We start from the raw sequence: 83,908 nt of genomic DNA, 5'->3' as shown, positions 1-83,908 counted from the left end.
GAACCTGCCACCCAAAGGCTCCCAGTCCTTCGGAGAGGGAGACCATGCGCCGGCCCAGGCTTTGTGGAACATCTGGTTGTCGGTGCCGAGACCGAAGATATCGAGTCGGTTGGGGCCCCAGGATACGGCCGCTGGCGAGCTGTTGAACCTGCCACCCAAAGGCTCCCAGTCCTTCGGAGAGGGAGACCATGCGCGGGCCCATGCTTTGTGGAACATCTGGTTGTCGGTACCGAGTCCGAAAATGTCGAGACGATTCGGTCCCCATGAGACGCTAGAGACCGCAATTCTTGACCGGGTACCCTGCGCGGCGAGAGGCTCAGAGCGCCCCAGTGCCGCCATGCCGCCCAGACCGAGCAGAGACGCCTTGCCGATCGTTTCAAGGACGAGCCGCCGCATGGTGTCAATTGCAACTTGCATGAGACCTCCCCTTCAGCAGAAGCGGGTAGTGAATGAATCTCCCCCGCTAAAAGCAGCGAGAAGCAACCAGTCAACGTTCAACGAAAAACTGAATCTGAGTTTCACGATTGTCGCTTTGACCGTGAGGGATTTTTTTGTTTTTCATGAGTCATCCCCGTGTAGTCGTTCACTATTGGTAGATGCGCACGCGGCTCCAGATGCGGCTTGTCAGCGCATCTTCAATTGGCTTCGTTACCATAACGCCTCATCGAGAGCCGTTATCCACTACAACAAACGTAGTCTCGGATCTTCACCGAATCAAGGCAAATGTTAGCATTGCAAATCATGAAAAAATACGACGTTCTATTTCGGTATCAGGCCAATCACGTACGCGCTTCAATGCCTTGAATTTCGTAGATGTTTCAATAGCATTTTTCTTGCAACACGCTAGAAAATATCTGGCGTTTTATACGTGTCAATCACGAAAGGGAGCGGAAGATCAACTATCCGGATCGACGCGGCACGGCTATTAGCCATATACGGAGTGGACCGTGAACCCGCTAGCCGGCCGCCCGACCATCAGTCGATCTACTGCAAGCCGAGTTTCTCCAGTGGCTTTCGCATCCGATACATATCGAGACCCAACACACCCGATGCGAGCCGCTCGCGCTTGTGCGCTTCGTTCGATTCGCGGGCGCTGGCTGTCTTAAGCGTTTCGAGCGCCTTCGCGGCCGGCGCGGCCGCGTGTGTGCGCCCGCCCGTTCTAGAACAGATGGTCGATACCGACGGTGACGGCCGTCTGGCTCGACGCGCCGGCCGGATTCAGCGTGCTCACAACGGCGTGCCGGTAAGACGTATAGTCGCCCTCCGCGTAGAGCGTGGTGCGCTTGGACAGCAGATAACCGAGCGAAAGCACGGACATTCCGCGACGCCCCGATTTGTCCGTCGAGACATTGGTCTGGTAGTACGCGCCGCGAAACACGAGGTACGGCGTCACAGTCCACGCAATGCCGCCAAAGCCGTTGTTGGTGACCATATGCGGCGCGCCCTGGTTTTGCTGGTCCTCGGACATGAAGCCGCCTGAAAAGCGTACCGGGCCGAGTTGATAGCTGGCGCCGACCATGTAGTAGCTGTCGCCGACGTAGGTCTTGCCGGCCAGCACGTTGCGATGGCCGTACAGGCCGCCAATCCCTATCGGTCCCGTCGTATAGTTGAGGCCGACCGCGCGCGCCGCGCCGCTGCTGAAGTCGCCGGCGACGCCGCCAAATGAATTGTCCGCTTCGACGAGCAGCGGGCCGAACGTGTTCTTGTACTTCACGTCGTTGTTGTTGCGGGTGCCATCGGATGCGACGGTCAACGGAATGATCGGCGTGAAATGAAAGCCGTACGGATCGTAAAAGCTGATGATGTCATGCGCGATCGTGTATTGGCGGCCGAGATCGAGCGAGCCGTATTGCTTGTGACCGATGCCGACGAATGACTGCCGGTTGAATATCAAGCCCGTCGTGTTGTCGAACTGACCGTTACCCAGATTGAAGCCGCTTTCGAGCAGGAAGTGCGCGTTCCATCCGCCGCCGAGATCTTCTCTAGCGCGGAAGTCGAGCTTGTTCGAGCTGTAGTAGCCGTTCGAATTCATCGTCGTTACCGACCCGCCGCCGGCGGCCGCGTTGGTCTGATGCCGCACGCCGCCGTCTACCGTGCCGAAGAGTTGCACGCTCGATTGCGCATGCGCGGACGTGGCCGCGAGAACCCCAATTGCCGTCGATACGCCCAGTCCCAGTCCAATGCGGTTCCTCCACTTTCCTTTCACAACTGTCTCCTGTTTTGATGTCTTTTCGACGCTGACGGGCGGCCGAACTTCTCCGCATCCGTCATGCGATGCCCCGCTACTGCTATACGATTCGTATGACTAACTATTGTGTATGGTTCGCGGGAGTCATCTTTTGTATTGGCAGGCAGTGCCGAATTCCGTCACCACCTACCATCTGCCAGATCAACTCCCAGCCGAACTGCCGCCGGACTGTTTCAACGCGCCGATCGACGTGTCCATCGGTTTGAATCCCGTCTTGAGTTCATTGCGCAGGGCAGTGCGGTTGAGCGCCTTCTCCCAGTTGGCGACCACGATCGTCGCGACGCTATTGCCGACGATGTTCGTGAACACGAACGCACTCGACAGTGCTTTGTGAATGCCGAGAATCAGCGCAATCGATTCCACAGGGATGGTGTTCGACGCGGCCAGCGTAGCGGCAAGCACGGCAATCGCAGCACCGGACACACCTGCCGCGCCCTTCGACGTCAGCAGCAGCACTGCGAGCAGCACCAACTGGTCGTGCCACGTCATCGGCGTGTTGGTTGCCTGTGCTAGAAACACAGCGGCAGCGGCGAAATAGAGGCATGTGCCGTCGTGATTGAACGTGTACGCGGTCGGCAAGACGAGGCCCACGACAGACTTTTCGCAACCGAGCCGTTCAAGTTTGTCGATCAGTTGCGGAAACACGGTCTCCGACGAACTCGTGCCGATCACGAGCAACAGTTCGGCGCCGATGTAGCGCATCAGTCGCAACAGGCTGAAACCGTTCACCTTCGCGATCGGCCAGAGAATCAGCACGATGAAAAGCGCGCAGGTCAGATAGAACTCCAGAATCAGCTTGCCGAGCGAGATCAGCGTGCCGAAGCCGAACTTGCTCACCGTGAAGGCGATCGCGCCAAACGCGGCGAGCGGGGCGACCTTCATCGTCAGGCCGATGATCCAGAACAGCGCGCTCGACACCGAATCGATCAGATCCATCGCCGGACGGGCGCGCTCTCCAATCGCTGCGAGACCGAACGCGAACAGCACGGAGAAGAACAGCACCTGCAACACGTCGCCGCCCGCAAACGCGCTGATTGCCGTATGAGGGATCACGTTCAGCAGGAACTCGCTCGTCGTGACGACATGATGTGCTTTCGCGACATACGCATCGACAGCCGACGAATGGATGCTGCTCATGTCCACATTCATGCCGACGCCGGGCTTCAGCACGTTGATGACCACAAGTCCGATCACGAGTGCAAGCGACGTCACCACCTCGAAGTAGAACAGCGCCTTGATAGCGACCCGGCCCACTTTCTTGAAGTCCCGCACACCGGCAATGCCGCTGCAAACGGTGCAGAAAATGATGGGCCCGATCAGCATCTGGATGACGCGGATAAACGCGTCGCCGACGGGTTGCAGGTTGATGCCGAACTTCGGAAACCAGTAGCCGACGGCAACGCCGAGCGCCATGCCGGCGAGAACCTGGAAAGACAGATCGCGATAGAACGGCTGGCGTCCCCGGGGTTTGGATGCGGCCTTGCCGGGCAAGCTCATGATGTCTCCTTCTGAAACGGCGGCGAATTTGAATTCGCTTGGACTGGTTGGAGCGGTGTCTGTCGAACTAGCGGGCGGCGTCGCCGAGCACGTCGAGGCAGTCTGCAAAAATTTCGTCGACACTCATCTTGCGTGGCAACAGTTGCTGGCGCTCGCAGAACGAAAGCGTCTCTTCGAGCGGTCCGCGCAGCGCATCGATGCCAAACAGCAGCGGATCGGGTTTGCTCGCGTCCCGACCACTCGCCACCGACTGCTTGCCTCGCCGCAACAGGTCGTAGACGGCCCGTACCGCGTCCGGATGCTGATCGACCAGTTCCTTCCTGACCACGACGACATGATTGATCGGCACATATCGATGCAAGCCGTACCACGCGCGATCGGCGGCGGCTGCGTCGGCGATCAGCGGCGCAAGCCCGGGTTCGTCCGGCAGATCGTTGCCGAGGATCGCGGCGTCGAGTTCGCCGGCGCGCAGCATCGGCAAGAGTTGCTGGCCCGGTTGCGCGCGACGCGCGAAGGACGGCTCGTGGTATTCGTCCAGATGCGCGCCTTCAAACGTCACCCAATCGATCTTGTCGATGGGCACGCCATAGGTTTGCGCGAGGATGGCCCGCACCCACATGCCCGTGGTCTGCGAGTAAGCGCGTACGCCGATTCGCTTGCCTGCCAGATCGTCGACACTCAGTTGCCCGCGTTGCGCATTATAAATAATGCACTTTTGCTGGAAGCGCGCCGCGACCACGGCGGGCAGCAGCACGACGGGCTTGTTGTACGCCTTCGCCTGCAGATAGGTGACGATTGCCAGTTCGCTGACGTCGAATGCCTGTTGGCGCGCCATCGGCGCGAACGCGCGATGGATGGGTTCGATATCCTCGAACACCAGTTCGACGGCGGGATCCGTCAGTTCGCCGGATTTCAGCGCACGCGTATGCGGATAGGTCTTCAGCGCGGTCTTCAGGCGCAGCGGTTTCGTTACGATGCTCACGTGTTTCTCCGTGTCGGCGGGTGCGGCGCTCAGCGGGCGAGCACGGGATAGAGCGCGCGTGCTGTATCGCCGAAAATCGCGTTGCGTGCGTCGGCGGGCAGCGTCGACAGACTGTCGCGCGCATCGGCAAGCAACTGCGGCAGCGTGCCTTCGGCGGCGGGGAAGTTGGAGCCCCATGCGATGCGCTTCGCGCCGAATGCCTCGAGCACGCGCGGGAAGAACTCGGCGGGTGTCGATGCGCCGCGCGAAGCCTCGGCAATCGTGCGATTGGTCAGCTTCAGATACACGCCCTGATGCGACGCAAGGCTGAAGAGCGGTGCGGCCGCTTCGTAGGGCGGGCCGCCTGCCAGTTCCGGGCGCGCGAGGTGGTCGAGCAGCACACGGATGCCGGGGAAGCGCGACAGCATGTTCAGCAACGCGGGAATGCCTTGCGCCGTCATCTGCAGACAGATCGACACGTCGTGCTTCTGCGCATAGTCCCAGACGGGAAACGAACGCTCGTCGTCCAGCCAGCCCGCCTGGCCCGGCATCGTGCTGCCCGTCGTGAATAGACGCAGGCCGCTCAGCCCGGCGTCGAGCCAGCGCTGCATCTGCGTGACGGCGTCGGCGGCCAGCACGTCGATCGAGAACACGCCTGCGAAGCGGTCAGGGTGGCTGCGCACCGCCTCGACCACATAACTATTGTCGTTGCCGTATACCGTCGATGCCTGCACGACGACCGCGCGGCCGATGCCGGCTTCATCCATGGCGGCGAGCAAGCCTTCAAAGCTGACGGGCCGCTTTGCCGACCATTCCGATTGATGGCCGCCGACGGGCGCGAGCGGATAACGCGCTTTATCCGGGGAAATTGCGTGGGTGTGAGTGTCGACAACGACAGACATGAACTGACTCCTGGCTGAAAACATCTTGATCGGATTGACGTAACTGTAAGCGCAGGCGAAGCGAATCCCGCAATATGAACTGCACCCTTCGACATAAATTTTGGTTAAGCTAGGGGTTTTCCACTGCACATCCTGATGGCTTATGTCGACTGTTGAAGGGCTGGAGAGGGACGATGATCTGGCGCGTTTGCGGCGCCTGTTTCTGTTCGATGCCGTCTGCGAAACGGGCGGTATCGGCCTTGCGGCGGCGCGCGCGGGACGCACTCAACCAGCAGTCAGTCTTGCCATCGGCAAGCTCGAATCGAGTTTTGGCGGCGCGCTGTTCGAGCGCGGTTACGGCGGCAGCGAACTGACGGCAGAGGGCGTGATCCTGCACCGGCGCGTGCGGCGCATGCTCGACCAGATGGAGCGCGCCGTCGCCGATCTGACGGGCGATGCGGACGTGCGTACCGCCCACGTTGGCACGATTTGCCGTCATTTGACGGATTCGCAGGTGCGCTGCCATATCGCCATTGCGCATTGCGGATCGGCTGCCGAGGCCGCGCAACAACTGGGCATCTCGCAGCCAGCCGTGCATCGCGCGGCGCGCCAGATCGAGCAGACGGTCGGCGCGACGCTTTACCGGCGCCGCGTGCATAGCGTGTCGGCGAACGCAGCGGGTATCGAGTTCGCACGCTGCCTGAGTCTCGCGATGTACGAGATCGCGCAGGCTCGCGAAGATCTCGCCCATGCGCGCGGACAGCTGACGGGCAAGATCTCGCTCGGCGTGCTGCCGATGCTCGCGCCTCGTCTTGTCGCGCGCGCGATCGAGCGGCTGCGTCGTCAGTACCCCGATGCCAAGGTGACGGTAGACGAGGGCTCGCATTCGCAGCTGTTGCGAGAACTGCGCTTCGGCAATATCGATGTGATCATCGGTGCGCTGCGCGAGCCGCGTCTGACAGGATCGATTCAGGAGCACGAGTTGTTCGCGGACCCGTATGTGGTGGCCGTCAGAAAGGGCCATCGGCTCGCGGGCAAAGCGAGGATCGCCGCGCGCGACCTCGCTTCGTTCGACTGGGTGGTGCCGCAACGCAACCTGCCGCGGCGTGCGGCAATCGACTCGATGCTTGCGCGCCTGCCCGGCAAACCGCCGCTCGTGGTCGAGACCAGTTCCCTCGCGATGATGATGGCGATGCTCGTGGAAAGCGATTGCATCACGTTGCTCTCGCGCTCGCAGATTCGCGAGGCGTATCCGGGCAGCGAGATGGTTGCGCTGGAACTCGAGACGCCGGAGGCGAGCCGGGTGGTCGGCTACACGCTCAGAACGGATTGGCTCGGAACGCCGATGCAGCAGGCGTTTATCGAGCAGCTGGTTCAGGAGTGCGGGGCCACGCAGCACGGTCAGCACAATGGGGACGAGCACAAGGCTTGACAGTGAACCCGGGCGATACGCCATGCCCGTGTAATTCCCGCCTAAGTTTTGGCGCCCAGACTGCGTGCCATGTGTGATCCTTGAAACCTACCGCCTACTTCCAGAGGACGACGATGAAGCACCGATTGGTCACGGGTTTGATAGCAATCAGCATGAGTGCTCTGATTGCCGGGTGTGCATCGCCCGTCGAACGCGCTAACGAGAAAAACGACCTGCTGTCGGCGGCGGGGTTCCATATCGTCCCCGTGACGACGGACGCGCAGCGCTTGCAACTGCAGACCTTGCCGCCCAATCGCGTGGTGCAGAAGGTCAAGGACGGCAAGCCTGTCTTTCTCTATGCGGACCCGTACTCGTGCGGCTGCCTGTATGTCGGCGACGAAACGGCGTGGGATAACTACAAGCGCGAACAGCTCCAGCAAAAGTTCATCGATCAGGAACGGATGAACGCGGAGATGAATGAGAACGCGGCGTGGAACTGGAGCATGTGGGGCCCGGGTCCAGGGCCGGGTTGGTGGTATTGAGCAGTCGGCTGTGTCGACGCAAGCGGTTCATTCGATCGCCCGTGTCGACGCAGCCGATGTAGCGTCCGGGCCTGCGTCAGCGGTGGCGAGTTTGCCGCCCGTTTCCGGCATGCATAGCAGGAAGAAAAGAAGCGCAAACCCGGCGACGCCCGACAGCACGATGAAGCTCATGGCAAATCCAAAACGTTCGGCGACGAAGCCGCCCGTCACCTGACTGAGCGCAGCGCCGATTCCCACTGCAAGCGAAGTCGCGCCTTGCGCGACGTTGAAACGCCCCGTGCCCTGCGTGATATCCGATGCAATCACAATTGCGATCACGCCGAAGATGCCTGCAGCAATACCATCGAGCAACTGAATGCCGACGACGGCATACGGGTTTGCGGTCAAACTGAACAGCAGCCCGCGCACGGGAAGAACAGCAAAGGCAACCAGAAAAATCGGCTTGCGGCCGATACCCCTGCGCATGCCGTGCCCGACTGCCATCGCAACGAAAACCATCACGAACTGCGCGGCAATCACGCACGCGCTCAATGCGATCACGTCTGCGCCCGGGTGCGTTTTTGCAAGCAGTTGACCCGCGAGCGGCAACATCGCGGCGTTGCCGAAGTGGAACAGCACGACAGCGACGAGAAAGACCCGCACCGTCTTGCGCTGCCAGAACTCGCGCAAAGGCAGCGGCCTTGCGGGCTGCCCGGCATCGACGTGCTGTTCGCCGCCGCGCGCCGTCTCGTGATCGACTTCATGCGGACGGATCAGCAGCACGGCGGCCGCGCTGCCCAGCGAAAACAGACAGACGAGATAGAACAGCCACATCACGCCGACGAATTGGCCCAGCCCGCCCGCGAGTACGGCAGCGACGAAATTGCCTGCATGGTTGAGGCTCTCGTTGCGGCTCACTCTGGACGGCATGCGTCGATGGCCAACGAGGCCCAGGCTCAGCGCAGCGAGGCACGGCGCAATGACGGCCGACGCGAGCCCGATGGCGATCTGGATGGCCAGCACGGCGCGGAACATCGGAAAGCGCGCGATGAAAAGGCAGCCCGCCGCGACGCACAGCGCCGCCGTTGCCAGAATCAGGCGCTTCGCGCGAACGCTATCGACGAGCAGTCCCGCAGGAACCTGCGCGATTGCCGCAGCCACACCGCTCGCGGCCATCACGATGCCGATCTGTCCGGACGGCCAGTTCTGGTTGCCCTTGAGGAACACGGACAGGAACGGTCCGAGGCCGTCCCTGACGTCCGCCATCAGGAAGCTCAGCGCATCGATGCCGCGCAGGCTGCGTGATGAGGGCATGCGTGTTTCATCGGCGGCCTGCGACGGCGAAGGGCAGGGGGCGGTCATGGATTCATGGCTGCTGTTCTGTAGCGTGGACCGGATGATCCCGCTACAGGACGCAAGGACTATTCCAGATTGACCGCAACGGCGGACACCACCAGGCGTTTCGCGCAAGCGAGGTCCGCTCGGGACATCAGGCGGGCGCTTTCAGATTCTTCAAAGCGGCTACCAGCTCGCTCGGGTCGGGGCGCTTCGTGTAATCCGGGCTCACTTCGGCATAAGCGATCGTGCCATCTTGCGCGATAACGTATCGAGCGGGCATCGGCAGCGTCCAGCTCGGCTCGCCGTTGATGACAGGCAGATCGACATTGAAGCCTTTGTAAGTGTCGATTAGCTCGTCTTGCAGCCGGAAGCGGATTCCAAAGCCATCAGCCGTCTTGCCGCCTTCATCGACGAGGATCGGATAGCTGAGCTTGTTTTGTCGTTGCGATTTCAGGCTGTTCGTCGCGGTTTGCATCGAGATCGAAACCAGGCTCGCACCCAGCGCGCGAATTTCATCCGCGACTTCTTCGATGGCCTGCAGGTCGATGTTGCAATACGGGCACCAGACGCCCCGGTAGAACGTCACGACCAGCGGCCCGTGCGCCAGCATCTCTGCCGACGAGACGACTTCGCCCTCGGCATTGGTCAGCGTGAAAGTCGGTGCGATGTCGCCGACCTTCAGCGAGCGCTCCGCCTGACCCGTTGCGATCAGCTCGGCCGTGGTCCTGTGAAAGACGTCGACGACTGCGGGCGGTGCGACCTTGGTCTCGAAGTTCGACTTGAAGGCATCCAGTTTCTGCTGCAGGTTCATTTCTGACTCCAGTGTTGGCTCGCCGGTGGTGGCGTGAATTCATCATGATTCATTTGCTCGGAGCCGGGTAGAATGTCTGGATGACTATCAATTATTTACCACGTGGATGAATGACAAGTTGTCCGTGTTGCGGCTGTTCACACGCGTCGCGCGTACGTCGAGCTTCACCCGGGCGGGGCGGGAACTCGGCATCAGCCAGCCGTCCGTGTCGAGACAGATCTCCGAACTCGAAGCGGACGTCGGTACGGCGTTGTTCGTCAGGAGCACCCGCGCGGTCAAACTGACGGAAGCGGGCGTCGATTACCTGACGCGCGTCGAAGCGATCCTCGACGCGCTCGAAGAAGCGGATCACGCCGCGCGCGGATCGACGGAACTGCGCGGACGTCTGCGCGTGGCGCTGTCGACGAGCTTTGGCATACGCGAGGTGATTCCGCGTATCGACCGCTTCATGGAGATGCACCCGGCGCTCTACATCGATTTGCTGATGGCGGATGACCGTCAGGATCTGATTACGGAAGGCGTCGATGTCGCGATCCGGTTTGGCGCGCTGCCGGATTCCAGCGCGACGTCGAGACTGCTTGGGCGTTCGCCCCGGCTGCTGGTTGCGGCGCCCGCATATCTGGCGCGCAAGGGCCGTCCGATCGAGCCATCCGAACTGAGCCAGCATGCGTTCGTCACGGGCCCGTCGAGTGCCGCGTCATTGGGATGGACGCTGCGCAAGGACGGGCGTGAAGCGGTTTTTCGGGGAGACGGGCGCATCACATCGACAGTGAATGAAGCCGCCACGGCGGCCGCTGTCGCCGGTTTGGGCATTCTGGTGATCGGTCTGTGGGGATGCCGCAGCGAGATCGCGGATGGCCGGCTCGTGTCGATACTCGAAGACTGGCAACTCGAACCCATTGAAATCCACGCAGTGTTTCCGACGGGCCGTACTGCGCGCCCTGCTGCGCGGGCGTTGATCAGCTTTCTGGTGGAAGAGCTCGCGCCGATTTCGGTGGATGTCGATGCGAGGATGCGGGGACAATAGAGACGCTATAGAAGCTTACGGACGACGGAACCTGGTGCGCGGTATTTCGGCAACGGCCGTGATTTCGATCATCAGATCCGGATGGTAAAGCCGTTCGATCTGGACCGTTGTCGTGACGGGATAGGGCGCTGAGAAAAACTCCGCGCGAATGTCGCCGGTCTTCATGAACGCTTCGATATCCGTTGCGTAGTGGACGAGCGAAATCACGTCGGTCGTGAATCCACCCACCGCGCCGAGAACATCACGGATATTTTCCAGGACCTTGCGCACCTGCGCGCGCATATCGCCGGGACCTACCACGCGTCCATCGACGTCCAGCGAAACTTGGCCTTTCAGATGCACGACTTGACCATCGCCCTGAATGACGGCCATCGAGAACGCACCGAATGGTGACCAGATACCGGGAGGGTTCACTGCATCGACCATGGGGTAGCCTTGTGTTGTCGGAAGCGGGTATCCAGCCCGAGTTCCGTTCAATCGGAGCGCGGCTGGGCGCAAGACTCGCGCACGATCAAGGTTGCCTCGCACTCGACGCTCTGCGTATCGCTTTCGCCATTGAGCTGTGCAATCAGCAGTTCCGCCGTGCGCCTGCCGATCTCCGCACTCGGAACGCGCACGGTCGTGATCGGAATCGGCAGTTCGGCCATCACTTCAAAGTCGTCGAAGCCGATCAGGCTGAGATGGCCAGGCACATCGTAGCCGGCGGCCATTGCCTCCAGCATCGCGCCCGTTGCGAATGACCCGTTGCCGCATACGATCGCTGTCGGCGGTTCGATCGGTGCGGCCATGATCTGGCTGAACAGCCGTCTTCCTTCCTGAACGCCCCAAAAACCTTCGGCCATATGCGCGGGATGAATCGCGATGCCGTGCTCGGCCAGTGCTACGCGCACGCCTTCGCGACGCGCGGCGGCGCGGTCATTGGTATCGGCATTCTGCGCGATCATCGCGATCCGCCGATGGCCGAGGCCAAGCAGATAACGAGTCGCGTCGTAAAACGCGCGATAGTTGTCCACGCCGACGCAGATCGAGCGTTGCTTCGCGGCGAAGGTGAAGGTGCTGACGCACGGCACGTTGCGCTGGTCGAGCAGCGCATAGAGATCCGGGTGATGACCTTCGCCGACCACGGCGATCGCATCGACACCGCGCTCCAGCATCTTGCGAACCTGCCGGTATTCGCGCTGCAGGTCATATTCCGAGCAGCCGAGCAGCAACGTATAGCCCTTTTCTTCCAGTTCGTCCTGCAGGACCTGGATGGCCGTGGCGAAATGCTCGTTGGCGAGCGTCGGCACGACCGCGCCGATCGTGCCCGTTCGCTGCGTCGCGAGCGCGCGCGCGGCGGCATGCGGAACCCAGCCGAGATGATCGATGGCGATCTGTATCCGCTCGCGCACGCTCGGCGACACGACCTCCGGCGAATTGATGAAGCGTGACACAGTGGCCTTCGACACGCACGCCAGTTCCGCGACTTCGCGCAGCGTTGCAGCGCCCGGCCGGACCGCAACGGATGGCGCGGCCGGCTGTTCATGTCGAGTGGGGCGCGCAGCCTTTGCCATATCGTTTGCCTTGGCGATTGCCTTAGAGTTTTCCGCTGCAATTATAACGGCGGCTTCATGGGGCAAACGCATCGGCGCGGCCGCGCGCAGTACACGTCGCGCTTACTTCGATGAAAGCTTCTTTGCCCATTTCATGATGTGACGCCCCGCCGCGACGACTTCGCCGCGCTGATTCACGACCTCCATGTCCGCGGTGCTGCGGCGCTTCTCTTCGTCGATCTCGGCGACCCGGTAGATCACCGTGACGGTATCGCCCAGCAGCACGGGACGAATGAAACGGATGCGGTCGTATCCCGCCGACACGGGGAACTCTTCGAGATCGTTGCGATGGATCACATGCGCAATGCTGATCGTCGAAGCCGTCGACATGTAGCCGACCAGCAGCGCGCCATGTGCGATGCGCGTGCCGATCGACGACTTCTCCTGCATGTACTGCTCGTTGATGTGGGTGTCGCTGAAGTCGCCCGTCAGCCCCGCGAACAGCGTTACGTCGGTTTCGCCAACCGTCTTGGCGAACCTGAATTCCTGTCCGATCTCCACGCCTTTGATGGCCATGCTCAATGCTCCTGAAAAGTGGCGGTCTTGCCGTTCACGCCATTCCGTCAACGTTTTAGACCATGTATGAAACCGGTTACAAATGGGCCGGTTTCATTCAATGTACTCTAAATACACGGTGTTTGTGACCATTTTAGTGGTTTTCCCTGGAGAATGTTAAAACCACTTTGCATCGTGTCTGCAACCGGTTACATTGAATTGGCCGGTGACGTGGTTTCAGTCCGCGTCGTGCCGGCCGGTTCAACTCAACGACGCGGGACACGCAACATGCACATCATTTCAACGACTGAAGCGGCGTCGCTGGTACGCGACGAAGACGCTGTTCTGATCAGCGGCTCGGGCGGCGGGCACTCGGTGCCCGAGGCTTTGCTCGCCGCAGTGGAGGCACGCTTCATGAGCGCGGGCGTACCGCGCAATCTGACGTCGATCAGCGTGGTCGGCGTGGGCGACCGCGCGGCGCTCGGTGCGAGCCACCTTGCGCATGAAGGGCTGCTGCGTCGCGCGATCACGAGCGCGCTCGTCGATTCACCCGGCCTCGTCACGCTCGCTGCCGCCGACAAGATCGAGGCCTACACGTTTCCGCAAGGCGTGCTGTCGCAACTGATGCGCGACATGGCGGGCGGCCGGCCGGGCCTGATCACGAAAACAGGGCTTCACACCTTCGTCGATCCGCGTCAGCAAGGCGCGCGGCAAAGTCCGCGCACGCCCGCAGAGTTCGTCGAGCTGATCGAACTCGACGGCGAAGAATGGCTGCGCTTCAAGCCTGTGCCGATCAACGTCGCATTCCTACGCGGCACGACGGCCGATGAAGACGGCAACATCACGATGGAGCAGGAGGCCGTGCTCGGCGAAATGCTCGCGATGGCGCAAGCGACGCGGCGAGCAGGCGGCATCGTGGTCGTTCAGGTCAAACGGATGGCGACGCGCAATACGCTCCCGCCGAAGCAGGTGAAGATTCCCGGCATCCTCGTCGACTTCGTGGTCGTGGTGCCCGAGCAGCGGCAGACCTATGCGACGGATTACGACCCGAGCTATGCGGGCGAATTGCGCGTGCCGTTGTCGGAGATCAAGCCCTTGCCGTTCGGGCCGCGCAAGGTCATCGTGCGGCGCGCGGCGCTCGAACTCTATCCGGGCGCCGTGTGCAATCTCGGCGCAGGTGTGTCGACGGGGTTGTCGACGGTTGCCGCAGAAGAGGATTTGCTCGACAAGGTGATCCTGACCAACGAACAAGGTCTGATAGGCGGCGCGCCGATTACGGGCCGCGACTCGGGCGGCGCGCAGAACTTTGCCGCGATGATCGAACAGCCGTCACAGTTTGACTTCTATGACGGCGGCGGCCTCGATCTCGCGTTCCTTTCGTTCGCCGAAGTCGACGCACAAGGCAACGTGAATATCAGCCGCTTCGGCGACAAGATCATCGGCGTGGGTGGCTTCATCAACATCAGCCAGAACGCGAAGTGCGTGATCTTCAGCGGCACGTTGACGGCGGGCGGTCTCGACATCGGATGGGAAGCGGGGCAGACGGTCATACGCGAAGAAGGGCGTCACAAGAAGTTCGTGCGCAAGCTCGAACAGGTCTGCTACAACGCGACGTTTGCGCGCGAGCGCGGACAGACCGCGCTGTATGTGACCGAGCGGGCCGTGTTCCGGATCGGCGCGCAAGGGCTCGAATTGATCGAAGTGGCGCCGGGCGTCGATATCGAACGCGACATCTTCGCGCAGATGGAGTTTCGCCCGCAGGTGTCGCCGGATCTCAGGACGATGGACGCGCGTTTGTTCCGTCCCGTACCGCTCGGCATTCACGACGAAGTGGTGGCGCGCGAACGCCGCTTCCGTTCGGCGCGCATCGCGCAGTGGCATGCGGAGACACAGCGATGAACATCGACGGCGCTACCCGGCTGTACGCGATCATCGGTGACCCTGTCGCGCAGGTGCGCTCGCCATCGGTGTACACCGCGCACTTCGCGCGTCACGACATCCATGCCGTGATGTTCGCCGCGCAAGCCAGCCGCGATTCGTTCGATACGGCGATGCGCGGCCTGATGTCACTCGGCAACCTCGACGGCTTGTTGATCACGTCGCCGCACAAGGCCGCCGCGCTCGCGTTCGCCGACCGTCTGTCGACGCGGGCGCAAATCGTCGGCGCGATCAATGCGTTGCGTCGCGAGCCTGATGGAAGCTGGACGGGCGACATGTTCGACGGCGTCGGCTTCGTGAGTGCGGCGCAGAAAGTCATGCCGCTCGGCGCAAAGCGCGTGCTGCTGTTCGGCTGCGGAGGGGCGGGCGCCGCGATTGCCGCAGAGCTGGCAGCGCACGGCGTCCACGCGATTTCGCTCGTCGATCCCGATGCGAATCGGGCGCGGACCTTGCGCGACGCGTTGGCCGGACATTTTCGCAGTTGCGATGTGAGCGTCGGCAATGACGGTGGGAAGTACGACATCGTCATCAACGCTTCCATCATCGGGATGAAGGACGATGACGGCTTGCCTGGCGATCCGGGCGCGATTGGCGCGGGAAGTTTAGTGGGGGACGTCGTGCTGAGGCCACCCGCAACGCCGACTGTGCTCGTAGGACTCGCGCGGGAACGAGGCGCTCACGTGGTCACCGGACACGACATGCACGGCGGCCAGGTCGACGCGATCCTCGAATTCTTCGACAAAGGAGCCCGATGATGTCCCTGCTCGGCAAGGCCGCTGTGCTGATCTGGAACGACGTGATCGAGACGGAGCGCGACGCGTTCTACCGTTGGCATGACAAGGAGCACCTACCTGAGCGTCTCGCGCTGCCGGGTTTCCTGCGCGGCCGCCGCTATCGCGGTAGCGGCGTGACGGAATGGCTGACGCTGTACGAAGCCGCCGACGTCGCCGTGCTGACGAGCCCCGCCTATCTGGCGCGGCTGAACGATCCGACGCCGCTGACGCAGAGCTCGGTGCGGGCATTCCGCAATACGGCGCGTTCGATCTGCGTCGTCGAGAAGACGACGGGCGCGAGTACGGGCGGCCATGCGCTGACCGTGCCGCTGCCTGCCGGCTTCGACGCGCGTCACCTGTTCGAAGGCAAAGCGCCCGCCATCACGGCCGACACGGGTGTGCTGGCCGCGCATCTGTTCGTCGCCGACGACGCGGCCAGCCACCTCGACACGCGCGAAGCGCGAGAGCGCGCATACGTAGTGCCGCCGCGCGTGCTGTTCGTCGAAACCTCGACGCTCGAAGCGGCACGCAAGCAACTCACCCGTCTGCTGGCCGGTATCGATACGGCGCAGCGCGAAGAAGCGGCGGCAGGCGCGGGCGTTTTCACGCTCGAGATCAGCCGTCTCGCGACACTCAACCACTGATTTCAGGAAGCACGATGAAGCTACTCAGATACGGACCCGAAGGACACGAGAAACCCGGGCTGCTCGACGAACAGGGCGCGATTCGCGATGCGTCGTCGCTATGCGCCGATTTCACGCCCGCATTCTTCGCGGACGGCGGAATCGGAAAACTGCGCGGCGCCGACCTGGCGCGTCTTCCTGTCGTCGAGGGCAAGCCGCGCCTCGGTTCGTGCATCGCGCAGCCAGGCAACTTCGTCGCCATCGGGCTCAACTACGTGCAGCACGCAATCGAGACCAACGCGCCGATTCCCGCCGAGCCGATCATCTTCAACAAGGCGCCGTCGTGCCTCTCGGGCCCGAACGATCCTGTCATCCTGCCGCGCGGCTCGACCAAGTGCGACTGGGAAGTGGAGATCGCGCTGGTGATCGGCCGGCGCGCGCTGTATGTGCCGGAAGAAACTGCGCTCGACTACGTGGCGGGCTATTGCGTGTGCAACGACGTGTCGGAACGTGAGATGCAACTCGAGCACGGTGGTCAGTGGGTAAAGGGCAAGATGTTCCCGACTTTCGGCCCGCTCGGTCCGTGGCTCGTGACGCCCGACGAAATCGACGACGTGCAGAATCTCGGCTTGTGGCTCGAACTCAACGGCAAGCGCATCCAGGACTCGTCGACATCGGACATGATCTTCCGCCTTGCGACGATCGTGTCGTACGTCAGCCGTCATGTGTTGCTGCAACCCGGCGACGTGATCACGACGGGCACACCGCCCGGCGTTGGCCTCGGCATGAAGCCGGAGCGTTTCCTGAAGCCGGGCGACGTGATGGAACTCGGTGTGCAAGGGCTCGGCACGCAGAAGCAGACCGTGCTCGCATTCGAAGATTCGGCGCTCGCTTGAGGCGCTGACACGTGCCGGGCATTCGCCTCGTGTGAATGACCCGGCCCGGTACACAATCCAATCCAAGAGACAGGAGACCCTGAATGGACAACCGGACAGGAGGAGGCGTGATGAAAGCCACCGATGCAGCCGCGAATGTTTCGACGACGAAAGCGTTGCCCTGGTACAGGGACATTTCGTGGCCGCAATGGCGCGTTCTGATCGCCGCATGGGGCGTCTGGGTAATGGACGCAGTCGACTTTCTCGCGATCACGTTCGTGCTGAACGACATCGCGAAGCATTTCAACGTGCCGCTCAGCACGGCGTCGCTGTTGCTGTTTGCGACGTATGGCGTGCGCTGGATAGGCGGCTTGATGTTCGGCAGCCTGAGCGACCGTATCGGCCGCAAGATTCCGCTGGTGATCACGCTGGCGTGGTTCACGGCGGGCGCCGTGCTGACGGGACTGTCGTGGAGCTTCGTGTCGCTTGCGGTCTTCCGCCTGCTGCTCGGCTTTGGCATGGCGCCGGGCTTCTCGCTCGGCGCGACGATGGTCGCCGAATCGTGGCCGGAAAAGCACCGGGCGATCGGCATCGGCATTCTCGATACGGGCTGGGGGCTCGGTGCCATCGGCGCGGCGATTGCCTACGATCTCGTCTATCCGCACTTCGGATGGCGCGGCATGTTCTTTGTCGGTGTCATTCCGGCAATCCTGCTCGGCGTGTTCATTCTGCTGTGCGTGCCGGAATCGCAAGCGTTCAGGGCGAGCGGACGAAAGCTCCGCACGCCGTTGCGCGACAATCCGGCCGTCGTGCTGTTCAGGCTCTATCCGCGCCGCGTCGGCTACCTCGCGTTGTTAATGCTCGTGCTGTGCTTCGGCTCATGGCCGTTTCAGGGGCTCTTTCCGACCTATCTGAAGTCGCTTTCATTCGAGCCTTTGACGATCACCTGGCTGACGATGACCTCGGCAGTCGGACAGGTGTTTGGCTTCTTCGCGTCCGGTTTCATCGCGGAACGGCTCGGACGGCGCGCCGGGATCAGTGCGATGCTAGGCGCGGGGGCGGTGTGCGTGGTGGCGCTGGTGTACAGCGTCAACCAGTTCCTGCTTGCAGAATGCTTCGCGTTTTTGAGCGGCTTTTTCCTCGTCGGATCGTCGGGCATCTGGGGAACGATACTGACGGAGAACCTGCCTCGCGACGTACGTGCGTCGGGAGTGGGCTTCCTCTATAACATCGGTGTCGTGGGTGGCGGTATTGCACCGTACATCGTGCTGACGACCGTCAAGGCCGCCAGTATGACGATCGCGCTGGGTATTGCGGTCTTCACCATCGGCGCGGCACTGGCGGCCATCGTGATTCTGCGGTCGGTGCGCGAAACGAAGGGCATGCAGTTGAGCGAAATCGACGCTGGCGGTCATTAGCGGGGCCGACATGGACGCGGCGAACCCGTCACGGGTTCGCCGCGCTGCTTCGACTACAGACTACACCTGCGCCTGCCCACCATCCGCCGTGATCTCCGCGCCATTGATAAAGCTCGAATCGTCGGATGCCAGAAACGTCACCACCTTGGCGATTTCCATCGGATCGGCAAGACGGCCGATAGGCACCAGCGACGTCAGGTAAGACAGCAACCCGTCCTGACCTTCCTTCGTGTCGCCCCCGAGTTCAGCGAGGCCGACAGTCCGGGTCGAGCCCGGGCTCACGACGTTGACGCGAATGCCGCGGTCCTTCAAATCGAGCACCCAACTCCGCGCGAGGCTGCGCACAGCGGCCTTCGAAGCGCCATAGATGCTGAACGCCTGCGTCCCCGTGGACCCTGCGATCGATCCGGTGAGAATGATCGACCCGCCGCGCGACATGAGCGGCAGCGCGCTTTGAACGGTAAAGACCACCGCACGGACATTGCGATTAAAGGTGTCATCGAAATGCTGCTCGGAAATATCACCGAGCGGCGCCAGCGAGCCGCCACCTGCGTTGGCGAAAAGAATGTCGAGACGTCCTTCGCGCTCGCGGATCAATTTCATCAGCGCGTCCAGATCGGCGCTGCGCGTGACGTCGCCCTGAACGCCCGTTGCCGCGTGACCGATTGCGCTCACGGCCGCATCCAGTTCGGCCTGACGGCGGCCCGTGACATAAACCTTCGCGCCTTCGCGTGCGAGATCCTGTGCAGCGGCCAAACCGATTCCGCTCGTGCCGCCCGTCACCAGTGCGATTTTGCCTTCCAGTCGTTTGCTCATGATGTCCTCAAGTGAAATGAATGAATCGATGTGGCAACGATAAGTGTTTCTTCTGTGCCAATAAATAGGCTGTTTGCTAAATCATTATTTATGGATGTGAATAATCGCGATATGATCGACACGGTCAATCAAAGCGTGGAACCGGAATGGACCAGATGCTCGCATTGCGCGTGTTCGTGCGGATCGCTGAATCGGGCGGGTTCGGCAAAGCCGCCGATACCCTGAACATCCCGAGGCCCACCGTCACCAAACTGATCCAGGACCTCGAAACTCACCTGCGGGTCAAGCTGTTTCAGCGCTCCACGCGCAAGGTGACCGTCACCGACGAAGGTCAGGCGTATTACCATCGCGCGCTCAAGGTGCTCGCGGACGTCGACGAAATGGACACGCTTTTTGCCGACTCTAGTGGCACACCGCGAGGGCGTTTGCGGGTTGATATAGGGTCGTCGCTGGCCAATCTGATCCTGTTGCCGCATCTGCCGTTGTTCCGGCAGCGTTATCCGGAGATCCAGCTCGAACTGGGCGTCAGCGACAGGGAAGTCGATCTGATCGGCGAGGGTGTCGACTGCGTGATCCGGGGCGGCGAACTGACGGACACGTCGCTGATTGCGAGGCGTATCGCGAGCCTCGATTGGGGCACGTATGCGGGCACGGGATACATGAGATCGCGCAAACTGCCGCGGCATCCGGAAGAACTGTACGGCGAGCACGACCTGGTCGGGTATTTCTCATCGCGGACGGGCCGCGTTTTCACGATGTTCTTCGAGCGCGGCGACGAGAAAATCCAGATCGACCCGAAGTGTACGCGAGGGGTTTCCGTCAATGAGAGTACCGCGCATCTGACCTCGCTAGTCAGCGGGCTTGGCGTTGGCCAGACGTTCGCGTTCATGGCGCGTTCGGGGCTCGCGAATGGCGATCTCGTTCAGCTTCTTCCTGAATGGAGTCGGCCATTGCATCCTCTACATATCGTGTTTGCGAAGTCGCAACACGACAGCGCGAGGATGCGGGCGTTCGTCGATTGGGCGCTGGAGATTTTCCGGCCGTATGACCGGTTGCATGCGTAGCCCCTTCACAACGCGTCGAACTGGATCGCGTCGCCATTCAAGCTTTAGAAAATCTAAATCATCCGCGACCGACGGGCCTCTATTCTTCGTTTTTTTGAGTTCCTATGCTGATCCGTAATCGACGGACAAGCGAATCGTCCGTTTTTTTCAACGGTTGCTGTCTGGAACGGGGATGCTCATGAAAAAGCCGCTGGTTTGTCTCGCACTATTGCTCGCAGCATTGTCCGTACACGCGAAGGAATTGACCGAACTGAAATTCGGCGTCGATCCTACTTACGCGCCGTTCGAGTCGAAGGCGCCCGACGGCAAGCTCGTCGGCTTCGAAATCGACCTCGGCAATGAGATTTGCCGCCGGCTCCACGCAAAATGCGTATGGGTCGAAACGGCGTTCGACGGCATCATTCCCGCGCTGCAGGGGCGCAAGTTCGACGCGATTCTGTCGGCCATGTCGGTGACGCCGAAACGCGAAACACAAGTGGCATTTTCGACAACCCTGTTCAACACGCCGAGCAGCCTGATCGGACGCGCTGGCGCCGGTCTGCAGCCCTCGGTCGAATCGCTGAAAGGAAAGAACATCGGGGTTGCGCAAGGCTCGACGCAGGAGGCGTACGCGAAAGCATACTGGGCACCCGCCGGCATCAATGTCGTGTCATACGCCAATCAGGAACTTGTCTACACCGATCTGCGCTCGGGGCGGCTCGACGCGACGTTGACGGACATGATCTCCGGCAGCGAGGGCTTTCTGAAGACGCCGCAAGGGCAGGGCTATGCCTTTCTCGGCGGGCCCGTGAACGATGCGAAGACGCTGGGCAAAGGCGCCGCGATTGGTTTGCGCAAAGACGATCCGCAGTTGCGTGAGATGATCAATCAGGCCATTGCCGATATGATCAAGGACGGAACGTATCAGAAGATCGAACGCCGCTACTTCGACTTCGATATTCTGAACGGCTGAGACGATCGAAAACGCGCCTTCTACGGAGACACCATGCTGCAAGACATCGACGCACGCATCGAACGTGTGCTGACGCCGGAACTGATCGCCGATTTTCGCCGCGATGGCGCGGTGTGCATCCGCAAGCTCTTCACGGAAGATGATATTGCGCTGTTGCGCGAAGGGATCGAGCGCAACATCGCGCAGCCGAGTCCGCGCGCGAAGGTCGCGAGCCGTCCCGACGATCCGGGCTGGTTCTTCGAAGACTTCTGCAACTGGCAGGACAATGACGCGTATCGCCGTTTTATTTACGAGTCGGCGGCGCCTGCCGCGGCGGGCGCGCTGATCGGCGGCGAAACCGTGCGGCTTTATCACGACCATTTGCTCGTGAAAGAACCGAACACGCGGCAGCGCACGCCGTGGCATCAGGACCAGCCGTACTACAACATTAGCGGCTCTCAGAACGTCAGCATGTGGATTCCCGTCGATCCCGTTTCGCGCGAATCGACGCTGGAATTCGTGGCCGGCTCGCATCTCGGCCCGTGGCTCATGCCACGCACGTTCATGGACAATGAGGCGAAGTGGTTTCCGGAAGGTAGTCTCGCCGACTTGCCGGATATCGAGTCGAACCGCGCCGCTTATCCGATCATCGGATGGGCCCTCGAACCGGGCGACATGGTGTGCTTCAACATGCTGACCTTGCATGCTTCGGGCGGTGTTGGGGGCAACACGCGGCGGCGCGCGTTTTCGGTCCGGTTCATCGGTGATGACGTTCGTCACGCGCCGCGCCGCTGGCGCACGTCCCCAAATTTCCCCGGCCTGGATGCGCAATTGCCCGAAGGCGCACCGATGGACCATCCGCTTTTTCCGACGCTCTGGCGCGCGAGCGCGAGTTGATGCACGGTGCTTCGTTTCAAGCGACCACGTTCAGCATGCTGTCGTTAAGCTGCTGCTGTTCCTTTCCGCGCGTCACGAGCCAGCGGTGAAAACTGCGGCAATGCGGTTTGTCGAAAGCGTTCGGCTTCCATGTGAGGAAATACGGCCACGGTAGTGACAATCCGAGCGCGAAGGGCATCACGAGACGGCCTGCGGCGAGATCGTCGCAGACCATCGAGCTTTGTGCGAGCACGAAACCGTAACCGTCGATAGCCGCCTGAATCGCGACGCTCGATAGCGAAAACACCTGACGGTTCTCGTTCAGCGTACTGCAATCGACATCGTTGGCAACGAGCCATTCGCGCCACGAAGGCGGCGACGCGAACTTCGGCCGCCAGTCGACCGATATCAACGGATAGCCAAGAATCTCGGCGGGCGAGACGAGCGGTGCGTCCGCTGTGAGCAGTCGTGGACTGCAAACGGGCACCACATAATCGCGGAACAGTTCGACAGAATTATCGACATCTGCAATGCGCTCGCCGTAGCTGATACGAAAGTCGATGTCATATCCATCCGGCGACGGCTCCGTATGCGTGCCGTCCAGATACACGCTGAGGTCGGCGTGCTGGCGCTGCCATTCGAGCATGCGCGGCGCGAGCCATTTCGACAGCAGTGAGGGCAGTGCGCTGACGCTGAGATTGCGCGTGTTCTTCGCGCGTTCGATTTCCGCATGCGCGACACGCAGGCTTTCGAATGCGGCTGCGCAGCTTTCGTGATACTGGCGTCCGATCGACGTCAGGCTCAGCCGCTTGCCGTCCTTTTGCGTGAGGTGCAGTCCGAGCGTGTCTTCGAGCAGCTTGATCTGCTGGCTCACCGCACCAGCGGAGATGCCCAGCCGCTTCGCCGCTTCCGTCACGCCGCCGCACCGGCCTACCGCTTCGAACACCTGCAGCGCGCGCAAAGGGGGAAAGCTGTTCGTCGTCATCGTATGGGTGGGGGGAGGTTCGACGATTTAGAAACTCTAAACGAACAGCCAGAGTTTGACATCTGTTCTTTTATGTTTTGGCTTTTTATCCTGATCGGTAAGTGAATACGAAACCGGATAACGGAGGCAGCGCAATGTTTCTGAGGAATGCATGGTACGTCGCAGCATGGGACGCAGAGGTGACGCACACGCTCATGCCCGTGACGATCCTCGGCGAACCGGTCGTGTTGTATCGCCGCGAGGATGGCACGCCCGTCGCGCTCGAAGATGCGTGCCCGCATCGCAAGCTGCCGCTGTCGATGGGAAAGTTGATCGGTGATCAGGTGGAGTGCGGTTATCACGGCCTGACCTTCGATTGCGAGGGCGCATGCGTGCGCGCGCCAGGCAGCCCGCGCATTCCGCCCGGCGCGAAAGTGCGCAGCTATCCGCTGGCGGAGCGCTACGGCCTGCTGTGGATCTGGATGGGCGATGCCGACGAGGCGGATGCCGCGACGATCGTGCAGATCGACGAATGGGGCGATCCTGCGTGGGGTGTGAATCGCGGCGACGTGATGACGGTGGATTGCCATTACCTTTATGTCACCGACAATCTGCTTGATCCTTCGCATGTCGCGTGGGTGCATCCGTCGTCGTTCGGCAATGCTGCGTGCGAGGCCGAGCCGCTGAAAACCGAGGTCGCCGCGCATGGCGTGACGGTCTCTCGCTGGATGCGTGATGTCGACGTGGCGCCGTTCTATGCGCAGTTCGTCGGCTTCGAAGGGCGGTGCGATCGCAAGCAGCATTACGAAGTGCGCTTCCCGTCGCACGCGATCATCAAGGCGATCTTCACGCCGGCGGGAACGGGTGGCGATGATGCGCCGCCTCATCCCGACGTGTTCCTGATGAACTCGTATAACTTTATGACACCCGTCGACGAATCGCACACACGTTACTACTGGTTCCAGACGCGCAACTTCGCGCCGCAGGATGAACAGGTGTCGCGCCAGTTCGATGCGGACGTGCGTCACGCTTTCGAAGAGGACCGCGTCGTGTTGACGGCCGTCCATCGCGGCATGCAGAACGCCCGCACGCCGAACATCGATCTCGCGATCGACGCTGGACCGCTGCGTTTCAGGCGCGCGCTTGCGCAGATGATCGAACGTGAGCAGCAGGTAACGGTTACACCCGCGCCGGTCTATGTGGTGAACCGGCTGCGCGCGGAGCACTGACATGCGTATCGTGGACGATCCGGCGACGCTGTCTGCGCCGCGCACAGCGTCGGGTTTCAGGCGTTTTCGTGTGACGCGGCGCGCGCAGGAAAGCGCGTCGATCGTTTCGTTCGATCTCGTGCCTGTCGATGGCGAAGCGCTACCTCCGTTCGTAGCGGGGCAATTCATCACGGTGCGTCTGCCTTCGCCGTCAGGCGAGCGATTGTTGCGCACGTATAGCCTCTCCGGTGATCCCGCCAATAACACGCGCTGGCGAATCTCCGTCAAACACGAACAAGGCGGCGAAGCGGTGCCTGCGGGGCGCGGCTCGTCCTATCTTCACGAACGGGTGCAGGTCGGCGACGAACTGGAACTCGCGGGACCTTCGGGTGCCTTCGTTTGCGGTGACGACATGACGCGACCCGTCGTGCTGATGAGCGGCGGTGTCGGCTTGACGCCGCTCGTCAGCATGCTGCACCGCTTGCGCGCGATGGACGGCGCGCACAGTCGCCGTGTGTACTTCATTCATGCCTGCGAGAACGGCGCGGTGCATGCGTTTCGTCATGAGGTCGAGACGGTGGCGGCGGCACATCCGAACGTGCGCGTGCATGTCTGTTATCGGCTTCCTTCGGCGGAAGACCGCGTTTTGAAGCATTTCGACAGCGAAGGGCTGATTTCGCGCGACACGCTGCAAAGCCTGTTGCCGCTCGATGACTACGAAGCCTATCTATGCGGCCCGCCCGCTTTCATGCAGTCGAACTGGAAGCTCTTGCGCAGCCTCGGTATCGCGCGCGAACGCATCCATTACGAGTTCTTCGGTCCGGCGACGGTACTTGAGGAAGATGTGGTCGAGGCGCCTTTAAGCGCGAAACCGCATGCAGCGATTCAGAAAAGCTCAGCCACCACGACGACCATCCGCCTTCACCCGCAAGCCGAACCCGTCGCATGGGACCCAGGTTGCGGTTCCCTGCTGGAGTTCGCCGAGAAACACGGCTATGCGCCCGCATTCAGCTGCCGGATCGGCATTTGCAATACGTGCGTGACAAGTCTGGTGGACGGAAAAGTCGAATACACGGAAGAACCGCTGGAGCCGCCATCGCAAGGTACAGTATTGCTGTGTTGCGCGAAGCCCGCAGGATGCGTTACGTTGGCGCTTTCGGAAGACGCAAACGACGTTTGACTCACCAGAGGCTTTATGAAGATCAGCTTTCCCGTCGATCCCGGTTTCGACACGCTACGCAACCAGTTTCTTGATGCCGCCAAGGCGGCGGGCGCCACCCTCACGACGTACGCCCATCCTCTGAAAGGACCGAATGGCGAAGCGCTCGCGACGGACGTCGCCTGGCTTGGTAATCCCCATGCGTCGCGCGTGTTCATGACACTCTCGGGTACACATGGCGTCGAGGGCTATTTCGGCTCGACGTGTCAGACAGAGTGGCTGCACGAACTCGCAACGCACCCCTTTCCCGACGATGTCGCGGTCCTGATGGTCCATCTGATCAACCCGTGGGGCACGGCGTGGGTCAGGCGCGTGAACGAAGATAACGTCGATCTGAATCGCAACTACGTCGACTTCACGGCTGCGCTGCCCGACAATCCGCGTTACGAAGCGCTGCACGAAATCTATACGTGCCGCGATATCGACGGCCCGCAGCGTCAACATGCCGATGCGCTGCTAGCAAAGCAAATCGACGCGTTGGGGTGGTCGGGGGTACAGGCAATCGTCGGCGCGGGTCAATACCTCCACGCAGACGGTCTGTTCTATGGCGGGCAGCAGCCCACCTGGTCGAACCGTACGCTGCGCGATATCGCAGCGCGTTTCCTCAAGCCCGCTCAGGTTGCGATTGCCTTCGACCTGCATACGGGCGCAGGCGCGTTCGGCCATCCGATGCTGATGTCGATTACACAGTCGGTCTATCCGGGGCTCGCCGATGCGCAGCGCCTCTATGGTCCGTGGCTCTACACGCTGCTCACGCATGCGGACGCAGCCGTGAGCGAGACAGGTGTGGTCGCACGGGCGACGGGCTATACATCGCAGGCGATGCTGGACGCGTTGCCGGATACGCATCTGATGCAACTCGTCATCGAGTGCGGCACCTATCCCGAAGCGCCGATGCACACGGCGCTGCGCGACGACCATTGGCTGCATCTGTACGGGGACCCTCACGATGCGCGAGGACGCGCGATCAGCCGCGCACTGTTCGAATCGTTCATGCCCGCCGATCCCGACTGGCGTGAACTGACGTGGACGCGCACGCGGCAGATCTGGATGCGCGCGCTGGGGGCGCTGCCCGGCATCACGCCGCAGCAACGCTAACGCATCTCAAACGAGTGCCTGGCTCGCAGCCGCAGCGCGGCTGCGCAGCCAGTTGATGCTGGCGAACAGCAACACCGCAAACACGATCAACATCGTCGCGACGGCGAGGATCGACGGATCGATCGAATCGCGGATGCCGCTCCACATCTGTCGCGGCACCGTCGTCTGATCCGGCCCGCCGATGAACAGAATGACGATCACTTCATCGAACGATGTGGCAAAGGCGAACACGCTGCCCGTCGCGACAGCGGGCGCGATCAGCGGCAGCGTCACGCGCCTGAACGCGACCCAGGGCCTGGCACCAAGACCCGATGCGGCGCGCAGCAGAGTCTGATCGAACGACAGCAACGATGCCGTCACGGTGATCACCACAAACGGCGTGCCAAGCGCCGCATGCGCCAGCACGACGCCCGGATATGAATTCACCAGCCCGAGCGGCGCGAAGATCAGATAGAACCCGGCCGCGACAACGACGATAGGAACGATCATCGGCGAAATGATGATCGGCATGATCAGCGAACGCAGCGGAAACTGCGTGCGGCTCAGACCGAGCGCCGCGAGCGTGCCGAGACACGTGGCGATCAGCGTCGAGGCCGCGCCGATGCCAAGGCTGTTCAATAGCGCGCGCTGCCAGTCGCCGCTGGTCAGCGCCTGCTCATACCAGCGCAGCGAAAAGCCCTGCAACGGGTATGAGAAATACGAACCCGAATTGAACGAGAGCGGGATGATCGCGAGAATCGGCGCGATCAGAAAGAACAGCACGAGCGCGGTATGCACCCGCACCCAATGCGTCGCAATGCGCTCCGTCAGCACCTTCTTCCGTTGGTTTTGCATGGCGTTCTCTTGTCGTCGTGTAGGCGTCGCTCAACCAAAGCGCAAACGGTCGATGCCGACGATGCGGTTGAACAGGAAGTAGAAGATCGCGGTAAAGATCACGAGATACGCCGACAGCGCGCCTGCAAGCCCCCAGTTCAGCTGCGTATTGGTCTGCATCGCGATGAGCTGGCTGATCATCTCGTCGCCCGCTCCGCCGAGTAATGCGGGCGTGATGTAGTAACCGAGCGCAAGCACGAACACGAGGAAGCAGCCCGCGCCGACACCCGGCAGCGTTTGCGGCACATACACGCGCACGAATGCGGTGAACGGATGCGCGCCGAGCGACTGCGCTGCGCGCACATAGATCGGCGACACGCTTTTCATCACCGAATAGATCGCGAGAATCATGTACGGCAACAACACATGCGTCATGCCGATCAGCACGCCCGCACGATTGAAGATGAGTGGCACGGGATGCGTCGCGAGACCGAGCCCCATCAGCAGGCTATTGATGACGCCGCCCGGCTGCAACAACACATACCACGCGGTGGTGCGCACCAGCAGCGAGGTCCAGAACGGCACGATCACGAGCAGCATCAGACGGTTGCTGCTTTTCGCGGGCAGATTGGCGAGCATCCACGCGACGGGATAGCCGAGCAGCAGACACAGCACCGTGACCGTCGCGCTGATCGAGATCGTACGCAGGAACGCTTGCCGATAGACCGACGAGTTGTCCGGCACGAATTCGACCGAGCCTTGCGGCGTGACCTGCGCATCGACGGCGGCGAGCAGATAGTCCGGTGTCGGCGACGCGGCGGCGCGTTTCAGCAGACGCCAGGTTTCCGGCGCGTTCCAGCGTTCGTCCATTTCAACGAGCGCGGGCTTCCATGCGGGCGGCGCGTCAGCCGGCAAGTTGCGCGCGGTGCGCATCAGCAGGCTGCGAAACTCGGCCTGAGCAAAGTTCAGGCGCCGCGCAACCGTGCCGAGTTGCCCGCTCCCTTGCGCTTCCTTCAGGCCCGACGCAAGCAGCGCGAACGTGCGCTCGTCGGGGACGCCGTGCCCGTCCCACGCATCGAGCGCGCGCGTGAGCGCCGGCATGCTGTCGGGCACTTCGTGATTCTGCACGCTGCGCGCGAGCAGCAACGCGATCGGCGCGATGAACGTCGATAGCAGGAACAGAATCAACGGCAGCGCAAGCAGCAGCGCCTGAGCCGACGCGCGGCGCTGCGCCTTCTGGAACGAAGCGCGGCCGTTGGCTCTCGTTGGAGAGCCCGAAGCCGCGGCTTGGGCCGATACGGGCATGCTGGTAGTCACGTCGGGCTCTCTTTGCTCTCGTTGCGCTCTAAACAGAGAAATTACTGCCGGGGTTACTGAGTAAGCCAGGTCTGGAAGCGCTTGTTGATCTGGTCCGCGTTATCGGCCCAGAAGCCCGCATTGATCTGTAACGCACGCTTGAAGTTCTGCGGCGAGGTCGGCAGATCGGACAGGCGCTGCTTGTCGACGAGCGCGATCGCATCCTTGCGCGGCGGCGCGTAGGCGATGTACTTCGACAGATCCGCATACGCTTTCGGCTGCGAAGCGGAAACGATGAACTTCGCCGCCGCGTCCGCGTGCTTCGCGCCCGTCGGAATGCCCCACCAGTCGAAGTCATAGACCTGCGCGTCCCAGACGGCCTTGAACGGCTTGTTGTCTTTCTTCGCGGCATCGTCGATGCGGCCGTTGTAGGCCTGCGTCATCACCACCGCGCCGTCCGCGAGCAACTGCGGGGCCTGTGCGCCCGATTCCCACCAGACGATGTTCTTCTTGATCGTATCGAGCTTCTTGAACGCGCGATCGACGCCTGCGGGCGTGGCGAGCACCTTGTAAACGTCCTTCGGATCGACGCCGTCGGCAATCAGCGCCCATTCCATCGATACCTTCGGCGACTTGCGCAGTCCGCGCTTGCCCGGGAATTTCTGCAGGTCGAAGAAGTCGGCGACCGTGGTCGGCGCGGTCTTCAGCTTGCTCGCATCGTAGGCGAAGACGGTGGACCAGACCATGCTCGCCACCGCGCAATCGCTGATCGAGCCGGGAATGAAATCGCTCGTCTTGCCCAACGATTTCTTGTCGAACTTCTGCAGCAGGCCTTCGTCGCAGGCGGTGATTGCATCGTTCGTTTCGAGGTCGATCAGGTCCCATGTGGTGTTCTTCGCCTGCTCCATCGCAGAGAGCTTGGCGAGGCCGCCGTCATAGGATTCCGTCGAAAAGCCTACGCCCGTGGCTTGCGTGAACGGCTCGAAATAGGCTTTCTTCGCAGCCGCTTCATAGGCGCCGCCGAACGTCACGACGGAAAGTGTTTCCGCTGCCTGAGCACCGGCGGCGAAGAACGCGAAGACGGAGAGTGCGGCAAGTGCGGCACGTTGTGCCTTGATTTGAGTACGCATGTCAGTTGGCTCCTGCAGGTGCGGTGGTCGTAATGATGGTAGGTAACGGAGACGGCGGGGAGTAATTGGCAGGCGCGTTGCGATGCGCGCTTGCCGTCATTGCGAGAATCTTGCAATCGTCGTGGCGCCATGCGACCTCGACCATGTTGCCTGGCTCAGGCAGTGCGTGACGCTGTGTGTTGGGCACCTTGACGACGATGGCGTCGCGCGCGCCGAGCTTCAGATGTACGCGGTGATGATCGCCGCAGTACACCAGTTCTTCGACGCGGGCTTGCACGACGTTGCTGTGTCCGTCGATTTGCGTGCCTTCGGCACTCGGGATATGTGCGCGCTCGGGGCGCAGCGCCAGCATCGCGTCGTCGCCTTCGCGCAGACCGCTTTCGCAGCGGCCGCGAATGATGCTGCCGTCCGCCAGTGCGAGAGTCGCGCTATCGTCGCTTACGTTGATGACGCGTCCCGTCAGCCCATTGTTCTCGCCGACGAAGTTCGCGACGAAGGCGTTCTGCGCATTCTCATATAGCTCGCTCGGTGTGGCGGCCTGCTGGATGCGGCCATCGGAGAAGACGGCGACGCGGTTCGACATCGTCAGCGCTTCGGCCTGATCGTGCGTCACGTAGACGATCGTCAGCGACAGTTCTCGGTGCAGGCGCATGATTTCGTATTGCATCGTTTCGCGCAGACGCTTGTCGAGCGCGCCGAGCGGTTCGTCCATCAAGACGACGCTTGGCTCGAACACTAGCGCGCGTGCCAGCGCGACGCGCTGCTGTTGTCCGCCGGAAAGTTGCGAAGGACGGCGGTTCGCCAGATGCGGCAGCTCAATCATTTCCAGCGCGCGCTTCACGCGCGTTTTCTGCTCGGCGCGGCTCACGCGACGCACCGAAAGCGGAAACGCAACGTTCTCAGCAATCGTCAGATGGGGAAAGAGCGCGTAATTCTGGAACACCATGCCGATGTCGCGTTGATGCGGCGGCTTGTCGTCGAGTCGACGTCCATCGAGGCGAATCTCGCCTTGCGTGGGCGTTTCGAAACCCGCGAGCATCATCAGCGTGGTGGTCTTGCCCGATCCCGACGGCCCGAGCAGCGACAGGAATTCGCCCTTGCGCACGTCGAGGTTCAGATCGTCGACGACGTAATGCGCGCCGTCATACGATTTGCTCACGCCCGAGAATGAGATGAAGGAAGGGTTTGACATCGTGCTGGCGTCCTGTCGGTGTTGCGTCGTAGTCAATGCGTGCCGATCTTCGCCGCGAGATAGCGCGCGAAGTCATAGTTAGGGCGTTCGAGATGGCTCAGATGACCGGGTTTGGCAAGCGGTGCATGCACGCCGCGAAATACCGCTTCCACGCCGCGTCGGTCTTCCGCGTTCACGTCGTCGAGGAGCTTCTTGAGCGTTGCCATGTATTCATGCGCTTGCGGATCGGCGACGAATTCCGGCGCCAGTCCACCGCCGAAGCGGATATGCACACGCCCCACGCCTTCGGGCTGTAGCACGAGATACCAGAAGTAGCCCGGCGTCAGCGTCACGAGATGCGTTGGGTAAATAGCGAGCAGGGCGGTCGTCTTGCGCCAGTGTCCCGTTAGACGCGTGTTGTCGGGATGCGCGTTGCCGATCGGCAAGGACGCTTCCTTCGTGATCCAGTGATAGTTGAAGGCTGGAAGGCCGGGCGGGCATTCCATTTCTTCGAGCCGCGAATGCGGGCCTACCGTCGCGCGATGCAGCATCGGCAGGTGATAGCTCTCCATGAAGTTTTCCGCGAGGATCTTCCAGTTCGTGTCCCAGACGTGTTCTTCATAGAAAGTTTCGATGTAGTCGGACATGCCGTATGCGCCGATCAACTCGTTCAATTCAGCGAGCCGCGTGTGAACGGGCAGGGCGTTTTCATCGAGCGTCACGTAGATCCAGCCCTGCCATTCTTCGCAGCGCACGGCAGGCAGGCGATAGCTTTCCTTGCAGAAGCCTTCTTGCCGATCCATCAGCGGCGCACCCTTCAGCGCGCCATCGAGCGAGTAATTCCACGCGTGATACGGGCACACGATCCGGCGCACGTTGCCGCGTCCTTCGAGCAGCACCGACATGCGATGCAGGCAGACATTCGACATCGCCTTCAATTGCATCTGCTCGTCGCGCAGCACGACGATCGGTTGATCGCCGATCCGCGCAGTCAGATAGTCGCCGGCATTCTTCAGCGCGCTCGCGCGGCCGACGCATTGCCACTCGCGCGAGAAGATATCGCGCTCTTCCAGCGCGAGAAACTCGGGTGACGTGTAGACACCGGGCGGCATCGAGCGCGCTTCGCTGAAGGGTCGATCGCAACCGGTCAGCAGCTCATCGACCAGCGCTTCTATTGCGATCGTCCTTACCGGATGTGCCATGTCGCCCTCCTTGTTTCGAGCTACCGAGAGCGCGCCGACGCTGGATTGCGTGGTGTTGCGCTCGACATGGACATCAATCTATCAAGCCAAATTCCCAGCCAAAATATTGTTTTTGGATGCAAAGCAAAGCTTTTTACTATGTAGCGCGGATGCTGCTCACGCGGGCTTTGACGCGCGTTTCAAACAGGATTACGTGTCCAGATGCAGCCGCCGGATATAGGTCTCGCAATACGATGCAAACCGTTGCACCACCTGTCTGGGCCGCATCGTGCGCGATTGCGCGATGCCGAGCGTCGTCGCGTTGACGTTGTCCTTGAAGCGCTTCACGACGAAGTCTTCGCCGTCCACGGTACGGTTCGACTTGAGCGGAAAGTTGAGGATGCTGTAGCCGAGTCCGTTCGCCACCATGCCGCGCACGACTTCCGGTTGCGACGAGCGGAACGCCGGCACGGGCCGGCTGCCCACGGCATCGAACAGCGCGGCGAAGTACTCGCGGCTATGCGGCAGATCCAGCATCACATAAGGCTCGTGCAACAGGTCCGTCAGCGACACCTTGCGCGCGCGGGCAAGACGGTGAGAGGTCGGCAGGATCACGTACGGCGGCAGCGACAACAGCGGCGTGAAGGCGATGTCTTCCGTCAGGTCGAGGCTATAGGTCAGAACTATGTCGAGCGAGCCGTCGTGCAGGCCTCTTAGCAGGCCGTCCTGATGCGCTTCGACCGTTCGAAACGAAATGCCCGCGTGCTCGCTCGCGAACCGGCTGATGAGCCTCGGCATCAAGGGCGGGGCGAGCGACACCAGGCAGCCGAGCGCAATCGAGCCCGTCATGCCGCCGTCCATCTCTTTGGCCGATGTCTGCAATTCTTCGGCGATCTTCAGCAGATTACGCGCCTGTCCGAGCAGATCGCGGCCCGCTTGCGTGAGCGACAGGCCGCTCGCGTGATGTCTGATGAAAAGCTGTACGCCGAATGACGATTCGAGGTCGGCGAGTGCCGTCGAGATCGACGGCTGCGAGATATGCAGGCGCTTCGCGGCGGCCGTGAACGACAGCGTTTCCGCCGTGACCACGAAATAGCGCAGCTGACGAAGCGAGTAACGCAGGGGATGATTTTCCATCGGCAATGCTCCAGATTCGGGCGTTCATTGCGCACCATTGTGAGGCGGTCAAAAAACGCTGCATAGGTAAATCGGATGCAATGCATTTTTTAAATATATTTTTCGGATTCGAGGGGCACGCGTAGATTCTGCACCAGGACAGCTGATTCACGGTGCTGCGCGCCGTTCGACAAGTCGCTTCGCCTGCATCGAACGCGACGTCACGACGGCTCGAATCAAACCGCCTTTGAGAAGGACTTAGCCATGGCAGTGAAAACAACGTCAATCGACACGCTCGTAGTCGGCGCCGGTCAGGCCGGCGTGGCGATGAGCGAACATTTGAGCAACATCGGCGTGCCGCATATCGTGCTGGAGCGCGAGCGCATCGCCGAGCGGTGGCGCACGGGACGCTGGGATTCGCTGGTTGCGAATGGACCCGCGTGGCACGATCGTTTCCCTAATCTGGAGTTCGCCGAAGTCGATCCGGATGGCTTCGCGTCGAAGGATCAGGTCGCGGATTACTTCGTCGCCTATGCGAAGAAATTCGATGCGCCGATCCGCACCGGCGTCGAAGTGAAGAAGGTGGTGCGCAATGCGGGTCACCAGGGTTTCACTGTCGAGACCTCGGACGGTACCTTCGAAGCCAACCGTGTGGTCGTCGCGACGGGACCGTTTCAACGCCCGTTGATTCCCGCCGTCGCGCCGAAATCAGATCGGTTCACGCAGATTCATTCCGCCGACTATCGCAATCCCCAACAGTTGCCAGAAGGCGGCGTGCTGGTGATCGGCGCAGGTTCGTCGGGCGTGCAGATCGCGGATGAATTGCAGCGTTCGGGCAGGCAGGTGTATCTGTCCGTCGGGCCGCACGATCGTCCGCCGCGCGGCTATCGCGGCCGCGACTTCTGCTGGTGGCTCGGCGTGCTCGGTGAGTGGGATGCCGAAGTCATGCGCCCTGGTAAGGAGCACGTGACCATCGCGGTGAGCGGCGCGCGCGGCGGCCATACGGTGGACTTTCGACGTCTGGCGCATCAGGGCGTCACGCTCGTTGGTCTGACGAAATCGTTCGACGATAGCGTCGTAACGTTCGACTCGGATCTCGCGGACAACATCGCGCGTGGTGATGAAAATTATCTATCGCTGCTCGATGCAGCGGATGCCTACGCGGCCCGCAACGGTCTCGATCTTCCGGAAGAACCCGAAGCGCGCGTCATTCCTGCAGACCCGGACTGTGTGATCAATCCGATTATCGAACTCGATCTGGTCAAGGCAGGCGTGACGTCGATCATCTGGGCAACGGGCTATGCCGTCGATTTCAACTGGCTGCAAGTCGATGCCTTCGACGACAAAGGCAAGCCGAAGCATCAGCGTGGTGTTTCGAAAGAACCGGGCATCTATTTTCTTGGTCTTCCGTGGCTGTCGCGTCGCGGTTCCGCATTTATCTGGGGCGTGTGGCATGACGCGAAGCACATTGCCGATCACATCGCGACGCAGCGCAAATATCTCGCGTACTACGATGCGCCTGATAGCCACGCAAAGGCGACGAACGACGCCGCTGTAGCCGATTCACGCATTCACAAAGTCAGCGAACTCGACCTGAGTTGACGCGTCCACGAACCCGACCCGCATTCTCCCTTTATTTCGTATCAAGGTGCATTGATGAGCCAACCTACGCATACCCGTATTCGCATGTTCAACACGAAGGACACGTATCCGAATCAGACGCTCGACAACGACCTGTGTCAGGCCGTTCGCGCAGGCAATACGGTGTACGTGCGCGGCCAGGTGGGGACCGATTTCGACGGCAAGCTCGTGGGACTCGGCGATCCGCGCGCGCAGGCCGAGCAGGCAATGAAGAACCTCAAGCAGTTGCTCGAAGAAGCGGGCAGCGACCTGTCGCACGTCGTCAAGACGACCACGTATCTGACGGATGTGCGGTATCGCGAGCCCGTGTATCAGGAAGTCGGCAAGTGGCTGAAGGGTGTGTTCCCGATTTCGACGGGCTTGGTCGTCACGGCTTTGGGTCAGCCGCAGTGGCTGATGGAGATCGACGTGATCGCCGTCATTCCGGAAGGATGGACGCGGTCTCAGGGCTGAGGAACACGACATGACTTTTTCTATCGTCGGACGTTGTGCGGAAACGGGGCAACTCGGCATCGCGATCAGTTCTTCGAGCATCGCAGTGGGCGCGCGATGCCCGTGGCTGCGCGCAGGCGTGGGCGCAGTGGCGACGCAGAACGTGACGCTGCCCGCGCTCGGCCCGCAGATTCTCGATCTGCTGGAGCACACGCTACTCGAACCTGCCGCGGCGCTGGACCGTGCGCTCGGTGCGAACGACTGGAGCGAGTATCGACAGGTCACGGTGATCGACGCCAGCGGACGCACCGCGTTTTTCAGCGGCAAGGAAGCGCTGGGCACGTATCACGCGGTGGCGGGCGAGCAATGCGTCGCGGCGGGCAACATGCTTGCGGGCATCGACGTGATCGAGGCGATGGCGCCTGCGTTCGCGAATGCAGAAGGCGCGCTTGCCGATCGGCTGCTTGCTGCGATGCATGCCGCTATCAATGCGGGCGGCGAAGCGGGCCCTGTGCATTCGGCGGCGCTGAAGATCGTCGGCGATCAGAGCTGGCCGATCGTGGATTTGCGCATCGACTGGGCCGATGACGATCCCATCGGCAAGCTCGACGGCCTCTGGCAAGCGTACAAGCCGCAAATGCAGGATTACGTGACCCGCGCGCTCAATCCAACGGCCGCGCCGAGTTATGGAGTACCGGGCGATGAGTGACAACTCGAGCCGCGCGCTGCTCGAACGGCTGATCGGATTTCCCACCGTCAGCCGGAACTCCAATCTGGAGATGATCGATTTCATCCGGCACTACCTCGGCGATCTCGGTGTTCATAGCGAGCTGTTCTATAACGCAGAGCGCACGAAGGCGAATCTGTTCGCGACGATCGGCCCTGATGCTGGCGGCGGCATCGTGCTATCCGGCCACACCGACGTGGTGCCCGTCGACGGCCAGCCGTGGACGGTCGAGCCGTTCCGTCTGAGCGAACAAGACGGGCGCCTGTACGGACGCGGCACGGCGGATATGAAGGGCTTCATCGCATCGGTATTGGCAGCGGTGCCTGCGTTTCTCGCGCGCGATCTGAGAGTGCCCGTGCATCTCGCGTTCTCTTATGACGAAGAAGTGGGATGTCTAGGCGTGCGGCCGATGCTCGCGGAACTCGCAAAGCGCGCGCACAAGCCTGCGTTGTGCCTGATCGGCGAACCGACGGAATTGAAGCCGGTGCTGGGTCACAAAGGCAAGCTGGCGATGCGCTGCCAGGTAAAGGGCGCGCCTTGCCATTCGGCGTACGCGCCTTACGGTGTCAACGCGATTCAGTACGCGGCGCGTCTGATCAACCGTCTCGACGAGATCGGCGAGAAGTTGTCTTTGCCTGAACAGCACGACGAACGCTTCGATCCGCCGTACTCGACGGTGCAGACGGGTGTCATCAAAGGCGGGCGCGCGCTCAACATCGTGCCGGCCGAATGTGAGTTCGATTTCGAAGTGCGGGCGCTGCCTGGCTACGACGCAACACACGTGGCCGACGAATTGCAGACTTACGCGCAGACCCAGCTATTGCCGAAGATGCGCGCGGTGAATGCCGAAACCGATATTCGCCTCGAGTCGCTCTCGGCCTATCCCGGTCTCGCGACGCCGCCCGACAGCGACGCAGCGCAGCTACTCGCACTGCTGTGTGGCTCCCGCGAGTTCGGCACGGTGGCATTCGGCACCGAAGGCGGACTCTTCAATCAGGCGGGCATACCCGCCGTGGTCTGCGGACCGGGCAGCATGGACCAGGGACACAAGCCGGACGAATTCGTCACAGTCGAACAACTCGAAGCGTGCGATGCGATGTTGACGCGACTGGCGTATCACCTCTCGACCCGATCCGGCGCGTGATTCAAACGGATGAATGCAAGCAACGAGCGCGCTCGGGCCACGCCTGAGCCGCTGAATAGCGCAGCGCAGCTGCGCGAGACAGGAGACAGCATCTTGGCCACCACGGACAGCAAAGCTTCCCAATTGATCGAAAAACACACGATTGGCTATGTGCCACGCGAGGATCGTCACGGTAAGGTGCGCGATCTGTTCACGCTCTGGTTCGGCGGCAATATCGCGCCGTTGCCTATCGTGACGGGCGCGCTCGGCGTCCAGCTTTTCCATCTGAATTTGTTCTGGGGCATCGTCGCGATCGTCGTGGGACAGGCTGTAGGCGGCGTGCTGATGGCGCTGCATTCGGCGCAAGGCCCTCAGATGGGCATTCCGCAGATGATCCAGAGCCGGGCCCAGTTTGGATCATGGGGCGCGCTGCTCGTCACGGTCATCGCGGGCGTGATGTATGTGGGCTTCTTCGCTTCCAACATCGTGCTGGCCGGGAAATCGCTGCACGGAATCGAATCGAGTGTTCCCGTACCGGTGGGCATCATCGTCGGTGCGTTGGGCTCGGGGCTGATTGGCATCGTCGGTTATCGCTTCATACACATACTGAACCGGATCGGGACGTGGGTGCTCGGCATCGGCATCTTTGTTGGTTTCTGGTACATCCTGACGCACGTTTCGACGGCGGACTTTCTGACGCGCGGCGGTTTCAATATCGCCGGCTGGCTTGCGACGGTTTCGCTGTCGGCGCTCTGGCAAATCGCGTTTGCGCCTTACGTGTCCGACTATTCGCGCTACCTGCCTGAGAATGTCAGTGTCGCGTCGACGTTCTGGGCAACGTATCTGGGCTGTACGATCGGCTCGACGCTCGCGTTCGTGTTCGGCGCCGTTGCCGTGCTGGCGGTGCCGCCCGGCGTCGATGCAATGGATGCCGTCAAGCAGGCGACGGGACCGCTCGGCTTGCCGATGCTGGTGCTTTTCCTGCTCAGCGTCATCAGTCATAACGCGTTGAATCTCTACGGCGCGGTGCTCGCGGCGATCACGTCGGTGCAGACCTTTGAGTACCGCTGGATTCCGACGGCCAAAACGCGCGCGGTGTTCTCGTTCGTCATTCTTGCTGCGTGCTGCTATGCGGCGCTCGGGGCTTCGACGAACTTCGTGGGCAATCTGGTCGATCTCGTGCTTGCGCTGCTCGTCGTGCTCGTGCCGTGGACGGCAATCAATCTGATCGATTTCTATGTCATCCATAAAGGCAAGTACGACATCGATTCGATCTTTGAGGCGGACGGCGGCATTTACGGGCGCTTCAATCCGCAAGCGCTCATTGCGTACGCAGTGGGTATTGCCGTGCAGATTCCGTTCATGAACACACCGATGTATGCCGGCCCCGTCCCGGGCTATCTGGATGGCGCGGATCTTTCATGGGTGATCGGCCTCGTTCTGACGTCGCCGCTTTACTACTGGCTGGCAACGCGGAATACCACGTATCGGCGCCGCCTGAATGCAGGGATGCGGGCGTCGGTTCGTTAGGCGAATCTCGATCTGAAACGACAGTAAACAAGGAGCCCCGCGTATCGCGGGGCTCCGAACATCCGGACGTGCCACAACAAATGGCTGACGTGAAAAAAACACAGCACGTGGGAGAAGGCCATCGATGAGTCGGGATCGGAGCTTGTCCTACCGTATGCGTGACGCTTAATGGCGCGCCTGCGGGCATTTGGGCCTATGCTGCTGACATTGGTCGCCGGGTTCGCACTGGCAACACCCGCACACGCATTGCTTGCGACCGAGATTACAAAAGCCCGAGTTCACATCCTGATGCCGGAGGTGGCGAATGAAAGAGGAACAGATTCGTGAAGTCCTGAATACGCACTGGCGAGCGTCGGCGGAAGGGGATCTCGACCTGGAACATGATATCTATCACGACGATGCCGTCTGCGATTACCCGCAGTCAGGTGAACGTATTGTCGGACGAATCAATTTGCAGGCGTTGCGCGGTCATCATCCCGGCCAGCCTTCCGGTTTCGATGTCAGGCGAATTCAGGGAAGCGGCGATCTCTGGATCACGGAATACACGATCAATTACACGGACCGCGCGACATATGTCGTGAGCATCATGAAGTTCCATGACACTAAGGTCATGCACGAGACCCAGTACTTTGCGGACCCTTTCGACGCACCAGACTGGCGCAGTCAATGGGTTCAGCGGATCGGGTGACGATAGCTCTCTGGAAAGCACCCGCTCGCCAAGCCTTCTTCAGCGCGCATACCACCCTGACTATACGGAAGTATGAGCCGTCCATCCTATTGCAGTGACGGTTTCAAACAATAGTAGGGTGGTTATCTGTAGGCTATGCAACTACCTTTGACAACAAGGTCGAACGTGATTGCGATCATGTCGATCCGGGTAGTCACGCGCAAGATAATGTCGTTCCAGTCGCACACGTGCGGATCCGGAAAATGAAAATCGCTATTGTCGTGCTTGACGGTGTGCATGCGCTGGATATTGCCGGCGCACTCGATGTCTTTTCCGAAGCGAATCAATGTCTGCGGGCAGCCTGTCAGTATCAGGTTTCGTTAGTAGGTGAGCGCGCGGGCCATATAGCCTGCTCGAATTCGATGCAGCTCTCCGTCCCGTTCGACTACACAGCGTTTCAAACATCGGTCGATGTTTTGCTGGTAACGGGTAGACCGCACTTGTCGAACTCTCGCCCGAAACGCGACTTCCTCGACTGGCTGCGCGATCGCGCTTTCCAGTCGAAGCGAATCGGCTCGATCTGCAATGGGGCGTTTCTATTGGGGCACGCAGGTGTGCTCAATGGCAGGGAAGTCACCGTCAGTTGGGCGGACGCCAGTTCTTTGGCCCGGGAGTTCCCGCTGGCTCGAATTCGTCCCGACAAGGTCCTGATACGCGATGGCAACCTGGTCTCATCCGCCGGTGCGACGGCGGGCTGGCATCTTTGTCTATCTCAGGTCGCAGACGACTGGGGCCATGCATTCGCTGCACGGATCGCGACGCGTCTTGGCATGGACATGGATCATGAGGGCAGACCTTATATCGATCCCGCCGCGGGCAAGAACACGCTCATCGAGAAGGTACAGCGATACGTCACCGATCATATTGCCGATGAACTGTCGATCGAAGAGCTTGCCAGCGCCGTCGCGGTTAGCAGAAGAAATTTCTCGAGGCTGTTTGCCAAACATGCGCAGATGACGCCATCCGCATTTGTCGAAGAACTTCGTGTCGACGCGGCGAGAAAGATACTAGGTGGGACGGACGATCCTCTGAAGACCATCGCATTCAAATGCGGTTTCCACAATGCCACGCATATGCGAATGGTCTTCCTCAGGCGTATCAACGTGACACCTATGCAATGCCGACAGCAAATGCGGGGTGTCCAGAGCGTGTATGGCATGCCGCGACGTATAGATCGGGCGGATCAATCCGTCGACCTTGAGGCCACTGCGTAACGCGCACTTATCGCATGATCGAAGTCACGATTGGGCCGCACTTCGCATGCGTCGGCTGCCACCAAGCCAGTGATATGCAGAAGCAACGAGCCCCAATGCAATGCCGAAGATCACGACGCCCGTCCAGCCGAAGCGGGTCATCAGCCAGCCGCTGATCATGACGCCGATGGCGCCGCCGGAGAAAGTAGCCGTCATGTAGAGACTGTTGATGCGGCCCTGCGCCTTGGGATCGACGGCAAAGGCGCGCGTCTGGTTGGACACGAGACCCGATTGCACACCGATATCGAGCACGATGACCCCGATGATCAGGAACGTCAGCGAGGACTCCGCGCCGGCGAGCAGCAGATAGGCGAGCGTTACGATGCCTATGCTGGCCGCAATGACAGCCCGCGAGCCGAGTCGATCTGTCGCGCGGCCTCCGAGTGAAGCGGCTAGAGCGCCCGTCGCACCGATGATTCCAAAGCCGCCAGCCCACGCGCTGCCAAGATGCTGCGGTCCATTTGCCAGAAGCGCCGCCAGATTGACCCAGAACGCGTTGAAGCAGGCCCACAGCAGCGCCTGGACAATCATCGATTCACGAATCGGGCGATTGTCCCGAACCAGTGGCCAGAGTGAAGCGAGCAGGCGCCCGTAGGAAAGATCGGTGGAAGGCACGCCGCGCGGGAGCAGCGACGCGGCAGCGATCCAGACCGGGATCATGAACAGCGCTTCTACGCCGTACACCGCGCGCCAACCGTAGGCCGCGCCGATCACGCCGCTGATCGTACGGCCCAGCAGGATGCCGACCATGATGCCGCTGACGACCGTGCCGACGGAACGCCCGCGTTCACTCGGCAATGACATGACGGCAGCGAAGGGTACCAGCTGCTGGGGCACGCAACTGACGATGCCAAGACCGAAAGACGCGCCAATCAGCGGCCAGATGCCGGGTGAAAGCGCGGAACTCAGCGCAAAGACGAAGGCGAGCGCGATTTGCGCGAGCACGAGCTTGCGCCGGTCGAAGCGATCGCCCAGCGGTAACAGCAAGGCGAGGCCAGTTGCAAAGCCCAGCAGCGCCGCGCCGGCGACCAGATCGACGGTGGTCAGGTCGACCTGCAGGCCGGAAGCGATCAACGGCAGGATTGGCTGCGTGCAGTAGATGTTGGTGATCACCGCGCCGGCGATAACGGCCATCATGACGATCTTCGCGCGTGACGCGGCTGCGTGGGGCTGGGGATTTTTGGATGTATCTGGCAGGCCGTTCACGGCACTCTCCTTTTATTTCGATCTTCAGGGCATGTGCGGCAAGGTGCCGTGGCCCACAGCCAGAAGGTTATGCGCTTGCATTTATAAAGAGAATCTCCCAACATCGGGAATCATCCTTCCATTTTTTGATAGGGCCATCCGATGAATCGGCTTGATTCCATGTCCATCCTTGTCGCTGTCGTCGACTCGGGCAGCTTGTCGGCCGCCGCGCGGCGCCTCGGCATGCCGTTGGCAACGGTGAGTCGCAAGGTGGGAGAACTGGAATCGCATCTGAAGACGCGTCTTATCCAACGCACGACGCGGCAGCTTTCATTGACGGAAGCGGGCGCCTCGTATGTGGCAGCGTGCCGGCGCATCCTCGATGAGATTGCAGAAGCCGAGCGCGCGGCGACGGGGGAATACGCGTCCCCCAAGGGCGAACTCGTGGTCACGGCGCCCGTCGTGTTCGGGCGCTTGCACGTCGTGCCCGTGGTTGCGGAATTTCTCGCACACTATCCGGAAATCGACGTGAGCCTCGTGCTCACGGATCGCGTCGTGCATCTGATGGAGGAGCAAGCAGACGTCGCCATCCGCATTGGAGAACTGCCCGATAGCACGCTCATGGCGACGAGAGTGGGAACTGTGCGCCGGGTCGTCTGCGCGAGTCCCGCGTATCTGGCAACGCATGGTGAGCCTGTCAAGCCGCGCGATCTCGCGGCGCACGAGTGCATTACCTTCGAGGTGCTGGCATCCACGCGTGCCTGGGTGTTTGGGTCCGGCAAGTCAGAAGTGTCTGTGCCCGTTCATTCACGGCTTGCAGTCAACACGGCGGAAGCGGCGATTGCAGCCGCGATGCTCGGTGTTGGACTGGTACGTGTGTTGTCTTATCAGGTCGCGGACGCGATTCGTGACAACGCATTGAGCGTCGTGCTCGACAAGTTCGAGTCGGCGCCGTTGCCCATCAGTCTCGTGCATAAAGGACAGACGCCTCTGCCGCTCAAGTTGCGCGCTTTTCTCGACTTCGTGGGGCCACGTCTACGGACCCGTACCTCGCGCATACTCGAAGACGCCACGACAAAATGATTGCTGTCGATAGGACAGTTGTGACGCGCGCATAGCCATGAAGCGCGATTGAGCACTCAAGTGTGCTTTGGAAACGGCTTGCTCCAGAACTTCGACGCGGCGAGGCCGAAACGCCAGGGCAACGCGACTGCCTTGGTAATGCCGATGCGTGGCCCCGTCACGATCGACGCCGGTTGTTGCGGCGCTTCGACGTGAAAAGGCGCTTCAAGCAATGACATGCCGTTGTGCCGGTGTGTGATACCAAGTGCCTGTCCAACGCGGCCCGGTCCAGAACAGAGCAGGCGGATCGGTTCGAGCCCGCGCCGCTGGCGCATCGCGTCCAGACCGGTCAACGGTTCGATCGCGCGGATCAGTACCCCGGCGCCGTGACCTTCTTCTCGACATACGAAATTGAGGCACCAATGAATGCCGTACGAGCGGTACACGTAGGTATGTGCGGGCGGCCCGAAAAGTGTGGTGTTGCGCGCCGTTGGCCCGCAGAAAGCATGCGACGCGGGTTCCTCGGGATCGTACGCCTCCGTCTCGACGATACGGCCGCCTACGCCGTCCACCGTCAAGATCGCGCCGATCAGCCGCTGTGCTACCAGCGCTGCGGGCGCTGAAAAATCGATTGGTTCGATTTTGGAGGAAGAGGTCACGGTGGGTAACGATTCTGCTGCAAACGTATGCAGCCATTCCGATAGGTTTGCGGTAAAGACAGCTTGCTCATGTCACAGCTTGCCCGTTGAATGCGGCATCGCATCGACGGGAGTATTCACTATCGCGACTCATGTTTGAAGACGTGAACGGAAAAGACAGGTTTCGCGTTGCTCAATAGTCTCGCCCGATATGATGTGCTTCGATTGCACGAATGCGTGGCACGGGTTATGGCGTAGTAAATGGTGCTACTCTCGTTCCATTCTATCTAAGCGCATCGGGATAGTTGCAGCAGTTGCGCAAGCACCCCGGCACTCATCAAGGAACTCGACAAATGTCTCATCCTGCTCTGGCCAAGGGAGCCGTTGCCGTCATCACTGGTGGCGCGTCCGGTATCGGCCTGGCTGCGGCAAAGCGGTTTGCCGGGCTTGGACTTCGTATCTGCATTGCAGACCGCGATGCCGATCGAATTGCGCATGCCGTGGAAGAAATCGCCAGGTTGAGCGCGAGCGGCGCGCAGGACGTCTTTGGACTCGAAACCGATGTCAGTGCTATTGACGATGTCCGCCGTCTGCACTCAGCCGTGGTCGAACGATTTGGCGGCACCGACGTCTTGATGAACAACGCCGGCGTTCAACCGGGCAGCTCTATGTTCAGTCCCGCCGAGAACTGGACGCGCGTGCTGGGCGTGAATTTGTGCGGTCCAATCCACGGCACGCAGGTTTTCGTACCGGACATGATCAAGCGCGGTCGACCAGGGCTTGTCATCAATACGGGTTCAAAGCAAGGCATTACGACACCGCCTGGGGACCCGGCGTATAACGTGTCGAAAGCCGGATTGAAGGCGTTCACGGAGGCGCTCCAACACGAACTCCGTAACACCGCCGGGTGCAACGTAAGCGCACATTTGCTCATTCCCGGCTTCGTGTTCACGGAGTTGACCCGCAAAGGCCGGACGGAAAAGCCCGCTGGCGCATGGACACCTGAGCAGACCGTCGAGTTCATGCTTGAGCGCCTCAGCGCTGGCGACTTCTACATCCTGTGTCCGGATAACGACGTGCCGCGCTCGCTCGACGAGCGCCGCATGTTATGGGCCATAGGGGATATCGTAGAAAACAGGCCTGCCTTGTCTCGTTGGCATCCGGATTACGCGGCGGCGTTCGAAGCGTTTATCGAACAGTCTCGCTAGTCGGAGCGGCTTGCGCGCGCCGTACCTGTTCGCCCGTCTTTTTCGCGCTCGTGGCTGCCGGGTTGTCATGCGCGGGGTTTAAACCGCCTGGAACCTGTAATTGAAGAGTCCAACGCCTGCTACGTAAAACGTTGGTCGAACTGGTGCAATCGGCCGGTTTCCGCCATTCGCGACCGTCCGCTGATGCGGGAAAACGATTCTGGCCAGGCTGCGGTCCGTGCGCTAGCCTTTTGCATACAGAAGGCGCTTCACTTCCACAATCCGCTCTTGTGGGGTGCTCGTCGAGCGTGGCGCCAGGCGCTACCGCAATGCGGTCACGCGCGGAGGCCGCACAGATCCAACATCACCATTTCAGGCCGGGAAGAGCGACCGATGTACAGAGCAGCGCTGAACTCAGCCGCTGGAGATACTGCTATGAACGGTAAAGCTCTCGTTACCAGCATATTGCTACTGGCTGGATTATTCGGTCCCGCGTCGCCTGCATTTCCTCAGTCATCTCCACCGACGTCCGAGACAGCAAAGCAAACCGAAGCGCTGGTCGACAAAGCCGCGGCGTTGATCGGAAGTAAAGGCAAGGTCGCGTTTTCCGAGTTCAGAATCAAAGGCAGCGAGTGGTTCCACGGCGACACCTATCTGTTCGTTTACGATTTGAAGGAAAATGTATTGTTGAATCCGGCCTTCCCAGCCCGTGAGGGGACCAACGTCAGCGGTCAGAAAGATACCAACGGCAAGCCGTTTCATGACGCCATGATCCAGACAGTTGAAACAAAGGGATCGGGCTGGGTTGACTACATGTTCCTGAGACCGGGGCAGAGTCAGCCATCGCATAAATGGACCTATGTGAAGGCAGTCAAGATCGACGGAGTTCCAGGCCTGGTGGGTTCGGGATTCTATTCTGAGTAGGTTTTGGCTCGCCTTGGTTGACCTTCAATGTGTCGCTGTTGCCTCAAGACTGACCTTCACGTTTAGCGTCATGCCCACGGAACAGGCCGGGACGCGCCCGGCCCGTTGTCGTTGTGGTGTTGATGTGCAAAGCGTTGCTTGAAGACAGCGGAAGCGCTGCGCCTTCGATCACGCTGCGTTGATGAGTCCAAGTTGTTGCAGCGCGGTCACGCCGTCGTCCAGCCCGATTTCTTCAACTATCTTGCCGTCTTTGAGCCGAAGCACAGTTGTGCCGGTGAAGTGCATTTTCCGACCGGTCGCAGCAGGCAACGATCCGATGAGGAAATCGCTGAATGCCGGACCGGTATGTGTGCCGCCACCCTCCCAGCGGCCAACTACATAGTCTCCCTCGGCGATGAGATCGGCGGCGCCCCAGAAGTTGAGGTCCGGGAACGCTTCGCGGAAATCGGTCATGAATGCCTTGATGTCCTCGTGGCCACGCCGCGGTTCGTGCAGTGAGTATTGAAGAAGCATGTCGGGCGCGGCAAGTTCATCGACGATGTCGAGATTGCATGTCTTGCCCCAAAAATCGGCGAACCAGCGGCCCACGACGGCTTTGTTGTCATCTTCCTTTGACATGGTGATTCCTCATTGACTGAAGTTGGGGGAGAGAAACGCAATCGCTTCCCTCTGCCTGAACGATATCGGCGTAGGCAGTCGGCTGCCCCCCGTTTCTTGCTGCAATACTCGTTGAAACCGACGCGCGGCTTATGGTGACGCGGGTCATCACGCGTGTTGTTTCGGCTGAGGTGGATTACGCCGGAGTCTGCGAGGACGACAAGCGGCATAGCAGATCGCGTTACGCGTCACTTTGTGTTCGCAGCAATCAGACAGCAAGAATCGGGGTGCTCGCGCCGAGTCGTTGCCATATCGTGTCCACACGATCGCACCGTAGACGAGGTTGTTGGACGAAGAAGGGTGCGCTCGAATCACATGTATCTTGCGGTCGACACGCTTCCAGCGCCGCACCGCAACGCGTGCTTCATAGATTTTGGATCACACCGCTCGCCAGCTTGCGGAGTTCGTCGAACTGCGTAACGAGTTCGATGCACAGAATAAAGGCCAGCATCGCTGAAGGTCCCGGGCGGAGTTCGATCCATCGCAGCGCCGGAGTCGCATAGCGCACGCGAATCGCATCCCGCGTCATGACATAGGTAATTGCGATTCCCACAGCGGCGCCCATCAGCAAATCGGTTGGGTAGTGAAAGCCAAGATAGGCGCGCGGAACGCAAATGAACAGCACGGTATAGAGAATCGCCAGTACACCGATGCCGCGCCACACGAGGAAGATGCCGGTGGCAATCGCCATCCATAGCATCGCGTGATCGCTTGGGAAGGAACTCCAACTCGTCAGCAGTGCGTCCTTGATATTGCTACCTGCAAAGTGCAGATGCAGTTCGGCGCTATAGATGGGGCGCACTCTGAACGGCAGCCAGTGGGTCAGCAGTCTTCCGACGAAGAGCGCCACGAGCCCACTGAGCAGCGTCGCGAGAACCATTTCTCGCCGCCATTCGCGGCGCTCGTCCTGCTGAAACCACATCCACCACAGCACGGGAATGAGTACGAGGCCTTTGAAGGTGTAAAGATCCGCGATGGCTTCTATCGTTCGGATCGTGAATGGATCAAAGTGTATGTTGGACAGGTATGTTTCGATAGACGAATCGAAGCTATTCATTATTTAGTAAGAAACTGAAGCTAGTCGCATCGGCGTTAGCATAGCCCACTGAATGCGCCGCATTTTTAGTGCTTACTTTTCCTGACAATTTTTACTGCGCATTTTCATCGCCAGCCTTCACTGACGGCTTACTGCGCGAGTATCCTCGGCGGGCGGCGTATGCCGATGAATACCGCGTCGATAGCCATAGCGGAAATCCCGTCCACTGTCCTTTGGTCACCCATTCGAACTTCGGCCGAGAATCCGCCGACGATCTCGTCCTTCGAATGGATGAGGAGATTCTTCTTTACATTAGCCCACGTTCGCGAGGCGGCGTGCCGTGCGAACCGTGGGCGGCCGGTCGCGCAGCAGCAAGGGCATCAAACGCCGGTTGGCTGTCTGCGCCGCCCACTCGCAATACGCGGCGCTGCCGAGCACCCAGCCCTTGAGCGTCGACTCCATCAGGTTATTGACCTCGAGTTCGTCAAGGGTCTGCGCGCTCAAATCGCGGTAAGCCTCGTGGCGTTCGAACGGCGTATTGCCGAGCGCCCGGTAGAGCGGATGGTCCTTGATGAAGCTATCGACACGCAGCCCGATGTGATGCGTGTAGCTCGACCACTGGTACTTTCCCGGCTCTGCCACGAGGCCGTGTCGCACCGGCGCATGATCGATGACCTGGCTCGCGAACAGAAAATACCGGTCGGGCTCAATCACTGTCGCACAGTAACCGCCACGCCACACAGTACCGCGGCGTCCATGGCGGCGGTTGAAGGTCTCGATGTAGCGACGGCCTACCGCCTGCATCGCCATGGCCACGCTCGATTCGTATGAAGGCGTGACTAGGAACTGTACCGCATCAGGCATGAGCACCCACGCATGGACTGCCAGATCGGCGACGCGCGCTGCGTCCGCCAGGCAGGCGAGGAAGTACAGGTAGTCTCCTTCGTCCAGGAATGCGGGCCCCGTGAGCCCCTGCAAGATAACGTGCTGCGGTTGTTCTGGGACGTAGTGCCGTGCAAGCCGTGTCATGCTGAATTAACCGGAAATCCGATGTGAGAAAGCGATCCGACAGGTATCGGGCGCGTGACGGTATGTAGCGAAATTCTATCGGTCACGTGCGTGCGGTTACATCGCGAATAGGCCTTTTTTCTGGCCTCTTTTCGTTGATTTGCCGATCGCAGCCAGCAACTCTTTTATGCCACCGCTGAATAGCGGCGGAGCGTTATACATCTCCATTGCAAGCGCGCCATCTGGCACTAATACATCTGCAGCACGACCGTACAGCGGTCGAAACGGCCCCCGATCTCCATTCGCATCTCACCTGAACCGGCGAAGGCCAGTAAAAGTGACTCTCGAATTTAATCGGTAGGTATCCGAAGGATTGCAATCGCCTCAAATCCGCAACCCTTCCACGACATGAACTCCCGTGGTGGCAATGATCGGTCGTTCGCAAGTCGTCACCGAAAGCGGTCATTTCGACGGTATTGACCTGGGTAGCCAACAGACGTTACGATTCTCGACATGTCTAGTCACGCCAAGCTCCTCGCTTCTCTGATCCGTGCATGTTGTCAGAACGTGCCGGGGGGAAGCTGCGTCTAGCAATCAAGCTACACGTTGAAGCGAACGCCTTCTGGCCGCCCGTTGCAAAACCGGCGGCCTTTCTGTTTTTTGGCCCCTGTACCGCGGGGATGGAGGGACGCGATGCCGCTTGCGCTGTATGACACCTGGTCGCGTACCATGCGCCCGTTCGCGCCAATCCACGCCGGTCGGGTCGGCATGTATTGCTGCGGGCCCACCGTCTATGACTATGCGCATATCGGTAATCTCAGAACCTACGTGTTCGAGGACATCCTGCGCCGCGTACTGATGCGTAACGGTTTCGAGGTCCGGCACGTCGTCAATATCACTGACGTCGGCCATCTGACTTCTGATGCAGACGAAGGCGAAGACAAGATGGAGAAAGGCAGCCAGCGAACGGGGCAATCAGCGTGGGCCGTTGCTCGACGCTACACCGACGCCTTCATCGCGGACTGGCACGCCCTCCACCTGCTGGAGCCAACGGTGTGGTGCCGTGCGACCGATCACATCACCGAACAGATCGCGTTCATTGGCGAGCTCGAACGAACTGGCTACGTGTATCGGACGGGCGACGGTCTCTACTTCGACACCAGTAAGCAGGATGATTACGGCTATCTCGCGCGGCTAGACCGCGCAGGTTTGCATGCGGGGAAGCGGGTCGCGCTCGGCGCGAAGAAGAACGCCACAGACTTTGCGTTGTGGAAATTCAGTCCGCCCGACGTCAGGCGGCAGATGGAATGGGAGAGCCCATGGGGTCGCGGCTTTCCCGGTTGGCATATCGAATGCTCGGCCATGTCCGCTAAATACCTCGGCACGTGGTTTGATATCCATTGCGGCGGCGAGGACCATATCGCCGTGCATCACAACAACGAGATTGCGCAGACAGAAGCGGCATACGGCACGCGGCTTGCGAATTTCTGGCTGCACGGACACTTTCTGACGCTCGATACGAACACGAAGATGTCAAAGTCGAGCGGGGATTTCATTCGTCTTCAGACCTTGCAAAGTCGAAGCATTGATCCGCTCGCCTACCGTTATCTGTGCCTGACAGCCCATTACCGAAGCAATCTGCGCTTCAACTGGGCGTCTCTCGATGGCGCGCAGACGGCATTGAACCGGCTGCGCCATCTCTATTCGACGTGGCCGGACGCAGGTCGCGTCCATCCGGAATTCGCCGCCCGCTTCGAAGCTGAGGTGAACGACGACCTGAATCTGCCGAGGGCGCTTGCCGTACTTTGGGAACTCACGAGGAGCAAGCTGCCACCCGCGACTCTGAAAGCAACCGTGGACAGCTTTGATACTGTGCTCGGTCTCGGTTTGCACGAATGGAAACCTGTCATATCTGATATTCCGGAAGACGTTCGCGTGTTACTCAACGAACGCGAGCGAGCCAGATCTGGGAGGGATTGGGAAAGAGCCGATCACATACGGGCAGCATTAGTCGCGCGAGGCTGGAGAGTCGAGGACAGCGAAGAAGGTCAACGCCTGGTCGGAATCGCTACGGACCAGACACATGTTGGGGGCGGTTAATCACTGCATTGGCGGTGAGAGCACGGGGGCTCGTGTTTTCCGGCAAAGTCGCATCATTGCGACCGGAGGTGCAGATCGTTGCTCACGGATTGTGCCCCCGGCACGCCGCGCGTCACAGCAAGCGCTTTCTGAATCTGTACTTCCGAATCCACGTAGCCGGACAACTGCACGACGCCTCGATACGTCGCGACGCTGATCGGCAACGATCTCAGCCCCGAGTCCGCGACGAGCGCCTGCTTCACCCGGGCGGCGAGCGCAGCGTCGTCAGTGGCGATCTGCCCCGGTGCGGTCACGGCCGGCGTCGCCGCCGACTGACAGGCGCTGATGAACACGGACGCGGACAACGCGAACGCCGTGACGATCAGCAACCGGCCTTTGCTGTATCGCGCGTTTCGCATGTCGGCTATGACAGCCTGATTGGTACACGACGAGGGTCGTGCGGGTTGGCTTCGCAGGTACACGTGTGGGGCCTCCTGAGTCCATCATGATAGTGCAGAGTGGCGGACTTTGACTGAGCCGACCCGGCCAGGTCTGTTCATGCGGCGAGCGAGTGTTTTGCTCAGTTCGGCCAGCATGCACTAGCTATAATGCAACAGCGACTCGTTACTATGTCCCGAATAGCCCGCGCCAGGCGGTACTGGGAGGTAATGCTTCATGGTCACGCCAACGCACGCCCCCCGCGAGCGGTCAACCGTGGCGCAGACATTCGGCCGTTTCCGCGCCGGCCTCGAATATGCCGCGCTGCCGCCCGTCGTGGTCGAGCGCGCCAAGCACTTCTTCATTGACTCCATTCCCATTGCGCTGCACGGTTCGACTCTGGATTCGAGCCCACCAGTTCGCATGCTGGCTGCCGCACGGCCGATCCGGGGTGGCGCAACGCTGCTCGGCCGGCCCGCCCCGGCACACGCGGCCTGGGCCGCACTGGTCAACGACATGGCCGCGCACAGCACGGAGTTGGATGACATATTTCTTCCCGGCTCAATCCATAGCGAGTCGTTGCGCGCATTGCCCGGTCATCCACGTGCGTTCGCTTTCTAGCAAAAGGAGAAATGATGGAATGCATCGAGATATACACCAGCGGCGACGGACACTCTCTATTCAGGCACATCGAGGCTTTTGAGGTCAGCCCAGTGTCATTCAAGGGCATTACCGTGTCGCTGTCTTCGCCGCAAGCGTGCGAGAGCGTACTCCTGCATGAGTTCAACAGTGACTATTTCCTCGGTTGGCACAATCCACCGTCCAGGCAATATGTGGTTGTGCTCGCAGGGGAGCTTGAAATTGTTGTGGGGAGCAATGACACTGCGCAACGCTTCGCGGCGGGCGCCGTTTTCATTGCCGGTGATTTGCACGGTAAAGGCCATACGACACGCGCGATCCAGGCAGGCCGCGCATTAGTCGTCAATTTGCGAGGATAAGGCAATGCTACTCAAGCGTGCTTTGGCTGTGGTGACGGGCGGCAGCAGCGGCATTGGCTTCGCAACCGCCGAACGATTCGTATCCGAGGGCGCGCGCGTGGTGATCAGCGGGCGTAATGCGGACAAACTGGCCCAGGCTGCGAAGAAGCTCGGCGAGAACGCTTGGGCTGTCGTCGCAGACGCCGCAAGCCCGAAAGACATGCAAAGGCTATACGAGAGCGCAGTTGGCCATTTTCAATGTGATGTAAACGTGGTGGTCGCGAATGCCGGCATTTCCCGGCAAACACCCGTGCGCGAGACGTCATGGGAGCAATTCTCCGATGTGCTCAACGTCAATGTTGGCGCAGTCTACGCGACTGTACGCGCGTCGCTGCCGTTTCTCGCCCGGCCTGCATCGATCATCCTTGTTGCGTCGCTTGCGGCCAATCAGGGCACGAAGCATTTCTCCGCGTATTGTGCGTCTAAAGCAGCGGTAGTTTCGCTCGCCAAGAGCTTTGCCGCCGAGTTCGTCGAGCACGACATACGCGTCAACAGCATTTCACCCGGGGTTGCGGATACACCGATCTTCGACACATTGGGAATATCCAACGCGCAACTGCTGCAATGGTCGAATGTCATTCCGATGAAGCGGCCTGCCAGGCCCGATGAAATTGCTGCGGCCATCCTCTTTCTCGCGTCGGATGCATCGCGGTATATGACGGGCGCCGATCTGGCAGTAGACGGGGGGATGTCAGGGATCAGCCCGTTTTGATGGTGCTCACGCAAAACTTTGTAAGTGTGCTTCTGGCTCAAAACGAAAAATCAACCAAACCAAAGTATGACCATCAATACAAAAGTGCAATCGACGCTTAGCCGCGTTTGCGCTCTTATGTGATTCATCCGTGTATTTTCATCCCGATAATTCTCGTTCTGGATGAATCATCTGACGTTATCAAGATGAAGTGACGGGACTTCGGTGTGGCTTGCGTTTGTCGACGCAATCCGCTGCCGGTCCTTTCCATTATGCTCGCGCGGCGGCCATTCATAAATCGACGGGAAAAATCCGGTATTTCGGCTGCATAAAAACATAAATATGTTAATTGACAATCTGCTTTCACATAGACAATTACTCGCGTCTCGACGAGCAGCCAGAAAGGTACTTTCCGAGGATTTGAATACCACACGCTATTGACGATTATTCACTAGACGAGGTCGATTTCTTTCAAGCAAGAGGTGTCAAATGAAACGAATCGCTGTTGTCGCAATCTCGGTGGCTGCATCGACTGCTGCGCACGCACAGAGCTCCGTGACGCTCTACGGTCTCATCGACGCAGGGCTCATGTACACAAACAACGTGGTGAAGGGCACATCGCATGGTTCACTGTTCCAGGCGACCAGCGGCGAAATAAACGGAAGCCGGTTTGGCCTTCGCGGATCTGAAGACCTTGGCGGCGGTCTGCACGCAATCTTCGTTCTGGAAAATGGCTTCAACGTGCAGAACGGTAAGCTCGCGCAAAACAGCCGGTTTTTTGGCAGACAGGCTTTCGTGGGTATCAGGAGCGACGTGTTCGGCACGTTGACATTGGGGCGTCAATACGACTTCCTGACGGACTTCGTCGCGCCATTGTCCGGTGTATCGGGAACCTTAGGCGACACCGGGTTTGCTCACCCGTTCGACAACGACAACTTCGATCACTCTTTCCGAATCAACAACGCTCTCAAATACACCAGCACCGACTACCACGGTTTCAGGTTTGGCGGCCTGTACGCTTTCTCGAACAACCAGAACTTTGCAAACAATCGTGCTTACAGCGTAGGAGCAATCTACAGCCGCGGGCCGTTGAATGTTGCGGCGGCCTACCTGCAGTTAAATGGATCGAACTCGACTACCGCGACCGCGGGCGCTATCGACACAGCCGAATCGGCTGCAAATGGGACCGGCGGGTTCCAGCTTGGAGCGGAAGTACAACGCACCGCGGCGGCGGCCATCAACTATAGCTATGGTCCAGCCGTTGTCGGGTTCGCCTACTCTCATAGCCAGTTCCAGGGCACACAATCGTTTGGGTCCAACAATGGCACGCTTCGCTTCGACAACTACGATCTAAACGTGAAATATGCGATCACGCACGCGCTCGCTCTTGGCGCGTCGTACACGTACACGGACGGACACGTTTCACAAACCACGACTTTCGGCGCGGATCCGAAATGGAATCAGGTAAATCTACAGGCGGTCTATTCGTTTTCGAAGCGCACGGACGTCTACGCTGAAGCGATGTACCAGCACACAACTGGCCACGGCTATGTGGCATTTATCAACAACTCGGGTGGCGCGTCGTCGACGGCCAATCAGGTTGCCGGCACCGTGGGCATGCGCGCACGGTTCTGATTGGGTCTCGGCGAATCAAAAAAGAGGCACAGACCTGTGAGGTCTGTGCGAAGCCGTCGACAGGGAACGCGACGGCGGAGGTGTTGTAGAACGACTCGGGCCTGCTATCGGATTCGGCAACGACCGTAGGCCCGTTTTCATATCAGGTCGCGTGCATGTTACGGACGGTTGTACATCGCGTCCCAGTCGGCCTTCGAGACGCCCGCGTGACCCGCGCCAGACGATCCGCTCGTGACGCCACCGATACCTGTCGCATTGTTCTGCGCAGCGATCTTCGCCTCGGCTGCCTGAATCTCTTCCGGATAGCTGGTGTTGTCACCATCGCCAGGATGATAGCCAGCCTTTTCGAGTTGAACGAGTTCGGCGCGTACCTGCGCACGGGTGATGGGCTGGTTCGACTGGGCGAATGCGGCTACGGGGGCAGCGAGGGCAGCGGCAATAACAACGGCTTGGATGAGAGACTTCATGATAGTTACCTCCAGTATTTGGTTCGGTCTTCAAACGATCCCGTTTGCGAACCGGTGAATGCAGTGTAGGTATCCACCGGCGCAAGATTAAGGTGGATAACTGGAAAGCATTGTTGTTGGGCCTGTGCGCGCGCGTCTGTCGAATGTGCCGACGATGCTCATGTTTCGCATGGACAGGCACCTCTCGCCCAGTGGGCGAAGGCCCGCAACGCCGTGGACGTACGAGGCAATACCGTACACATTGGCGATTTATTCCCGACGGGCAAAACTGTTGTGCCGGCAAAGAGGCGACGGCCTGGCCGGCGGCTGGACGACGGTTCGACAGTGCCGGCGGATCGAGCGGCCAACATGCCTCATGCAGCGTGCGCAACGAATCAAGCATGACCGTTCGTACCATCGACGCCGCCACTGTTTTCATCTGTGCGCTTGAATTTCGGAGACGATCGGTCTAATATCCGCTACATGAACACGCCGACCATTCCACGCCGCCGAGGGCGCCCCCCAAAGGAGCTTGCAGGCTATAGCGAGACCCGCGAGTCGCTGCTGCGGGCCGGCGTCGCCGTGCTGACGGAAAAAGGCTTTTCGTCCACCGGTATCGAAGAGATCCTGCGTAATGCCGATGTGCCGAAGGGCTCGTTCTATCATTTCTTTGCCAGCAAGGAAGCGTTCGGGCTGGAACTGATCGACCGATATGCGGCGTACTTCGCGAAGAAACTGGACCGCATTCTGACGAATGAAAGAAGGTCGCCGCTTGAACGGTTGCACGACTTCGTCATGGACGCTGAGGCGGGCATGCGGCGTTATCGCTTCAAACGGGGATGTCTGGTCGGCAATCTTGGACAAGAGATGGGCGTGCTGCCCGAAGGCTATCGCGAGCGTCTGCGTGAGGTATTCATAGACTGGGAAGCGCGAACGGCGCGATGCCTGCTCGAAGCCCGAGCGGCCGGCGAGATCCCGCGCAAAACCGATTGTGCGAGCGTAGCCGCATTTTTCTGGATTGGTTGGGAAGGGGCTGTGCTCAGGGCGAAACTCGACGGTAACCCTGCGGCACTGCGCACGTTCGCGAACGGTTTTTTCGCCTCACTGAAGTAAGCCAAATTTTTTTGCCTTTTTATAGGCGATCGGTCTAATTATGTCGTCAGCGTCGATGGTGGTTGAGCGTAGTTCGTATAGCTAAACGTTTTCGATGGTGGTCGCGAGATGGAAAGCAAGACATTTGACTATGTTGTTATCGGGGCTGGGTCTGCCGGGAGTCTGCTGGCAAATCGACTGAGCGCCGACAAGACCAGAAATGTTCTCCTGGTCGAAGCAGGCGGTGCCGACGATTACATGTGGATTCACATTCCCGTCGGTTACCTCTACTGCATCGGCAATCCGCGTACGGACTGGCAATTCCGCACTGAGCCGGACAAGGGACTCAATGGGCGGCAGATACTCTATCCGCGTGGCAAAACGCTGGGAGGCTGTTCGAGTATCAACGGCATGATCTACATGCGTGGCCAGGCGCGTGATTACGACCACTGGGCCGAATTGACGGGGAATCCCGAATGGACCTGGGATAACTCGCTGAAGGACTTCATGGCGCATGAAGACTTTTACAAGCTCGACCCCGAACAGCGCGGTCTGCTCAACGGCAATACGGCCACCATTGAAAAAGTGCATGCGAGCGGTGGCGAGTGGCGCGTCGAAAAGCAGCGCCTTAAATGGGATATCCTGGATGCGTTCAGCAAAGCGGCGGCGCAGGCGGGCATTCCGTTCATCGACGACTTCAATACCGGCGACAACTTCGGCGTCGGCTACTTCGACGTCACGCAAAAAAACGGCTGGCGATGGAACACCTCTAAGGCATTTCTGCGTCCGATCAAACACCGGTCAAACCTCACGACGTGGACGAACGCCCGCGTGAAGAAACTCACGATCGTGCGTGACGAAAGCGGCGGGCTGCGCTGCACGGGCGCGGAGATTGTTCGCGATGGCGAGCTTGTTTCGGTGAATGCGGCACGCGAAGTGGTATTGAGCGCGGGCGCGATCGGATCGCCCCATATTCTGCAGCACTCGGGTATTGGACTCGCGTCTCACCTGAAGAAGCACGGCATTGACATCATTCAAAACACACCGGGCGTTGGCGCGAATTTGCAGGACCATCTGCAGATTCGCGCGGTGTACAAGGTTGAAAATTGCGAGACGCTGAATGTGCTTGCGTCGAGCATGCTCGGCAAGGCGAAGATCGGCCTTGAATATGCGCTGCATCGCACGGGCCCGATGAGCATGGCGCCGTCGCAGTTGGGAGCCTTTGCACGTAGCGATCCGTCAAGGAGGCACGCGAATCTCGAGTATCACGTGCAACCGTTGAGCCTCGACGCGTTCGGTCAACCGCTGCACACGTTCCCGGCGTTCACGGCCAGTGTTGCGAACCTGAACCCGACAAGCAGGGGGACGGTTCAAATCAGGAGCGGCAATTTCGAAGATGCGCCCGCTATAGCCCCGAACTATCTCAGTACCGAGGAAGACCGAAAAGTCGCTGTGGATAGCCTTCGCCTGACGCGACGCATCGCAAGCCAGTCCGCCCTTGCGGCGTACAAGCCGCAAGAGTACAAGCCGGGTCCGCAATATCAGTCGGACGAGGAACTCGAAAACCTGGCGCGAGAGATTGCTACCACGATTTTCCACCCCGTCGGTACCGTGAAGATGGGCAATCTCGCAGATCCGAGTGTCGTGGTCGACAGCCATCTTCGTGTGCGCGGCGTAGCCGGATTGCGGGTGGTGGACGCAAGCGTGATGCCGACGATCACCAGCGGCAACACGAGTTGCCCCACGATGATGATCGCCGAAAAGGCTTCGGCCTGGATTCAGAAAGGCATTTGATTCAACGCAACCAGGAGGTGCTTGTGCCTGAGAACAAGACTGGGGTAAAGAAGCGTTTGCCCCTTGAAGGAATCACCGTTATCGATTTCTCGCGTGTGCTGTCGGGTCCCTATTGCGCGATGATGCTTGCCGATCTGGGCGCGCGCGTCATCAAGATCGAACGTGTGGGTACGGGAGACGACACGCGTGCGTTCGGTCCGTTCGTCGACGGCGAGTCGGCGTACTTCATGTGCTTCAACCGCGGAAAGGAAAGTATCGCGCTTGATTTCAAATCTCCACGTGACCGCGAACTGCTCGACCGGTTGCTGGATCACGCCGACGTCGTGGTCGAAAACTTTCGGCCCGGCGTGATGGACCGGCTTGGCTACGGCGCGGAGCAGCTGGCAAGAACGCACCCGCATATCGTCTATGCGTCGATTTCGGGCTTCGGCCATACCGGGCCGTACAAGGATTTGCCTGGCTATGACACGGTGGTGCAGGCGATGGGCGGTGTCATGAGCCTGACAGGTTGGCCCGGCTCGCAGCCCGCACGTGTCGGCACGGCGCTGGGCGATCTCGGTGCCGCGCTGTTTGCCGCGATCGGCATTCTCGCAGGGCTTTACAAGCGCTCGCGGGATGCGCAGGGCACACACGTGGATATCTCGATGCTCGATTGCCAGGCCGCGTTGATGGAAACCGCGTTTGCCCGGTTCGACGTGGAAGGCAAGGTGCCATCCCGGTTCGGTGACGCGCATCCGTCGCTGGCGCCATTCGAAAGTTTCGCGGCACGGGATGATCGATTCATCATTGCTGCGGGCAACGACCAGCTCTTTCTGTTGATGGCGGATGCTTTCGGCGTGCCGGAAGTGGCACTCGACCCGCGATTCCTCACCAACGACCTTCGCGTCCAGAACCGGCCCGCGATGATCGAGGCGATCGAGCGTATCACCCGCACCGCACCCGTCAGCGTCTGGCTCGACAAGCTGAACGAGGCTGGCGTGCCATGTGGACCGATCAACACGATCGACAAGGTCATCGAACACCCCCAACTGCTCTCGCGCAACATGTTCATTCATGTTCAGGGCGAGTCGGAGCGGAAGGTAAAGACGGCCGGCAACCCAATCAAGATGAGTACTTCGCCCGATGAGGATGTAACGGTGGTCAGGAGAGCGCCGGCGGTGGACGAGCACCGGGAGGCGATTCTGGCCGAATTGATGGCTTCGTCGGGCGCCTACGCGTCGCAGGCTGATTCGCAATCAGATGACAGTGAACTGAAGCGCTCGGCAAATTTCGCAGCATGACACCGCAAACTTGAACTGACAGGTGAAACTATGTCGACCGAAGTTCCCGCAGTACGTGACGCATCCGCTAGGCAAGGCAAAATGCAAGTGATCGAAACGAGTACCGGACCCGCTGCTGTGGGCGTGAATGCAGATGCCGGTAGAGGCACATCGGATAGCGATACGTACGAAACCATCAAGATCGATCGAAGAGAGCGCGTTGGACTCATCACGCTATATCGTCCAAAGCAGTTGAATGCGCTCAACGTGCAGATGTCGCGCGAAGTGCTCGCAGCGTTGAGCGCATTTGACAAAGTCGAAGGAATTGGCGCGATCGTCATCACGGGCAATGCGCGTGCGTTTGCGGCAGGTGCCGACATCGAGGAAATGGCTGGGAAGACCTTCGCCGAATGGCACGCGAACGACCTTTTCGCCGAATGGGACCGCATTCGAACGATCTCGAAACCGATCATTGCGGCGGTTGGCGGCTATGCGCTGGGCGGCGGATGCGAGCTGGCGATGGCATGCGACTTTATCATCGCGGCCGATGATGCCCAATTCGGGCAACCGGAGATCAAGCTCGGGATCTTGCCCGGCATTGGCGGTTCTCAGCGTTTGGCCCGCGCCGTGGGCAAGTCGCTGGCAATGGACCTGATTCTCACCGGCAGAAACTTGCGTGCCGACGAGGCATACGCAGCCGGCCTCGTGGCGCGCGTGGTTCCGTCAACCGAGTTACTGCAAACCGCGCTGGAGGCGGCGCATACCATCGCTGGGTACAACCTGCCTGCGGTGCGGCTTGCGAAAGAGGCGGTCAATCGGGCGTTCGAGACGCCTCTGAATGAAGGTGTGCTGCACGAGCGCCGACTCTTTCACGCTGCGTTTGCCACCGAAGGGCAAAAGGAAGGCATGTTTGCATTTCTCGCCAAGCGCGCTCCCGTCTTCCGCCATCGATAGCGTTCGACTACGGGAACGAACGAGGATGCCATCCTCGGTCGAGCTCGTCATCCATTCGCGACGCTGACAAGCCGATGGGTGAACTCGCCTGTCCAGCGCTTGACTGTACCCGTATCAATATCGAACAGATCGAGCACACGTCCGAGCGTGTGATCGATCATCGATTCGAGACTGTCGGGCCGCGCGTAGAACGCAGGCACGGGCGGATAGATAATGGCGCCCGCTTCCGTGACGGCCGTCATGTTGCGCAGATGCCCGAGATGCAGCGGCGTCTCGCGCGCCATCAGAACAACCCGCTTACGCTCCTTGAGCATCACATCCGCGGCGCGCGACAACAGCGAACCCGTGTTGCCTGTCGCGATCTCCGCGAGCGTCTTCATCGAACAGGGCGCGACGACCATGCCGTCCACGCGAAACGAACCGCTCGAAATGGCGGCGCCGATATCGGCGTTCGGATAGTGTTCGTGAGCCAGCGCCTGCACGTCGGCTGTGCGCAGATCCGTTTCATACGCTAGCGTCATCTGGGCCGAGCGGCTCATGACGAGATGCGATTCCACATTCAGCTCGCGCAGCATCTCTAGCAGCCGGACGCCGTAGATCACGCCTGAAGCGCCGCTGATTCCCACCACGATACGTTTGCGTCGTTCCATATCTATCGTCTCTCGTTGAACCTGTGCCGCGCATGCGTGTGCCGCTTCGCGATGCATCGTATGCCGTGTACCCCGTCAGCGAGAAAACATGTGCGCGACAGGCGGCATGCGCCTCCATGAAGATTGAATGACGCGCCGATGCGCTTCAAACGAAATCTGTTCATACGTGGCATGAAGCCTTTTCATCGTCTGGGTACGCATGCGGCCTACGACGCCGCGCTCTGCCACGGATGAAATCCGTTCATGGCGCACATGAGAAATCACCGTTTGCGAGGGGACAGGTTCTGGCTCAGTCTGCGCTCACAGTCCCGCATGTCATGCCGCGCGACTCGTCAAGCAGCGTCTGCCGAACAGCGGTACTTGTCTGCCGCCGTGCTGCCCGGGCACCTCATGTGACGGCGACCGTTGCTCGACTCACACCATGCAATCCGACAGGCGAATCCGTGAGGCTGGCCGGTTTGCGATGCATTCCCCTTGATCATTAACCGGACAACCATGAAAAATTTCCCTTCCTTCCAGACACACTTGCAGGCCTTGGAAGAAAAAGGTCTCGTCATCCACGTCCATCGCGAGATCAACAAGGACACCGAGTTGCATCCGCTCGTACGTTGGCAGTTGCGCGGCGGCATTCCCGAATCGGACCGCAAGGCCTTCGTATTCCATAACGTCGTCGACAGCAAGGGACGCCGGTTCGAACTGCCTGTCGTCGTCGGCGCGCTGTCGATCAACCGGGAGGTGTATTCGATCGGTATGGGCGTACCCGTCGACGAGATTGGCAAGAAGTGGCAATACGCGAAGGGACACCCGATCGATCCCGTCACCGTGGATGAAGCGCCGTGCCAGGAAGTGTGTTTCATCGGCGACGATCTCGACGTCGACGGACAGGGTCTCGAACATCTGCCGATTCCGATTTCGACGCCGGGCTTCGACAACGCGCCGTACACGACCTGCTCGCAATACATCTCGGTCGATCCGGAGAACGGCATCCAGAACATGGGCACGTATCGCGGGCAGATCAAGGGCAAGCGTCGGGTCGGCTGCAATCCGTCGATTGAAATGGGGCAGGGCATTTATCAGCATTGGCTCAAATACAAGGCCATGGGCAAACCGATGCCCGCCGCACTGGTGATTGGTGGACATCCGGCCGTGTCGTTCTGTTCCGTGCAGAAGCTGCCGATCGACGTCGACGAACTCGGCGTGGCGGGCGCGATTCTTGGCGAGCCGCTGCGCGTCGTGAAGTGCAAGACCAATGATCTACTCGTGCCCGCCGACGCCGAGATCGTGATTGAAGGTTTCGTTCCGACGGATACGCTCGAACCGGAAGGCCCGTTCGGCGAGTCGCACGGACACGTGAACCTGCAGGAATTCAATCCGTACATGAACGTCACGGCGATTACGCGCCGCAAGAATGCGCACCTTGTGTCGATCATCAGCCAGGTGACACCGAGCGAAAGCTCGCTGGTGAAGAAAGTTGCGTTCGAGCCGCTGTTCCTCGATCACCTGCGCAACTCGCTGCGTATTTCCAGCGTGGAAAAGGTCGTGATGCACGAGCCGCTCACGAATCTGCGCAAGCTCGTGATTGTCGTCTTCAGCGAGAAAGCCACTGAAACGGAGATCTGGCGCGCGCTAATGGGCGCTGCCTCGCTACAGCCCGCCGTCGGCAAGCTGGTCGTGGCCGTCAGCAACGACATCAACCCGGAGAACAGCGACGCAATCTTCTGGTCGATGAGCTACCGGATGAATGCAATCAAGGACGTACAGATCCTGCATGGGCGTGACACGGGGCATGGCCCGCGCACGTCGGGCGCGCAGCGCGGCGACGACGCCGTGGACGGCGTGATTCTGATGAATGCGACGCGCAAGGAGAAACTGCCGCCGTTGTCGCTGCCGACCAAGCCTTACATGGAAAACGCAAAGGCGATCTGGGAAGAACTGGGCTTGCCGGCGCTGCGTCCGGAATGGCCGTGGTACGGCGTGTCGATGGGCGACTGGGACGAGCGCAACGAAGCGATGGCGCAGCGCGCGGTGAATAGCGAGTACTTCAAGACGGGTGAAGAACAGACGCGTCAACGCGTGGGTCCCGAATGGATCAACAAGGACTCGGACTGGTACTTCGAGGAAAAGAAGGACATGTAAGCGGCCGCTGAAAGCGGTCCTGCCAGAGCAGCATCAGCGGAGCGTCTCGCGTGGGTGTCGATGGTTTGCCGACAGGAACGGACAGAACATCGAACGGCAGTACACGCGGGACGCTGACGCACATCCACGGTGGACGGCGCGGGAAGCGTCACGTCCCGCACGTCCCGCCACATGAATACAACGACATTGATGGAGGAGATATGGACGAAAAAGGAGGAGTAGTTTCCGCGACGCGCATAAGCAGCCTGAGGCGTTCGCTGACGGCGTTGACTTTGCTTGGACTTTCGGGCGGCGCGGTTCATGCGCAAAGCAGCGTCACGTTGTATGGGTCTCTGGATGGCGGGTTACGGAATCTCGTGAACGGAACCAAGTCAGGGGGCGCTGCGCTGTCGATGGCGTCCAACGGCGTTTACAACTCGAACCGCCGGGGCTTCGAAGGCAAGGAGGACATCGGCGGCGGCTATTATGTGCGCTTCAATCTGGAAGCGGGCTACGTGCTGTCGACGGGTGCGAACAACAATACGAGCAACCAGCTCTTTCAGCGCACGTCGACAGTGGGGTTTGGCGGGCCATTCGGCCAGATCGACATGGGCCGTCAGTTCACGCTGCAGCATTATCTGATCAAGGACTTTGAGCCGTTCGACTTTCATTACCTGAGCATTACTGAATCGACGGCGGTTTCGGGTGGTAACACAGGCCGCGACGATAACGATATCAACTATCGTGGTGTTTTCGGGCCTTGGGTGATTCGTGGAGAATATGCGCTGGGTGGCGTGCCGGGTAGTGCCGCGCATGGCTCGACGTTGGCGGGTGGCGTGAATTACCGCACGCAATTGTTCAAGCTGGGCGCTGGCTATACGCACAAGTCCAATCCATTGTCGGCTACGTCGAGTCAGTACTTCAGCAACGATCAGTACACCGCGGGCGGGACGGTAACGGTGGGTCCCGTCGATGTGATGGCCGGGTATTCGCTGAATTTGCAGGACGTGCCGGCTAGCGTGCATAGCATGACGCGGAATCAGTATTTATGGGGCGGGGTGCGGTTTCAGATGACGCCTTTCTTTAACGTGACTGCGGCTTATTATGACAACAAGAACAAGACGAATGGAGTGGACGGCAGAAAGGATGTCGCTATTCTTGGGGTGAGTTATTTGCTCTCGAAGCGCACTGAGCTTTATGCGGATATTGACTATACGCATTACACGGGTGTGTATGTGACGAATGCGACGTTGAATCCGTCTCAGCATGAGAAGCAGACGGGTGTTTCGTTTGGTATTAATCACTGGTTCTAGGGGTGCGCTGGCGCGCTTGGGTTTTGGGGTTTTTGCGCGGCGCGCTGGCAGTGGGGTTTGTGTCTTTGTGGCGCGGGTTTTGCCGTTCGGTGTGTTTGCCTTTTCGCTGGCATCTGCGATTTGCCTTTTGGCTTCATGCGCCGCGGTTTGGTTTGCTTGCGTTTTCGCTGGCATCCGCGCTTTGCCTTCGTGGTTCAGGCGTCGCCCCTGTGCGGGGCGGCACCTACTTTTCTTTGCCGCCGCAAAGAAAAGTAGGCAAAAGAAAGCGGCTAACACCGCCAGTTCTAGTTCCTGCCTGAGGGCCCCCAACGGATCTTACGCTTCACACGGCAATCACGTGACCCACGTTCGTTGCCAGCGCTCTTGCGGTGCGCCTCACCCGCTTCACGCACCCGCGCTTCACCATGCCGTGCCAGATAGTCCACCGCCGCCCAGGTGGCAAACTATGTGTCGGCTTCCTGTGCCTCGCACGCCTCACTTCGGACCCGATAGCGCACGCTCCACCCTGTAAGAGCGCCGAGCTATACGCCGCGACAACCTACACACAGTTTGCCACCTGGGCGGCATATACCATTCGCTGCCGCTGGCCTGAGTACGGGTATTCGAAGCGGATGAGGCGCACATTCAAAGCGTTGGCAACGCACGCAAATAGAAATGCTGCCGTGTGAAGCGTAAGACCCGTTGGGGGCCCTCAGGCAAACACAAGAATTGGCGGTGTTAGCCGCTTTCTTTTGCCTACTTTTCTTTGCGGCGGCAAAGAAAAGTAGGTGCCGCCCCGCACAGGGGCGACGCTTGAAGGGGTAAGTCATCACGCGGATGCCTGCGCAAAGGCCAAAACACCGAACGGCGACGCATGAAGCGCGAAGACAAAACGCGGATGCCCGCGCAAAGGCCAAAACACCGAACGGCGACGCATGAAGCGCGAAGACAAAACGCGGATGCCCGCGCAAAGCCCAAAACACCGAACGGCGACGCTTGAAGCACGAAAGCATAACGCGGATGCCAGCGAAAAGGCCAAAACGCCGAACGGCGCCGCATGAAACGCGAAGGAAAAACGCGGATGCTAGCGAAAAAAGCAAACCGACCGATCAGCGACACCCGTGCCGCGAAAGACAGAAACGCCCATAGCGTCGCAGACAAAAAACCAAAACCGAACCTCAATGCTCGTCCAACGACCCCTGCGCATTGAAATGCGCCCGAATAGTCTTGGTGTAATGCAAAAAAGCGGGCGTAGCCATAACCTCTAACGACCTCGCCCGAGGCAACTCAATATCATAAATCGCAGCAATAGCACCAGGCCGCTCCGACATCACCAAAACCCGGTCAGAAAGAAACACCGCTTCCGGAATACTATGCGTAATCAAAAGCACAGTCTTCTTCGACTCCAACCAGATCCGCTGCAACTCCATATTCATACTTTCCCGCGTCATCGCATCGAGCGCGCCGAACGGCTCATCCATCAACAGCACGGCTGGCTCGTGCAGCAGCGCGCGACAGATAGAAACCCGCTGCTGCATCCCACCCGATAACTGCCAGGGGTATTTCTCCTCGAATCCACCAAGCCCCGCCATGGCAATCAGCTTCATCGCCTTCTCGCGCGCCTCGCGCTTCGGCATACGCCGCATCTCAGCCTGCAGCAAGATATTGTCCAGCACATTCCGCCACGCCAGCAGCACAGCACTCTGAAACACAATCCCGACATTCTTCTGCGGCCCGCGAATCGGCTGCCCCGACAGCGTCATCGTCCCAGACGAAATCTCTTCAAGCCCCGCAACCATCTTCAACAAGGTACTCTTGCCGCATCCAGACGGCCCCACAATCGACACGAACTCCTGCTCGCGGATCTCGAAGTCGAGCGGCCTGAGCGCCTGCATCATCCCCTGCGCGCTACGGTAGCTCTTGGTGACGCCGCGTAACTCGATCAGCGGTTTCGCAGGCATCGGTACGGACGATCGGTAATGCTTTTCATCAAGCTTCAGTACAGTGGTCATAGCGGGGCCGGTTTCAGATGAACAATAAGGAAGGGCGCGATGGTTCAGGCGCGGCTCAGGGAACGAATGCACCCGTGTAATACTTCGCGGGTACGTTCGCCGACGGATCGAGCTTGCTGTACTGCACGATCGAGGCCACCGAATCGTTGATGTTCTTCGTGCTGACATGGAAGATCGGCGCCTGCTCGGTGTCTGGCGTGCGGTAGAACGGAATCGTCGCCTTGAGCGTGCGAATCATCGTGTCGCGCGAGCCAGCTGCGGGCAGTGTCTTCAGCAATGCATCGACGGCGGCAGCAGGGTCCTTCTCGCTGTCGTTCACCGCCTTCGCGGTCGCGCGCATGAAGCGCTTGAGCAGGTCGGCGTTGTCCTTGATCATGTCGTCGCGCGCGATGATGCTCAGCGTCGCGACATTCACGTTGTAGTCGGCAAAAAGTATCGCGCGCGCCGGCTTCTTCGTGGCCTGCTCGACGGAGATGAGAGGAATGGTCGCAAAGCCGACGAGCAGATCGGTCTGGCCCGTAATGACCGCGTTGATGGTGGTCTGCGGGTTGCCCGTGATGGTCTTGAAGTCGGAATCCTTCAGGCCGACCTTGTTCATGAACATCGTCCAGAGCTGCGACGATGCATCGCCCGGCGCGACGGCCACGGTTTTACCCTTGATGTCCTGCGGTGTCTTGATGTTCTTTTCCGCAAGGCCGACCACGGAGGTCGGGTTCTCCTGCATCAGCACGCCAATCGCCTTGACGGGCGCACCCATCGCGGCCACTTTCACCATCGTGCTGAAGTCGGCGTAGCCGATGTCGACGTTATGCGTGGCGACGGCCTGCACGGTCGGCCCCGAGCCGTGTCCTTCCATCAGCTTCAGATCGATGCCTTCGGCGTCGTAGTAGCCCTTCACCTTGCCGAGGTAGAACGGTGCCACGGCGCCGTTGACCGTGTAGTTGAGCATCATCGTCAGCGAGTCTTTGGCATAGGCCGCCGTGCTGCCGCAACAGATCGCCGCAATGCTCAGCGCGGCTGCCATGCGCGATAACCTTCTGGACTTCATGTCGTCTCCTGCCTGGTTTTAATTGGGTATTCGAAGCGCGCGGAGCGCAACACTCGCATCACGCGCGGCCGAGCGAGCGTGTGCGGTGCGACGCATGCCAGGGAATCGCAATGCGCTCCAGCATGTCGATCGCGACGAACAGCAGCGCCCCGATCACCGACAGCACCACGAGCGCAGAGAAGATCAGCGGCTGGTCGAAGTTGCCGTTCGCGCGCTGCAGCACGAAGCCGAGGCCCGAGTTCGCGCCGACGAATTCGCCGACCACGGCGCCCACTACGGCGAGCGTGATCGATACCTTCATGCTGGAGAAGATCGACGGCAGTGCATGCGGCAGGCTGATCTTGAAGAACGTCTTTACAGGCGAGCTACCCATCGACTTCGCGAGATCAATCAGGTCTTTCTCGACAGACTTGAAACCCATGACCGTCGATACGACCACGGGAAAGAAGCCGAGCAGAAACGCGACCAATATGCGCGGAAAGAGACCGAACCCGAACCACACGACGAAAAGCGGCGCAATCGCCACTTTCGGAATGCTCTGCGAGAACACGACGAGCGGATACAGATAACTTTCTATCACCGGCGACGCGGCAACCAGCATCGCGATCGGCACGCCGATCAATACCGACAGTGCAAAGCCGCCGAGCGTTGCGTAAAGCGTCGGCAGCGACTCCTGCAGCAGCATCGACCATTGCGTTGCGATCTGACGCATGATCGCTTCGGGCGTCGGTACGAGGTACGGCGGGATCTTGAAGATGCGGATCACGAGGTCCCACGCGACGAGTATCGCCACGATCAGCAGCAGCGGACGGACCCACTGCGAGTTCAGCACTTTTCTGGTGAAGTTCACGGCATTCGACCTTACTGGTTGAGAGGCGGATAGAGAACCACGGGAGCGCGGACTCGCGCAGCGCGTGGCCATGGAACGGCACGCTCTGGCAGCAAGATTGACGGCGAGCCATGCGACGGGCAAACGCTAATTGTTCATGCCGCACATGAGAGAAATTCATCCCCACGCCACATGCGATGCACACAGGCGGATCGCTGCACATGGCTTAGAACGCCCGTTCGCAGCCAATGAATACTTTTCATGCGTTGCATGAAAGATCGTCGTTTGCCGCGTCATCCGCCAGCCAGCAATATCCCTCTGCGAGTTCGGAGAGCCGGACACCAGCCCATTCCCAACAGCATTTCGTAGCACCTCATTCGACAGCACCTGACAGCCTGCGGAGCACGCAATGAATCAACCGATCAGTCCCGATGTCGTCTCGTCCCACGTTACCGTGCGGGACGGCACGCGCATCGGCTACAACCTCTATGGCGGAAAAGAAAACACGGTGCGCGTGGTCCTCGTGCATTCGCTCGCGATGGACCGTCACTTCTGGACGCCCGTCGTCGAGCGGCTGATGCCGCGCGCGGCCGTGCTCGCCATCGATGCACGCGGCCACGGCGCGTCGGACAAGCCGGCCGGCCCGTACACCGTGTCGCTGTTGGCGCAGGACGTGTATGACGTGGTGCGCGCCACGGACTTTCGCAACGTGCTGATCGCGGGTGCGTCGATGGGCGGCTGCGTCGCGCTGGAGTTCGCCGCGACCTATCCCGATACGATTGCCGCGGGCCTGATCGACACGACCGCGTGGTACGGCGAGACCGCGCCACAAGACTGGGACGCGCGCGCCCAGAAGGCGGAAGCGGGCGGCCTCGCACCGCTCGTCGAGTTCCAGACGACGCGCTGGTTCAGCGACGCCTTTCGCGCCGAACATCCCGACGTCGTGCAGCGCTGTGTCGATACGTTCTTGCGCAACGAAGTCGCGCCGTTCGCCGCGACAGGCCGCATGCTCGGCTCGTTCGACGGGCGTGCGTTGATGCGCGACGTGCGCGTGCCGACCTGCGTGATCGTCGGCGAAGAAGACTACGCGGCGACGCCCGCGATGGCGCGCGCGCTGCACGACGGTATCGCCGGTTCAACCTTCACGGAAATCCCGCAGGCACGGCACCTCACGCCGCTCGAGACGCCGGATATCGTGGCCCGCGAATTGCACGCGCTGCTCGATCGCGCCGGCTGCGCGCGCTAGGCCCATTCAGAAACAAGGAGTGCATTAGATGATTCCGTTTGAGCTCGCCAGGCCCCGCTCGCTGAACGAAGCGATCGCGCTGCTCGATCCGGAAGACCCGGATATCCGCCCGGTCGGCGGCGGCACGGCGGTGATGTTGATGATGAAAGCGGGCGTGCTGCGGCCGACGCGCCTCGTCAGCCTGCGTGATATCGAGCCGCAATACGCGCAGGTTCGGGCCGGCGCGAACGGCGAGCTGCGTATCGGCGGGCTCACGCGCCTCGCGACGCTCGAACATTCGCCGCTCGTGAAGGAAGGCTGGCCGCTGCTGTCGCGGACGTTGCGCACGCTGTCGAACGTGCGGGTGCGTAACGTCGCGACGATCGGCGGCAACCTCGGCCACGCCGATCCTCATATGGACATGCCGCCCGTGCTGACGTCGCTCGGCGCGCGCGTGACGATCACCGGTCCGAACGGCGAGCGAACGGTGCGCGTCGAAGAACTATGCACGGGCTACTACGAAACAGTGCTGGCCCGTGACGAGCTGATCTCCGAAGTGATCGTGCCGCCGCAGGCGGGTCGTCCGGCCGCCTATATGAAGGTCACGACGCGCGCGGCGCACGACTGGCCCGCGCTTGGCGTCGCTGTCGTGCTGGACATGAAGGGGCTGCAGATCGATCGCGCGAGCGTGATCGTCGGCGCGGCGACGGACCGTCCGACGCGGCTCACGCAAGCCGAAGCGCTGCTGCGCGGCGCCTCGCCCGATGATTCCGCGATCCTGCGCGACGCGGGCGAAGCGGGCGCGGCGCAACTCGACATCGTCGGCGACCCTCACGGCTCGGCGAGCTACAAGAAGCAATTGCTGAAGGTCTATCTGGGCCGCGCGGTACGCACGGCGCTCGCCGCCGCAGAAGGCCGCGCTACCCCATTCGAGGGTCATGCCTGATGAAGATTGAAACGACGCTGGAAGAACAGCCAGCACAAAAACAGGTGGGCCGCGCGTTGAACCGGCTCGAAGCGCGCTCGAAGGTGACGGGCCGCGCGGAGTACATCCACAATCTCGTGCTGCCGCGCATGCTGTACGGCAAGATCTTTCGCAGCACGGTTGCGCACGGCAGGATCGTCAGCATCGACACGAGCGCTGCGCGCGAGCTGGAAGGCGTGTTCGCCGTCTACACGGGCGAGGACGTCAAAAAGGTGATACCCGAGCCGTATTTCGGCCCGGCATTTCACGACCAGCCGATTCTCGCGCTGGAGAAGGTGCGCTATATCGGCGAGGCCGTGGCCGTCGTGCTCGCGGCGGATCCGCATGTCGCCGAAGAAGCGACGCATCTGATCATGGCCGAGTACGAAGAACTGCCCGCCGTGTTCAACGAGGTCGAGGCCGCGCAATCGGACGTGCTGGTACACGATTTTCTGCGCCCGGCGGGCACGTTCCCCGATCTCAAGCATCTGGCGGGTCGCAAGGGCACCAATGTCGCGCTCGACTTCCAGTTGCGGCGCGGCGATGTCGACGCTGCCTTTACACAAGCGGCGCACGTGTTCGAGGACACGTTCACGACGCAGCAGGTCATGCACACGCCGCTCGAGCCGATGGTGTCGCTCGCGGAGCCGGACCTTGGCTCGGGAATGTTGACGGTACACACGGCGTCGCAAAGCCCGTCGTTCGTGCGTATCGAGATTGCGCGCCTGCTCGGCTGGGATGAGAACCGCGTGCGCGTGAAGTCGGGCCTGCTGGGCGGCGGCTTCGGCGCGAAGCTATATATCAAGCTCGAAGCGCTCGTGGTCGCGATGGCGATGCTGTCGCGGCGCGCGGTGAAGATATCGCTAACGATGGAAGAGCAGTTCTTCACGATCACCAAGCACGCCACCACCTTCCGCATGAAAACGGCCGTGAACGAAGCGGGCCACATTACCGCGCGCAAGTGCGAAGTGTGGTGGAACGGCGGCGCGTATGCGGATATCGGCCCGCGCGTCACGCAGAAGTCGGGCTTCACCGCGTCGGGTCCGTACGATATCGAGAACGTGTGGATCGATTCGTATCAGGTGTACACGAATCTTCCGCCCGCAGGCGCGTTTCGTGGCTTCGGCATTCCGCAGATGGTGTGGGCGTACGAGAGCCACGCCGACATGATCGCGCGCGCGCTGCGCATCGATCCGCTCGAATTCCGCCGCCGCAACATTCTGCGCGAAGGGCGTCCGCATGCGACGGGCACGCCGATGCACGATGCCGCGATTGACCTAGTGCTCGAACGCGTCGCGCAGCGGATGAACTGGAGCGCGCCGTTCGAGCGCGGCACGGGCACGCTGCGGCGCGGGCGAGGCATCGGCATCGGCTTCAAGGCGCTGGTTGCGCCTACAACGTCGGTTGCGATGGTGAGCCTCGCGGGCGACGGCAGCTGCACGGTCTATTCGAGCACGGTCGATATGGGCCAGGCGTCGGAGACCGCGATCGCGCTGATGGCGGGCGACGTGCTGGGTATTCCCGCCGAACGCATCAAGGTGATGCGCCCCGACACCGACGTCACGCCGTACGACATGGCGACGCTCGGCTCGCGCTCGACCTTCCATATGGGCCACGCGGTGCGTCTCGCCGCCGAGGACGCGAACCGCAAGCTCGCCGAACTCGCCGACGAACTGGGCTTGCCGCCCGTGCCCGCGATTCGCGCGGGCGAACTGCTGCGCCGCAAGTACGGGATGCAGGCGGGGAATATCGTCGGTATTGGCAGCTTCATTCCCAGCTACAAATCGCCGGCGCACGAGACGGGGCAATCGGAAAACATCACGCCGAACTGGATGGTGGGCGGCTGCGGCGTCGAAGTCGAAGTGGATACGGAGACAGGGCATTTCAGGCTGCTGCGCTTCGAGAATGTCGTCGATTGCGGCACGCCGATCAATCCGAAGGTCGTCGATACGCAGATTTCCGGCGCGGCCATCATGCAACTCGGTATCACGCTGTTCGAGCGGATGGAGTTCGATGAAGTGGGGCAACTGCGCAATGCGTCGTTTGCCGAATACAAGATTCCGGGCATCCACGACATTCCGGCCAGGATTGGCCGCGAGACCGTCGATTCCGTGCAGCACAACGGGCCGTTCGGCGCGAAGGGAGTCGGCGAAAGCGCGACGTTCGGCGTGGCGTCGGCGATTGCCGAAGCGATCGAGGATGCCGTCGGCGTGCGGCTCAAGTCGCTGCCGCTCACGCCCGAGAGTGTCTACCGCGCGTTGCGCGCCGCGTGCAACGAACCGCTATCCGAGGAATAATTCATGAGTGCCACTTCCATCACGATTCATTTCACGCTGAACGGCGAGCGGGTGAGCGCCGAGATCGAGCCGCATCACACCATTCTCGAGGTGCTGCGCCAGCAGTTCGCGCTGTACGGCGCGCGAGAAAGCTGCGGACAAGGCTTGTGCGGTTGCTGCACGGTGATCGTCAACGGCGAGAGCGTGTCGGGGTGTCTGTATCTCGCGGCGATGGCCGACGGCGGCGAAGTCAGCACGGTCGAACATCTGGATGCGGACGGCGAGCTCGACGTCGTGCAGCAGGCTTTCATCGAATGCGGCGCGTTTCAGTGCGGCTTCTGCACGTCAGGCTTTATTCTGATGAGCCGTCAGCTGCTCGATCGCAATCCCGATCCGACGGAATCCGAGATCAGGCATTTTTTGTCGGGTAATCTGTGCCGTTGCGCGGCGTATCCCGAGATCATCGAGGCAGTGAAGCTCGCTGCGAGGATGCGCAAGTCGGCGGGTGCTGTGCCGGCGTAACGCGCCACGCGGCTACTGCACCACATAAGAACGATTGCTTCGCGTGAGGTGGGAGCTAACTCCCATCCACAGCCTGGCATGGGACAGGAGATGGTCGATGCAGCAACCCCTGGAGGAGACGTCCGGCGGCGTGCGCGCGCAGGCACGCGACGCCGACGCGAACGTCGTGTGGTATCGCTCGATCAACCGGCAGCAGTGGAGCGCGCTCGCCGCGTCCAATCTCGGCTGGTTCTTCGACGGCTATGAGACGTATGCGCTGGTGCTTACCGTAGGCGTCGCGCTCGGCCAGTTGCTCGAGCCGGCCGCGCACGCGCAGATTCCGTTCTATGCGGGGCTCGTGATCGCGCTGACGCTGCTCGGCTGGGGCATCGGCGGCCTCGTCGGCGGCATACTGACCGACTACATCGGCCGCAAGCGGATGATGATGCTCGCGATTCTCGCCTACTCGCTCACGACGGGTCTGAGCGCGTTCGCGTGGGACTGGACGTCGTTCGCGGCACTGCGCTTTATCGTTGGCCTCGCGATGGGCTCCGAGTGGGCGACGGGCACGGCGATGACCGCCGAAATCTGGCCCGACCGCCATCGCGGCAAAGGCGCCGGACTCATGCAGTGCGGACTCGGTATGGGCTTTTTCATCGCGTCGCTGATATGGCTTTTCATGAGCGGTACGGGCGATCACGCGTGGCGCTACATGTATCTGATCGGCGTGCTGCCTGGGCTCGCGACGCTGTGGATGCGCGCGGGCATTCCCGAATCGACGCAGTGGGAGCGCGTACACGCGCAGCGCAAGGCCACGCGCGAACGCAAGAAAGCGGGCGCGTCGCTCGACGACCGCGAACAGGCGCTCGCGCGCTTCACGCTGAGCGATCTGCTCGCCGACCCGAAGCTGCGTCGCAGAACGTGGATCGCGGTGTTGATGTCGCTCAGCACGACGCTCGGCTGGTGGGGCATTTCGACGTGGGTGCCGCCTTATATCGGCGCTGTGGCGGCGCATGCCGGCCTGCGTGCCGACCAGTGGGCCAGCTTCGCAGGCATGGCTTACAACGTCGGCGCGATCGCGGGCTATATCGGCCTCGGCTTTCTCGCCGATGCCTATGGACGCAAGCGCATCACTTGCCTGTTCTTCGCGATGGCGTTCATCATCACGCCCGTGCTCTTCATGTGGACGCACGATGTTGCGTTGCTGCTCGCAGTCGCTTGTGTGTCGGGCTTCTTCAGCCTCGGCCAGTACACGTGGATGCCGACGTGGCTGCCGGAACTCTATCCGACGCGCGTGCGCGGCACGGCGATCGCGTTGTGTTTCAATGTTCCGCGTTTTCTCGCATGGACGGGGCCGCTCGTCGCCGGCACGCTGATCGCCCGCTTCGGCGGCTATGGTCATGCGGCCGTGACGGTCGGCTTCATCTATCTCGTCGGTCTGGTGCTCGCGCCATGGCTGCCGGAGACGCGCGGCAAACCCTTACCCGAACAGGTCTGACAATGAACTTTATTTTCACCGAGAAGGCGCCGTCCCCGGGCGGTCACTATTCACAAGCCACGCAGGCAGGCGGCTTCACGTTCGTCTCGGGCATGCTGCCCGGACCCGGCGTCGCCACCGACGGTCCCGACAACTTCGAGCGCCAGGTGCGCGCGACGCTAGCACACTGCCGGAACGTGCTCGAGGAAGCGGGCTGCGGGCTGACAGACGTCGTGCAATGCACCGCGTATATCGTCGATGTGAAGAACTGGCCGGAATTCAACCGCCTGTACGCGGAGTATTTCGGCGCGCACAAGCCTGCACGCGCCGTCGTGCCCGTGCCCGAACTGCATCATGGCTTTCTCGTCGAGTTGCAGATGGTCGCGTATCGCGCCGCCTGAACGGGGCGGCTTGACGGAGGAGACGATGGACAGCATCGACGTGAGCGTGCTGCATCACGCCGTCGACTGGCTCAAGGCGGGACGACGCGTCGCGCTCGTGACGGTGACGCGCACGTGGGGTTCGAGCCCACGGCCCGTCGGCGCGTGGCTCGCGATGCGCGACGATGGCGTGGTGAGCGGGTCGGTATCGGGCGTCTGCATCGAAGACGATCTGATGGAGCGCGCCCGCGCGCAGATACTGACGGGCGAGCGGCCCGAAGTCGTGACCTATGGCGTCAGCGCGGAGGAAGCGCGGCGCTTTGGCCTGCCGTGCGGCGGCACGATGCAACTTGTGATCGAGCCGCTGGCGGGGGATGCGTCGCTGACAGCGATGATCGAACTGCGCGATCAGATCGCGGACGGCAATCTGATCGCGCGCGAACTGGATCTTGCGAGCGGGCGCGCGCGGCTGCGCCACGCATTGCCCGACGAGCAATTGCGCTTCGACGGTAAGACGCTGGTGAGCGTGCATGGTCCGCGCTATCGGTTGCTCATCATCGGCGCGGGCGACCTGTCCCGCTTCCTGGCCGTCATCGCAAGCGGGCTCGGTTATCAGGTGACCGTGTGCGATCCGCGCGAGGAATACGCCGATGCGTGGTCGATGCCGGGCGTGCGCATCGTGCGGACCATGCCCGATGACACGGTGCTCGACATGCGTCTCGACGGGCACAGCGCCGTGGTTGCGTTGACGCACGACCCGAAGCTCGACGATCTTGCGCTGATCGATGCGCTTCAGACCGACGCGTTCTACGTCGCGGCGATCGGCTCGCGCCGAAACAGCGACGCGCGGCGTGAACGGCTCAGGCTGTTCGAGCTGAACGACGCGCAGCTGGCGCGGCTGCATGGCCCGGCGGGTATCTATATCGGCAGCAGGACGCCGCCGGAAATCGCGGTGTCGATTGCAGCGGAAATGACGGCCGCGCGGAATGGCGTGAGGCTGCCGCATTCGCTGGAGGTTGCGCAGGCGAAGCGCGAACTGGAACCGGGCGCGTTGTGTCCGGTGCTGGCCGAGGCGCACTGAACCGGGCGCGGCGCGCCTATTCGCACTCCGGTTCGGACAGATCGCGCCGCGAATTGACGATCTGCCACCACTGCTGACGCAGCGCGTCGCGCAGGATCTTGCCGCGCGCGCTGCGCGGCAGCGCTGCGATCACGAAGACTTCCTTCGGTAACTTCTCTCGCGCGAGATGCTCGCGGCAATGCGCGCGCAACGCTTTTCCATCCGGCGCGGCGCCCGGCTGCGCGACCACGAAGCACACGGTTTCCTGTCCGTACACGGGGTCGGGCACACCCAGCGCCGCGACGTCCTGGACCTGCGGATGCGCGCGCATCACGTCTTCGATTTCCTGCGGCACGATCTTGACGCCGCCGCGAATGATGAGGTCGTCCATACGGGCGGCCATGCGCACGAAGCCTTGCGCGTCACGCGCGGCGATATCGCGGGTGAACAGCGGCGTGCCGCGTATCGGCAGCAGCGAGCCGTCGCGTTGCAACACGCCGAGCGCGAGCTTCGCGCCGTTCACCACGACCTGGCCTTCGACTTCGGGGCCGCACGACACGCCTTCGGGATCGACGATATCGAACGCGATGTGCGCGGCCGGATAGCCGACCGTGCCGATCTTGCGCCGCTGTAGCCGGTTGCCGCACATCCATCCCGCTTCCGACGATCCATACAGGTTCAGGATGCGGATGCCGTATAACTGTTCGAATCGACGCCACTGAACGGGCGACAGCGGCGCTGTGCTGCATGTCATCGCGCGCAGCGAGGCGAAGGTGCCGACAGGCATGTCGAGTGGCGCTTCGAGCAGCATATTGAGCACCGTCGGCACACCCGCGCACACCGTGACTTGCTGCTCGCGAATCCAGTCGCCGAAACGGCTGCGCGAGAAGCGCCGCGCGACGCACAGCGTCGAGCCAAGTTGCAGAAAGGGAATGAAGCTGAGTATCTGCGCGGAGTACCAGTCGAATGAACGGTATTCGAGCATGCGGTCGTCGCGGCTCAGGCCGAGCAGGTCGATGCTGTCGAGTCCGTTGAGCCAGTAGCACGCGTGGTCGTAGACGACGATCTTCGGGATGCCCGTCGTGCCCGACGTGCAGCACATCGACGCGATATCGCTTGCGTCGGATACGGTTGCGGCGTCTGGCAAAGGCGTCGTGTCGAGCGACTGTGTATCGCCTGGCTTGAGGGCGAGGTTGATTGAATCGTCGCCGCGAATAGCGCGCACGCGATCCGGCAATGTCCATGAAGCAAAGCGCACCACACGCACATGCGCGCCCGCGACGTCCGTATTGGCCGCGTCGTCGGGAAACACGACGAGGTCAGGCTGAATTGTGTCGAGCAGCTTGCGCGCCGTCTCATGACCGATGAAGAGCACGTCGAGCGGACACACGATTGCACCAAGGCGCCACGCGCCGAGCCACAGCAACAGCTTGTCGGGCGCCTCACAGTCGGCGAGCACGACGCGCGTGCCCTTCGTTACGCCGCGCTGCGCGAGTTGCCGGGCGATCGCGTCGACGGCTTGCGCAAGCTGTTCGAAGCTCATGCTGACCTGCCCGTCGACATCCACGATCGCGGGCTTGTCAGGCGTTTCCAGCCGGTGCTGTTCGAGCAGAGCGGCAACGGTGCGCCAGGTCGGATCGGCTACGGGGTGACGGGCGCTCGACATGAACTCAGCAAGGCTCCGGCACGGACGGCGCCATGACGCGGCGCGGCGTCGCCGCGCTGTCCGGGGCATGGTTTTCGCCGAGACGCGCGAGCGCCCATTCGCGGAATAGCTCGACCTTCTTCGTGCGCGCCTTGTCGTTGGGCGACGAGACGAAATACGCGGAACTGGACGGCACGCGCACATCGAACGGTGCTACGAGCTTGCCGCTCGCCAGATCGCCGTCGACCAGCGGCGTGCGGCCAATGGCAATGCCGACGCCGTCGCAGGCTGCGGCGAGCGATGTCAGTTGCAGGTGGAACACCGACTCGCCCGCGAATTCGACGGGCTCGCGCACGGCGGCTTCGAGCCACGCGGGCCAGTCGTCCTGATACATCGAATAGAAGTAGGTGCGAATCTGCCGCATGCGCGCTAGACCTTCCGCGACCGAGCCGAACTTGCCCGCTTCTTCGAGCACGGCGGGCGAGCACACGGGAAAGAACTCCTCGCCATGCAGCCGGTCCGAGCGCGCCGACGCCCAGCGGCCGGAACCATAACGGATCGCCACGTCGTAGCTGTTGCGGTCGAACTCGTTGAAGGTGGAGCTGGTGGCGACGTGTACCGTGATGTCGGGGTAAGCGCGCTGGAATTCGGGCAGCGCGGGGATCAGGCACTTGACCGCGTAGGTGGGCAGGCACGTGACCGTGAGCACCGTGCTCGGCTTTTTCTTGCGCGCATGCGCGGTTGCGATGGACAGCAGATTGATCGCCTCGTGTACGGAGTCGAGATACTCGCGTGCGGCAGGCGTCAGCGTCAGGACATTGCGGCGGCGCACGAACAGCTTCACTTCGAGCCGTTCCTCGAGCGTTTTGATCTGATGACTGATGGCCGTTTGCGTCAGCTCGAGTTCCTGTGCGGCGCGGGTGAAGCTCAGGTGTCGCGATGCGGCCTCGAACGCAAGCAAGCTCTGCAGAGAGGGTATGTAGGGTCTCATCTAGATGTCAGCGCCATACAAGTCACCTGGTAACGGATTGTAGCGGGTTTCATCGGCGGATTCCGATGCGCTGCGCGGCCGTGCAAGCGCCCGGCGGCTGCCCAGGCTGAAAGCCGCCGGATGCACGGATGATCGGCTCGATACGACCCCTGCGGAAATGAAACTTTTTCATGCCGGCATGAGAAAAGTTAGTTTGCGCATGCCGAAAGCGCTCATGCACTCTTGGTCCCATTGGACGAAGCGTCCTCTATTGGCCCAGATGAATCAATTGTTGCAAACCCGGAACATCCGATATCCAGCGGTGGTGTGCGGGCGATCCGCGGCCCTGCACGCGGTTTGCAACGCACGCTGTGCAAGGACAACAAGAAGCGGCGAGCGGGACGTGCCGTTCGCTCGCAGAAGGGAGAATAACGATGGACATCGATGTGCTGGAAAATCCGTTTCTTGCCAGCCTCGGCATGACGCGTAGCGACTGGCGTGAAGGCTACGCGGAATTTCGCCTGGAGCTCCAGCCTGAATTGCTGAATCGACAGCGCGTGCTGCAGGGCGGCGTCGTGGCGACGTTGCTCGACGCCGCCTGCGGGTACGCGGGGCTGTACAGCGCCGACCCGCAACGGCCCATTCACGGCGTGACCTTGTCGTTGACGCTGAACTTCCTCGACAAGGGCGTTGGCTCGACCTTGATCGGCAGAGGCATTCTCGAACGCAAGGGCCGCTCGATCTTCTTCGCGCGCGGCGAAGCGTGGATCGATTCGAAGACGCTGATCGCTACGGCACAGGGCACGTTCAAATACGCGGGCGGTTATGGGCGGCGCGAGCCATCGAACCCGCCGGGCGGCGAACTCGACTGATTCGCCGCATCGCATGAATCCTTCTCATCCCCGACATGAACGATGGTCGTTTGCGCCGCGTATTGCGTTGCTTCAATGTTGCGCAATGTTGCGATGGGGCAGCTTTCGGGCGTCGCGCTACCGGCATGTAACGCCCGTCAGAAAACGCAGTACAAGGAGACATAGGACGTGACAAAGAACTCGAACACTCATTCGCTGGATCTGCGTGCATGGCTTGACGAGGCGCGCGCGCTCGGCGAATTGACCGACGTATCGGGCGCCGACTGGAACCTGGAGCTGGGCGCGATCAGCGAGCTGAACGTGAAGAAGGAGCGGGCCGCCGCGCTGCTCTTCGACGACATTCCCGGTTATCCGCAGGGACACCGCGTGCTGACATGCAGCACCGCGAGCCCGGCGCGGCTTTCGTCAATCTTGCGCGTGGGACATCAGGCCACACATCGCGCGCTGGTGGAGACACTGCGCGGCAAGCCGAAGCAATGGCAGGCCCATGCGCCGGAATACGAACCCGTGACGACCGCAAGCGGTCCGGTGTTCGACAACGTTCAGTCAGGCGCCGACGTGGACCTGTTCTCGTTTCCCGCGCCGCTGTGGCATGAGAAGGACGGTGGCCGTTACATCGGCACGGGCTGCATGGTCGTCACGAAAGATCTCGACTCTGACTGGATCAACGTTGGCACCTATCGCGTGATGATCCACGACAAAAATCACGTCGGCCTCGACATGATTCCGGGCAAACACGGCGCGATCCAGTACGACAAGCACATGAAAGCGGGCAAGCCGTTCCCGGTTGCGATCGTGATCGGCTGCGACCCGCTCGGCTATCTGATTTCGGGCATCGAAGTGCCGTTCGGCATGTGCGAGTACAACTACATCGGCGCGATCTTGAAGCAGCCCGTTTCAGTGGTGAAGGGGCAGTTGACGGATCTGCCGTTTCCGGCTGCATCGGAAATCGTGATCGAAGGCTATGCGCATCCCGGCGACGTGAAGATCGAAGGGCCGTTCGGCGAATTTCACGGCTACTACCCGGGCAAGGCGGAGACCGCGCCCGTCGTGACGATTGAACGCATCTACTACCGTAACAACCCCATCATCATGGGCAGCCCGCCCGCGAAGCCGCCCAACGACTATTCGTATTCGAAGGCCGTGATGCGCTCGGCGCTGCTCGTCGATGCGCTGCAGGCGGCGGGCGTGCCGGACGTCGCGGGCGTGTGGGCGCATGAGATCGGCGGCGCGCGCATGTTCAACGTCGTCGCGATCCGCCAGCGCTATGCGGGCCACGCGCGGCAGGCAGGACATATTCTCAGCCAGTGCGGCGTGGGCGCGTACATGTCGCGCTATTCGATCGTGGTCGACGACGATATCGATCCCGCCAACCTGCAGGAAGTGATGTGGGCCGTCGCAACACGCACGGACCCGGACATCGATATCGACATCGTCAAACGCGGGATGGGTTCGAAGAACGACCCGATGTCGATCGCGAACCCGTACAAGGCGCCGTTCAATTCGAAGGCGATCATCGACGCATGCCGTCCGTTCGATTTTCTTCACGAGTTTCCGCAAGTCGCGGAAGCCAGCAAGGAATTGCAGGAAAAGACGCGCGCCAGGTGGGAACACATTCTCGGCTGATGCGGCGCGAGAGGTACTAAGCGGCGCGGCCACGCGCCGGATACAGATCATGCAGGCCGCCGTCTTTTCTGGCGCGCAGACAGACGCGCCTTTGACGGCGGCTGACAAGGAGAATGACAGATGGAACTGACAGGCGAACAGATTCTGCCGCTGCCGCGCGAACGCGTATGGGCCGCGTTGAACGACCCGGAGATTCTCAAGGCATCGGTGCCGGGCTGCGAGTCGTTCGAACGCGTCGACGACAACCAGTTTCAGATGGTGATGGCCGCGAGTGTCGGCCCGATCAAGGCGCGCTTCAAGGGCAAGATGGTGCTGACCGATTTGCAGCCGCCGCAATCGTATTCGATGACCTTCGAAGGATCGGGCGGCGCGGCGGGTTTCGGCAAGGGCGGCGCGCATGTCGATCTGCTGACCGACAGCGCCGGCACGCGACTCGTGTATCGCTCGCATGCGCAGGTGGGCGGGCGTCTCGCGCAGGTCGGCGCGCGCTTGATCGACGGTGTCGCACGGAAGATGGCTGAAGACTTTTTTGGCCGCTTCACGGCGGCCGTCGTCGGTCCGCAGGAGCAGGTGGCCGTTGATGACGCGGCGATGCCGGCCGATAACGCATCGGGCCCGGCGACGACGCATTCGTCCGCGTCTTCGCAACCGGCGCGAAGCGCGGGCGGCAAGACCTGGACATGGGCCTTGGGCCTCGTGGTCGTGATTGCATTGATCGCCGTGTACGCGTTGCACTAACAAAAATAACGGCAGAGGAGACGACGATGCAAGAAAGCAATGCGCTACAGGGCGCAGTGAGACAGGAGGTCACGCAGACTGCGACCGTTCAGGCTACGGCGGATGCGGCGAAAGAGGCGCTGATCCGGCGCATCGAGAGCGTGCCGTTTTCGCGTTGGCATACGAAGGCGCGGATCATCATAGGCAGCGCGACGTTCTTCGACGCCTTCGATGCGCTGTCGATCGCTTTCGTGCTGCCCGTGCTGATCGGCCTGTGGCACATCGAGCCGCTCGAAATCGGCGTGCTGATCGGCGCGAGTTATATCGGGCAATTCGTCGGCGCGCTGATTTTCGGCTGGTACGCCGAGCGGCGCGGGCGGATTCGCAGCGCGACCATCGCGATTGCGATCATGTCGGTGATGAGCATGGGCTGCGCGATGAGCGGCAGTTTCGCGATGCTGCTTGTGTGCCGCTTCGTGCAGGGGATCGGCGTGGGTGGCGAGATGCCTGTCGCGGCGACTTACATCAGCGAGCTATCGAATGCGCACGGGCGGGGCAAGTACTTTCTGCTGTACGAGTTGATTTTCCCCGTTGGACTGATGGCGACGGGACAGCTTGGCGCGTGGCTCGTGCCGCTCGTTGGATGGAAGATCATGTTCTGGATCGGCGCGGTGCCGGGCCTGTTGATCGCGGTGCTGGTTTCCCGCTTGCCGGAGTCGCCACGCTGGCTGATTGCGAGAGGACGCCTCGACGAAGCGGAAACCGTCGTCAGCGCGATGGAAGCGAGCACCGATCGTCGCATTGCACCTGGTCCGAGGAAGCAGCCCATCAATGTTTCCGCGAATGCGCGCGCCGGCTGGCGTGAATTGTTGTCGCCGTTCTATCGCGGCCGCACGTTTGTCGTGTGGGCGCTGTGGGCGAGTGCGTTCTTCATCGCGAATAGTCTCAACAACTGGTTGCCTACGCTGTACCGGTCGTTTTATCACCTGCCGTTGCAGACGGCACTGCGCGCTGCATCGATGACGAATATTGCGCAGGTTGCGTTGCTGCTCGTTTGTGCTTATGTCATTGATCGCGTTGGACGACGCAACTGGACCGTGACGGCTTTCTGTGTTGCTGCCGTTCTGTTTGCGTGTCTTGGGCTGTTCGGCGCGCACGATGTATGGGCCGCGATGGTGCTCGGGACGTTGAGCTATGGGCTGATTGGGTCGATTGCGGCTGTGCTCTATCTGTACACGCCTGAGGTTTATCCGACTCGAATGCGCGCGACCAGCACAGGACTCGCGACTTCGTGGCTGCGGTTGGCGTCTGCTGTTGGGCCGTCGCTGGCCGGGTTGCTGCTGCATAAGCAAGGCATCGGTTCGGTGTTTGTGATGTTCGCGATGGTGGCCGTGTTTGGTGCGCTTTGCGCGATGAAGATGACGGAGACGCGGGAGCGGAGTCTGGAAGAGATTGCGCCTTAGATGAAGGGTGTTTGTTCGTCTGATCTGATCTGCAAGGAGCATTGCGACGAAGCGAGTGTGAACTGAATGTGAGGCGCGGCAAGGCGTCTGTCATCGACTGTAACGAGTTGCGCTTCGTGGTTGCGTGGCGTGCGCTGCGTTGTGCGCGTTTCTGGGGGTAAGATAGGGTTTACGCTAGAGCCCTATCGGAGGCCACCATGAAACTCATCGTTAGTGTTGCTGCGGTTTCTGCAGCGTTGTTGTTGCCACTTGCCGCGTTTGCGCAGTCGAGTGCGCCTCTTACGCGTGCCGAGGTTCGGCAGCAGGTTATTGAGTTGGAGAATGCGGGGTATAACCCCTCGACTTCGGATTCGACTGCTTATCCGGAGAATATTCAGGCAGCGCAGAGGAGGCTCGATGCCGCTAAGGCTGGCGGTGGGTATGGTGGGGTTGTTGATGGTTCTGGTACTTCTGGCGCGGGGCGCCGGTTTTATCAGGGGGATGATTCGCAATAGTCGTTGGTGTTTGCTGCGCACGCGGTTTGGTTTGCTCGTGTTTTCGCTGGCATCCGCGCTTTGTTAGCGTGCTTCACGCGTCGCCCCTGTGCGGGGCGGCACCTACTTTTCTTTGCCGCCGCAAAGAAAAGTAGGCAAAAGAAAGCGGCTAACACCGCCAACATTTCTTCTCGCCTGAGGGCCCCCAAAGGGTCCTACGCTTCACACGGCGGTGCCCTGGTCGGTGCTCGTTGCCAACGCTTCGAATGAACGCCTCACCCGCTTCGAATACCCGTACTCGGGCAAGCAGCAGCGAATGGTTTCCGCCGCCCAGGTGGCAAACTGTGTGTAGGTTGTCACGTCGTATAGGGTAGCGCTCTTACAGGGTGGAACGCATGTGCTATCGGTCCGAAGTGAGGCGCGCGAGGCACTACGGCCGACACACAGTTTGCCACCTGGGCGGCGG

The 83,908-nt window shown here is 60.9% G+C and carries 79 protein-coding genes and 1 pseudogene; 48 read left to right on the top strand and 32 right to left on the bottom strand.

Annotation, left to right across the window (positions count from 1 at the left end):
* The 6 genes and pseudogenes from BLT65_RS17870 to BLT65_RS17850 form a co-directional block, all read right to left on the bottom strand.
* On the bottom strand, positions 1–417 hold a 417-nt coding region (locus BLT65_RS17870; RefSeq protein WP_482811877.1), incomplete at its 3' end, for a PLL family lectin.
* A gap of 567 nt (positions 418–984) precedes the next feature.
* Positions 985–1,131 (bottom strand): annotated as a pseudogene (locus tag BLT65_RS47900) (4-carboxy-4-hydroxy-2-oxoadipate aldolase/oxaloacetate decarboxylase); the annotation flags it as partial.
* A 28-nt stretch (positions 1,132–1,159) separates the two neighbouring features.
* Positions 1,160–2,206, bottom strand: coding sequence for a porin (locus BLT65_RS17865; protein WP_091779546.1), 1,047 nt, complete (start codon positions 2,204–2,206; stop codon positions 1,160–1,162).
* 183 nt (positions 2,207–2,389) lie between these two features.
* Positions 2,390–3,745 carry a C4-dicarboxylate transporter DctA gene (dctA, locus tag BLT65_RS17860; RefSeq protein WP_042305230.1) on the bottom strand — a complete coding sequence of 452 codons (1,356 nt, stop codon included), beginning with the start codon at positions 3,743–3,745 and terminating at the stop codon, positions 2,390–2,392.
* A gap of 67 nt (positions 3,746–3,812) precedes the next feature.
* Complete coding sequence (locus BLT65_RS17855) at positions 3,813–4,727, bottom strand: substrate-binding domain-containing protein (protein WP_091779544.1); 915 nt, start codon at positions 4,725–4,727, stop codon at positions 3,813–3,815.
* A gap of 29 nt (positions 4,728–4,756) precedes the next feature.
* On the bottom strand, positions 4,757–5,608 hold the full coding sequence (locus BLT65_RS17850; protein WP_091779542.1) for an amidohydrolase family protein: 852 nt from the start codon (positions 5,606–5,608) through the stop codon (positions 4,757–4,759).
* Between the two features lie 142 nt (positions 5,609–5,750).
* On the opposite strand from BLT65_RS17850, the gene BLT65_RS17845 reads away from it, so the two are divergent.
* A complete protein-coding gene (locus BLT65_RS17845) occupies positions 5,751–7,019 on the top strand; it encodes a LysR family transcriptional regulator (protein WP_042305227.1) in 1,269 nt (422 codons plus the stop codon).
* 152 nt (positions 7,020–7,171) lie between these two features.
* Complete coding sequence (locus BLT65_RS17840; RefSeq protein ID WP_229516519.1) at positions 7,172–7,540, top strand: hypothetical protein; 369 nt, start codon at positions 7,172–7,174, stop codon at positions 7,538–7,540.
* A 27-nt stretch (positions 7,541–7,567) separates the two neighbouring features.
* Here the strand turns inward: BLT65_RS17840 and BLT65_RS17835 are convergent, their stop codons facing one another.
* Positions 7,568–8,833 (bottom strand): MFS transporter, encoded by a 1,266-nt coding sequence (locus BLT65_RS17835; RefSeq protein WP_244186516.1) that lies wholly within the window; start codon positions 8,831–8,833, stop codon positions 7,568–7,570.
* Between the two features lie 175 nt (positions 8,834–9,008).
* Complete coding sequence (locus tag BLT65_RS17830) at positions 9,009–9,668, bottom strand: peroxiredoxin-like family protein (protein WP_091779538.1); 660 nt, start codon at positions 9,666–9,668, stop codon at positions 9,009–9,011.
* A gap of 106 nt (positions 9,669–9,774) precedes the next feature.
* Here BLT65_RS17830 and BLT65_RS17825 point away from each other — a divergent pair, with 106 nt between their 5' ends.
* Positions 9,775–10,695, top strand: a complete 921-nt coding sequence (locus tag BLT65_RS17825) for a LysR family transcriptional regulator (RefSeq protein WP_091779536.1) — start codon at positions 9,775–9,777, stop codon at positions 10,693–10,695.
* Positions 10,696–10,710: 15 nt separating this feature from the next.
* Here the strand turns inward: BLT65_RS17825 and BLT65_RS17820 are convergent, their stop codons facing one another.
* The 3 genes from BLT65_RS17820 to BLT65_RS17810 all read right to left on the bottom strand — a co-directional run bounded on the left by BLT65_RS17820 (position 10,711) and on the right by BLT65_RS17810 (position 12,803).
* Entirely contained in the window at positions 10,711–11,121 is a 411-nt protein-coding gene (locus BLT65_RS17820) for a RidA family protein (protein WP_091779535.1), read from the bottom strand.
* 47 nt (positions 11,122–11,168) lie between these two features.
* Positions 11,169–12,248 (bottom strand): LacI family DNA-binding transcriptional regulator, encoded by a 1,080-nt coding sequence (locus BLT65_RS17815; RefSeq protein WP_091779533.1) that lies wholly within the window; start codon positions 12,246–12,248, stop codon positions 11,169–11,171.
* Between the two features lie 102 nt (positions 12,249–12,350).
* Positions 12,351–12,803 carry a MaoC family dehydratase gene (locus BLT65_RS17810; RefSeq protein WP_035993333.1) on the bottom strand — a complete coding sequence of 151 codons (453 nt, stop codon included), beginning with the start codon at positions 12,801–12,803 and terminating at the stop codon, positions 12,351–12,353.
* Between the two features lie 267 nt (positions 12,804–13,070).
* Between BLT65_RS17810 and BLT65_RS17805 the strand changes: the two genes are divergently transcribed.
* The 5 genes from BLT65_RS17805 to BLT65_RS17785 all read left to right on the top strand — a co-directional run bounded on the left by BLT65_RS17805 (position 13,071) and on the right by BLT65_RS17785 (position 18,409).
* Complete coding sequence (locus tag BLT65_RS17805; protein ID WP_091779531.1) at positions 13,071–14,681, top strand: acyl CoA:acetate/3-ketoacid CoA transferase; 1,611 nt, start codon at positions 13,071–13,073, stop codon at positions 14,679–14,681.
* Positions 14,678–15,475, top strand: a complete 798-nt coding sequence (locus tag BLT65_RS17800; protein ID WP_091779529.1) for a shikimate dehydrogenase family protein — start codon at positions 14,678–14,680, stop codon at positions 15,473–15,475. Before BLT65_RS17805 ends, BLT65_RS17800 begins: the two co-directional genes overlap by 4 nt.
* Positions 15,472–16,137, top strand: a complete 666-nt coding sequence (locus BLT65_RS17795; RefSeq protein ID WP_244186515.1) for a hypothetical protein — start codon at positions 15,472–15,474, stop codon at positions 16,135–16,137. Before BLT65_RS17800 ends, BLT65_RS17795 begins: the two co-directional genes overlap by 4 nt.
* 14 nt (positions 16,138–16,151) lie before the next feature.
* A complete protein-coding gene (locus BLT65_RS17790; protein ID WP_091779525.1) occupies positions 16,152–17,012 on the top strand; it encodes a fumarylacetoacetate hydrolase family protein in 861 nt (286 codons plus the stop codon).
* An 83-nt stretch (positions 17,013–17,095) separates the two neighbouring features.
* Positions 17,096–18,409: an MFS transporter gene (locus BLT65_RS17785; protein ID WP_229516509.1), complete on the top strand. Its 1,314-nt coding sequence runs from the start codon at positions 17,096–17,098 to the stop codon at positions 18,407–18,409.
* 60 nt (positions 18,410–18,469) lie between these two features.
* Here BLT65_RS17785 and BLT65_RS17780 read toward each other — a convergent pair whose 3' ends face one another.
* A complete protein-coding gene (locus tag BLT65_RS17780) occupies positions 18,470–19,225 on the bottom strand; it encodes an SDR family NAD(P)-dependent oxidoreductase (protein ID WP_042305222.1) in 756 nt (251 codons plus the stop codon).
* Positions 19,226–19,371: 146 nt separating this feature from the next.
* Here BLT65_RS17780 and BLT65_RS17775 point away from each other — a divergent pair, with 146 nt between their 5' ends.
* From BLT65_RS17775 to BLT65_RS17765, 3 genes are all read left to right on the top strand, one after another.
* Complete coding sequence (locus tag BLT65_RS17775; RefSeq protein WP_091779521.1) at positions 19,372–20,289, top strand: LysR family transcriptional regulator; 918 nt, start codon at positions 19,372–19,374, stop codon at positions 20,287–20,289.
* Positions 20,290–20,467: 178 nt separating this feature from the next.
* Complete coding sequence (locus BLT65_RS17770; protein WP_042305355.1) at positions 20,468–21,241, top strand: ABC transporter substrate-binding protein; 774 nt, start codon at positions 20,468–20,470, stop codon at positions 21,239–21,241.
* 33 nt (positions 21,242–21,274) lie between these two features.
* Complete coding sequence (locus BLT65_RS17765) at positions 21,275–22,117, top strand: phytanoyl-CoA dioxygenase family protein (protein WP_091779519.1); 843 nt, start codon at positions 21,275–21,277, stop codon at positions 22,115–22,117.
* Positions 22,118–22,133: 16 nt separating this feature from the next.
* Here the strand turns inward: BLT65_RS17765 and BLT65_RS17760 are convergent, their stop codons facing one another.
* Positions 22,134–23,081, bottom strand: coding sequence for a LysR substrate-binding domain-containing protein (locus BLT65_RS17760; protein ID WP_091779517.1), 948 nt, complete (start codon positions 23,079–23,081; stop codon positions 22,134–22,136).
* Positions 23,082–23,215: 134 nt separating this feature from the next.
* Here BLT65_RS17760 and BLT65_RS17755 point away from each other — a divergent pair, with 134 nt between their 5' ends.
* From BLT65_RS17755 to BLT65_RS17745, 3 genes are read left to right on the top strand one after another with little or no spacing between them, the layout of a single operon-like run.
* Entirely contained in the window at positions 23,216–24,289 is a 1,074-nt protein-coding gene (locus BLT65_RS17755) for an aromatic ring-hydroxylating dioxygenase subunit alpha (protein WP_091779515.1), read from the top strand.
* Position 24,290: 1 nt separating this feature from the next.
* Positions 24,291–25,448: a 2Fe-2S iron-sulfur cluster-binding protein gene (locus BLT65_RS17750; RefSeq protein ID WP_091779514.1), complete on the top strand. Its 1,158-nt coding sequence runs from the start codon at positions 24,291–24,293 to the stop codon at positions 25,446–25,448.
* 15 nt (positions 25,449–25,463) lie between these two features.
* A complete protein-coding gene (locus BLT65_RS17745) occupies positions 25,464–26,585 on the top strand; it encodes a DUF2817 domain-containing protein (RefSeq protein ID WP_091779512.1) in 1,122 nt (373 codons plus the stop codon).
* 6 nt (positions 26,586–26,591) lie between these two features.
* Here the strand turns inward: BLT65_RS17745 and BLT65_RS17740 are convergent, their stop codons facing one another.
* The 6 genes from BLT65_RS17740 to BLT65_RS17715 all read right to left on the bottom strand — a co-directional run bounded on the left by BLT65_RS17740 (position 26,592) and on the right by BLT65_RS17715 (position 33,313).
* Positions 26,592–27,419, bottom strand: a complete 828-nt coding sequence (locus BLT65_RS17740) for an ABC transporter permease (protein WP_091779511.1) — start codon at positions 27,417–27,419, stop codon at positions 26,592–26,594.
* Between the two features lie 30 nt (positions 27,420–27,449).
* Entirely contained in the window at positions 27,450–28,703 is a 1,254-nt protein-coding gene (locus BLT65_RS17735) for an ABC transporter permease (RefSeq protein ID WP_091779510.1), read from the bottom strand.
* Positions 28,704–28,768: 65 nt separating this feature from the next.
* The gene (locus tag BLT65_RS17730; protein WP_042305211.1) at positions 28,769–29,824 is read right to left on the bottom strand and encodes an ABC transporter substrate-binding protein; all 1,056 of its coding nucleotides are present in this window, start codon (positions 29,822–29,824) and stop codon (positions 28,769–28,771) included.
* A 1-nt stretch (position 29,825) separates the two neighbouring features.
* The gene (locus BLT65_RS17725) at positions 29,826–31,016 is read right to left on the bottom strand and encodes an ABC transporter ATP-binding protein (protein ID WP_091779508.1); all 1,191 of its coding nucleotides are present in this window, start codon (positions 31,014–31,016) and stop codon (positions 29,826–29,828) included.
* 32 nt (positions 31,017–31,048) lie between these two features.
* Positions 31,049–32,197 (bottom strand): SRPBCC family protein, encoded by a 1,149-nt coding sequence (locus BLT65_RS17720; RefSeq protein ID WP_091779507.1) that lies wholly within the window; start codon positions 32,195–32,197, stop codon positions 31,049–31,051.
* 189 nt (positions 32,198–32,386) lie between these two features.
* Positions 32,387–33,313 carry a LysR family transcriptional regulator gene (locus BLT65_RS17715; RefSeq protein WP_007736830.1) on the bottom strand — a complete coding sequence of 309 codons (927 nt, stop codon included), beginning with the start codon at positions 33,311–33,313 and terminating at the stop codon, positions 32,387–32,389.
* A gap of 243 nt (positions 33,314–33,556) precedes the next feature.
* On the opposite strand from BLT65_RS17715, the gene BLT65_RS17710 reads away from it, so the two are divergent.
* The 7 genes from BLT65_RS17710 to BLT65_RS17680 all read left to right on the top strand — a co-directional run bounded on the left by BLT65_RS17710 (position 33,557) and on the right by BLT65_RS17680 (position 40,686).
* Positions 33,557–34,894, top strand: coding sequence for a flavin-containing monooxygenase (locus BLT65_RS17710; RefSeq protein WP_091779506.1), 1,338 nt, complete (start codon positions 33,557–33,559; stop codon positions 34,892–34,894).
* A gap of 54 nt (positions 34,895–34,948) precedes the next feature.
* Entirely contained in the window at positions 34,949–35,386 is a 438-nt protein-coding gene (locus tag BLT65_RS17705) for a RidA family protein (RefSeq protein ID WP_007736826.1), read from the top strand.
* A gap of 10 nt (positions 35,387–35,396) precedes the next feature.
* Complete coding sequence (locus BLT65_RS17700; RefSeq protein ID WP_091779505.1) at positions 35,397–36,074, top strand: DUF1028 domain-containing protein; 678 nt, start codon at positions 35,397–35,399, stop codon at positions 36,072–36,074.
* On the top strand, positions 36,067–37,236 hold the full coding sequence (gene argE / locus BLT65_RS17695) for an acetylornithine deacetylase (protein ID WP_091779503.1): 1,170 nt from the start codon (positions 36,067–36,069) through the stop codon (positions 37,234–37,236). Before BLT65_RS17700 ends, argE begins: the two co-directional genes overlap by 8 nt.
* 93 nt (positions 37,237–37,329) lie before the next feature.
* A complete protein-coding gene (locus BLT65_RS17690) occupies positions 37,330–38,745 on the top strand; it encodes a purine-cytosine permease family protein (RefSeq protein ID WP_208545778.1) in 1,416 nt (471 codons plus the stop codon).
* Positions 38,746–39,049: 304 nt separating this feature from the next.
* A complete protein-coding gene (locus BLT65_RS17685; protein WP_042305205.1) occupies positions 39,050–39,433 on the top strand; it encodes a nuclear transport factor 2 family protein in 384 nt (127 codons plus the stop codon).
* A 242-nt stretch (positions 39,434–39,675) separates the two neighbouring features.
* Positions 39,676–40,686, top strand: coding sequence for a GlxA family transcriptional regulator (locus BLT65_RS17680; protein WP_091779500.1), 1,011 nt, complete (start codon positions 39,676–39,678; stop codon positions 40,684–40,686).
* Positions 40,687–40,710: 24 nt separating this feature from the next.
* Here the strand turns inward: BLT65_RS17680 and BLT65_RS17675 are convergent, their stop codons facing one another.
* Complete coding sequence (locus BLT65_RS17675) at positions 40,711–41,931, bottom strand: MFS transporter (RefSeq protein WP_091779499.1); 1,221 nt, start codon at positions 41,929–41,931, stop codon at positions 40,711–40,713.
* 141 nt (positions 41,932–42,072) lie between these two features.
* Here BLT65_RS17675 and BLT65_RS17670 point away from each other — a divergent pair, with 141 nt between their 5' ends.
* A complete protein-coding gene (locus BLT65_RS17670; RefSeq protein ID WP_042305202.1) occupies positions 42,073–42,993 on the top strand; it encodes a LysR family transcriptional regulator in 921 nt (306 codons plus the stop codon).
* Positions 42,994–43,049: 56 nt separating this feature from the next.
* On the opposite strand, the gene BLT65_RS17665 is transcribed toward BLT65_RS17670, so the two are convergent.
* The gene (locus BLT65_RS17665; RefSeq protein ID WP_244186514.1) at positions 43,050–43,631 is read right to left on the bottom strand and encodes a DNA-3-methyladenine glycosylase; all 582 of its coding nucleotides are present in this window, start codon (positions 43,629–43,631) and stop codon (positions 43,050–43,052) included.
* Positions 43,632–43,963: 332 nt separating this feature from the next.
* Here BLT65_RS17665 and BLT65_RS17660 point away from each other — a divergent pair, with 332 nt between their 5' ends.
* Together BLT65_RS17660 and BLT65_RS17655 are read left to right on the top strand one after the other, a co-directional pair.
* Positions 43,964–44,818 carry an SDR family NAD(P)-dependent oxidoreductase gene (locus tag BLT65_RS17660; protein WP_091779496.1) on the top strand — a complete coding sequence of 285 codons (855 nt, stop codon included), beginning with the start codon at positions 43,964–43,966 and terminating at the stop codon, positions 44,816–44,818.
* A 414-nt stretch (positions 44,819–45,232) separates the two neighbouring features.
* Entirely contained in the window at positions 45,233–45,721 is a 489-nt protein-coding gene (locus BLT65_RS17655; RefSeq protein ID WP_042305353.1) for a cache domain-containing protein, read from the top strand.
* Between the two features lie 168 nt (positions 45,722–45,889).
* Here the strand turns inward: BLT65_RS17655 and BLT65_RS17650 are convergent, their stop codons facing one another.
* The 3 genes from BLT65_RS17650 to BLT65_RS17640 all read right to left on the bottom strand — a co-directional run bounded on the left by BLT65_RS17650 (position 45,890) and on the right by BLT65_RS17640 (position 48,443).
* Positions 45,890–46,339, bottom strand: coding sequence for an ester cyclase (locus BLT65_RS17650; protein ID WP_091779495.1), 450 nt, complete (start codon positions 46,337–46,339; stop codon positions 45,890–45,892).
* 403 nt (positions 46,340–46,742) lie between these two features.
* On the bottom strand, positions 46,743–47,435 hold the full coding sequence (locus BLT65_RS17645; protein ID WP_091779494.1) for a phosphatase PAP2 family protein: 693 nt from the start codon (positions 47,433–47,435) through the stop codon (positions 46,743–46,745).
* A 291-nt stretch (positions 47,436–47,726) separates the two neighbouring features.
* Entirely contained in the window at positions 47,727–48,443 is a 717-nt protein-coding gene (locus BLT65_RS17640; protein ID WP_091779492.1) for a transposase, read from the bottom strand.
* 672 nt (positions 48,444–49,115) lie between these two features.
* Here BLT65_RS17640 and cysS point away from each other — a divergent pair.
* Complete coding sequence (cysS, locus tag BLT65_RS17635) at positions 49,116–50,522, top strand: cysteine--tRNA ligase (protein ID WP_091779491.1); 1,407 nt, start codon at positions 49,116–49,118, stop codon at positions 50,520–50,522.
* A gap of 53 nt (positions 50,523–50,575) precedes the next feature.
* Here cysS and BLT65_RS17630 read toward each other — a convergent pair whose 3' ends face one another.
* Positions 50,576–50,920 carry a BON domain-containing protein gene (locus tag BLT65_RS17630; RefSeq protein WP_091779490.1) on the bottom strand — a complete coding sequence of 115 codons (345 nt, stop codon included), beginning with the start codon at positions 50,918–50,920 and terminating at the stop codon, positions 50,576–50,578.
* 256 nt (positions 50,921–51,176) lie between these two features.
* Between BLT65_RS17630 and BLT65_RS17625 the strand changes: the two genes are divergently transcribed.
* The 4 genes from BLT65_RS17625 (at position 51,177) to BLT65_RS17610 (ending at position 54,302) form a co-directional block, all read left to right on the top strand.
* On the top strand, positions 51,177–51,560 hold the full coding sequence (locus BLT65_RS17625; protein WP_091779488.1) for an MmgE/PrpD family protein: 384 nt from the start codon (positions 51,177–51,179) through the stop codon (positions 51,558–51,560).
* Positions 51,561–51,574: 14 nt separating this feature from the next.
* Positions 51,575–51,937 carry a cupin domain-containing protein gene (locus BLT65_RS17620; protein WP_091779487.1) on the top strand — a complete coding sequence of 121 codons (363 nt, stop codon included), beginning with the start codon at positions 51,575–51,577 and terminating at the stop codon, positions 51,935–51,937.
* A gap of 4 nt (positions 51,938–51,941) precedes the next feature.
* Positions 51,942–52,688, top strand: coding sequence for an SDR family NAD(P)-dependent oxidoreductase (locus tag BLT65_RS17615; protein ID WP_091779486.1), 747 nt, complete (start codon positions 51,942–51,944; stop codon positions 52,686–52,688).
* Positions 52,689–53,156: 468 nt separating this feature from the next.
* Positions 53,157–54,302, top strand: coding sequence for a porin (locus tag BLT65_RS17610; RefSeq protein WP_091779484.1), 1,146 nt, complete (start codon positions 53,157–53,159; stop codon positions 54,300–54,302).
* A 158-nt stretch (positions 54,303–54,460) separates the two neighbouring features.
* Here the strand turns inward: BLT65_RS17610 and BLT65_RS17605 are convergent, their stop codons facing one another.
* Positions 54,461–54,769 (bottom strand): DUF4148 domain-containing protein, encoded by a 309-nt coding sequence (locus BLT65_RS17605; protein ID WP_042305191.1) that lies wholly within the window; start codon positions 54,767–54,769, stop codon positions 54,461–54,463.
* A gap of 462 nt (positions 54,770–55,231) precedes the next feature.
* On the opposite strand from BLT65_RS17605, the gene acuR reads away from it, so the two are divergent.
* From acuR to BLT65_RS17585, 4 genes are all read left to right on the top strand, one after another.
* Positions 55,232–55,861, top strand: coding sequence for an acrylate utilization transcriptional regulator AcuR (gene acuR, locus BLT65_RS17600; RefSeq protein ID WP_042305190.1), 630 nt, complete (start codon positions 55,232–55,234; stop codon positions 55,859–55,861).
* Positions 55,862–55,969: 108 nt separating this feature from the next.
* Entirely contained in the window at positions 55,970–57,634 is a 1,665-nt protein-coding gene (locus BLT65_RS17595) for a GMC family oxidoreductase (protein ID WP_091779483.1), read from the top strand.
* 23 nt (positions 57,635–57,657) lie between these two features.
* Complete coding sequence (locus BLT65_RS17590) at positions 57,658–58,914, top strand: CaiB/BaiF CoA transferase family protein (protein ID WP_091779838.1); 1,257 nt, start codon at positions 57,658–57,660, stop codon at positions 58,912–58,914.
* A 30-nt stretch (positions 58,915–58,944) separates the two neighbouring features.
* On the top strand, positions 58,945–59,847 hold the full coding sequence (locus BLT65_RS17585) for an enoyl-CoA hydratase-related protein (protein WP_244186513.1): 903 nt from the start codon (positions 58,945–58,947) through the stop codon (positions 59,845–59,847).
* Between the two features lie 47 nt (positions 59,848–59,894).
* Here BLT65_RS17585 and BLT65_RS17580 read toward each other — a convergent pair whose 3' ends face one another.
* Complete coding sequence (locus BLT65_RS17580) at positions 59,895–60,497, bottom strand: UbiX family flavin prenyltransferase (RefSeq protein ID WP_007586853.1); 603 nt, start codon at positions 60,495–60,497, stop codon at positions 59,895–59,897.
* Between the two features lie 495 nt (positions 60,498–60,992).
* Here BLT65_RS17580 and BLT65_RS17575 point away from each other — a divergent pair, with 495 nt between their 5' ends.
* The 3 genes from BLT65_RS17575 (at position 60,993) to BLT65_RS48420 (ending at position 64,965) form a co-directional block, all read left to right on the top strand.
* A complete protein-coding gene (locus tag BLT65_RS17575) occupies positions 60,993–62,633 on the top strand; it encodes a UbiD family decarboxylase (protein WP_042305188.1) in 1,641 nt (546 codons plus the stop codon).
* A 200-nt stretch (positions 62,634–62,833) separates the two neighbouring features.
* Positions 62,834–63,925: a porin gene (locus tag BLT65_RS17570; RefSeq protein ID WP_091779480.1), complete on the top strand. Its 1,092-nt coding sequence runs from the start codon at positions 62,834–62,836 to the stop codon at positions 63,923–63,925.
* A gap of 914 nt (positions 63,926–64,839) precedes the next feature.
* Positions 64,840–64,965 carry a hypothetical protein gene (locus BLT65_RS48420; protein ID WP_279634458.1) on the top strand — a complete coding sequence of 42 codons (126 nt, stop codon included), beginning with the start codon at positions 64,840–64,842 and terminating at the stop codon, positions 64,963–64,965.
* Positions 64,966–65,082: 117 nt separating this feature from the next.
* Here the strand turns inward: BLT65_RS48420 and BLT65_RS17565 are convergent, their stop codons facing one another.
* Genes BLT65_RS17565 through BLT65_RS17555 form a run of 3 tightly spaced genes read right to left on the bottom strand, consistent with a single transcriptional unit; the run spans position 65,083 to position 67,814 of the window.
* Complete coding sequence (locus BLT65_RS17565; protein WP_091779479.1) at positions 65,083–65,916, bottom strand: ABC transporter ATP-binding protein; 834 nt, start codon at positions 65,914–65,916, stop codon at positions 65,083–65,085.
* A 55-nt stretch (positions 65,917–65,971) separates the two neighbouring features.
* Positions 65,972–66,964 carry an ABC transporter substrate-binding protein gene (locus BLT65_RS17560; RefSeq protein WP_091779478.1) on the bottom strand — a complete coding sequence of 331 codons (993 nt, stop codon included), beginning with the start codon at positions 66,962–66,964 and terminating at the stop codon, positions 65,972–65,974.
* A 58-nt stretch (positions 66,965–67,022) separates the two neighbouring features.
* Positions 67,023–67,814: an ABC transporter permease gene (locus BLT65_RS17555; protein WP_091779476.1), complete on the bottom strand. Its 792-nt coding sequence runs from the start codon at positions 67,812–67,814 to the stop codon at positions 67,023–67,025.
* A gap of 388 nt (positions 67,815–68,202) precedes the next feature.
* Here BLT65_RS17555 and BLT65_RS17550 point away from each other — a divergent pair, with 388 nt between their 5' ends.
* The 7 genes from BLT65_RS17550 (at position 68,203) to BLT65_RS17520 (ending at position 75,697) form a co-directional block, all read left to right on the top strand.
* On the top strand, positions 68,203–69,039 hold the full coding sequence (locus tag BLT65_RS17550) for an alpha/beta fold hydrolase (RefSeq protein ID WP_091779475.1): 837 nt from the start codon (positions 68,203–68,205) through the stop codon (positions 69,037–69,039).
* 28 nt (positions 69,040–69,067) lie between these two features.
* A complete protein-coding gene (locus BLT65_RS17545; RefSeq protein WP_091779474.1) occupies positions 69,068–69,964 on the top strand; it encodes an FAD binding domain-containing protein in 897 nt (298 codons plus the stop codon).
* On the top strand, positions 69,964–72,279 hold the full coding sequence (locus BLT65_RS17540; RefSeq protein ID WP_091779473.1) for a xanthine dehydrogenase family protein molybdopterin-binding subunit: 2,316 nt from the start codon (positions 69,964–69,966) through the stop codon (positions 72,277–72,279). Before BLT65_RS17545 ends, BLT65_RS17540 begins: the two co-directional genes overlap by 1 nt.
* Before the next feature lie 3 nt (positions 72,280–72,282).
* Positions 72,283–72,780 (top strand): (2Fe-2S)-binding protein, encoded by a 498-nt coding sequence (locus BLT65_RS17535; protein ID WP_091779471.1) that lies wholly within the window; start codon positions 72,283–72,285, stop codon positions 72,778–72,780.
* 97 nt (positions 72,781–72,877) lie between these two features.
* Positions 72,878–74,257, top strand: a complete 1,380-nt coding sequence (locus BLT65_RS17530) for an MFS transporter (RefSeq protein ID WP_091779470.1) — start codon at positions 72,878–72,880, stop codon at positions 74,255–74,257.
* A gap of 2 nt (positions 74,258–74,259) precedes the next feature.
* Complete coding sequence (locus BLT65_RS17525; protein WP_007586878.1) at positions 74,260–74,637, top strand: RidA family protein; 378 nt, start codon at positions 74,260–74,262, stop codon at positions 74,635–74,637.
* Positions 74,638–74,662: 25 nt separating this feature from the next.
* Positions 74,663–75,697 (top strand): XdhC family protein, encoded by a 1,035-nt coding sequence (locus BLT65_RS17520; RefSeq protein ID WP_091779468.1) that lies wholly within the window; start codon positions 74,663–74,665, stop codon positions 75,695–75,697.
* Positions 75,698–75,713: 16 nt separating this feature from the next.
* Here the strand turns inward: BLT65_RS17520 and BLT65_RS17515 are convergent, their stop codons facing one another.
* Positions 75,714–77,342: a class I adenylate-forming enzyme family protein gene (locus tag BLT65_RS17515; RefSeq protein WP_091779466.1), complete on the bottom strand. Its 1,629-nt coding sequence runs from the start codon at positions 77,340–77,342 to the stop codon at positions 75,714–75,716.
* A gap of 4 nt (positions 77,343–77,346) precedes the next feature.
* Positions 77,347–78,312 (bottom strand): LysR substrate-binding domain-containing protein, encoded by a 966-nt coding sequence (locus tag BLT65_RS17510; protein ID WP_042305179.1) that lies wholly within the window; start codon positions 78,310–78,312, stop codon positions 77,347–77,349.
* Positions 78,313–78,725: 413 nt separating this feature from the next.
* Here BLT65_RS17510 and BLT65_RS17505 point away from each other — a divergent pair, with 413 nt between their 5' ends.
* The 5 genes from BLT65_RS17505 (at position 78,726) to BLT65_RS17485 (ending at position 83,463) form a co-directional block, all read left to right on the top strand.
* Positions 78,726–79,163 (top strand): PaaI family thioesterase, encoded by a 438-nt coding sequence (locus BLT65_RS17505; RefSeq protein ID WP_042305178.1) that lies wholly within the window; start codon positions 78,726–78,728, stop codon positions 79,161–79,163.
* A 168-nt stretch (positions 79,164–79,331) separates the two neighbouring features.
* Entirely contained in the window at positions 79,332–80,789 is a 1,458-nt protein-coding gene (locus tag BLT65_RS17500) for a UbiD family decarboxylase (protein ID WP_091779464.1), read from the top strand.
* Between the two features lie 120 nt (positions 80,790–80,909).
* The gene (locus BLT65_RS17495; RefSeq protein ID WP_091779462.1) at positions 80,910–81,527 is read left to right on the top strand and encodes an SRPBCC family protein; all 618 of its coding nucleotides are present in this window, start codon (positions 80,910–80,912) and stop codon (positions 81,525–81,527) included.
* Between the two features lie 26 nt (positions 81,528–81,553).
* Positions 81,554–82,969, top strand: coding sequence for an MFS transporter (locus BLT65_RS17490; protein WP_091779460.1), 1,416 nt, complete (start codon positions 81,554–81,556; stop codon positions 82,967–82,969).
* 197 nt (positions 82,970–83,166) lie between these two features.
* On the top strand, positions 83,167–83,463 hold the full coding sequence (locus tag BLT65_RS17485; protein WP_091779458.1) for a DUF4148 domain-containing protein: 297 nt from the start codon (positions 83,167–83,169) through the stop codon (positions 83,461–83,463).
* Positions 83,464–83,908 lie beyond the last annotated feature (445 nt).

Origin of the sequence: Paraburkholderia steynii (assembly GCF_900100565.1) — a bacterium.
Classification (GTDB): domain Bacteria; phylum Pseudomonadota; class Gammaproteobacteria; order Burkholderiales; family Burkholderiaceae; genus Paraburkholderia; species Paraburkholderia terrae.
The sequence above is the reverse complement of the archived record's forward strand: the minus strand, read 5'-3'. Positions and strand labels throughout refer to the sequence as shown.

What these genes read in the sequence shown, in the direction of transcription:
- dctA (WP_042305230.1), bottom strand. Translation starts at nt 3,745, where the DNA reads ATGAGCTTGCCCGGCAAGGCCGCATCCAAACCCCGGGGACGCCAGCCG.
- BLT65_RS17850 (WP_091779542.1), bottom strand. Translation starts at nt 5,608, where the DNA reads ATGTCTGTCGTTGTCGACACTCACACCCACGCAATTTCCCCGGATAAA.
- BLT65_RS17845 (WP_042305227.1), top strand. Translation starts at nt 5,751, where the DNA reads ATGTCGACTGTTGAAGGGCTGGAGAGGGACGATGATCTGGCGCGTTTG.
- BLT65_RS17840 (WP_229516519.1), top strand. Translation starts at nt 7,172, where the DNA reads ATGAGTGCTCTGATTGCCGGGTGTGCATCGCCCGTCGAACGCGCTAAC.
- BLT65_RS17835 (WP_244186516.1), bottom strand. Translation starts at nt 8,833, where the DNA reads ATGCCCTCATCACGCAGCCTGCGCGGCATCGATGCGCTGAGCTTCCTG.
- BLT65_RS17830 (WP_091779538.1), bottom strand. Translation starts at nt 9,668, where the DNA reads ATGAACCTGCAGCAGAAACTGGATGCCTTCAAGTCGAACTTCGAGACC.
- BLT65_RS17825 (WP_091779536.1), top strand. Translation starts at nt 9,775, where the DNA reads ATGAATGACAAGTTGTCCGTGTTGCGGCTGTTCACACGCGTCGCGCGT.
- BLT65_RS17820 (WP_091779535.1), bottom strand. Translation starts at nt 11,121, where the DNA reads ATGGTCGATGCAGTGAACCCTCCCGGTATCTGGTCACCATTCGGTGCG.
- BLT65_RS17815 (WP_091779533.1), bottom strand. Translation starts at nt 12,248, where the DNA reads ATGGCAAAGGCTGCGCGCCCCACTCGACATGAACAGCCGGCCGCGCCA.
- BLT65_RS17810 (WP_035993333.1), bottom strand. Translation starts at nt 12,803, where the DNA reads ATGGCCATCAAAGGCGTGGAGATCGGACAGGAATTCAGGTTCGCCAAG.
- BLT65_RS17805 (WP_091779531.1), top strand. Translation starts at nt 13,071, where the DNA reads ATGCACATCATTTCAACGACTGAAGCGGCGTCGCTGGTACGCGACGAA.
- BLT65_RS17800 (WP_091779529.1), top strand. Translation starts at nt 14,678, where the DNA reads ATGAACATCGACGGCGCTACCCGGCTGTACGCGATCATCGGTGACCCT.
- BLT65_RS17795 (WP_244186515.1), top strand. Translation starts at nt 15,472, where the DNA reads ATGATGTCCCTGCTCGGCAAGGCCGCTGTGCTGATCTGGAACGACGTG.
- BLT65_RS17790 (WP_091779525.1), top strand. Translation starts at nt 16,152, where the DNA reads ATGAAGCTACTCAGATACGGACCCGAAGGACACGAGAAACCCGGGCTG.
- BLT65_RS17785 (WP_229516509.1), top strand. Translation starts at nt 17,096, where the DNA reads ATGGACAACCGGACAGGAGGAGGCGTGATGAAAGCCACCGATGCAGCC.
- BLT65_RS17780 (WP_042305222.1), bottom strand. Translation starts at nt 19,225, where the DNA reads ATGAGCAAACGACTGGAAGGCAAAATCGCACTGGTGACGGGCGGCACG.
- BLT65_RS17775 (WP_091779521.1), top strand. Translation starts at nt 19,372, where the DNA reads ATGGACCAGATGCTCGCATTGCGCGTGTTCGTGCGGATCGCTGAATCG.
- BLT65_RS17770 (WP_042305355.1), top strand. Translation starts at nt 20,468, where the DNA reads ATGAAAAAGCCGCTGGTTTGTCTCGCACTATTGCTCGCAGCATTGTCC.
- BLT65_RS17765 (WP_091779519.1), top strand. Translation starts at nt 21,275, where the DNA reads ATGCTGCAAGACATCGACGCACGCATCGAACGTGTGCTGACGCCGGAA.
- BLT65_RS17760 (WP_091779517.1), bottom strand. Translation starts at nt 23,081, where the DNA reads ATGACGACGAACAGCTTTCCCCCTTTGCGCGCGCTGCAGGTGTTCGAA.
- BLT65_RS17755 (WP_091779515.1), top strand. Translation starts at nt 23,216, where the DNA reads ATGTTTCTGAGGAATGCATGGTACGTCGCAGCATGGGACGCAGAGGTG.
- BLT65_RS17750 (WP_091779514.1), top strand. Translation starts at nt 24,291, where the DNA reads ATGCGTATCGTGGACGATCCGGCGACGCTGTCTGCGCCGCGCACAGCG.
- BLT65_RS17745 (WP_091779512.1), top strand. Translation starts at nt 25,464, where the DNA reads ATGAAGATCAGCTTTCCCGTCGATCCCGGTTTCGACACGCTACGCAAC.
- BLT65_RS17740 (WP_091779511.1), bottom strand. Translation starts at nt 27,419, where the DNA reads ATGCAAAACCAACGGAAGAAGGTGCTGACGGAGCGCATTGCGACGCAT.
- BLT65_RS17735 (WP_091779510.1), bottom strand. Translation starts at nt 28,703, where the DNA reads ATGCCCGTATCGGCCCAAGCCGCGGCTTCGGGCTCTCCAACGAGAGCC.
- BLT65_RS17730 (WP_042305211.1), bottom strand. Translation starts at nt 29,824, where the DNA reads ATGCGTACTCAAATCAAGGCACAACGTGCCGCACTTGCCGCACTCTCC.
- BLT65_RS17725 (WP_091779508.1), bottom strand. Translation starts at nt 31,016, where the DNA reads ATGTCAAACCCTTCCTTCATCTCATTCTCGGGCGTGAGCAAATCGTAT.
- BLT65_RS17720 (WP_091779507.1), bottom strand. Translation starts at nt 32,197, where the DNA reads ATGGCACATCCGGTAAGGACGATCGCAATAGAAGCGCTGGTCGATGAG.
- BLT65_RS17715 (WP_007736830.1), bottom strand. Translation starts at nt 33,313, where the DNA reads ATGGAAAATCATCCCCTGCGTTACTCGCTTCGTCAGCTGCGCTATTTC.
- BLT65_RS17710 (WP_091779506.1), top strand. Translation starts at nt 33,557, where the DNA reads ATGGCAGTGAAAACAACGTCAATCGACACGCTCGTAGTCGGCGCCGGT.
- BLT65_RS17705 (WP_007736826.1), top strand. Translation starts at nt 34,949, where the DNA reads ATGAGCCAACCTACGCATACCCGTATTCGCATGTTCAACACGAAGGAC.
- BLT65_RS17700 (WP_091779505.1), top strand. Translation starts at nt 35,397, where the DNA reads ATGACTTTTTCTATCGTCGGACGTTGTGCGGAAACGGGGCAACTCGGC.
- argE (WP_091779503.1), top strand. Translation starts at nt 36,067, where the DNA reads ATGAGTGACAACTCGAGCCGCGCGCTGCTCGAACGGCTGATCGGATTT.
- BLT65_RS17685 (WP_042305205.1), top strand. Translation starts at nt 39,050, where the DNA reads ATGAAAGAGGAACAGATTCGTGAAGTCCTGAATACGCACTGGCGAGCG.
- BLT65_RS17680 (WP_091779500.1), top strand. Translation starts at nt 39,676, where the DNA reads ATGAAAATCGCTATTGTCGTGCTTGACGGTGTGCATGCGCTGGATATT.
- BLT65_RS17670 (WP_042305202.1), top strand. Translation starts at nt 42,073, where the DNA reads ATGAATCGGCTTGATTCCATGTCCATCCTTGTCGCTGTCGTCGACTCG.
- BLT65_RS17660 (WP_091779496.1), top strand. Translation starts at nt 43,964, where the DNA reads ATGTCTCATCCTGCTCTGGCCAAGGGAGCCGTTGCCGTCATCACTGGT.
- BLT65_RS17655 (WP_042305353.1), top strand. Translation starts at nt 45,233, where the DNA reads ATGAACGGTAAAGCTCTCGTTACCAGCATATTGCTACTGGCTGGATTA.
- BLT65_RS17650 (WP_091779495.1), bottom strand. Translation starts at nt 46,339, where the DNA reads ATGTCAAAGGAAGATGACAACAAAGCCGTCGTGGGCCGCTGGTTCGCC.
- BLT65_RS17645 (WP_091779494.1), bottom strand. Translation starts at nt 47,435, where the DNA reads ATGAATAGCTTCGATTCGTCTATCGAAACATACCTGTCCAACATACAC.
- BLT65_RS17640 (WP_091779492.1), bottom strand. Translation starts at nt 48,443, where the DNA reads ATGACACGGCTTGCACGGCACTACGTCCCAGAACAACCGCAGCACGTT.
- cysS (WP_091779491.1), top strand. Translation starts at nt 49,116, where the DNA reads ATGCCGCTTGCGCTGTATGACACCTGGTCGCGTACCATGCGCCCGTTC.
- BLT65_RS17630 (WP_091779490.1), bottom strand. Translation starts at nt 50,920, where the DNA reads ATGCGAAACGCGCGATACAGCAAAGGCCGGTTGCTGATCGTCACGGCG.
- BLT65_RS17625 (WP_091779488.1), top strand. Translation starts at nt 51,177, where the DNA reads ATGGTCACGCCAACGCACGCCCCCCGCGAGCGGTCAACCGTGGCGCAG.
- BLT65_RS17620 (WP_091779487.1), top strand. Translation starts at nt 51,575, where the DNA reads ATGGAATGCATCGAGATATACACCAGCGGCGACGGACACTCTCTATTC.
- BLT65_RS17615 (WP_091779486.1), top strand. Translation starts at nt 51,942, where the DNA reads ATGCTACTCAAGCGTGCTTTGGCTGTGGTGACGGGCGGCAGCAGCGGC.
- BLT65_RS17610 (WP_091779484.1), top strand. Translation starts at nt 53,157, where the DNA reads ATGAAACGAATCGCTGTTGTCGCAATCTCGGTGGCTGCATCGACTGCT.
- BLT65_RS17605 (WP_042305191.1), bottom strand. Translation starts at nt 54,769, where the DNA reads ATGAAGTCTCTCATCCAAGCCGTTGTTATTGCCGCTGCCCTCGCTGCC.
- acuR (WP_042305190.1), top strand. Translation starts at nt 55,232, where the DNA reads ATGAACACGCCGACCATTCCACGCCGCCGAGGGCGCCCCCCAAAGGAG.
- BLT65_RS17595 (WP_091779483.1), top strand. Translation starts at nt 55,970, where the DNA reads ATGGAAAGCAAGACATTTGACTATGTTGTTATCGGGGCTGGGTCTGCC.
- BLT65_RS17585 (WP_244186513.1), top strand. Translation starts at nt 58,945, where the DNA reads ATGTCGACCGAAGTTCCCGCAGTACGTGACGCATCCGCTAGGCAAGGC.
- BLT65_RS17580 (WP_007586853.1), bottom strand. Translation starts at nt 60,497, where the DNA reads ATGGAACGACGCAAACGTATCGTGGTGGGAATCAGCGGCGCTTCAGGC.
- BLT65_RS17575 (WP_042305188.1), top strand. Translation starts at nt 60,993, where the DNA reads ATGAAAAATTTCCCTTCCTTCCAGACACACTTGCAGGCCTTGGAAGAA.
- BLT65_RS17570 (WP_091779480.1), top strand. Translation starts at nt 62,834, where the DNA reads ATGGACGAAAAAGGAGGAGTAGTTTCCGCGACGCGCATAAGCAGCCTG.
- BLT65_RS48420 (WP_279634458.1), top strand. Translation starts at nt 64,840, where the DNA reads ATGAAGCGCGAAGACAAAACGCGGATGCCCGCGCAAAGCCCAAAACAC.
- BLT65_RS17565 (WP_091779479.1), bottom strand. Translation starts at nt 65,916, where the DNA reads ATGACCACTGTACTGAAGCTTGATGAAAAGCATTACCGATCGTCCGTA.
- BLT65_RS17560 (WP_091779478.1), bottom strand. Translation starts at nt 66,964, where the DNA reads ATGAAGTCCAGAAGGTTATCGCGCATGGCAGCCGCGCTGAGCATTGCG.
- BLT65_RS17550 (WP_091779475.1), top strand. Translation starts at nt 68,203, where the DNA reads ATGAATCAACCGATCAGTCCCGATGTCGTCTCGTCCCACGTTACCGTG.
- BLT65_RS17545 (WP_091779474.1), top strand. Translation starts at nt 69,068, where the DNA reads ATGATTCCGTTTGAGCTCGCCAGGCCCCGCTCGCTGAACGAAGCGATC.
- BLT65_RS17540 (WP_091779473.1), top strand. Translation starts at nt 69,964, where the DNA reads ATGAAGATTGAAACGACGCTGGAAGAACAGCCAGCACAAAAACAGGTG.
- BLT65_RS17535 (WP_091779471.1), top strand. Translation starts at nt 72,283, where the DNA reads ATGAGTGCCACTTCCATCACGATTCATTTCACGCTGAACGGCGAGCGG.
- BLT65_RS17530 (WP_091779470.1), top strand. Translation starts at nt 72,878, where the DNA reads ATGCAGCAACCCCTGGAGGAGACGTCCGGCGGCGTGCGCGCGCAGGCA.
- BLT65_RS17525 (WP_007586878.1), top strand. Translation starts at nt 74,260, where the DNA reads ATGAACTTTATTTTCACCGAGAAGGCGCCGTCCCCGGGCGGTCACTAT.
- BLT65_RS17520 (WP_091779468.1), top strand. Translation starts at nt 74,663, where the DNA reads ATGGACAGCATCGACGTGAGCGTGCTGCATCACGCCGTCGACTGGCTC.
- BLT65_RS17515 (WP_091779466.1), bottom strand. Translation starts at nt 77,342, where the DNA reads ATGTCGAGCGCCCGTCACCCCGTAGCCGATCCGACCTGGCGCACCGTT.
- BLT65_RS17510 (WP_042305179.1), bottom strand. Translation starts at nt 78,312, where the DNA reads ATGAGACCCTACATACCCTCTCTGCAGAGCTTGCTTGCGTTCGAGGCC.
- BLT65_RS17505 (WP_042305178.1), top strand. Translation starts at nt 78,726, where the DNA reads ATGGACATCGATGTGCTGGAAAATCCGTTTCTTGCCAGCCTCGGCATG.
- BLT65_RS17495 (WP_091779462.1), top strand. Translation starts at nt 80,910, where the DNA reads ATGGAACTGACAGGCGAACAGATTCTGCCGCTGCCGCGCGAACGCGTA.
- BLT65_RS17490 (WP_091779460.1), top strand. Translation starts at nt 81,554, where the DNA reads ATGCAAGAAAGCAATGCGCTACAGGGCGCAGTGAGACAGGAGGTCACG.
- BLT65_RS17485 (WP_091779458.1), top strand. Translation starts at nt 83,167, where the DNA reads ATGAAACTCATCGTTAGTGTTGCTGCGGTTTCTGCAGCGTTGTTGTTG.